Consider the following 113820-nt stretch of genomic DNA (forward strand, 5'->3'; position numbering starts at 1 on the left):
GCAGGTGCTCGACATGCGGAAATCGAGCGTCACCACCAGATCCAGCTTGCCTTCGCCGCCCTGCTCGCGCCATTCCACTTCCTGCGGCTTCACGCCGCCCTGCTGGCCGAGATCTTTCCCCTGGATGCCGTTCTCGGTGCCCAACAGGTATTTGAGCATGTATTCATGGCCCTTGCCGGAAGAGCCCAGCAGGTTGGAGCGCCAGACGAACAGGTTGCGCGGGAAGTTCTGCGGATTGTCCGGCTGCTCGGCGGCAAAGCCCAGCGCGCCGCTCTTCAGGCTGTCGACGGTGAACTCAACCGGCGACTGGCCGGCGGCACGGGCCTGCTCCGCCAGGCGCAGCGGGTTAGCGCCCAGCTGCGGCGCCGACGGCAGCCAGCCCATGCGCTCCGCGCGCACGTTGAAGTCGATCAGGCTGCCGCCGAAGCGCGATTTGTCCGCCAGCGGCGACAGCAGCTCATCGGCGCCGACGGTTTCATAGCGCCATTGGCTGGAATGGTTGTAGAAGAACGAGGTGCTGTTCATATGGCGCGGCGGGCGCTGCCAGTCAAGGCCGAACGCCAGCGGCAGCCAGCCGGTTTGCGGCCGCAGTTTTTCCTGGCCGACGTAGTGCGCCCAGCCGCCGCCGCTCTGGCCGACGCAACCGCAGAAGATCAGCATATTGATCAGGCCGCGGTAGGTCATGTCCATGTGATACCAGTGGTTGACGCCGGCGCCGACAATGATCATCGAACGGCCGTGGGTCTTCTCGGCGTTTTCCGCGAACTCGCGGGCAATGCGGATGATGTTGTGACGCGACACGCCGGTGATCTGCTCGGCCCAGGCCGGGCTGTAAGCCTTGACCTCGTCATAGTCGGCGGCGCAGTTGGCGTCGCCCAGCCCGCGCTCCAGGCCGTAGTTGGCCAGCGTCAGGTCATACACGCTGGTCACCAGCGCTTCGCTGCCGTCCGCCAGCCGCAGGCGTTTCACCGGCAGCTTGTGCAGCAGGATTTCGTCCAGCGCCACGCTGTTGAAATGCTCGCTGTCGGCGCCGCCGAAGTACGGGAAGCCCACCTCGGCAACGTCGTCATGCATGCCCAGCAGACTGAGCTGCAGCTCGACTTCCTGTTGCGACTTGCCTTCGCGCTGCTCCAGGTTCCACTTGCCCTTCTCGCCCCAGCGGAAACCGATGGAGCCCTGCGGCGCCACCAGCTCGCCGCTGCGGCTGTCGATAGCGACGGTTTTCCACTCGGGATTGTTTTCCTGGCCCAGTCCGTCCACCAGATCGGCGGCGCGCAGCAGGCGGCCGGCGGCGTAGTGGCCGCCTTCACGCGGCTCCAGCAGCACCAGCATCGGCATGTCGGTATAGCGGCGCACGTAGTCGCGGAAGTAGCCGACTTCGCGATCGAGATGGAACTCTTTCAGCATCACATGGCCCATCGCCAGCGCCATCGCGCTGTCGGTGCCCTGCTTCGGATTCAGCCAGTGGTCGCACAGCTTGGCGACTTCGGCGTAGTCCGGCGTCACCGCCACGGTTTTGGTGCCCTTGTAGCGCACTTCGGTAAAGAAGTGGGCGTCCGGGGTGCGCGTCTGCGGCACGTTGGAGCCCCAGGCGATGATGTAGGAGGAGTTGTACCAGTCGGCGGACTCCGGCACGTCGGTCTGCTCGCCCCAGGTCATCGGCGAAGCCGGCGGCAAATCGCAATACCAGTCGTAGAAGCTCAGGCAGGCGCCGCCGATCAGCGACAGGTACCGAGCGCCGGCGGCGTAGGACACCATCGACATCGCCGGGATCGGCGAGAAGCCGATAATGCGGTCAGGGCCGAAGGTTTTGGCGGTATAGACGTTGGCGGCGGCGATCAGTTCATTGACCTCTTGCCAGCTGGAGCGGACGAAACCGCCGCGGCCGCGCGCCACCTTGTAGCTTTTGGCTTTTTCCGCATCGCCGACGATCGATCCCCAGGCCTCGACCGGATCGCTGTGCTGCGCTTTCGCCTCGCGCCACAGTTTGAGCAGCCGCTTGCGCATCAGCGGGTATTTCAGCCGGTTGGCGCTGTACAGGTACCAGGAGTAGCTGGCGCCGCGCGGGCAGCCGCGCGGTTCATGGTTGGGCAGATCGGGGCGGGTGCGCGGATAGTCGGTTTGCTGGGTTTCCCAGGTCACCAGACCATTCTTCACGTAGATCTTCCAACTGCAGGAACCGGTGCAGTTCACGCCGTGGGTGGAACGCACCACTTTGTCATGCTGCCAACGGCTGCGGTAGCCGTCTTCCCAGTCGCGGTTGGTGTTCAAGGTCTGGCCGTGATCGCCAGAAAAAGGCTCCGCCAACTGCTTGAAATAGCGGAAACGGTCTAAAAATTTGCTCATCCGGAATGCTCCTGAAGGCTCTTGTCGTTATAAGAAGACATGCTCAATCTGCCGCCAGCCTACTGACGGCCAACCGGCGGCAAATTGATTGCGATCAAGAGAAAGCGGCGGGCGACGCGTGCGCCGGGCGGGAAATACCACCAAAGTATAGGGGTGAGAAATAGGATTAATTGATTGAATTAAAACGAATAAATCAGAATCTCAAGATGAAGGCGAACGGGCGGGAGGCAAGACGGGGTATTTGGGGGTAGGACGCGGGGGAAAACCCCGCGTCGGGTTTCAAAAAGGGACGCCGCGGAAGAAGACGTTGCGCAGAATGTTCTTCATGTAAACGCCGGCCATCACTCCGCTGTTGACGTAGATGATGCCCTTCATACCGTGCAGCACGCCGCCGAGACGGCTTCGGCTGTCGGTGATGATGCGCGACGTGATGCAGGTGTGGCGCAGCCGCATCACCTTGCGCGCCCGCGGCGAAATCTGCGGCATCAACCGGCGCTCGAACTGCATTTTGTTGTGATAGCCGATGATGCCTTTCGGGCTGGAGGTAATACGCTCACCGTCGTGATCGTTATGCACCGCCAGGCGCTCGTGCAACGTGCCGATGCGCATGCCCGCCGCCAGCAGGCGATAAATGAAGATATGATCCTGATAACGCGGGGTATTGAAGAACCCGCGCACCGCGATCGCCGCCTCGCGGCGCAGCATGATCATCGGCGTGTAAGCGACGCCGGCCAGCATGAAGTCCTCCAGGCCGTCGCAGCGGGCGCGGTAATAGCGCTCGGCGCTGATTTGGCCGTCCTGCAGAATATCCATATCGCACAGGCTGACGGGGTAATCGCCGCGCTGCATAAAGGCCAGCTGACGGGCGATCTTCTCCGGGTGGTAATAATCGTCGTCGTCCAGAAAAGTGAGGTATTCCCCGGTGGCGCGCAGGATGCCGCTGTTGCGCGCCCGCGCCCCGCCGCCGTTGCGCGCGCGCGGGCAATAGACGATCTGCCCGGCGGCAATATAGCCGGCCAGCCGTTCGCGGGTGGCCTGGCGCTGCGGATGATCCGGCGGATTATCGTCTACCACCACGATCTCCACCGGCTGATGGGTTTGCGCCAGGACGCTGTCGATGGCGCGCGCCAGCAGTTCGCTGCGGCCATAGGTCGGAATAATGACGCTGACTTTGATACTCATAATGGGCTTCCACACGGGTTTATCGTCGTTCGGGCACGGTCAGATTCACCCGAAACGGTTGTAGAGACTGGCCATCAGGTAGTAGACCAGCGGACTGCGGTAGAACAGGCGGTTCTTGCGGCTGAGCATTTGCCGCTCCTCCGCCCGCAGCCGGGCATAACGCCGTTTCAGCTCGGCGGTTTCCCGCAGCGCGTCACGCAGGCCGAAGAAGTCCAGCCCGACCAGCAGACGCGCCTTCAGCGTGGTGACGAACAGCACCGAGTGGAATCCCTTCCCCCCCTCGCGGCGACGCCCGCTGTCAGCGCGCTCGATGGCGTAATCGAGATCGTCCAAATCCCGCCGCTTCGGCGCGCGCGTGATGCCGTTGGGGTTAGCGCGGTATCCTACCAACGGCGTGTCGCACACCACGATGCGGTTCGCTTTCAGATACAGCTGCGGGATCAGCTGGATATCCTCGAAGTTGCGCCCCGCCGGAAACGCGGCGTCGTTGAACAGCGAACGGTGATAAATCCGCGCCCAGGCGTACCACAGGCTGCGGTTAAAACTGTCCGCCAGCAGCGCCATATGCGGCTCGCGCTCCTGTGGCGCGGCGTTGCCGGGCACGATCGCCATCAGGCCATCCGGTTCTATCTGGCCGTTTTTCAGCCGCGAGAAGCGCTGGGCGTTGAACGCCACGATCTCCACCTGCGGGTTATCCGCCAGCAGGCGCCCCAAAATGCTGAAATAGCCCGGCAGCAGCACGTCGTCGGAGTCCAGAAAACCGAGATATTCGCCTTCGGCATGGGCGATCCCGGCGTTGCGCGCGGCGCTCAACCCCTGGTTATCCTGGCGCAGGATGCTGACCTGCGTTTTCAACGCCGGATAACGGCACAGCACCTCTTGCGCGACGGCGATGGAGCCGTCCGGGCTGCCGTCATCGACGAGGATCACTTCCGCCCAGTCGGGCAATTGACTCAGCACCGAGTCCAGGCACGCTTCGATGTAGGCTTCCACCTTATACACCGGGACGATCAGGCTTAGCGTGATAGTCATGAACGGGTATCCTTATTGATTGCTAGTGTCTCGTTGCACCCACAGCGCGCTGCTGCCCACTGCGGGCAATTTGGCGTCGATCTGCGGCTGTCCCTGCCAGCGCCAGCCGGGCGGCAGGTCAAAACGGGCGGCCATCGGCCGATAGTACGGGTTGGCGATCAGCACCAGGCCGCGCTCGCCGTCGATAAACAGCCGCGCCGGTACGGCAGTGTTGTTGCCGGACAGCGTCGCACTTTCGCCCGAGAGCAGGTACGGCGTGAAGCTGTCGATCTGTTGCGCCACGCGGGCAACCCCTTGCCAAATACCGTCGAATTCCTGTTGGTTGAAATCACCGCTGCGGCGCTTATAGAACAGGTCGGTATAGGAGTAGAACAGCAGCCCTTTGACGCCGCCGATCAGCCCCAGCCAGGCCTGGTTGCGGATCTCCGCTTCGCTCGGCTGGCGCGGCTTGCGGTGCGGCTCATAGGCGGCGTGATCCATGATCTGCATCACCAGCCAGGCGCCCTTCGCCTGACGCGCCACCTGCACCGTCAGGCGCGAGTATTCCAGCGTGCGCGTCATGTCGGCATCGCGTCCGACCGGATAGGGATCGCTGGCCAACACATCGGAACTGTTGAAATAGGCGTTGAGCGCGCCGGTCTGATTCAGCGCCTGAAAGGTCAGATGGTCAGGGTCTTGTTGCTTCACCTGCAGATGCATCTGCTCTATCTGCGGCGCGTACTTCGGCGCCAGCTCATCGTTGATGTACCAGGCGAGCAGGTTCGGTTGAGTTTTAAACTTCTCCACATAAGACGCCGTCAACTGCGGGTAGCTCAGGCGCGTTTTCGGCGCAGAGTCGAGGCCGGGGTAGAAATCCTTCAGCGAGAAAATCACCTGCAGCCCGTACTGCTGCGTTTTGCGGAAATAGGCGTACGGGTCGCGCCCTGCGCCGTAGTTGTAATTCAGCACGGTGTTGAAACCGGCATCGCGGATGCGCGCCAGATGCTCATCGGTCGCCATGTTGCCGTACATGTAGATGCCCAGCGGAAAGAAGCGCTTGCCCTGCCGCAGCGTATAGCCCTGCTCGTCCAACGCCACTTTCGGCGGCGCCTCGCCGATGCTGACCGGCATTTCGCTGCTCCGGCTGTGCTTCGACGCCACGTCCGTCACCTGCTGCTGCAGGCGGTACTCGCCGGCGGCCAGGTTGGCCGGCAGCGAGAACTCTACGCGCTGACGCTCGGCGACATGGTAGCGGCGGCTCTCCTGCCGCACGGCGGTGCGTTGGCTATCGAGCAGCGTACTTTCCACCTGCACTTCCTGAGGCTGCTGCACTTCGATCAGGCTGGAGGCCGATTGCCCGCCGGCGCGCATCTGATACAACGCCGGCGCCGTCGGCTGGCTGCAAACGTAGGCATCGTCGAACCAGGCGTTGCCGGTCGTGCCCTTGCGCATATACAGCCCCAGTACGGTGGTGGTGGCCTCTGCCGGTACGGTGAAGCTGCCCTCCACCGGCTGCCAACCGCTGCTGCCCAGCAGGCCTTGCGGGTAGCTGCCGGCCAGGTGGCGCCCCTTGGCGTCATAGCTTTCGACGTACACCCCGGCGCCCGGCTGATCGCCTTTGCCGCGCAGGTTATCGCCGCGCACCCACACACCGAACGCGATCGTCTGGCCTGCTTTCACCTGCAGCGTTTGCAGCATCTGGTGATACTCCGCCGGGTCAGGATTGCTGTAGTACAGGCTGGCGCGGCCGCTGCGGCCGCCGGAGATCACCTTGGCCGGCGGCAGCGACCAGCCCGTCTGTCCCTGCTCAAAGCCGGGGTTGGTCAGCAGATTGGTCTCGCAGCCCGCCGCCCCGGCCTGAGCCGCCAGCCCGCATCCGATCAGCACGCAGGCTGCGTTCAAGATTTTGCTGGTCATTGTCGTTTCATCACCGCGCTGTACAGGTAGGAGAAGAACAGATAGCAGGATTTTTGATAAGAGAGCCCCAGATGACGACGGTAGATCTGCCACTGCCAGTCCGCCGCGCGGATCTTGTTGCCGGACAGCGAATTGGCGGACAGCCGGTAAAACGCCAGCGGCTCCGGAATGCAGTACGCCAGGCGATTGCGCGCGCGCTCCAGAATAGACAGCCACATCACGTAGTCTTCATGCCCGACCTTGCGCTGGTAGACCTTGCCGACCCGGCGCTGGTTGTACATGCCGGTCAGGTTGCCGATCCAGTTGCTTTTCAACATGTCGCGGTAGGCGATGATCTCCCCGGCGCCGCGGTAATTTTTCACCTGCGCCAGGTCATTCTCGAAGGTGTAATAGTGCGAGCAGACCACGTCGTAACGCTGGGTTTTAAGGATGCCGACCTGGCGGGCCAGCTTATTCGGGTGCCAAACATCGTCGCTGTCGCAAAACGCGATGTAGTCGCCGCGCGCCGCCTCGATGGCGATGTTGCGCGTTTCGGCCACCCCCTGATTGGCGTTGTTGCGGATGTAGGTCAGCCGATCGTGAATGAACGGCTTGACCACCTCAGCGGTGTTGTCGGTGGAGGCGTCGTCAATCACATACAGGTGATAGTCCTGATAAGTTTGATTCAATACGCCAAGGATCGACTCGCGGATAAAACCGGCGGCGTTATAAGCCGGCATAATGACGGACACTTTTTCCATGATGATTACCTCAGACGATAAGCTCTTGCCACTGGGGGTAAATACGTTCAGGCACAAACCGCTGCGCCTTTTCCAACGCACGGTGGGAGAAGCGGCGACGCAGTTCGCCGTCGCCGATCAGCGCCAGGACGCGCTGACTGAAGGTGTCGACGTCACCGTCCGCCACCAGATAACCGTTCTCGCGATCGTCGATCAGCTCCGCCGGGCCGGTCAGACAGTCGAAAGCCACCAGCGGCAGGCCAAAGCTCATGGCTTCGATCAGCACCATCGGCAGGCCTTCGTAGCGAGAGGTCATCAGCAACAGGCTCGCCTGCCGGTAATGCCCGGCGATATCGGCGGTGGCCGGCAGCAGCTGCACCCGATCGTCGAGCCCGTAATCGGCGATCTGCCGTTGCAACGCCGCCCGATCCGGGCCATCGCCGACGATGTGCAGCCGCCACTCCGGCGCCTGCTGCGCCACCTGCCGCCAGGCGGCGATCAGCCGGTCGAAGCCTTTCTGGTGGCACAGTCGGCCGACCGCCAGCGCCACCGGCTGTTGCTGTTCCGGGTGCGGCGCCCGCAGCGGAAACGGCGACACGTTCTCAATCACCCGACATTTGCGGGCGGGCACCCAGCGGCCGATATTCGCCAGATCTTTTTGCGTCAGCAGCACGGTGCGATCGCCCAGCCGGTAGATCAGCACCTTCAGCCACTTCATCGGCCACGGATACTGGTGGAAACTGACATGTTCACTCAGCACCAACCGGCTGCCGGGACACAACAGCCGCAGGTAAGGCACCATGATCACCGAGAGTTTCCCCATCGAGACGGTGATGATGGCGTCATAGCGGCCGCGGCGTAAGAACAGCGCCAGGCGCCACGGCCAGAGCAGCGTCTTGCCGCGCATGAAGCGCAGCGTCACCGCCGGCTCCAGCGGATAGAACGCCCGATCCCCGCAGATGGATATCAGTTCGACCTGGTGGCCGAAGCGGGTGGTCAGCGCATTGGCCAGGCTGCTGGCCACCCGTTCGGTGCCGCCTTTGCCGCCGATGTCTTCGATTACAATTGCGATTTTCCGCGGTTGCATGTCACCTCCGTAATCCCTCGCGGGCCGTGCGCAGCAGCCTCCCCCCCAATGGAAACAGTCCCAGCCTGGCCAGACAGTCGCCATACAGCTTGATCGCCTTGAATTTGCCGCTCAGGGTGTGGCGCTCCATGCGCGATGAGTAGTAGTTGAAAGCCTGCAGATCTTCGCTGTACAGCGAAGCCAGCAGGTGTTTACAGGCAAAGCCGCTGATGTAACGGCCGCTGGCCTGCAGATAGGTATCGATAAAGCGTTCGCTGGCGTCGATGTTCAATCGGCAGCGGTTCAGATCCTCGTCGCCGCAGCGGATGAACACCCCACCGCCCTGATCGTGAACCACCCGGGCGCCCAGGTTGGTGGCGTTGACCAAAAACCCCCAGTCCTGGTAACGGGCCAAAAACTCCGGAAATAAAAACCGCCGGTCTTGTTTCTTGCGCACGCTGATGGTCGAGGTGCGAATATCCCCCATCTCGATAAATAAGAAATCTTCCCCGGCCACACCCTCTTGATAATTAAACACGTAGCTGCGCACATTCTTGTCGTTGACCGTGGTGTAATTGCCGAACACGATATCGATCCGCGTGTCCTCATGCCGTCTCAAGCGCCGGATGATATAATTGGTGCCAAACATATCTTCCGGTTCCAGAAAAAAAACCACCTCAGAACGCGCCAGGCGAAAACCGATATTGCAGGCGACGGCGATATTGCCGCGCACCCGGCTTTCATGCAGTCTGGCGCGATGATTCGCCGCCAACAGTCCGTGTATCTTTTCCGACTCACCGGCTTCCGATGAATAATCGACCACGATAATTTCATAATCAAAACCGGCGCAATAATGGGTCATGCGCGCCAGCGTGGCGGCGAGATGGTTTGAATTATTAAAAGCGGGAATAACAATTGATAAGTCCATTTAATACCTCAAAAGCTATTATCAACTGGCGAGTGCAGCCTGATGCCAGAGAAAAAGTTTGTTATCGCAGCATATCCCTGCCCGGTTATCCCCCCGCCTCGGGTCGAGTACGCGCAGCCAACGGCCTGTTTCAGCTACGTATGAAAATACCCTCCCCATTCTTGTTCAATCGTTTCTGGCATCAGCCGTTGTAATCCGGCCCCCGGGGTGAAAGTCAGCTCGCCAAAATAAATGCGATCCTGCACCTGATAAAAATCGACGCGTACGTACGAGAATTGTTCCGCCACCTGGCGCGCCAGCCGCAGCATCTCCTTTAGCCCGCTGGGGCGCGACATCGGCACGTCGCTGTTCGGCACGCCCATGCGGATCTCGGTGCGGTTCCAGTCCGCATCAAAGAAATCGCGGCGATGATCGATAAAGCGCTGATAATCGATCTGAATAAAGAAGCGCACCTCACCGTCAAGATTAAAACAGTGGATCTTGATGTCGTTCGGTATTTGCCCTTCGTCGATCAGCATTCTTTCCACCATGATGCAAGGTGGAATATCTTTATAATGCCGCTCGCGATAAACCTGATAAAAACTTTGCCGCAGCCAACTGTTGGTCAACACCCGCAGTTCGTTATAACCGGTTTGGCTTTTATCAAATACCAGCTTGTTATATCCGCTGCCATGGTTGGCTTTAATCACAAACGACTCGGGCAGCTGCTGATACATCTCTTCCGTAAATTCGTTGCCGTGCGCGTAAAGATCGATCAAATACTCTTTACCCCATAGCTGTTCGATATACTCTCTCACCCGATATTTATCGGATAGCTGCGTATATATCGCCAGTGGATAAACTTTCCTACGCATCAGTTTTTCGCTGTACCCCACCGGATGGGCCAGATGCGGCACCTTGCGGAAAAACATTGCGTATTTTAACTGATGATATATTGCATCGGGCATACGTCGGTATAACCCTTTCACCAGATTATTTAACATATATTTCTCGTACCTTCCCTATTAATTGCGGAAAACACCGATAGCAAGTCACCTGCAAACGCGTAATTTTTCCTCCTCTGAAAAAGCTGTTGAGCACAAAGAATGAAATAAACTCCGTGATCAACGTCGATATCGCCGCGCCCATGATCCCGTAGCGCGGGATCAGGATGAAATTCATCACCACGTTGGCCAACGCCGCCAGCGGCATTTTGATGGCGATGAATCGATAGCCGCTGAACAGCACGATGGCGCGGTAAGACACCGTTCCCATCACCGAGAACAGCGACGTCACCGAGCACAGCGCCAAAATGGTCGCCGTTTGCCGGTAACTTTCGCCGAACATCAGCGCGACTATCTGCTGCGGAAACAGCGACAGCACCGCTATCACCGGCATCGAAAGCACCAGCACCATCAGATACAGCTGGCGAATGCGCGCCTCTTGTTCCTGCTCCGAACCGGCGTTCGCCACGCCTGGCATCATCGACATGATCAGCGCGATAGGCACGAATACCCACCCCTGGCTCAGCGTGATGGCGGCGCTGTAAAGCCCGACGCTGTGTTCTCCCAAATAGTTGCCCAGCATGATCTGATCGATGCGCGTATAAATGACGATCGACAGGCTGGAGATCGCCAGCGGCAAGCCGACGCTGAACAGGTAGCGGCCGTAGCGCCGTTTGTGTCTGCCGCTGATCGCCGGCATCTGCGCCTGCTCGCGACGGAACAGCACCCAGCGCACCGCATAAGGCAGCAGGCTGCTCAGCACATAGGGCAGCGCAAACCACACCAGCGGCAATTGCGCGTACACCAGGCCGAGCCGCATCACGATCGACAGCAACAGCGCGACGTTGTTGATCAACGTGTTCAACTTCGACTTCAGCAGCGCGTCGTAATAGATTTTGTAGACGTCCTGCACGGAGAAATACGCGCTGATCAACATCAGCAGCATCATGATTTGGTTGGTACGATCCTGCGTCAACAGCGTCCAGACCATCAGCGGCAGCGCAATCAGCGCAAACAGCTGGCGGCGGATGCGCATCGAAGCCAGCATCAGCCGCATGCCGCTCCGGCGCCGTTTGGCGACGCGGTTGAACAGCACTGCGTCCGCCCCCAGCTGCACCAGCGGCACGGCGATGGCGATCACCGACAGCAAGTAGTTAATCAAACCGTATTGCGCCGGCCCGAGATAGCGCGCGACGTACACCGAAACGAAAATCCCCGACAGACTCAGCGATACCCGCTCCAGCATTAACCACAAAGAGTTCATCAGCATCGCTTTCATGCGCTTACGGCACCTTTTCTTCCTGATGGCTCGGATAGGCGAAGGCGTAGTAACCCGCATCGGCGGCGGATTTTTTCACCATGCCGTTGAGGATCACGCCTTTGATCGCCACGCCATTCTGTTCGAAACGGCGCATGCTGGTTTCGATCTGCTTGACGGTGTTCACTTCAAAACGCACCACCAGCAGCGAGGTGCCGGCGTGATGACCGACGATCGCCGCATCCGTCACCGCCAGAATCGGTGGCGTATCGATCAGCACCAGATCGTAGTGTTGCCCGGCCCAGCGCAGGAAGTCGGCGAAGCGGCGATGCATCAGCAGTTCGGATGGATTCGGCGGCACCTGGCCGCGCGGCACGAAGTCCAGGTTGGCGATGGCGGTTTTCCGCACCGCCTGTTCCGCCATCACGTCGCCCACCAGCATGTCGGACAAACCGCGATGTCCATCCTCGGCCAGCCAGCGATGCAGGAAGCCTTTGCGCATATCCGCGTCGATCAGCAACACCCGCTGCCCGGCCTGCGCCACTACCACCGCCAGGTTGGTGCTGGTGAAGCTCTTGCCGCTTTCCGGGCTGGCGCCGGAGACCATCAGAATATTGTTTTTGGCTTCCAGCATGGCGAAATGCAGGCTGGTACGCAGGCTGCGGATTGCCTCCACCGACAGATCCGTCGGCTCAGCCACCGCCAGGATCGGCAGGCGCCGGCCGCCGGATTTGGGCAACAGATGACGCTGCTCGCGGTTGCGCTTCACCTGCCACGGCGACAGCGGCACGGTGGCGTAGACGTTGATGCCCCGCTTCTCCAGCGTATCGATATCATTGATGCCGCGGTGGAAGGCCGCGCGCAACAGCACCACCGCGGCGGCGCCCCCGGCGCCCAGCAGCAGCGCCAACAGCACGATCAGCATCTTTTGCGGCTGGATCGGCCGAATGGCGGTTTCCGCTTCATCGATGATGCGCACGTTGCCTACCGTGCCGGCCTTGCTGATGCTCAGCTCCTGCTGCTTGTTCATCAGCTGCATGTAAACCTGCTGATCCACCTGCACGTCTCGGGTGAGACGCAGGATCTCCTGCTGCATTTTCGGCAGCGTCTGCACCTGTTTGCCCAGCCGCGCCTTTTCCGCTTCCAGCGTGGCGCGCTTTTCCAGCAGCGCCCGGTAAGCCGGGTGCGCGCGGGTATAGAGCTTGGAGATCTCCGCTTCCTTGAAGGTCAGTTCATTGAGCTGCGCTTCGAGCTGCACCTGCGTGTCCAACACCGATTTGGCTTCCAGCGACAGATCCACCGAGTCGTTTTGCTGACGGAACTGATTGAGCTGGGTTTCGGCGTTGTTGAGCGAGGTTTGCGTTTGCGGCAGTTGCTCTTGCAGGAACGCCAGCATTCGCTGCGCCTCTTCCGTTTTGCGATCCACGTTCTGCTGCAGGTAGTTGTCGGTGATGTTCTTCAGCACCGCCTCGGCGCGCTGCGGATCTTCACTCGGCAGCGTAAAGGTCATGATGCCGCTGTCTTTACCGCCCGGCACTACGTCAAGATTTTTGCGCAGATCGTCCACCGCTTTCTGGCGCGCGACTTTGACCACCGTGAAGCTGGCGCCCGGCGCCGCGTCCAGCGCCGAGACGGCCATGTTCCATCCGCCCTGCGCCACCGGCTGCCCGACCGCGCCGCTGAACAGTTTGGCGCCGTCATGGCTCAGCTCGTAATGCTGCCCATCGCGCACCGTCAGCGTCAGCGCTTCGCCCTCCATTTCCGGCGGCGTCGTCAACGTGGTGATGTCCAGCACCGGCGCCTTTTCGCCGCTCAGTCGGGCAAAACCTTTACCGAATACCGGGAAATAGTCCGGCTCGACGCGCACCGTCAGGCCAAGGGCATCCACCGTTTTGCCGAGCACGTAGCGCGACTTGGCCAGCGTCACTTCATCCTGCGTCGCCGAATTCTGCCCCATCGAGCTGTCCAGCGTTTCGCGCAGCAGCGAGTCGCCGGACAACTGTTTCTCCACCTGCACCACCGCCGTGGCCTGATACACCGGGGTCGCCAACAGGGCATAGGCGACGCCCAGCACGCCGGCCACGCCGGTTACGACGGCGATCCGCCAGCGGTTATCCCAAAGCGGCCCTACCAGACGCTCCCACTCCAGCTTTTCATCTTGTTCGGCCACCATCACGGACAGCGCATTGTTCTTCATTTTCTGTTCCTTATTCATCCTGCGGATTTACCAGTTGCGCACGCGCAAGGTAGCCTCGCTGAGATCGTTAAAGCTGCTGATGGTCGGCACCAGCTGGCTGATCAAACGGTTCCAGCGCGCGACCGGCGCCGCAGTGACGTACACGACGTCGTAAGGTTGCAGCTGAAATTCAGCGCCCATCGCCAGCGCGCTGGCGTCGGAAAGATCGAACTGATACAGCGTCGCCAGCCGCTGCGGCGTTTTGCCGCCGCTCGGCCGGATCACGAATACCCCGGTCGCATCCGCGACCGTCTGGCTGATCCCTTCGGAAGAGCCGAGGGCCTCGGTCAACGTCATGCCGCTGCGATCCATCTTCAGCGTCGCTTGCTTGCCCACTTCGCCCATCACGAACACTTTCAGTTCGTCATTGCGCGGGACGTAAAGGATGTCACCCGGCTGCAGCAACGCGTTCTGACTGATGTCGCCGCGCTGCATCAGCGCCTGCAGCGAGATGGCCCGATCCTTGCCCTGATGGGTCAGCACCACGTTGCGCCAGTCGGCGTTCTCCGTCAGGCCGCCGGCGGCGTTGATCGCATCCAGGATGGTCAGCGGCACGTTGGTGATCGCCTGCTGGCCGGAGGTTTTCACCTCACCGGTCACATAAGCCTTCTGCGAACGGAAAGCGGCGATGCTGACATCCACCTGCGGGCTTTCCACATACTGCGCCAGACGGCCGGCGATCAGGCTGCGCACTTCGGTGACGGTTTTGCCCACCACCGCCACTCGCCCGATATAGGGATAAAAAATCGTGCCATCGGCATGGACCCAGTTACCGGTGTCGCTGGCGCTGCGGTACTGCCCGGCCGGCGTAGTCAGCTCAGGGTGATCCCAGACGGTGACGTTCAACACGTCGCCGACGCCGATACGGTATTGATAGTTCTGCAGCCGCTGATCCAGCGCCGGGTTCGGCCGGGCGACCGGTTCTACGCGCCGCATTTTCTGCAGCAACATCGGCGACATGCGGTAGACCTGCACCTGGTTATTCAAATCAAAACCGTCGTCTTGCTGCACGACGACGGCTTTTCCGCTGGTAGGTAAATGTGAGCCAGGAATCACCGTACACCCGCTCAACAGCGCGGAGGTAAAGGCCAACGGCATCAAAAGAGGCAAATGAAAATTCATGGAAGTACCGTGATAAACGGGCTGCCGCCGCAGCCCGTGAGGGGATTAACGGCCGACGGTCGGATTATCGCTGAACACCGTCGCCTGACGCGGCTCGCGCAACAGGGCGAAATAGCCGCAAAAACAGAGCAGAAACGCCACCAGCATCAAACTCTCTTGCAGTTTCAGCACTTCGCTGCAGATGCCGATGCAGGCCAGCGTCACCGCCAGCATGGTGCTCATCGCCAGCGCCTGGCGCGCATTCAGTCCGCGACGCATCAGAATATGGTGCAAATGATCGCGCCCCGCTTTGAATGGGCTTTGGCGGCGCAGCAGGCGGCGCACCATCACCGTCACCATGTCCATCAGAGGAATGGCGATCAGCCACAGCGCGGTCACCGGGCGCATCACCGCCTGCGGTCCCTGGGTCGCCAGCAACACCAGCCACAGCACGCTGAAGCCGATCACCATGCTGCCGGCATCCCCCATAAAGATCTTGCTGCGCGCACCGAACAGACTCAGGTTGAACAGCAGATAAGCCGCCAGAGCGGCGATCAGGCCCAGACACCACAGCGCCAGGTCTTCCCGGCCGCCCAGCCCGAACACGATGGCCAGCGCGACGAAGGTGACGCAGGACAATGCGCCCAACTGCCCATCGATGCCATCCACCATGTTGTAGGCATTGATCGCTCCCCATACCGCCAGCGGCGTGAGCAGCAACGCGCCATAGCCGAGCATCACTTCCTGATGCCCCCAGACATAACCCAGCGAGGAGAGTTGCATCCCTGCCGCCAGCATCATCGCCAGCGCGATCCCTCCCTGCACCATGACGCGCGGCGCCACGGGCAGATCAAAGCGGTCATCCAGCACGCCCAACACCACCAGCGCCGTTATGCACAGCAGGTAGATCGTGCTTTCGGGCAGCCAGGCGGGTTGCCACAGCGTCATCAGCATCAGCGTCAGGTACACGGCGATGCCGCCGACCAGCGGAATGTGCCCCAGATGTTGCTTGCGCGCATTGGGCTTATCCACTAACCCCACCACCAAGGCGGCGCGGCGGGCAATAAGCACCCACGCCACCGCCAGCACAAATATCACGCTCAGTTGATATAACATCGTTCCTCCAGCGAATAAGCACGCTACCGCCCTTGAGTTACAGCTCCCAATGCGCTATTAACAAAAACAAAATTGATCCGGCCAGGATATAAGTCAGCATGCGCTAATCCTGAAAATGCAGATTTATCCGCTTGTCAGCGAAAATATCGAAATAACGTCAGCGTGCGATTAAGTTATCTATCAGAAAACTCATGTTTAATGGTTCTTTCGATTGCCGAATCAAGTTCGACCGGCGCCACGAAATTATTCTGCACATTGCTTTTAAATTGCGTTCTGGCACAGAATTTCTGCACTCTGACGCGACTAATTGGAAATTTCTTGCGACTTATTTTACTCACGACATCCAATGCGGTTGCGCCGCATATTCCCAAGGCGTAAGGAATGCGAATCGTCTTATTTTCTCTGCCCAATGAAGAGGAAATAACGTCGACCAGCTGATTCATCGTAAAGTCCGGTTTATCGACATAGTTGCTGACCTGATAACTGGACTGCTGATCCAACGCATGCTCCAGCCGTGCAGCAATATTCTCGACGTAAGCCATCGACTTCATATTATTGCCGCTGCCAATCATCACGAAACGGCCGCTGGCGATCTGGCGGAACAGGTTATACACGTTGCCGCGGTTGCCTTCGCCGAACACCACCGTCGGACGGATGATGGTCAATTTATTTGCGGCGTCTGCCTTGCGCCAGGCCTCATAAACATATTCCGCCTCGAGCTTGGACTTGCCGTAATGGTTGAAAGGTTCGAAACGCCCTTCTTCGCCGGTTTCCTGCTTGACGAACCCGTAAACGGCGACCGAGGAGGTGAAAATGATTTGGCGGATATTCAATGCAGAGGCGGTCATGCAGACATGACGTGCGCCTTCGACATTGACCTGATAATAGAGCGAAATGGGATCGACATTGTCCTGATGCTCCGCCGCCAGATTAATGATGGCGTCACAGCCCGCCAGCGGTTCTTGCAAAGTCTGAGGTTGAGTCACATCGCCATACTGATAAAGGGATGGAAAATGTGCACTGGGTTGCTTATCGACGATGACCAATGTCAGATCATCGCGCTTACTGAGACGTTTCGCCAGGCGTGTTCCGATAAAACCGGAACCCCCGATAATAGCTACTTTACGCTTATCCATAATTTGTCACTCAGCAGGTTCTCATTATTCCCGTCACCCGATTGGGACAGGCGCTAATACGCGTTAGGTAATGAGTTCCAGACTGGACAAATCGAACCTGGCTTTCAAATAACAAATAATGAAATAAAAGATTTCATCAAATGTAAAATTATCGCTATAGATAAAACCTCATTCAGCGCTAATTTTTAACATCGTAAGCAACTTGATATTGCAAGGTTTTATTCGGCAATATGAGATTAATCCGACCTTTACCGGTGGAGGAAGAGGTCTCATATTTTACCGGCAATTTCAGCTGGCCTTGTTTAGGATCGACACATTCGATGGTGGCCTGATCCATGTTCTCTCCCTGGTACAGACAGAACAGCGTTTGCGGGCTGTTGGTATGGGGATTATTCAGCGTCAGCGTCAACACCACGCGCGTGTTGTTCTGAATATCATTGATCACCGGCGGACGGGTTTGGTTGCCCAGGACATATGAAAAATGTGAAATAACCAGTAACGAGGCGAACACCGTCAGGTATTTCACCACGCGACTGGCAGGCACGCTGAAAAAGCGGCGCACGGATAGCGACTTCTTTTCATGCGCCGGATCTTGAGAGGAATCCATCGCCGCAACAGGCGCAGAAACGAGGGTCGATTTACGCGGCTTAACTATTTTCTCGTCGTTGGCTACAGGCGATTCATTTTCACTTTCAGAAAGTTCCGCTTGAATATCAACGTCAATATCATCGTTACCGTTTAATATATCATCATCGGCGTAGTCTTCATCTTCAGATATAAAGTGAAAAGCCGCTTGATTTTCCACCTTGTAACCCAAGCGTGGAATGGTTCTGATAAGCGTGTGTTCCGAATCGCTAATTTTCTGACGAATGGATTTAATTGTTTGATTTATCGTTGAATCTGAACAATAGGTTCCTTTCCAGATATTTTCTATAATTTCCGTTCGGGTAACCAGCTCGGGGGATCTGGCGACAAGCAGCGAAAGAATTTGATACTCCTTCCAACGCAGACGGAATTTCTCCCCGGCAGGAGTCAGAACATCGAGATTCCTAATCTTTATTCTTTTATCAAGATTCACTTTTAATTTCCTTAGCGTGCCTGTCCTGCACACTTTGTATAGAAATATCAAAAAATGTTCAAGAAATTAAATGTAAACTCAACAGGTTGCATTCATCGGATATTGGCTTTTATAAAAATTTTCTGATTTCATTTTTTACATTAAGCCTGATTCAGGATGTTCCGTTTATCCAAACGACTCTATTTCCCTGTTGGCAACATGGATTTCTTTCCTGGCTACCGTAAAATTCAAACTAGCACCTCTTTGATTTAGAAAGAAAAAACTAACGGCGTTGCTTGATTGTTAATCGAATGAAATTGTGAAATTTCATTCTTCGCCCTGAATTCATTCTGTTTTTCCACCTAATCTGAACGTCAGATAGACTACAAAAAGACGGAAAAAACAGAATGAGAGTTATCTGATTTAACTCCGGCGTTCATTCCATCCAACGGGCGCAGCATCTAAGACAAAACCCTATTGCTGATTTTATAATACGCACATCAATTAGGTATTCTCCTAAGCAATTTCATTTAAACGCAGGAAAAAGCATTAATTGTTTAATAGTAAGAACACGCTCAACAAAACGAAAAAACCGCGTGAATAATATAAACCTTTTGTGAGAAAGGATTCATACATTGAGAGATATAACTATAAAAAAAGAAAAAAACGGCAAGCGGGGGTGAGAATTTTACCTAAAGGCAGAAAATTTCACTGAGGAGGAGAAGAGAGAAGTTTCGGTATGAACGAAATATCCCTCCCTTGTCGGGAGGGATAGAGAAAGTCGTTTGACACTCAGGCTTTTTTCTTGCGGCCATACACCGCCCAGGTGATCACGACGCACAAAATGTAAAATACCAGGAACACTTTCATCGCGCCCGCAGGTGAACCGGTCAGCGCCAGTGAGGTGCCAAAGGCCTGCGGAATGAAGAAGCCGCCGGCGGCGCCAATCGCCGAGATAAAGCCCAACGCGGCGGCGGAATCGGTTACCGCCTCACGCTGCGCGCTTTCATCGCTGCCGCCGGCCGCTTTAACGCGATCGACGGTGATTTTGCGGAAAATAACGGCGATCATTTGGAAAGTCGATCCGCTGCCCAGCCCCGCAGTGAGGAACAGCACCATAAAGATGCCGTAGAAGGCGATGAACGACCCGCCCTCGCCCGCACTCGGCAAGGTCAGGAACAACAGCGCGGCAAAAACGGCCATGACCACAAAGTTGATCAACGTCACCCGCACACCGCCGAAACGGTCAGACAACGCGCCGCCGACCGGCCGCGCCAGCGCCCCCAGGAACGGCCCGAAAAACGCGTAATGCAAGATCACCACGTCGGGGAACTGCGTCTTCGACAGCATGGCGAAGCCGGCGGAGAAACCGATGAAAGAGCCAAAGGTCGCGAGATACAGCAGACTCAGCATCCACAGATGCCCACGCTTGAGCACCGGCAGTTGCTGACGCAGCGATGCCTTGGCCGCCGCCAGATCGTTCATGCCGAACCAGGCCGCCAACGTGCCGACCAGCAGGAACGGCACCCAGATCCAGGCGGCGTTTTCCAGCCACAGCTGGCCCCCCTCCACCTGGTTTTGCGCCGTGCCGCCAAACAGGCCGAACAGGCTGAAGGAAATCGCCAGCGGCGCGACCAGCTGCATGACGCTGACGCCCAGATTGCCCAACCCGCCGTTGAGCCCCAACGCCCCGCCCTGACGCGCTTTCGGGAAGAAGAAGCTGATGTTGGCCATGCTGGAAGCAAAGTTGGCGCCGGCGAAACCGCACAGCAGGGAAATAATGACGAACACGCTGTACGGCGTACTGCTGTCCTGCACCGCAAACCCGAGCCACAGGCAGGGCACCAGCAGGAAGCAGGTGCTGATGGCGGTCCAGCGACGGCCGCCAAACAGCGGGATCACGAAGGAATACGGTACGCGCAAAATGGCGCCCGAGACCGACGGCAGCGCCGTCAGGAGAAACAGCTGGTCGGTGGTAAAATTGAAGCCGACCTTGTTCAGGTTGACCGCGACGGCGCTGAACAGCATCCAGACGCAGAAGGCCAGCAGCAGACAGGGAATGGAAATCCACAGGTTGCGGGTGGCGATGCGCTGGCCACGCTGCTGCCAAAAAGCGCTGTCTTCAGGGCGCCAGTCCTGAATCAGCGCACCGGTTTTCTTTGATGAAGGCGTTGCAAGTTGCGACATAAAAACCTCAGACACGGGGGATCATTCCGCACACCCTAGGGGGCGGCCCCTGCGGCAAAGTTGATGTATATCAACCCGCATGCAAGTAGTTGGCGGCGGAAATGGCGCCTTCATCCCCTTAGGGGTACGCCCTAACCAAAAATTAAATTCATTTAAATCAATAAACTAATCACTATCACTTTCGTTTTCTTGCCGTCTCGACGCGCCCCTGGAAACTAATGGGTACTTCATTCGAGGTATGGGGTTATGCGCAGGGATAATCAAAAATACGGCTGAATCGTGACTTGTTTAGCCCCATCGCCGCCTTCGCCCCTGAGCTTCAGCGGCGCCAAACGCCAGGAATCCGCACTTATGAAACGCCTGTTGGCCCCGCTTTCGATCGTGAATCAGGTCGCCCTGCTGATGTTGCTGTCGGGCATGCTGGGCGTGGCCGGCATGGGGATTTCCGCCTGGATGTCGCAAAGCATTCAGGGCAACGCGCACGCCATCAACAAGGCCGGCTCGCTGCGCATGCAAAGCTACCGGCTGCTGGCGCAGGTGCCGCTGGATGAACGGCACGAAGCGCTGATCCGGGAACTGGAGCGCGACGAAAACAGCCCCGACCTGCAGCGTTCGGTGGAGCAGGAAGGGTTGACGCAGCCTTTCAACGCCCTGCGCGACTATTGGCAACAGACGCTGCAACCTCGCCTGCGCAGCGCGCAGCAGCCGGCCGACGCCGCGCCCCAGGTCGCGCACTTCGTGCGGTTGTTGGATAAGCTGGTGTCGGATATCGACAGGCAAACCGAACGCCGCCTGCTGATGGTGACGCTGGTGCAGGCCGGCTTTATTGCGCTGACGCTACTGCTGTTGATCGGTACCACCTGCTACCTGCGGCGCCGGTTGCTGCATCCCTGGCGGCAACTGGTGGAGATGGCCCTGGCGGTAGGCCGCGGTGATTTTAGCCGCCGCTTTGCGCAGCGCGGCCATCAGGATGAAATGGCGTCGCTCGGCGGCGCGTTGAACACCATGTCCGACGAGCTGTCGGCCACCTACAGCGGGCTGGAGCAGCGCGTGGCCGAGAAGACCGCCGACCTGCAGCAGAAAAATCAGGTTCTTAGCTTCCTCTATCGCGCCAGCCGCCAGCTGCACGCCAGCGAGCCGCTGTGCAGTCGCCTGACGCCGCTGCTCAACCAATTGCAAACCCTGACGCCGCTGCGCGCCATTCAGGTGCGGCTGTATGAAAACGACAGCCGGGAACCGCTGCTGCAGCTGAGCGGCAACCAACCGCTAAGGCCGGAGCATTGCCATAACCCGGTGTGCAGCGCCTGCCTGAACGACAGCGACCGCCAGTATCCCAACAATCCGTCGCTGAGCTGGAGCCTGAGCGACAAGCTCGGCGACTACGGCGTGATCGTGGCGCAACATGCGCCGCAGCAACCGCTGAACGATGAACATCGCCAACTGATCAATACCCTGGTGGAACAGCTGACCAGCGTGCTGGCCATCGAACGTCAGGTCGACCACCAGCAGCAGTTGATGCTGATGGAGGAGCGGGCGGCGATCGCCCGCGAGCTGCACGACTCCATCGCCCAATCGCTCTCCTGCCTGAAAATGCAGATCGCCTGTCTGCAGATGCAGGGGGAAACGCTCTCTGCCGCCAGCCAGGCGCTGGTGCAACAGATGCGTGAAGAGCTGAACGGCGCCTATCGCCAACTGCGCGAACTGCTGACCACCTTCCGTCTGCAGTTGACCGAACCGGGTCTGCTGGCGGCGCTGCAATCGACGGTCGCGGAGTTCAACCCCAAACTGGGCCTGACCATCAGCCTCGATTATCAGCTGGGGCCGCGCACGGTGCCGGCCTATCAGGCCATACACCTGCTGCAGATCGCCCGCGAGGCGCTCAGCAACATCCTTAAGCATGCCGCCGCCAGCGAGGTAAGCATTCAGGTCATCAATAAACGCGGCGAAGTGACCCTGAGCGTATGCGACAACGGACGCGGCCTCCCGGCCGAGACCTCTCGCCCCGACCATTACGGCTTGATCATCATGCGCGATCGCGCCAAGAGCCTGCACGGCCGCTGCGACATTTTACCGCGCAGCGGCGGCGGCACCGAGGTGCGGGTCAGCTTCACGCCGGATAACCACGCCATCGACTAACGGAGACACCATGACGACAGAAACCGCCGCCACCATCTTACTGATCGACGACCACCCCATGCTGCGCAACGGCGTAAAACAGCTGATCGGCATGGACGCTCGCCTGCAGGTCATCGCCGAGGCCAGCAACGGTGAACAAGGGGTCGCGCTGGCGGAGCAGCACGATCCGGATCTGATCCTGCTCGACCTGAACATGCCCGGCATCAACGGGCTGGAAACGCTGGATCGCCTGCGCCAGACCGATCTGTCGGGGCGCATCGTGGTGTTCAGCGTATCCAACCATGAAGACGACGTCGTCAGCGCGCTCAAGCGCGGCGCCGATGGCTATCTGCTGAAAGACATGGAGCCGGAGGATCTGCTTAAGGCGCTGCATCAGGCGGCGGCCGGGCAGATGGTGCTCAGCGAAACGCTGACGCCGATCCTCGCCGCCAGCCTGCGGGAAAACCGCCCAAGCGCCGAGCGCGATATTCAGCAACTGACGCCGCGCGAACGGGATATCCTGAAGCTGATCGCCCAGGGGCTGCCGAACAAGCTGATCGCCCGCCGCCTGACCATCACGGAAAGCACCGTCAAGGTACACGTCAAACACCTGCTGAAAAAGATGAAGCTGAAATCCCGCGTCGAGGCCGCCGTGTGGGTGTTGCAGGGTAAAAACGGTTAATCGTCGCCGTACAGCGGCCCGGTTTGCGCCGGGATCGGCGGCGGCGTCAGGGTTTGGATCGGCGGCTGATCCGCTTCATCACCGGCGGTCGCCGTCAGCGGCGGCGCCACTTTCAGTTCTATCCAGTTGGACGTCACGCGCTGCTGTTTGTCGTCCTCCAGCGTGACCGACAGCCGATAGCTGTTGGCGGCGCCCGGGGCGTCATCCCACGGCGGCACGATCGCCGTCCAGCCCTGCGGGTCGTTGGCATTGTGCGGCGGTGTCAGGCTCAGCGCCTGCGTATCCCCCTGCCAGCTGACGTGAGAAATCCCGTGCAACGCCTTGATTTCCAACACCAGCGGCACGGTTTCCCCCGCCTGCAGGCTCCACGGCGGCGTGGCCAGGAACACCTGCAGCGTCTTGCGCTGGCGGAACTCCAGCACCGGCACGTTTTTACGTTCGACAGGATCGTAGCGGCTGCCGCGCAGCGACTTGGCCTGCGCCACATACTCCGGCGAAATCTGCTTGACCAGCGGCACCCCGAGCCGGTAGCTCAGCGCCAATTCCACCTGATCCTGGCTCTGCCCGCCCGCACCAATCTTATGCAACGCCTTCATCGTCACCAGCGGCACCGGGGTATAGTTGAGCCCCAGCTGCATCGCGCGCGGATCGTTTTGTTTCTTGCCGCTGCCGAACAGATCGACATTCTCGCCCAGGTACTGTTCATAGCTGAGCGAACCGCCGATTTGGCGATAGAACGGCAAATAGCCCTGCGTCGTGATGTCGTAACCGCGCGCCGGACGGCTGAAAAATACCCCATCGCCGGGCTGTTGCGACAGCGCCGACAGCGGATAGTAATAGTTGGTGGAGAAACGCAGGTAGTCCCCCCAGGCTTCCGCCCCCACGCTGCCGCGATTGCGCTGCCGAGCGAAATCGCTGTCGAGCGCCGTGTTGTAACCCAGCAGCCAGTCACCGGCGATCCAGCGTTGCCCCAGCGCGACATTGCCGAGCGCCCCGGTGCTTTGCTGCAGCCAGCCGATTTGGCTGTAGGTCAACAACCCATCGACGTCGTACAACGGGCTGAAGAGCTGGCCGTTGCTGCCGGTAAAATCGCCCTCGCCGTTCATCTTCAGCGACAGCCGGGCGGTTCCCAACGGAGACAGCAGTTCTTGCGCCTGTTGCTGCAGCGCACCGGTCGCCTGCCCCAGCAAATAATCTTCAGCGCGGCTGCGCATCTGCTGACGTGAAACGTTGTTCAGATCTTTTTCGCCGAGCTGTTTGGCCATCTCGGCCCACTGCTTCTCGCGTGCGGCGTCGTCGGGCGCGCCGCCCAGTTCGGGCAAGTTCGCCGCCGGATCTGCGCCGGCCTGTTCGGAAGAGATAACGCTGTCCGGCGCCGGTGGGGATTCGGCGCACGCGGGCGCCGCGCCGGCCAGCCACACCAGCGGTCCGGCCAGCCACGCCGTCTGGCGTCGGCGCCAGAATCGTTTTTTAGTCTTGATGAGTACTGCCTGAATAACGTCTTTCATGACACCGTTGGCTTCCCTCCTTCCTGGAGCACGCCAACCCACTGCTTTGCCGCCGCCATTCCCGGACAGCGCTGAAAAACCTCACGTCCCCGGCCCGGCGGGAGCGCCTATATCCTCATAGCCTAACGGCTTGGCGAGCAGAAACAATAGGATAAACCCCAATCGCTCCCAAGTGACGTCGTCACTTGTACCCTTTACCGATCCATTTCGGCCGCCAGGTGAATTCACCGCATTTTAGCGCCGATTTTGCCGATAAAAAGCACAGTACCCCGCGGCTGCGCGCCACCGCGCAGGGCATTGTACACCCCTGCAATACGCAGCGTGGCGATGCGAACGCCTGCGCATTCCTCACAACCGACCGCGTTTTCCCCTGATGAAATACGCATTTTGCCGTTATTTTAGCCGTCTGTTTACGACTGGCGGAGTCCGGATGTTGCTTTCTTTACTGTGGCACGCGCTGTTTTTCACCGCGCTGCTGTCGGCGGGCCTGATCGCCTTCGCGCTCATTACGTGGCTGGAACGCGTGGAGGGCGTCAACGGTCGCCCACAGAGGTTGCGCCTTCAGGGGCCGCTGCTGACGGCACTGGGGCTGGCGTTGGCGACGCTGCCCCTGAGCCTGGCTGCAGCGCCTCGATGGGGGTTAGTGCCGGCCGCGGCGCTCCTGATCGCCCTGGCCTGGCTGGACTGGCGCCATCGGTGGCTGCCGGATCGACTGACTCAGCCGCTGCTGTGGGGCGGGCTACTGTGCAACCTTGACGCTCGCTGGGCGCCGCTGGAAGACGCCGTGCTGGGTGCCGTCGCCGGTTACGGCGCGTTATGGCTGCTCAATGCGCTCTACCGGCTGACGCAGCGGCGTGACGGCATCGGCCAAGGCGATTTCAAACTGCTGGCGGCGCTGGGCGCCTGGCTTGGCTGGACGATGTTGCCGCTGCTGGTCTTTCTGGCGGCGGCGTTCGGATTGGGCGTCGCGTTGGCGCGTGGCCTGCACAACCGCCGAGCCTGGCGAACGCCGCAACCTTTCGGTATCGGGTTAGCGGCGGCCGGCTGGCTATGCCTGCTGACCGGTCCCGGCTCACCTGGCCCGCAGTGGAATTTCATTTATTTCACAGCATCAACCCCACATGAAATCGAGGCAGAACGCGGTTCTGCGCATTTCGCACCGTTTTTACCCAGCCTCGCCGACGGCCATTTTTCCGCTGCCGGCAAGGGATGATAACCCGGTGAAATTTTGCCTATTTCACCAAAACTCACTGTGTCCCTTTAGGCCCCGGTGTTATGTTCCCCAGCTGGATCACGCCATGGAGCATCCCATGCAAAACCCGGTCAGGCCACTCGCCGCCCTTCCCGACAGCGAACAGGCGCATTCTTCCGTGCAATGGCTGCTGCTGGGCGCCGTCGCCATCACAGGCGTTTGGTTCGCCCCCTATTTATCGTTAGTGATTTGCAGCGGCTTGATCGCCGCCTTTATGCTGCTGCGCCAGCAACCCGATCGCGTGCTGAATCTCACCGCCTTCCTGCTGCTGACCGTGATATCCGCGGTGCCGCTGGCGACGAAGAACCTCGAGCCGGTGATGAACGACAAGGTGAACTACTACCTTGAGATGCAGCAGTACAGCGGCTACGGCCTGATGGACTGGTTGGCGCAGTTTTCCGGCACCGACTTTGTCTCGCACCTGTTGTTTAAACTGACTGCCACCTGGTTTGGCGTCGGTAATGGCGCATTCGCCGCCTTCTTCCTTATCAGCTTTTCGCTGCTGGCGCTGGGCGTTTACCGCCTGTCGCGCACTTACTTTGCCGTGATCCTGTTTTTGTTCTGCTGCCAGTACAATTTCCAGGGGCTGTACGGCAACCTGTTGCGGCAGGGGCTGGCGCTCTCTTTCCTGGTGCTGGCCGTGTCGGAACAGCACCGCGGCCGCATGCTGCTCTGGATCGTGATGGCGTCCTTCAGCCATTTTTCCGCTTTCCTGTTTCTGCCCTATCTGCTGCTGCCCGCGCGCTGGCGCACCGTGGGCACCCTGCCGGTGTTGGCGCTGTTCGCCGCCTGTTACCTCGGCGGCGCGGTGCTGATGCCTAAACTGATCGCCGTCGTCGGCAACGACTTTCTGGCCTCGCGCGCCGAAGCCTACGTCAGCGGCGACTTCGGTAATAACCCGGTGCGCAAAATCCAAATCACGCTGCTGTACGTCGGCGTGGTGGAGGCGCTGTATCAATTCGCCCGCTACAAGTTCCGCACGCCATCGCCTCAGTTTGTACAAGCCGCCTATGCCGTGCGCCTGATGTTCCTTTATAACTGCGCGGTGTTCTTCGCCACCATCAGCTTTGAAGAGGTGGCCAACCGCTATTCATTCAACATGATGATCTTCGTGCTGATCTTTATGGTGATGGTATGCGGCAATCTGAAAGACGCGGTAAGCCGGGTGCTGCTAACGTTGCTGTGCTTCTCGCTCGGCATCGCGTCCTATCTGTATATCAACCAGGTCGGCGTGCAGCAGTTTTGGTACGGCGATCTGCAGGCGCTGGTGACCGACAGCCTGCCGACAATCCTCAATAAGCTGAATCTCGCCGGCACGCCGTGGTGAGCTCGCCGCGTTAACACCGGCCAGGCCCCCTATCCTCTCGGCGGCGAGGGGGCATTTTTCGTTCACGGCTGCGTTTTATTCACCCGATCCAGATACAGCATGCTGTTGGCGATATCCACCCGGGCATCTTCAACATTGTCCCGTAATGCCACCAACGTTTGCCCCTGCAGCGCCAGCACATAAGGCGAACTGGCTTGAAGTTCCCGTTGCAGCGCGGCGTAACGTGCGCTGCGCGCTGCGCTGTCGCCTTCCGCAGCCGCCGCACGCGTTTCCGCGCTGATGGCGGGAATGCTCCACTGGGTGCGCCAGGCCAGGGTCTTCGGCCCGCCCGGCACATTGTAGGCAAAGGCGCTGGCGTTGGTGTTCGGATCCAGATAGTCGGCGCCCCAATAGGTGAAGATCGCCTGGAAATCGCGGCCGCGCATCTTGCCCCACAGATCGCTCTCCACCACCGGATGAATGTCCAGCCGCAGCCCAGCCTGCGCAAAGCTGGCCTGCAGCGCCTGCGCGATGTCGGTATACGGCGGCTGGTTGATGACGATCAGGCTGATGCTTGTGCCCTCGTTGATGCCGGCATCGCGCAGGATCTGTTTGGCCTTGTCCACATCGAGCTTAAACGGCCGCTCGTCGAGCGCACCGTCCAAGCCCTGCGGCAAGAAGGCCTGATGCACGCGATATTGCCCTTTCAGCAACCGTTCGGCGATGCTCTGATAATCCACCAGCCAGCGCGCCGCCTGCCACAGCGCCGGATTGCCCAGCGCCGGGTTGTCTTTGCTGCCGGTATTGAAACCGAGGTAATACACCTTGGGCGCATCGGCTTGCTCAATACGCACGCCCGGCGCTTTGCGCAGCGAGTCGAACTGGTCAGCGCCCAGATCGTAGGCCACGTCGGCATCCCCCTTCAGCAACAGTAAACGGCGGGTGCCGGCATCGCTGACGTTCTTGAATAACACCGTTTTCAACCGGGCCGGCGACGGCGCGTAATCGTTGCGGCCAAACAGCAATGCCTCATGCGGCACATAGTTATTCACCCGATACGGGCCGCCGCCGGCCGAATGGTTGCGCAGCCAGGCGTTCCCGAAGTCCCCCTGCTGCGCGTGTTCGCTCAACAGCTTCTCATCCACGATCGAAGCCACGTTCGCCGTCAGCAGCCGCAGCGCCAGCTCGCTGCCGATGTTGGCCGACCAACTGAGCTGCACCTGGTTATCCCCGATCTTCTTCAGCTGCTGCTCGACGTTATCCGGCGTCCAGCCAAACTCAGCGAGAATAAAGGACGGCGCCTTGTTCAGCTTCACCGCACGCACCAGTGAGTAAATCACGTCCTCGGGACGCAGCGGATTGCCGGAAGCGAAACGTTGCTGCGGCTTCAGGGTAAAGATCAGGCTACGCCCATCGGCGCCCGCTTGCCAACGGGCGGCGGCGTCCGGCGCCAACTTTTGCGGCGCACCGCGATCCGGCGCCACCAGGCGCTGATAGAGATTGACCAGATTGGCCGAGCTGACGGTTTCAAAGCTCTCCGCCGGATCGAGGCTGATGATGCCCTCCAGCGAACTGACCACCACCAAGGTATCCGGCGGGGTGGCGGCCTGCGCGCCGAAAGCGGTCGCCAGCGCGCCATACAATAAGGTTGGGATTAACCGTTTCATCGATACACTCTCCACAATCACGCGGTTGCGTTGTTTTTCGAGTGTAGGGGGTAAGAATTAACAGAAGAACGACGATAAATTGCTTTATTTATTACCAAGATGGATATGCCCGCCGCATTGACGGGCATTGGCTCAGGCAAGGAGACGGCCGTGCGCCATCGCCACCGCGCGATCGCACATATGGTCGATCACATCCGCATCGTGACTGACCAGCACCAGCGTCAGATCGCCCGCCTGTTTCAGCTCGTTGAGCAAGTTGAGGATCTCCGCCTGCACCGACATGTCCAATGCCGAGGTCGGCTCATCCAGCAGCAGCAGCTTCGGCCGCAACAGCAAGGCGCGCACGATCGCCACGCGCTGCCGTTGGCCGCCCGACAGCTGATGCGGATAGCGATCCAGCAGGCGCGGATCCAATCCTACCTGGCGAAAGCCCGCGCTGATTTTGCGTTCGATGTCGCTTTCCTGCACCAGTTTGAGCGGTTCCGACAACGTGCGCAACAGCCGGTGCTTGGGGTGAAGCGAAGCATAAGGATCCTGAAACACCATCTGCACTTCACGCCGCAGTTCGCCGGTGAACGCCTGCCCCGGCTGCAGCCGCCGCCCGAGCAGTTCAAAACCGCCGCGCCAGCTGTCGTTCAGCCCGGCCAATACCCACAGCAGCGAGGACTTGCCGCAGCCGGAAGGCCCCACCAGGCCGAAGCACTCGCCCGGTTCGATACGCAGGTTAACGTCGTGCACCACGGTGCGCTGTTCATAGCCCTGACGATGGCTGACGCTGAGGTTCTCCAGTGCAATCACGCTCATTTCAATGCCTCCAGCAGCGCACGATCCAGCACCGGCAGCGGCTTGCCGCGCGTCTCGCGGCTCGGCCGACACGCCCACAGCGTGCGAGTATAAGGGTGCGTGGCCTGCGCCAGCTCTGCTGCCGGCAGCTGATCCAACAGCTCGCCTTTGTACATCACCAGTACCCGCTCGCAGTGGTGCGCCACCTGCTGCAGATCGTGGCTGATCAGGATCAGCCCCATATTACGTTGCGCCACCAGATTTTCTATCAGCTGCAGCACCTGATCGCGCATCTGGTGATCCAGCGCCGAGGTGGGTTCGTCGGCAATCAGCAGCTGCGGATCGTTGATCAGGGCGATGGCCAGCATCACCCGCTGCCCCATCCCGCCGGAGAGCTGATGCGGATAGCGGCGACACAGCGCCGCCGGATCGGGCAAGCCCACCGCCGCCAGCATCTCCAGCACTTTTTCACGCCGCTCGGCGCGGCTCAGCTTGGCATGCAACACCAGCGGCTCCTCCACCTGACGGCCGATCGGCTGATTGGGATTCAACGCATGCTTGGGATCTTGCATCACCATCGCCACCCGGTCGCCGCGCAGGCGGCTCCACTGGCGCTCGCTCAGGCGCGTCAAGTCTTCGTCGCCCAGCGTCAGGCGCTGCGCCCGCAGCTGCAACGGCGGCGGCAATAGCCCCATCAGCGCACGCGCGGTCAACGATTTGCCGGAGCCGGACTCACCGACCAGCGCCAGCCGCTCCCGCCCCATGCTGAACGAAATATTCTTCACCAGCGCCGCCGGCTGCGGCCCCGGCACGCCGATCGCCAAACGTTCAACGGTCAATAAGGTGTTATCAGTGCCCATGACGAGGATCCATTTTATCGCGCAGGCCATCGCCCAGCAGGTTAAAGGCCAGGCTGGCGAACAGGATCGCCCCGCCCGGTGCGGCGGCGACCCACCATTGATCGAAAATCACTTTACTGCCTTCGGCCACCATCGAGCCCCATTCGGCGGTCGGCGGCGCGACGCCCATGCCGAGGAACCCCAGACCGGCGGCGGACAGGATGATGCCGCCCAGGCTCAGCGCCGCGCGCACCACCGCGCTGGGCAGGCATAAAGGTAAAATGTGGCCGACCATCAGCCGCAGCCCGTTGATGCCCTGCATGCGCGCCGCCGCCAGATAATCGCTGCGGCGCAGCGCCAGCGTTTCGGCCCGCGCCTGGCGGGCAAAGGCCGGCCAGCTGGTCAGTGCCAGCGCCAGCGCGCCGTTCATCAGCCCCGGCCCCATCACCGCCACGAACGCCAGCGCGATCACCAGGCTCGGCAACGACAGGAAAATATCGGTCAGACGCATCAAGATGCGTTCTGCCCAGCCGCCGAGATAACCGGCGCAGATGCCCACCAGCAGACCGATAGGAATGGTCAGCACCAGAATCAGCGACACCAGAATCAGCGTCGGCCGCGCGCCGTAAATCACGCGGGAGAGCAAGTCGCGGCCGAAACCGTCGGTGCCCAACCAATGCGTGGAGGAAGGCGGCAGCAGCCGCAGCTCGATATGCTGCAAATTGGGATCGAAAGGCGCCAACCACGGGGCCAGCAGTGCGGTGACGATCAGGATCGCCACCAGCGCTGCGCCGAGCGTCAGCGTGGTCAGCCGCTGACCGGTGCGATAGCCGACGGCCGGCTCGCTTTGAGGTTCGTGTTCAGAGAGATATTGGCTCATCGGGTTCGCGGATCCACTAGATAGGTCAAGGCATCGGCCAGGGTATTCAACAGCACGAAACAGGTGCCGATCAGCAGCGTGGCGCCGAGGATCGCCGGGGTGTCGGCGGCAAACAGCGCCGAGGTCAGATAGCGCCCGACGCCGGGCCAGGCGAACACCGTTTCGGTCAATACCGCGCCCTCCAGCAGGCTGGCATAGGAGAGAGACAGTACGGTGATCAACGTCCCCAGCACGTTGGGAAACACGTGGCGCAGCAGAATGCGCAGGCGGCCGGCGCCTTTGGAGCGCGCCAGCGTCACGTATTCCTTGTTGCACTCTTCCAGCATCGCCGCGCGCAGCAGCCGGGTGATGCCCGCCATCGACAGCAGCGCCAGCGCCACGACCGGCAGCCACAGGTGGCTGATGGCGTTGTAGAACATCTCGCGATCGCCGGACAGCCAGCTGTCAATCAACACGAAACCCGTACGCGGCTCCATGCTGTACAAGTAAATGTCATCCAGGCGCCCCGGCCCCGCCGACCAGTGCAGCGTGGCGTAGAACAGCAGCAGCCCCAGCAGGCTCAACCAGAAAATCGGCACCGAATAACCCACCAGCGACAGCAACCGCGCCGCATTATCCAGCCAGCTCCCCGGTTTGAGCACCGCCAGAAACGCCAGCGTAATGCCGCCGAGAGCACCGAGAATAATGGCGCAGGTGGCCAGTTCCACCGTTGCCGGGAAGGTACGCAACAGATCGCTCAGCACCGGCTGGGCGGTAATGCGCGAAATGCCCAGATCGCCGTGCGCCAGGTGCACCAGATAGCGCCAAAATTGCACCGGCAGCGGCTGATCCAGCCCCAGGTCATGACGCACCTGCGCATAGGTGGCTTCGCTGGCGTGATCGCCCGCCACCTGCAGCGCCGGATCGATCGGCGCCAGGTGCGACAGCATAAAGGTGAACAGCAGCAGGCCGAGCAGCGTTAACGCCAGCGACAGCGCCCCGCCGAACAGCCGCCCGCCCCAGCGCCAATACCGCCGGGCTAGCCCGGCGGAGGCGGAGAGTTCAGCGGCCATTACTTGCTGACCTTGCTGTAGAACACCATGTCAGGGTTGATGCCCTGCACATAGCCCTTGAGGTTGTCACGCACCGCAATCAGGCTGCGCGCCTGCAGGCCGATGACAAACGGCGAGCTTTGCTGCACCTGTTTTTGCAGTTGCTGATAGTCGGCCACCCGTTTGGCGGTGTCGTTTTCCGCGGTGGCGGCCAGCGTCAACTTGCTCAGCGCCGGGATCTGCCAGTTGGCTCGCCAGGCCAGCGTCTTGCTACCGTCCTCCGGGTTGTAGGCAAAGGCGGCCGCGTTGGTGTTGGGGTCGAAGTAATCCGGCCCCCAGGAGGTCAGCGTCGCATCGTAGTTAAGCGCTTTCACCTTGGTGGAGACCTGCGAACTGATGCCCGGCACCAGTTCGACCTTCACGCCGCCCTGAGCAAAACTGGCCTGCAGCGCCTGAGCGATATCCAGGTACGGCGGCTGGTTGTTGACGTCCAGACGGAAACTGACGTTGCTCAGCCCCGCTTTGGCCAGTATTTCTTTGGCTTTCTGCGGATTGAAGCTGTATGGCTGCTCCTTGAGCGCCCCCAGATAACCGTCCGGCAGGAATGCCTGATGGCTCTGGAACTGCCCTTTCAGCAGATCGTCGGCGATGCCTTGGTAATCGAACAGCCAGCGCGCCGCCTCCCAAAACGCCGGGTTGCCGAGCGCCGGCGACGCCTTGGCGTTGAACTGCAGGAAATAAAGCGAGGCGTAAGGAATGGCCAACGGTTTGACGCCCGGCTTGCCCTTCAGGGCCGCCATCTGGTCCGCCCCCAGGTTGCGCGCGATGTCGGCATCGCCCTGCTCAATCAGCAAACGGCGCGCGGCCGGATCGGGCACGTTTTTGATCAGGATGGTTTTCAACGTCGGCGCCCCTTCCGGCGAGCCGGGGTTCGCGTCCAACACCACCACTTCGTGCGGCACATAGGTGCGGATTTTGTAAGGGCCGCTGCCGGCGGAGTGGCTGTTCAACCATTGGTGCCCCAGATCGTCGCCCTGCTGGTGCGCCAGCGCCTCTTTGGCGTCGACGATCGAGGATACCGGCGCCGACAGCAGACTGAGCACGAAGGCCGGGCTGACGTTTTCATCCCAGCTGATTTTTACCGTATGGTCATCCACCTTGGTCAGGTGTTGATCCACGTTCTTCGCGTTCCAGCCCAGCTGCGTCAGGATAAACGACGGTTCGAGATTGAGTTTCACCACCCGTGAAAGCGAAAAGATCACGTCCTCCGGCCGCAGCGGGTTGCCGCTGGCGAATTTGGCGTCCGGGCGCAGGCTGAAGGTCAGGCTGCGGTTATCGGCGCCGGCCTGCCAACGGCTGGCCAGGGTCGGTTTGAGATCGACGGGATTGTGCGGATCGGACTGGATCAGACGTTGATACAGGCTGTTGAACGACTGCACCGTGGTTAACTCAAATCCCTGAGCCGGGTCAAAGCTGACCACGTCATCGATAGACTGCGCGATCACCAACGTGTTGGCCGGCGTCGCCGCCTGTACGTCAACGCTGGCCGCCACGGCCAAAAACAGCAAAGAAGGAACGAGCGCTTTCATCTGAAACTCTCCAAGCGGATGGTATTTATAATAATTTCGCGAGTGTATGCGAGCGCGATCGGCAGCTGAAGGTACTTAAATCACTATAGATATTCTTTTTATGTATATAGATGGGGTTTTGATTATTAGAGCGAGGATTGCGCGGCCGATCGCACTCTCGCGGCACCTCGCAGCAATTGCCCATTGTCTTTGCGGCGCGATTCGCAGCGATGAAAGTCGAGGTTTGAGTCTGTTTCATCGGGTGATTAACGTGAGCTCGGTCACCCAAAGGACGGGCAAATGGAAAACCATCCATCAGAAAATGGCTTCTCACTCCGGCATGAGAGAGCGATAGAGCAAAAATTGGCAGATATGAACAGCGTGCTGCTTGAGTCGGATCTCTTTATGACTCGTCTGACGGTACAAGACCGGCGCTGGCAAAAAGGCAGAAAAAACGGCCATACGTTAAATTGGCGCTCTCTCTTTAAATATCATGCCCAAATGCCCATAAGTTTCGCTTTTGTCTACCGGCGAATAACCAGCCCGCTGAGCCGTGCAGGCTTTTGTCTGTGCCGTTATCTCCAGGCCGAGAACGTTATCGAACTTGTCGCGCTAGAGAATTTCTCCTTGCGCGAAACGCAACATCCACTGAAAGGCAATATGCTGCGCAACTGCTTGCAGGCTCTGTATCTGTATGGCCTGAACCTGCAAGAGCAGGGGCTGACGCCGGCGTCTCCGCCGGACATGCTGATCAGCCACGCCATTAATCACCGCGTGTTGGCGCTGTATACCCGTCAGGCCGCCTTTGAAGTGATACCCGATACCATGACATGTAAAACCAGCTTCAACGCACTGAAAAAGTACATACAATCGCTGGAAAAATACGGTGCCAAATGTGATAAGGTGCGTACAAATAACGCGCAAAAAGGAAGCAAAAATGAAAAATAAGGATCTGACCGACCCGACGCTCTCCATTCAAGAGCAAAAACGCATCGCCATAGAGATTCTACGTCAGTACCATCGCTGGGAGATGGCCAACCCTCGCCCCCCCGAAGAACTCCCGGAATGGGAAGCCATCGGCCCGTTCAGAAAAAGTAAACGTCATCTGATCGAACGTACCGACGACTGATCCCGCATTAGCCCGCAAGCAATCCGGTCCGGCAGGGCAATGACGCGCTGTTAAATCTGGTAATCAATCACCGCGTCCAGCTGCGACGAGAAGACCTTGTCTTTTATTTCGGTCAGCGACAGCGTCGGGTTGCACAGTTGGATAAAGCGCCAGGCATAGTTGCGCTGCAGCTGGCTGCGTTTCAGGCCCAGCCATACCGTATTAGGCTCAAACAAATGCTCGGCGTTGAGACTGACCAACCCGCGATCGCGCTCTTTTTCATACGACATGTCCGCCAGCACGCCCACGCCTAACCCCAGCTCGACGTAGGTTTTAATCACGTCGGAGTCCTGCGCGCTGAGCGCGATGTCCGGGGTCAGGCCCGCCGCTTTGAACGCCGCATCCAGCTTCGCGCGCCCGGTAATGCCCTGGCGGTAAGTGATCAGCGGCAAGGTGCTGAGCATCTCCAGCGTCACCTGCGGCTGACGCGTCAACTCATGCCCTTCCGGCACCAGGATGGTGTGATGCCAGCGGTAGTAAGGGAACGCCGCCAGCGATTCGTCACTCATCAGCCGTTCGCTGGCGATGCCAATATCGGCTTCTCCGGCGGCCAACATCGAGACGATCTCCTCAGGGCTGCCCTGATTGAGCACCACCCGCACCCGCGGATAAAGCGCGCGAAACTCTTTGATCACCCCCGGCAGACTGTAACGCGCCTGAGTGTGCGTCGTTGCGATATGCAGCTGCCCCGAGTCGTTGCTGCTGAAAACGTCCGCCAGGCGACGGATGTTGTTGGCGTCGTTGAGAATGCGCTCCGCCACCACCAACAGCTCTTTGCCGGGTTCGGTCATGCCCAGCAGCCGTTTGCCGCGGCGAATGAATATTTCAATGCCCAGCTCTTCTTCCAGCTCGCGAATATGCCGACTGACGCCGGACTGCGAGGTAAATAACGTATTGGCGACCTCAGTCAGGTTGTAGTTGCAGCGCGCCGATTCACGAATAATTTTTAATTGTTGAAAGTTCATCCCCGTCTCCCTGTTTCTTCCAGTAGCGTTAGCCATATTGATACGGAGTCCGACGAGTCTGAACAAATAAGAAATAACCTTTACTTATGCAATTTAATACTAAGTCGATCATTCTGCTTCGCAGGTGGGGTGGGAAACTGACAAAAAACAGCTAATGACTTTAAAAATAACGGGATAGATAACCACAATAAAAGCATGCCTTAAATCACTGTGGAAATTAAGTTATTAAATATAGGCATTAGATATAAAAAAGGGCTCAGCATGCTGAGCCCCTCACCGTTCGTATTCCCGCAGCAGCCTCAGGCGGTGGCCTCGCTGCCGATGCCGCCGGTGCGGTTCTGCTGCAGCCACTGCTGTACACAGCGCACCAGATCGCCGATGCAATCATCCTGCATGCCGTGGTGCTTCAACTCGTTATCCAGCGCAAACAGATATTGCGCGTTGGTGCCCAGCGGGCCGCTGGCGCTGGCGATCAATGGCGCGATCACCTGGTAGCTGGTGTCTTCTTCAAACAGCGGATGCTGCGGGTTCATCACGAACACCAACGCAGTAACCTTCTCGCCGCCATCCAACTGCAGCTCGCACCAGGTGGGCACGTAGCAATCGGTCACCATTTCACGCTTCCAAAGCAGCTCCAACTCTTCACGCAACTTGCTTTCCGGCAAACGAAACGCCAGGCCCGTGGTGTGGCCGCCGGCTTTTAACGCCAGCATGCGCCCCGGCTGATGCAGCGTGCCGCGCCCGGCGGTCAAGCGCATGCAGAACGCCCGGTGCCAGCCCTGTAGCGTGGCCGGCCGCACTTCTTCCGATTCGAAAACTGGATTCCACATCAGCGAACCGTAACCGAATATCCATACGGGGCTGTGATCCGGCCGGCGCGATAAGGTGCAATCCAACGAGGCTGCACGCTGTTCAGGCGTCAGCAACAACGACTCCTCAATAGCGCCGAATGCAGTTTTGCAATCCGCTTTTTGCAGAAAATCTCGCGTTAACACTGATATTACCTCCCGGGAATACGATTTCTCGCCTTCCCTCGCCACTGCTGAACCTTTGATGTTTTATTTTCGGCTGCGGATTTTTATTAATTCAATCACCGCGCCTTATAAGAATGACCTTATTCTTTTCCTGACGTGCAATCAAGTTACAAAGCGGCGTTAAAGTGAAAAAGTATTTGTACTGAGCAGCAATAATATTAATTGCCGGGCTCCACATAATGTCTGCGCGATTTTACTGCGTGATAATTCGTTACTTTTTATGCCAGCGTTCGTCGTCGCCCTTGCGATAGCTTTGCTTGACCGCCGCCCAGGCCACCTTATGCGCCGTCTCTTCCCGGCTGTCGTCACCGCGCCGCTCATCGGGATCCCGGTATTGTTGCCAGGCGCTGTTGAACGCTTCTTTATAGATCGCCTGCGCATGTTCCGGCAGCACATGCTTAACGTTGTCCGGCAAGTCGTTCGTGCTGTGGTAGGGCATATGGCCTCCCCTTTCAGGATGAGTGAACCTTAAGGCTAGCCCACATGCGGTTTCGTCTCAATTAGCAAACAATTCTCATTATCAAACGACATGTTATACTCACCGCCAAACGAACTATAAGGAGAACCCCGTGACTACCGAAGCCCCTCGCTCACGCGCCCCCTACCTGATCGCCGTCAGCCGCGTACAGGACATTACGCCGCACCTGCGCCGCATTACCTTTACCGCTCCCGATCTGCGTTACTACCCGGCCAATGCCGCCGCTGCACACATCAAAGTCTTTTTGCCGCTCGCCGGCCAGACGCAGCCGGACCTGCCGACGCTGACCGAAAACGGCCCGCGTTGGGCTGCGGACGCCGTGCGCCCGATCGTGCGCACCTATTCCATCCGCGCCGTGCGCCCGGAACTGGCGGAAGTGGACATTGAGTTCGCCATTCATGATCATCAGGGCCCGGCGGTGGACTTTGCACGCCAGGCGAAAGCCGGCGATAAAATCGGCATCAGCAACCCGGGCGGCCCCAAGCCGATGCTGCCGGCCGCCGACTTCTACTGCCTGGCGGGCGATCCTTCCTCACTGCCTGCGCTGGCCGCACTGCTGGAAAACCTGCCGCCACACAGTGCCGGACGCGCTTTCGTCCGCGTCGACACCAACGCTGACGTCATTGACCTGAAGAAACCCGCCGACGTTGAGGTCAATTGGGTCGTCGGCGGCACGGAGAAGACCGACGAGTTGGTCGCTCGGTTCCGCGCGCAGTCCCTGCCGCAGGGTGAAAGCCACTTCTGGCTCGCCGGTGAAGATCGCCTGGTGGTAGAGCTGCGCCGCTACCTGCGTCGCGAACGTCAATGCGATCGTAATCGTCTTTATGCCGTGCCTTACTGGCGTGAGGGGCTAAATGAAGAGGGTTACCACAATAAACGGCATGAAATCATGGACAACATTGACGACTGACAGTCTCATTTTCCTTGATTAACCACGAGCTAAACAAGTAAACACGACTTTTCTCAAATCTAACGCTAAAAATTGGCGTTATTGCGTAAAAGTAAGTAAATAAAACCGCACCCCGTGCGGTTTTTTTGCTACCCTGATCACATAAGCAAGCAATTGCTTTCTCAGATAAAACAACATCACACCGGCGCCGCGGGTGTATCCTAATATAAAATACCTACTGGAAACGCAACGTTGCCGTATTACGGCGACCGGCGCTGACGGGCTACGCTGTTTGAGAAGGAGTGCCACCCTCATGAAGTCGCAACACGATCCTGGCCGATCCACCAAATCTCGCCACACCGAATACTCGCTGATCTTCCCTATCGCCGCGCTGGTGGTGTTAAATCTATGGGGCAGCACCGATAACTTTCCGCTGATCGTCGGCATCAATATTCTCGCGCTGGTGGGGATCCTCAGCAGCGCCTTCAGCGTGGTGCGCCACGCCGACGTGCTGGCTCACCGATTGGGCGAACCCTACGGCTCGCTGATCCTCAGTTTGTCCGTCGTGATCCTCGAAGTCAGCCTGATTTCCGCGCTGATGGCCACCGGAGACGCCGCGCCGGCGCTGATGCGCGACACGCTGTACTCCATCATCATGATCGTTTCCGCCGGCCTGGTCGGCTTTGCGCTGCTGCTCGGCGGGCGCAAGTTCGCCACCCAGTACGTCAACCTGGGCGGCATCAAACAGTACCTGATGGCGATTTTCCCGTTGGCGGTGATCGTGCTGGTGTTCCCGAGCGCGCTGCCGGGCGGCAACTTCAGCACCGGGCAAGCGCTGTTGGTGGCGTTGATCTCCGCCGCCATGTATGGCGTGTTCCTGGTGATCCAGACCAAAACCCACCAGAGCCTGTTCGTGTACGAGCATGAAGACGACGATGGCGACCCGCATCACGGCAAGCCCTCTTCCCATAGCAGTGCCTGGCATGCCGCCTGGCTCGTCGTGCACCTGATCGCGGTTATCGCCGTCACCAAGTTCAATGCCAATCCGCTGGAAGGCCTGCTGACCAAGATGAATGCGCCGGCGCAGTTCACCGGCTTCCTGGTGGCGCTGTTGATCCTGTCGCCTGAAGGGCTGGGCGCGTTGCGCGCCGTGTTGAACAATCAGGTGCAACGTGCCATGAACCTGTTCTTCGGTTCGGTGCTGGCGACCATCTCCCTGACGGTACCGGCGGTCACCATCATCGCCACCCTGACCGGGCAGACGCTGATCTTCGGCCTGCAAACGCCGCATATCGTGGTGATGCTGACGGTGTTGCTGCTGTGCCAGCTGTCGTTCTCGACCGGCCGCACTAACGTGCTGAACGGCACCGCCCACCTGGCGCTGTTCGCCGCCTACATGATGACTATCTTCGCCTGATCAAAAAGGGGCGCACACCGTGCGCCCCTGTCTTCGTTATACCGAGAAGAATATCGCCGCGGCGATCCCCCCGAACAAAATCCACTTGATGATGTAATAACCGGTGCGGTTCCAGGCCTTCAGGCGTTTCCCCACCCGGCGTATCGCATAGATGTATTTGAACATCTTGTTGACGCCGCCGGTGCGATCGCCCTCTTCGTTCGGCGCGGTGGCGGCGCTCATCAGATTGCGCCCCAGCCAGTGGTTCACCGCCTGCGCCCAACGGTAGCGCATCGGCCGTTCGATGTCGCAGAACAGGATCAGACGATTTTGCCCGCTCTGATTTTCCGCGTAGTGCAGGTAGGTTTCATCGAACATCACGCCTTCACCGTCGCGCCAGCTGTAGCGCTCGCCGTCCACCTCAATAAAGCAGCGGTCATCGTTGGGGGTAATCAGCCCCAGGTGATAACGCAGCGAACCGGCATAAGGGTCGCGGTGGCGCGGCAAGCGGCTGCCGTCCGGCAGTTCAGCAAACATCGCCGCCTTGACTGAAGGCAGGCTGCGCAGCAGTTCCGTGGTCTGCGGGCACAGGGTCATGGCGGAAGGATGGCTGTCCTCATACCATTTCAGATAAAAGCGTTTCCAGCCAGTCTTGAAGAACGAGTTGAACCCGGCGTCGTTGAATTGATCGGACGCTTTGATCTGCTGGATCTCCATCAGCTTCTGTCCTTCGTCGCGGATGGTTTCCCAATTCTCCCGCAGTACCGCCAGCTCAGGGAACTGCTCCGGCTTCAGGTACGGCGTAGTCGGCACACGAGAAAACAGATACATGAAGACGTTCAGCGGTGCGGTAAAGGTGGAATGGTCAGACAGCTGCCGCCAAACGTTGTAGCGCACCCGTCCGCGGTAATGCACATAGACGACGCATAAAATAAGCAAAATCAGAATGATGTATTTCATGTTTGAATCGCAGCAAGGAACCCACACTCAATGCGCCGCGCGGCGCACACCCCAGAAAATGTCCTTTTGGCGGCGCAGGCAAACTGCGCGCCAATCTGGAACCCATTAATCATTAACGCTAACTCAACGAAAATCTATACAGAAAACCACAATAATTTACACAAAGGTTAAACGAGAGGGGAAATTGCGGAGATAAAAAAGGCCGCCGAAGCGGCCTTTCCATTAGCGGATAGGTTAACTGTAAGCGTTGAGCGTGCGCTGGCACAAAGCGGAGCGCACGCAGTCCTGTTTTTCAAAGCGGATAACGCCGATCATCTCGTCCTCTTCGAAGCGCTCCAGGGCATCGCTGAGACCGGATTTCACGCCGCGCGGCAGGTCGCACTGGGTCACGTCGCCGTTAACGATAACCGTCACGTTTTCCCCCAGGCGGGTCAGGAACATTTTCATCTGGCTGGCGGTCACGTTCTGGGCTTCATCCAGGATAACGACCGCATTTTCAAAGGTGCGTCCGCGCATATAAGCGAACGGCGCAATCTCCACCTTGCCGATTTCCGGGCGCAGGCAATACTGCATAAAGGAAGATCCTAAACGACGTACCAGAATGTCATACACCGGGCGGAAATAAGGGGCGAACTTCTCGGAGATATCCCCCGGCAAGAAACCGAGGTCTTCATCCGCCTGCAAAACAGGACGGGTAACGATAATCCGATCCACCTCTTTATGGATCAGCGCCTCCGCCGCCTTGGCGGCGCTGATGAATGTTTTGCCACAGCCGGCTTCGCCGGTGGCGAAGATCAGCTGCTTATTCTCTATGGCTGATAAGTAATGACCCTGAGCTTCGGTTCTAGCCTCGATGGGTGAGCTATCGCGCTTGTCTCGCGCCATGCCGATAGACTCGACTCCCCCCATTTGCACCAGCGAGGTCACAGACTCTTCTTCCAGCTGGCGATGACTACGAGCGTCACGACGAATAACGCGTTTCGCTTCACGACGTGCTTTGATCACTGCTTTCTGTCTACCCATAGTGGCACCTTACAGTTTGTTTCACCTACCGCAACGGCCAGGCCGTGCGATTATGTTTCACACACGTATTAGGTTTTGGCCTCCTCCGAGCCAATAAGAGCCAAGGGACAATGTGAATTGACGGCAACGCTTAAGCGCCGTTGCTTCACGGGACAACGCGGACTGCATCAATAAACGTGGAGTAAAAAGTGGTGAGATTCGGTAGCGATAAGAGTGCGGAGTTGCCGGTAAAAGAGAGTCGGAGAGAGAACCCTCGTTACAACGAGAAATCAGGGGAGATGTGTTATTTTTTCTTTCCAGCCCAACCAAGGACTTTACCATTAGCGATCCCCGCAGTGATATTTACAGCTTCAAGCTGTGCACCGTGTGAAAACTACCGCCAGATGATTACAGTATAATGACATTCAATCCTGTCGCGTTACTAAAATGTAAAAAAATTTTATATGTTTGTTTTTTAGTTATCGCTAAAACACTATATCACGCGCGACACGTCATTCCATAAAAATTTTTAACATATAAATTTCAACGAATTACAATTAAAAACCGCGAATGACACTTTGGTTTCTTGATTAAATTTTGCACAGCCCAAAAACGCGGGCGGTGTGTGCTTTTTAATCCATAGGCAAAGTGTCGAATTGACTTTCGACGCTCAATCTTCCGTACGGCAGGAAAAACAAAGTAAAACGAGGCGGAAGATCCCGCCTCGTCATTGCGCGCTCAGGCCTTGAGCAGGCCGCTGGCCAAATAATCGCCGCGTTCTTTCACGCCCGGCAGCACGAAGAAATACCCGCCGCCAATCGGCTTGATGTATTCCTCCAGCGCTTCGCCGTTCAGCCTTTTTTGCACCGTCAGGAAACCTTTCTCCAGGTCGGCCTGATAGCAGACGAACAGCAGCCCCATTTCCAGCTGGCCGGCATTGGATACCCCCAGTGAATAGCTGTAGCCGCGTCGCAGCATCAGATTGCTTTGGCTTTCCGGCGTGCGTGGGTTAGCCAAGCGAATGTGCGCGTCCATCGGGATCACCTTGCCGTCGGGATCGTTCGCGTAATTCGGCTCGTCATGTTCATGCTTCATGCCCAGCGGCGCGCCGCTGTGCTTCTCGCGGCCGAAAATGGTTTCCTGCTCCTGCAGCGGCGTGCGATCCCAAAACTCGACGCGGAAACGAATAATACGCGCCGCCTGATAGCTGCCGCCCGCCGTCCACGCCGGTTCACCGACGCTGTCGCCGACCCACACCACTTTATCCATCAGCGGCTTGTCGTCGGTTTTCGGGTTAGCGGTGCCGTCTTTGAACCCCAACAGGTTGATCGGCGTCTCTTTGCCTTTGCTGCGCGCCGCGTGCGCGGAGATGAACCCTTCCCGCTTCCAGCGCACGCTGAGCAGATCCGGCGAATGCTTAATGATGTCGCGCAGCGCGTGGAGAGCGGTTTCGTTGGTGTTGGCGCAGATCTGCAGCAGCAGGTCGCCGTGGCAAAGCGCGGCGTCCAGTGCATCGTTGGGGAAGCGCGTCATCTTCTGCAACCGCAGCGGTTTGTGCGCCTGCAGACCAAAACGTTCATCGAACAGCGATGCGCCGACCGAGACGGTGATGGTCAGGTTGTCCGGGTAAATCTCCGGGCCCATGATGCCGGAATCGAGCGGCGGCAGCTTGGCGTCCACCTCCGGCGCCTTGCCGCCGTGGGTCAGGAAGGCGATGCGATCGGTCAGCAGCCGGAACAGACGCTCCAGATCCGCTTTGCTGGTCGCCAGCACATCGAACGCCACCAACATCATGGCCGCCTGTTGCGGCGTCAGCACGCCGGCCTGATGGCGGCCATAAAACGGCTGTTTCTGCCAGCGCTCATCCTGCGGCGTCGCCAACGGCTCCGCCGCGTTACCCGCCGCCTGCGCCAGGCGGCTGCCGCCCAACGCCAGCGCGCCCAGCCCCAACCCTTGCAGCAAACGGCGCCGCGAAGGCGACGCCGCTCCCTGAGAGTGCGGATGCGGCCCGTTATTCGGGCCTGCCTTGTTGCTCATAACCGTATGCCTCAGTCCAGACCCAATACGCCGCGCAGTTGGGAAAGATCTTCCGCCAACGTGGTGATCGGCCCTTTCAACGCATTGCGATCGGCATCGGTCAGCTTCTCATAGGACTCATAGCCGTCTTTGGTTTGGTACTTCGCCAAGATGGTGTCCACGGTTTTGAAGTTGGCGTCGATCTTGTCCAGCAGCGGCTTATTGGCCTTGACCAGCAAAGGACGCAGCAGGTTGACTATCTTCTGCGCGCCGTCGACGTTGGCCTGGAAATCCCACAAATCGGTGCGGCTGTAGCGGTCTTCTTCACCGCTGATCTTGCTGGCCGCCACCTCTTCGATCAGCCCGGCTGCGCCTCCCACCACTTTGCTCGGCGGGAAGGTCAGTTCACTCACGCGCTTTTGCAGCTCTACGGTGTCGTGATACAGACGATCGGCATATTTACCCATGTCTTTGGTTGAGTTGTCGGCAAACAGCGCCTTCTCGAGGCGGTGGAAACCGGTGAAGTTCGGATCCGCCGATTTCTTCTCGTAGTCGTCCTCACGGGCGTCGATGCTGCCATCCAGATCGGAGAACAGCTCGGCGATCGGCTCGATGCGCTCATAGTGCTGGCGGGTCGGCGCGTACAGCTTGCGCGCTTGTTCCACGTTACCGGCCTTCACCGCGTCGGTGAACAGCTTGGTCTGTTTCACCAACCCATCAACTTCTTTGGTGACGTAAACCTTGTATTCGGCAATCGGGCCGACCAGGTCCAGCGCGTTCGGCTTGCCGTCGGTGGTGCCGTTGGCCGCTGCGGTGACAGTCAGTTTGCCTTTCGGGTTGCTGAGCAGCCCGCAGGTCATGTCATATTCGCCCGCTTCCAGCGTGGCGGTCATTTTCTGGGTAAAGCCCGGCGCGATGTTCTCACGCTCTTCCACCACCATCACCCCTTTCAGGATTTCCCATTCGACGTTTTTCTGGCTGGTGTTGTGCACCACAAACTGCGTTTTGCCGGCCGGCACCGTCAGCTGCATCGGTTCGCACTGCTTGTCGTTGACCGTGACCTTGACCTGCGGCACCTCCGCCGCCAAGGCGTCGATGCTCAGCGCAAACGCCGGGATAGCCAGTAATGCTGCGTGCAACGCCTTGCGGCGAAATAACGGAGTAGACATACGAGATTCCCTATTAAACATTAATGATTGATTTTACGTTGCGCCGGGGCCGCTGCCGGCTCCGTGCGCTGCGGCAGAAAGAAGAAAATCAGCGCCGGGATCAAATACAGGAAGTAGACCGCCACTTCGCTGACCGTCGGCGCTTCCTGATAACCGAGGATGCCTTCCAGCAGGGTGCCGAACAGCGAATGGGTCGACAGGGTGCTGCTGAAATCGAAGGCGATGTCCTGAAAGTGGTTCCACAGACCGGCTTCGTGGAAGGCGCGGATCGCACCGGCGGCCAGCCCGGCGGCGACGAACAGAATGAACAGGCTGGTCCATTTGAAGAATTTGGCCAGATGCAGCTTCACCCCGCCCCAGTAAATCATCATGCCCAGCACAATGGCGGCGACCAGGCCGAGCACCGCACCGATCGGCGCGGCGGCGCCCACGTCTTGCTGAAACGCCGCCAGCAGGAAGAACACCGACTCCAACCCTTCGCGCGCCACGGCGAAGAACACCATCGCCACCAGCGCCCACCCCTGCCCTTTACCGGCGCTGAGCGCCTGATCGATCGCCCCTTCCAGATGTACCTTGACCGACCTGGAGACTTTGCGCATCCAGAACACCATATAGGTGAGGATCAGCACCGCCACCACCGCCACGATGCCTTCGAACAGCTCCTGCTGTTTCTGCGGGAACTCGCCGGTGGTCTCATTGATGAAGATGCCGAGCGCCAGACACAGCGCCGCCGCGACAATCACGCCGATCCACACCGCGCCCAACCATTGGCTGCGCTGCGTGCGCTTCAGGTAGCTGGCGATCAGGCTGACGATCAGCGCGGCCTCCAGCCCCTCACGGAACATGATAAGAAAGGGAACGAACATAACTAATCACCCCTGAAAAGACCGCGGCGGCAGAGAAAACCGGCTCGCAATGAGCCGCGGCGAGTATGTAAAGAAACGTAAAATACAACGAGAGTGATTATCATTCTGCCAAAAAGAAATACAAGAGGCGCAAGCGTGATTTTTTCTAATCAAATGTCGCCAGGTGTTACAGCTTAATGACAGTGGCGAACAGGCAAAAAGAAGGGGCGCTCTGAGCGCCCCTTGCTGACTGACAGTGAACGGCGTTATACCGTTTTGTACTCGGCTTCCGCCTGATCGAAACGTTCGGTCATGGTGGAAGACGGCTGGCGGCCCATCAGGCTCACCACCACGATGGCCAGACAGCCCAGGATGAAGCCCGGGATGATTTCGTACAGGCCCAGCCATTCGTACTGTTTCCAGACGATCACCGTCACCGCGCCGACCAACATGCCGGCCAGCGCGCCGTTGCGGGTCATGCGCGACCACATCACCGAGATCAGCACTACCGGGCCGAAGGCGGCGCCGAAACCGGCCCAGGCGTAGCTCACCAGGCCCAGCACGCGGTTCTCCGGGTTGGCCGCCAGCGCGATGGCGACCAACGCCACCACCAGCACCATGACGCGGCCGACCCACACCAGTTCACGCTGGCTGGCGCCTTTGCGCAGGAATGCTTTGTACAGGTCTTCGGTGATTGCGCTGGAACAGACCAGCAGTTGGCAACTCAGGGTACTCATAACCGCCGCCAAAATCGCCGACAGCAGCACGCCCGCCACCCATGGGTTGAACAGCAGCATCGCCAGTTCGATGAACACGCGCTCGCCGTTTTGCGATACGTTGCCGGCCTGATCCGGGTTGTTGGCAAAGTAAGCGATACCGAAGAAACCGACGGCGATAGTGCCGGCCAGGCACAGGATCATCCAGGTCATGCTGATGCGGCGCGCGCTGCGGATGGTGCGGTGAGAATCCGCCGCCATGAAACGCGCCAGGATGTGCGGCTGGCCGAAGTAGCCCAGGCCCCAACCCAGCAGCGACAGGATGGCGACGAAGTTCAGCCCCTTCAGCATGTCGAGGTTGGCCGGGTTCTGCGCCTGGATCACCAGCATCGAGGTATCGATGCCGCCGACGGCGAAGATCACGATCACCGGGGTCAGGATCAGCGCGAAAATCATCAGGCTGGCCTGCACGGTGTCGGTCCAGCTGACCGCCAGGAAACCGCCGATGAAGGTATACAGGATGGTCGCCGCGGCGCCGGCCCACAGGGCGGTTTCGTAGCTCATGCCGAAAGTGCTTTCGAACAGACGCGCGCCGGCCACGATGCCGGAGGCGCAGTAAATGGTGAAGAACACCAGGATGACGATGGCCGAGATCACCCGCAGCAGCTTGCTGTTGTCTTCAAAACGGCTGGTGAAATAATCCGGCAACGTCAGGGCATTGTTGTTGGCTTCGGTATGCACGCGCAGCCTTCCTGCCACCAGCTTCCAGTTCAGGTAAGCGCCGATGGTCAGGCCGATGGCGATCCAGCTTTCGGAGATGCCGGAGAGGAAGATGGCGCCCGGCAGGCCCATCAGCAGCCAGCCGCTCATGTCGGAAGCGCCGGCAGACAGCGCGGTCACCACGCTGCCCAGACTGCGGCCGCCGAGAATATAGTCATCAAAGTTATTGGTTGCCCGGTAGGCAAGCAGGCCGATCAGCACCATCCCGAAAATGTATACCAGGAAGGTCACCAGCATAGGTGTGCTCATTGTCATTTAATTCTCCACTTTCATTATTATTCGCGTTTCGCTCCGGCCAAGCCGGCGCCGGTAAACCCACGCGCAATGCATTTCACTGGCCGCCGCGCCGGAACGTGGCGCAGCCTGCGAGCAAGTGCAGGTAAAATAGTTTCTGCCCGTAATTGTTGACCGTCGGTTATCCTAGATGAGCCTTTCATCAACCAACAAGATATTTAACAACAAAGTTACACAAAGTTTACCCTGCGTCACATTTACCGGGCTCAAAGGTTGCACTCACGACAAGCAAAATGAGTTGCACCCTGCTATTACCCTTATATACCGCAAGGTAAAGCGCCTGCGGCATCATTAACCCCGCCGCGTTCGCTCAATAACGCAACATTCGTGCCAACTGCCCGTGTTAAAAAATCGATGAAACTCACACTTCGCTCATCCGCCTGATTTAACAAGGTTGCACAAAGTTGCAACATGCAGGATATTGTCTGCATTCTTGACACCACACATCTCACGAACCTATCCCAACAGGCTTTCCGGCCTGCTGTTTGTCTAGCCTGATGGGATAGGTTCTAAACACAGGAGTTGGACAGGCATGGGCACTACCACAATGGGCGTGAAACTCGATGAGGCAACACGCGACCGGATCAAGAGCGCCGCGCAGCGCATCGATCGCACGCCGCACTGGCTCATCAAGCAGGCCATCTTTAATTACCTCGAGCGTCTCGAGAGCGGTACCGATATTCCTGAAATTCCAGCGCTGGCCGCAGCGGGCCAGCCTGAAGCGGACGACATTATGCCGCAAGCGCAGGAAGAGTCACACCAGCCATTCCTCGATTTCGCCGAACAAATTCTGCCGCAGTCGGTGACCCGCGCCGCCATCACCGCCGCGTATCGCCGCCCGGAGACCGAAGCGGTGCCGATGTTGCTCGAACAGGCGCGATTACCCGCCGATCTTGCACAGGCCACTCATAAAATGGCCTACGGCATCGCCGAGAAGTTGCGTAACCAAAAAAGTGCAAACGGCCGCGCCGGCATGGTGCAAGGCCTGCTGCAAGAGTTCTCCCTCTCCTCGCAGGAAGGCGTGGCGCTGATGTGCCTGGCGGAAGCGCTGCTGCGCATTCCGGACAAACCGACCCGCGATGCCCTGATCCGCGACAAGATCAGCAACGGCAACTGGCACTCGCACCTGGGGCGCAGCCCGTCGCTGTTCGTCAACGCCGCCACCTGGGGCCTGCTGTTCACCGGCAAGCTGGTGTCGACCCATAACGAAGCCAATCTGTCCCGCTCGCTGAACCGCATTATCAGCAAGAGCGGCGAGCCGCTGATCCGCAAAGGCGTGGACATGGCGATGCGCCTGATGGGCGAACAGTTCGTGACCGGCGAAACCATCGCCGAAGCGCTGGCCAACGCGCGCAAGCTGGAAGAAAAAGGCTTCCGCTACTCCTACGACATGCTGGGGGAAGCCGCCCTGACCGAAGCCGACGCCCAGGCCTACCTGGTTTCCTATCAGCAGGCTATCCACGCCATCGGCAAAGCCTCCAACGGCCGCGGCATCTATGAAGGCCCCGGCATCTCCATCAAGCTGTCCGCCCTGCACCCGCGCTACAGCCGCGCGCAGTACGAACGCGTGATGGAAGAGCTTTACCCGCGCCTGCTGTCGCTGACCCTGCAGGCACGCCAGTACGATATCGGCATCAATATCGACGCCGAAGAGGCCGACCGTCTGGAGATCTCGCTCGATCTGCTCGAGAAGCTGTGCTTCGAACCGCAGTTGGCCGGCTGGAACGGTATCGGCTTCGTGATTCAGGCCTACCAGAAACGTTGTCCGTTCGCCATCGACGCAGTGATCGACATGGCGCAACGCAGCCGCCGTCGCCTGATGATACGTCTGGTGAAAGGCGCCTACTGGGACAGCGAAATCAAACGCGCCCAGATGGACGGCCTGGAAGGCTACCCGGTATACACCCGCAAGGTGTACACCGACGTTTCCTATCTGGCCTGCGCCCGCAAGCTGCTGTCGGTGCCGAACCTGATCTATCCGCAGTTCGCGACCCACAACGCCCATACGCTGAGCGCCATTTATCACCTGGCCGGCAACAACTACTACCCTGGTCAGTATGAGTTCCAGTGCCTGCACGGCATGGGTGAACCGCTGTACGAACAGGTGGTGGGCAAAGTGGCCGACGGCAAACTGAACCGCCCTTGCCGCATCTACGCGCCGGTCGGCACCCATGAAACGCTGCTGGCTTACCTGGTGCGCCGCCTGTTGGAAAACGGCGCCAATACCTCGTTCGTCAACCGCATCGCCGACGCCACCCTGCCACTCGACGAGCTGGTGGCCGATCCGGTCAGCGCCGTGGAAGCGCTGGCGGCCAGCGAAGGTCAAATTGGCCTGCCGCATCCGCGCATCCCGCTGCCGCGCGAGCTGTACGGCGAGAAGCGCACCAACTCCAGCGGTCTGGATCTGTCCAACGAACAGCGTCTGGCTTCGCTGTCCAGCGCCCTGCTCACCAGCGCCAGCCATCCATGGCGCGCGGAACCGATCATCGACGCCGAGTTGGATCAGGGCGTCGAACAGCCGGTGATTAACCCGGCCGAGCCGGGCGATGTGGTCGGCTACGTGCGTGAAGCCACCGAAGGCGAAGTCAGCCGCGCGCTCGACGCCGCCGCGGCCGCCGGCCCAATCTGGTTCGCGACACCGCCGACGGAGCGCGCCGCGATCCTCGAACGCGCCGCCGAGCTGATGGAAAGCCAGCTGCAAAGCCTGCTGGGCATTCTGGTGCGCGAAGCGGGTAAAACCTTCAACAACGCCATCGCCGAAGTGCGTGAAGCGGTCGATTTTCTGCACTACTACGCCGGCCAGGTACGCGACGATTTCGCCAACGACAGCCACCGCCCGCTGGGCCCGGTGGTCTGCATCAGCCCGTGGAACTTCCCGCTGGCGATCTTCACCGGCCAAATCGCCGCCGCGCTGGCGGCGGGCAACAGCGTGCTGGCCAAACCGGCCGAGCAAACGCCGCTGGTGGCCGCGCAGGCGGTGCGTATCCTGCTGGAAGCCGGCATTCCGCAAGGCGTGCTGCAGCTGCTGCCGGGCCAGGGTGAAACCGTCGGCTCAACGCTGGTTAACGACGCCCGCGTCCGCGGCGTGATGTTTACCGGCTCCACCGACGTCGCCGGCATTCTGCAGCGCAGCATCGCCGGTCGTCTGGATCCGCAAGGCCGTCCGACGCCGCTGATCGCCGAAACCGGCGGCCTGAACGCCATGATCGTCGACTCCTCCGCCCTGACCGAACAGGTGGTGACCGACGTGGTGGCTTCCGCCTTCGACAGCGCCGGGCAGCGTTGCTCCGCGCTGCGTATCCTGTGCATTCAGGAAGACGTGGCCGAGCACACGCTGCAAATGCTGCGCGGCGCGATGGCCGAATGCCGCATGGGCAACCCGGAACGCCTGTCCACCGACGTGGGCCCGGTGATCGACGCCGAAGCCAAAACCGGCATCGAACGCCACATCCAGGCGATGCGCGCCAAAGGCCGCAAGGTATACCAGGCCGCCAAAGGCAGCGCGCAGGATGAGAAAGAGTGGGCGCGCGGCACCTTCATCAAGCCGACGCTGATCGAGCTCGACAGCTTCGACGAGCTGCAGAAAGAGATCTTCGGCCCGGTGCTGCACGTGGTGCGCTTCCAGCGCAACAATCTGGACGCGCTGGTCGATCAGATCAACGCCGCCGGTTATGGCCTGACGCTGGGCATTCACACCCGTATCGATGAAACCATCGCCCGGGTGACCGAACGCGCCAAGGTCGGCAACCTGTACGTTAACCGCAACATGGTCGGCGCAGTGGTCGGCGTACAGCCGTTCGGCGGCGAAGGCCTGTCGGGCACCGGCCCGAAAGCCGGCGGCCCGCTGTACCTGTACCGTCTGCTGGCCAACCGTCCGGACGACGCGCTGCAACGTACGCTGCACCGCCAGGACGAAGAGCGCCCGATGGAAGCTACCGCGCGGCCGCAGCTGCTGGGCGCGCTGCAATCGCTGGAGAAGTGGGCGGTCACCAGCCAACAAGGCGAACTGGCGGCATTGGCGCAACGTTATGCGGAACTGGGCCAGGGCGGCACCGTACGTCCGCTGCCGGGCCCGACCGGCGAGCGCAACACCTATGCCCTGCTGCCGCGTGAACGCGTGCTGTGCCTGGCGGATAACGAAACCGACGCGCTGATCCAGCTGGCCGCCGTGCTGGCGGTTGGCAGCTGCGCGCTGTGGCCGGAAGCGGAACTGCAACGCAATCTGTTCCGCCGCTTGCCGAACGATGTGCAGGCGCGCATCGCCTTCAGCAAAGACTGGCAGCAGGACAAGGTCGAGTTCGACGCCGCCATCTACCACGGCGATGCCGACCAGCTGCGCACCCTGTGCGAGCAGATCGCCCAGCGCGGCGGCGCCATCGTCTCGGTGCAGGGCTTCGCCCACGGTGAAACCAACATCCTGTTGGAACGCCTGCTGATCGAACGTTCCCTGAGCGTCAACACCGCCGCCGCCGGCGGTAACGCCAGCCTGATGACCATCGGTTAACGCATCCTCAAGGCTGCACGCGTTGCAGCCTGATGGGCTTACCGCTAGGCAAACCCTGCACTCGTGCAGGGTTTTTTATTGTCCGCAGGCCGATCGGCCGTTAGCGTCTTGTTATCCTTACAGGGTGGGGCGTCGCTCATGGACGATGGATTACTCTGCTTGAAAGCCGCGTCAGAGCGCTACGAAACGCATTGGCTTTCGGGTTCGGTAATATCTGGGATACAGCAGCCGCAGCGGATTTCTCGCCGCCGCCGCGCGAAACGAATGGTTGAAAGCGGAGTGAATGCGGTCGGGGGAAACGCCCCCGACGCCTTATTGATTCCGGAACTTGTCGAGGAATTGCTGGGTGCGCTGATGCTGCGGATTGGCGAACAGCGCTTTGGCCGGGCCCTGTTCGACGATGCGGCCGTGATCCATAAAGATAACCCGATCGGCCACGTCGCGAGCGAAGCTCATCTCATGGGTGACGATCACCATGGTGCGTTTCTCTTCCGCCAGTGAGCGCATGGTATTGAGCACTTCCCCCACCAGCTCGGGATCGAGCGCCGACGTCGGCTCGTCGAACAAAATCACCTCCGGCTGCATCGCCAGCGCGCGCGCGATAGCCACCCGCTGCTGCTGCCCGCCGGACAGCCGACGCGGATAAGCCGCCTCTTTGCCGCTCAGGCCCACTTTGGCCAGCAACGCGCGAGCACGCTGTTCGGCACTGGCTTTCGCCTCGCCTTTAACGATAACCGGCCCTTCAATGATGTTTTCCAGCACCGAACGGTGCGGAAACAGGTTGAAGTTCTGGAACACGAAACCGACCTGCTGACGCAGCGCGCGCACCTGATTTTTCTGTTTGCTCAGCGGCTTGCTGCCGTCGATCCGGATATCGCCGACGCGGATGGTGCCGGAATCCGGCTCCTCCAGCAGGTTGATGCAGCGCAACAAGGTGGTTTTCCCGGAACCGCTCGGCCCGATGATCGCCACCACTTCGCCGGCGTCCACCGCCAGATCGATCCCATGCAGCACCGTCTGACCTTTGAACTGCTTGGTCAATTGCTTAACTTCAATGGCACTCATGCGCTACTCCTGATCCTGGCGATTAACGTGGGCTTCCAGACGGTTTTGCAGTGCGGAAAGCAGGGTCGCCATCACCCAGTAAATCAGCGATGCCGCCAGGTACATGGTGAACACTTCCAGCGTGCGCGAGGTGATCAGCTGCGCCTGGCGGAACAGTTCCGGCACCTGAATGGTGGCGGCCAGCGAAGTGTCTTTCACCAGGCCGATAAAACTGTTGCCCAGCGGCGGCAAGGCGGTGCGCGCCGCCTGCGGCAAGATCACCCGGCGCAGGGTTTGCCAACGGGTCATGCCGATGCTGGCGGCGGCTTCCCACTGCCCTTTATCGATCGACGAAATCGCCGCGCGCAGCGTTTCTGAGGTGTAAGCGGCGGTATTGAGCGACAGGCCAATCAGCGCCGCCGGGAAAGGATCGAATTCAACGCCGAACTGCGGCAGACCGTAATAGATCATAAACAGCTGGGCGATCAGCGGCGTGCCGCGGAACAGCGATACGTAAATGCGCGACAGCCACGACAGCGGCCAAAGCGGCGAAAGGCGCATCAGCGCCAGCAGAAAACCAAGCAACAGGCCGAACGCCATGCCGCCCAGGCTAAGCTGGAGCGTCAGTATGGCGCCCTTCAATAAAAATGGCGCTGAATCCAGCGCCAGTTGAATACTTTCGTGCATTATTTAGTTACGTCCGCGCCAAACCATTTCTCGGAGATCTTCGCCAGCGTGCCGTCTTTTTGCATCTCGGCGATCGCCTGGTCAATCGCGGCCAGCAGCTCTGGGTTATTCTTGCGCAGCGCCACGCCGGACTCCTGGCGGGAGAATGCCGGGCCGGCCACCGCCAGCGTATCGCCGGTTTTCTTCACCAGATCCAGCGCCGCCAGACGGTCCACCAGAATGGCGTTGATACGGCCGACGCGCAGATCCTGATACTTGGTCGGATCATCGTCGTAAGTGCGCACGTCTACACCTTGCACGTTCGCACGCAGCCATTGCTCATAGTTGGTGCCCAGGCCAACGCCGACCTTCTTGCCCTTCAGGTCTTCCGGCTTGGTGATCGTGCCTTCGTTGCCCTTTTTCACCAGCGCCTGAATGCCGGAAACGGTGTAAGGGGTGGAGAAGTCATATTTCTTCTTGCGCTCATCGGAGATTGTCACCTGGTTGATCACCACGTCGATGCGTTTTGACTCCAGCGACGCCAGCATGCCGTCCCACTTGGTCGGGTTCAGCTTGGCTTTCACGCCCAGATGTTGCGCCAGCGCGTTGGCGAAATCCACTTCGAAACCGGTCAATTTGCCGTCTTCACCCTGGAAGCTGAACGGCGGATAGGTGCCTTCCAGCCCAACGATCAGCGTGCCGCGCTGTTTCACCTGCTGCAGCAGGTTATCGGCGGCGTAGGTTTGCGTCGTCACACCGGCGGCCAACGCAATACCCACCACGCCCAACAACCATTGACGACGAACTTTCGCAAACATCATAAACACCCCTGTGTGTTATTTATCTTTTTTGATATCAGCACTTTAACAGTGCGACCGCCCGCATAAAGGAATATAACTTTATAAATATAGTTCAAAATGGAATAACAAGCGGCATTTACACCTGCGGATGGTAGGCGAACAGCGCCGGCGCACCGCCGGTGTGAACGAACAGGATGGGCCCTTCGTCGCGGAAACGCCGCTGGACGATGCCGTCGATCAAACCGGCCATCGCTTTGCCGGTATACACCGGATCCAGCAATACCCCCTCTTGCTGCGCCAGCAGCTGCACCGCCGCCATACCTTCTTCATTCGGCATGCCGTACTGCGGCGCGAAGTAATCGTCCCACAGCGCGATCGGCGCCAGTTCGTCGATATTCAGCGAACAGGCCAGGGCTTTCTGGATTTGTTCCACCTTCGGCAACTGATCGATCACGGTGCGCGAGACCGTCACGCCGATCAACTCGGTTTCGGGCAGCAGCTGTTGCAGCCCCACCGCCAGCCCGGCGTGGGTGCCTGCGCTGCCGGACGCCACCACCACCGAACTGAACGCCACGTTGCTGCGTTGGCTCTGTTCGGCGATTTCCAATGCGCACTGCACGTATCCCAGCGCGCCCAGCGCATTGGAGCCGCCCACCGGCACCACGTAAGGCCGGAAGCCCTGCGCCTCGAGGCGCGTCGCCAGCTCCGCCAGCTGCTGCTGCGGATCGTGCAGCGCTTCGCACATCACCACTTCGGCGTTGAACAAGCCGAGCAACAGGCGGTTGCCGTTGGTCAGGTAGTTTTCCGCGCGGGTATCGATAGGGTTTTCCAGCAGCGCGACGCAGTGCAGGCCCAGTTTCGCCGCCACCGCCGCAGTCTGGCGCACGTGGTTGGATTGAATGGCGCCGGCGGTAACCAGCGTATCGGCGCCTTGCCTCAGCGCATCGGCAGCCAGAAACTCAAGCTTTCTCAGCTTGTTGCCGCCCATGGCCATAGGGGTGACATCGTCACGTTTAAGGTAGATTTCACGGCCGAGATAATCGGAGAGACGGGACAGCTTTTCCAGCGGCGTGGCGACGCCAACCAGATCCAGACGCGGAAATTGCGCCAGTTGTTGTTGCAGGTTCACTACTTCCCCCCAGGGAATCGAGTATCAACATCTGATAACCGATAGATTTAGCAGATGTGAACTGAATAATCATCCTTTATCACGGGGGGATCCGCAGACCCCGGCCCAGCGGCCGGGGAAAATCTCAGTAGCTGCGCTGCCAGGCGAGATACTGATCGTATTTGCGCAGCGCAATGCGATAGTTGTTGTGCGCCGCGGTAGGCAGATCGTCGATAATGCGCTGATGGCTGGCGCAGTTGGCGAACTTGTCCGCCGGGTAATTACGCGCCACCAGCATTTCGTCCAGCCGGCGCAGCCGCACCACGTACTCGCGAATGGTGCTGTGGCTCATCTCGGTCTGTTCGAACAGATATTGCTTGAACGCCATGATGTCGAAATAGCTCGGGTGGCTGTTGCAGGAAATCTCGCTGCAAAAGCGGCACAGCGCGGTCAGCTCATGCTGCACGTTTTGCCAGACCGCATCGTCGATCGGCTGGTCCATGCGCGCGATGGCTTCTTTATTGATTATCTTGCCGCGAAACACCAGCGCCATGCGGTCCAACAATTTACCGCACTGGGAGCAATGGGTCTGGCTGTGCTTGTAATCTTTCAGGTAACGGCTAAGCGGCCGTTTCTTCAACAGTATTCCTGGCATAAGGGGCAGTCCGATTGTCGCATGAGTCATCGAGTTGAGGGGGCGGCAGCCCGCCGTCAGGTATCGTTCGCCAGCCGCGCACGCAGCCGTTTGATCGCCTGACTGTGCAGTTGACTGACGCGGGATTCCCCGACGTCCAGCACGGCGCCGATCTCTTTGAGATTCAACTCTTCCTGGTAATACAGCGTCAGCACCATTTTTTCGCGCTCCGGCAACGCCTCGATGGCGTCGATCACTCGCTGGCGCAGGCTGCCTTCCAACAGGTGATGCAGCGGGTTGGCCTCTTCATGCCCTTCCAGCATCGGTTCCGCGTTTTCGCCATGCTCCTCGCGCCATTCGTCGTAAGAGAAAAGCTGGCTGTTATTGGTGTCCAACAGAATTTGACGGTACTCATCCAGCGAGATATTCAGCGTCTGCGCCACTTCCGTCTCGCTCGCCGGCCGGCCATAACGCTGTTCCAGTTGCCGCATCACCTGCGCGACCTCGCGCGCGTGGCGCCGCACGCTGCGCGGCACCCAGTCGCGGCTGCGTAGCTCGTCGAGCATCGCGCCGCGAATGCGCTGCACCGCATAGGTGGTAAAGGCGGTTCCCTGTAGGGCGTCATAACGCTCAACGGCGTTCAATAACCCGATTCCCCCGGCCTGCAGCAAGTCGTCAAGCTCCACGCTGGCGGGCAACCTGACCTGCAGGCGCAGCGCCTCGTGGCGCACTAACGGGACGTAGCGCAGCCAGAGAGAATTTTTGTCCATCACGCCTTCGGCGGTATACAGATCGCTCACTATGTCTTAAACCTGCGGATAAGAGAGTCAGCGCTATTATGCGTAGGGGGCGAAATGCCAATCGGCTGAACAGTCGCACAAAACGGGCTTTATTTGCGCCATGTAATAACCGCGCGGTGCGCGAGCATAAAAAAACCCCGCCGAAGCGGGGTTTCTTTGCGACAGTTAATCGGGAGAGACGATTAACGCAGCAGGGACAGAACGTTCTGAGTAGACTGGTTAGCCTGTGCCAGAACAGAGGTGCCAGCCTGTTGCAGGATGTTGGCACGGCTCATGTTGGACACTTCGGTCGCGTAGTCAGCATCCTGAATACGGGACTGAGAAGCGGACAGGTTGTTCACGGTGCTGTTCAGGTTGTTGATAACAGAATCGAAACGGTTCTGTACCGCACCCAGAGAAGAACGCAGGGAGTCAACCTGAGACAGCGCTTTGTCCAGGGTAGCCAGCGGGTCGGCAGTTTTTGGCTCGGTGGACTGCTCAGCGCCTTTGGTCACTTTACCGGCTGCGTCTACGGTCGCCTTGAAGTATTTGGCATCGGCACCGGTGCCTTCCTGGATAACATAAGATTTGCCATTGTCGTAAGAACGCAGGTTGGCTGCGTCAGGGCCGGTAGGTGCCACTTCTTTCTCAATGCTGGTTACCGCAGTGCCGCCGGTTGGTTTGGTGGTTTCTTTGGTGCCAACGGATTTCAGGTCGCCGGTTGCTTTATCGAAAGTTGCTTTGTAGTAGTCACCATCGGCGTTGATAGCAAATACATCGTCACCCACTTTTTCGTAGCCGGTGATATCTTTAGCATCAGCCTTAACGGTGCCTGTGTTGATAGCCACGCTGGTGCCGGTTTTCACGGTAGCAGGTGCAGCTGCAGCTACTTTGGTTTTATCAATGCCATCGGCCACGCTGAATTTTTCCAGGCCCAGAGTTTTAGCGTTGATGTCTTTCAGTTCGATATCGATGGTTTCGCCGTCGTTTGCACCAACCTGGATGGTCAGTTTCTGATCTGCGCTCAATACTTTCACGCCGTTGAAATCAGTCTGCTCGGAGATGCGGTTGATTTCAGACAGACGCTGAGAGATCTCGTCCTGGATAGACTGCAGGTCGCTGGCAGAGTTGGAACCGTTCTGAGACTGTACGGTCAGACGACGGATGTTCTGCAGGTTGTCGTTAACTTCGTTCAGCGCGCCTTCAGTGGTCTGTGCCAGAGAGATACCGTCGTTGGCGTTGCGAGAAGCCTGAGTCAGGCCTTTGATGTTCGCAGTGAAACGGTTGGAGATAGCCTGACCCGCAGCATCGTCTTTTGCGCTGTTGATACGCAGACCGGAAGACAGACGCTCAATCGCAGTGCCCAGAGAAGACTGAGATTTGTTCAGGTTGTTCTGCGCCATCAGCGACAGGCTGTTAGTGTTGATTACTTGTGCCATTGTTTGCTTTCCTTACGAGTCAGTTGCGTTCTTCGCAACACAGTTAAAAGGTTCGGGCTTGTTTGCCCACGGCGTCAACCACCGTCCCCTCAGGTATCGGCCCTCCCCTAACAACCTTTAGCAATTTTTTAAAAATTTTTGCGTTTACGGCAATGGCGAAAATAACGCGGTTTTTCCCTCTTCTATTGCGCCATCGGTTTTTTATTTTTTTCGGTAAACTTTTTCGCCACTGGGCCGATAACGCGTAAAGCGAATAAAGTCATTACCAAGGAGAAGCACGAATGGCATCGATCAGTTCATTAGGCATCGGCTCAGGACTCGACCTCAACGGTTTGCTGGACAAGCTGACCAAAGCGGAACAACAGCGCCTGACGCCATATACCACCCAGCAAACCAGCTACAACGCCCAACTAACCGCTTACGGCACGCTGAAAAGCTCGCTGGAGAAGTTTGACAATCTGAGCAAAGACTTGGCTAAGCCGGAATTCTTCAACAACACCACCGCGACCAAGCACGATCAGTTTACCGTGACCACCACCGACAAATCGGTGCCGGGCAACTATTCAATCGAAGTGCTGAAACTGGCACAGCCGCAAACGCTGACCACTCAGGCGCCAATCGCCGACCAGCAGGCCAAGTTGGGTAATCCGGGCAGCAGCGATCGTTCGATTAGCATCACCGCCGGCAACCCGCCAAAAGAAACAAAAATCCCGCTCAGCGACGATCAGACCTCGCTGGTCGAGATGCGCGACGCCATCAATAAATCGAAATCCGGCGTCACCGCCAGCATCATGCGCGTCGGCGACAACGACTACCAATTGGCACTGAGCTCCACCACACCCGGCGAAAAGAACACTATTGCGGTACAGGTCAACAACGACGACAAGTTGGGCGCCATCCTCAACTACGATCCAAAGACGCCACCTAAAGATGGCAGCACAGCCATGAAGCAAACCGTGCCCGGTCAGGATGCGGAAATTGTCGTCAACGGGACGAAAATCAAGCGCAGCACCAACTCGATCGCCGATGCCCTGCAGGGTGTCACCCTCGACCTGAAAACCACCACCAAAGCCGGCGAACCGCAAAACCTGGTGATCGGTATCGATAAAAGCGGCAGCGCCGACAAGATTAAAGAATGGGTGGATAACTACAACTCACTGCTGGACACCTTCAATTCGCTGACCAAATACACTCCGGTCAAACCTGGCGAAGCGCAGAACGCCAAGAACGGTGCGCTGCTGGGCGACAATACCCTGCGCGGTATTCAGTCTTCGATCAAAAGTGCCCTGAGCGCCGCACAGGACAACCCGGAGTTGAAAGGCCTGGGCAACCTCGGCATCACCACCAACACCAAAACCGGCAAACTGGAAATCGACAGCACCAAGCTGAATAAAGCCATCGACGAAAAACCGGAGCAGGTCGCCAACTTCTTCGCCGGCAACGGCAAAGACACCGGCATGGCCACCGAGATCCACAACGAGATCCAAAATTACATCAAAGCCGGCGGCATCATCGAGAACTCGACCAAAAGCATCAACACTAACCTCGATCGCCTGAACAGCCAGATCACCACGGTCACCGCCAGCATTCAAAACACTATCGATCGCTATAAGCAGCAGTTCGTTCAGTTGGATACCATGATGTCCAAATTGAGCAGCACGGGTAACTACTTACAGCAACAATTCTCGGCAAAGTAACCCTTTAACAAGGTAAAGAAAACAGCATGTATAACCGTAGCGGCACTCAGGCCTATGCACAGGTCAGTCTGGAAAGCGGCGCCATGAGCGCCAGCCCGCACCAGTTAATCGTGATGTTGTTCGACGGGGCGCTCAGCGCCCTGCTTCGCGCACGCATCCTGATGAACCAGGGCGATATCGCCGGCAAAGGCATGGCGCTCTCCAAAGCCATCAACATCATCGACAACGGCCTGAAAAGCGGCCTCGATCCTCAGCAGGGCGGCGAGATCGCCGAAAACCTGGCGGCGTTATACGACTATATGAAGCGTCGCCTGATGCAGGCCAATCTGCACAACGACGAAGCGGCGATTGCCGAGGTGGTCAAACTGCTGGAAAACATCGCCGATGCCTGGCGCCAGATCGGCCCCAACTACCAACCTTCGCAGGACGCCGTGTAATGGAACGTCAACAGCAGCTGTTAGCCGCTTATCAACAAATTTACACCCTGAGCAGCCAGATGATTGCGCTGGCGCAAACCGGGCGCTGGGAAGAGCTCGTCGAGCTTGAATTCGCCTACGTGACGGCGGTGGAAAAAACCGCCGCCTTTACCGGGCAAGCCGGCCCGTCCATGGCGTTGCAGGAGATGTTGCGCAATAAGCTGCAACAGATCCTCGACAACGAAACCGAGCTCAAACGTCTGTTGCAGCAACGGATGGATGAGCTGAAAACGCTTATTGAACAGTCGACGCGCCAAAACGTGGTCAACAACACCTACGGCCAGTTTCATGACCGCGCGCTGCTGCTGGGAGAGCCACAGGTCCGATAAGATCGACAATACTGACGAAAATGGATTAAATAGCACTATGCGCTATTACCCTCGGGTTACGTTAGGATATTAATCTATGGCATTTGAATTATTCAGTTTATGGGTAATTGGTAAAATGCGCGCTTCGAGCCTGGCTCTCACTTTAATGGATAAACATCATCCCGACACGGACGTTTTCTGTTCATCAGGAAATTGATTTTTGATAGATAAAACTCGCCGCTGTGTTTCACGGCCCATGGAAAAATGTTGCTCCAGCGCGGATCAAAGCGTAAAGATATTCCCAGATAATGGCTGCGAAATGAATATCGATGGAACGTACAATTAATCTCTGTCCTGGAATTGGCGCCTCAGCGCACATCATTCAGTATACTGAATTATTATTCCCTTCAGTCTATTTTGAGCAACCACATCTGTATCTGATACAACAAGGCCATAAGCGCGTACGCTGGCAACAACACGAAGTGGTCGCTCATCCCGGCGAGCTGTTGATTATCGACGGCGGGCAAACGGTGGACATTATTAACGGCCCGTCCGAAGACGGCGTATTCAGTTGCCAACTGCTGACCTGCGATCCCCTGCTGCTCACCGTCCAACCTCCGGCCGAGGAAACGCCGGCGGCGATGCCGTTCGATGCCGTCCTGGCGCTGCGCAATCTGCCCTGCGCACTAAAGCACAGTTTTGAAACCACCGGCCTGGCGCTGACGCTGCGGCAACGCTTTCCCACCATCATCGTGCGGCACAAAATGCTGGAAATTCTGCTGTGGCTGGCCCAATTCGGCATTCGCTTTATTCACAACGAAGCCAAGGATCTGACGCAGCGCGTGCGTCGCTGCCTGGCGACCGATCCGCACAGCATTTGGACGGCGGCCAAAGTCGCGGAGAGCCTGTCGATGAGTGAAGTGATGTTGCGCCGCAAACTGTCGATGGAAAACACCGCGTTGCGCAACCTGATGATCGACGTCCGGATGAGCAGCGCGCTGGCCCTGCTGCAATCGACCGACTGGCCGATCTCCGCCATCGCGCAGCATGTGGGTTATGAAAGCGCGTCGCGTTTCGCCGAACGTTTTCGCAAACGCTTCGGTTTCGCGCCTACCGCCATTCGCGGCCACCAAAGGATTATGGAACCCGGCTCTCAGGGCATTGAGGCGATGGTCGCCGGAGAAACATAAATAGACGCGCAACAAAATGGCTTTATTTAACACAAGTCCCTAACGGTTGTAACAACGCTGAGATACGCTAAGCCACGTCCATCCGCCGAAAGCGAATTAAACGATGCGCAATGAAAAGCGATTATTTTCTCTGGCAATAATGTTGTTGGGGGTGTGGCTGTTAGCCTTACTGTATGAAGAAGACATGATGCGTTTACTGGCCGCACAATAAAACGGCCAGGTTTTTTATCGCCTGGTCAGACTTCAATCCAGTTTGACCAACACGCCAATTAACGCGACTAACACCGCCAGCATTAAAATACTGATCAGGCGCCATCTGGATTCGCTTTTACTGCTCATTGACCTGCCTCGAATAATAACCCTACTAATAAGGCCATAATAAACGCTCACCGGCACATTCAATAAGCCTGACAGCACAATGTTCGCCCCTCTATTCGGGACATTGCCCCCATTTCCTGTCGGTTGCGACGCGGTGATTACCGCTGCGATAACGGCGGCGGCACAAGCGCCAATTTTGCGGGCAGCTCAGCCACCAGTTTGTCCACCGCCAGCCGCACCTTGAGCGGCTGGTAAGGCATATAGGGCCACACCACGTTGACCGGGAAACTGAGGTTGGACTCACCGCGCATGATCTCCACCAACGTCCCCGCCATCAGCCGCTCGCGCACCAGCCACTCCGGCAGCCAGGCAATGCCGGCACCGGCGGATATCGCATCGACGATCCCCTGCATATCATCCATCATCATCTTGGCCGGGGGGCTGAATGATTGCAGCTCACCGTTTTCGCCACGCAGCTGCCACGGCAGCACGGCGCCGGCGTGCAGATACCCCACCGCCTGATGCCGGCTTAACGCTTCCACCGTGCTCGGCTCGCCGCAGCGCCGCACGTAGTCGGGCGACGCGCACAGGAGCATGCCATGTTCGCCCAGACGTCGGGCAACCAAACTGCCGCTGTCCGCCAGTTCGCCGATGCGCACTGCCAGATCGAATCCCTCGTCGACGAGATCGATCCTGCGGTCGCTGAATGAGATTTCCAGCGTCAGTAACGGATGCTCGTTCGCCAGCACCGTCAACAAGGGCGCAATGCACAGGTGGCCGAACAGCACCGGCACCGAGACTCTGAGCCGGCCGCTGACCTGCATCTTGCCGCTGTCGAGCTGATTTTCCGCCGCCTGAACGTTCGCCAATGCCTGTCGACAGTGTTCATAGTACAGCGCGCCTTCGTCCGTCAGGCTCAGGCTGCGCGTCGTGCGCATAAACAGCATCACGCCCAGCCGCGCCTCCAGACGCGACACGATTTTGCTGACCGCAGAACGCGTCAGATGCAGTTTCTCTGCGGCGGCGGCGAAACTGCCGCCTTCCGCTACGGCAACAAAGGCCGGCAGCGCACTCAGATCGCTTTTCATCTTAATGTTGCCAATATGGAATCAATTAGGTGAAAACCTATCACCACTGGTGAACATTAAGCAATGATAACCTGCAGTCATTCCGGAGTCCCCGGTGAAAACCACAGATTACCGTCAGAGGACAGCAGCATGAAAAAAATACTGGCTCTCAAATCCAGCATTATGGGAAATGACTCGCAGACCAATAACCTGATTGACCGCTATCTGGCGGCGCGCAAAGCGAAAGGATACAACGATCGGATCGTCGAACACGATCTGACGGCGCTGGATCTACCGGTGTTGGACGGCGAGCTGTTCAGCGCGCTGCGTGGTGCGGAAAATGTCAGCCCGCGCGCCAAAGCCACGGTGGCGCTCTCCGATCAACTGATTGCCGAACTGAAAGAGAGCGACCTGTTGCTGATCGGGGCGCCGATGTACAACCTCAACGTGCCGACTCAGCTGAAAAACTGGTTCGATCTGGTGGCCCGCGCCCGGATGACCTTCAACTATACCGCCACCTACCCGGTGGGGCTGGTGGAAGGCGTCAATGCGGTGGTCTTCAGTTCACGCGGCGGCATGCACGCCGGGCATCCGACCGACGCCGTAACGCCCTACCTGCGCTCGGTGCTGGGGCTGATGGGGATCGGCGACGTGCAATTCATCTATGCCGAAGGGCTGGACATGAAACCGCACGGCCGCGACCAGGGGCTGGCAAGCGCCCACCAGCGCATCGTGGCGTTAGCGGGCTGAGGCAAACGCACGGCAGCATTGATTTGTTATAACATAACAAATATGATGTTCGCGTTGACGCACCTCGAACGTGCGTCGGCGCTCCTACATCACATAAATGTTTTATCGCACCTTCAGCCAGCTATTTCGATAGCTGGCTTTTTTTGTCCATCGACTGGCGTCACGGCTTCAGTATTGCCGGGCGGCGCGTTTCAATTCACGCTCGCCGGGCGACTGTGTCTTCACCGACAGCGGCGCGACAAACGCCTTCCACTCTTTGCCAGCATCCTGATGAGGCGCCATTTTTTGCGCCGATGAATAATCATCATTCTGGCCGGCGCATCCAGACAACGCCATCATGGCCAGAGCAAGGCACAGCAATTTACACATTATCCTATCCCTCCTATAACCATCGCCATAGGCTAACAGCGCCGAGCCAAATTTCACTGAAAAATGGACGGTACGTTCATCACACCGGCATATTCATGATGTCCTGGTAGGCCGCAACCAGCTTGTTGCGCACCTGGACGCCCAGTTGCAAAGACACCGACGATTTCTGCAGATCGACCATCACATCATTCAGGCTGATGCCCGGCACGCCCAGCTCAAAGTCCTGCGCCTGTTTGCGCGCCGTCTGCTGGGTGTCGCTGATCTTGCCGAGCGCCGCGGTCAGTTCGCTGGCGAAGCTGACGCCCTGCGGCGCCGCATTTTGCCCCATCTTGCCGGCCTGAACCGCCATGGTCTGCATCTGCTGCAGTACCCCTTCAATGCCCTGAATCGCCATCTGGTCCTCAATCCTCTCGTCTCGCCGGGTGACGTTTTCACCCTGTACTTCTCCAATGATGCACACCCTAGCACAGCGTTTTCGGACCTAAAGCGGTTAATTAACTGCAAAAAACCCGGCTTATCGGGCAATCGGAATTGTCTGATAAGGCGAATAATGGCCTGCCCAGAAATGGGAGCGCCGCTATTTAGAAGATATGTGTATCAGGGAGTCTGTTTTGTCACACAACGCTAACCATACCGTTCATCAGCCTGGCAGGGAGCTGCTCAGCGGCCCGTACGGGATCGTGAGCGCCATTGAAGGACGAGACCTAAAATGAGTGCTTCGATAACCGCCGGCGAAAGCCGCGACAACGGCCTACAGGCCATCTGGAACCGTCTGCGCGCCAACCCGAAAATTCCCTTGCTGGTCGCCGCTTCCGCCGCGATCGCGATCGTCGTCGCACTGCTGTTGTGGGTGAAAAGCCCCGACTACCGCGTGCTGTACAGCAATCTGAACGACCGCGACGGTGGCGCCATCGTCACCCAGCTGACGCAGATGAATATCCCTTATCGCTTCGCCGAGAATGGCGCAGCGCTGCTGATCCCGGCGGAAAAGGTGCATGAAACCCGTTTGCGCCTCGCGCAGCAGGGGCTGCCGAAAGGCGGCGCCGTCGGCTTCGAACTGCTGGATCAGGAAAAATTCGGCATCAGCCAGTTCAGCGAGCAGATTAACTATCAGCGCGCCCTCGAGGGCGAGCTGTCGCGCACTATCGAGTCGCTGGGGCCGGTGCAAAACGCCCGTGTTCACCTGGCGCTGCCTAAACCTTCGCTGTTCGTGCGCGAACAAAAATCCCCTTCCGCCTCGGTAACGCTGACCCTGCAACCCGGCCGTGCGCTGGACGACGGCCAGATCAACGCCATCGTTTATATGGTGTCGAGCAGCGTCGCCGGTCTGCCGCCGGGCAACGTGACCGTGGTCGATCAGGCCGGCCGCCTGCTGACCCAGTCCGACGGCACCGGGCGCGATCTCAATGCTTCGCAGCTGAAATACGCCAACGAAGTCGAAAACGGCTTCCAGCGCCGCATCGAAGCGATCCTCGCCCCGGTGGTCGGCAGCGCCAACGTGCGTGCGCAGGTCACGGCGCAGATCGACTTCGCCACGCGCGAACAAACCGATGAACAGTACCAACCTAACCAGCAGCCGGATAAAGCCGCCATCCGCTCACAGCAAACCAGCCTGAGCGAGCAGATCGGCGGGCCGCAGGTCGGCGGCGTGCCGGGCGCGCTGTCCAACCAACCGAGCGCTCCGCCTACGGCGCCGATTGAAACCGCCAAGCCGGCGGCGGGCAATAACGCCAACGCCGCCGCGCAAAACGCCGCGACCACCCGCAGCGCGGCGGCCAGCGGCGTGCCGCAAAATACCCGTCGCGACGCGACCACCAACTACGAGCTCGATCGCACTATCCGCCATACCCAGCAAAAAGCCGGCACCGTGCAGCGTCTGTCGGTCGCCGTGGTGGTCAACTACCTCGGCGCGGATAAAGACGGCAAACCGCAGCCGATGAGCAAAGAACAGCTGGCGCAGATCGAAGCGCTGGTGCGTGAAGCGATGGGCTACTCCAGTAGCCGTGGCGATACCCTGAACGTGGTCAACACGCCGTTTACCGACGCTCAGGTGACCGGTGGCGAACTGCCGTTCTGGCAAAGCCAGTCGTTTATCGATCGCCTGATCGACGCGGGCCGCTATCTGCTGGTGCTGCTGGTTGCCTGGCTGCTGTGGCGCAAACTGGTGCGGCCGCAGCTGCAACAGCGCCAGGCGGCGCAACAGGCCGCCATCGCCGCCGCCAACGCGCCTGCCGCCAAAGCGGTCGACAGCAGCAAACCGAGCAACGAGGAGCTGGCGCAGCGTCGTAAATCGCAGCAGCGCGTCAGCGCAGAAGTCCAGAGCCAGCGGATCCGCGATCTGGCTGACAAAGACCCGCGCGTGGTCGCTCTGGTAATCCGCCAATGGATGAGTAACGAGATATGAGCCTGACCGGAACCGACAAAAGCGCCATCTTGCTGATGACGCTGGGTGAAGATCGCGCGGCGGAGGTGTTCAAGCACCTCTCCTCGCGCGAAGTACAGCTGCTGAGCGGCACCATGGCCGGCATGAGCCAGGTGTCGCACAAACAGCTCGGCGAAATACTGACCGAGTTTGAAGACGACGCCGAGCAATACGCGGCGCTGAGCGTCAACGCCAGCGACTATCTGCGTTCGGTGCTGGTCAAGGCGCTGGGCGAAGAGCGCGCCGCCAGCCTGTTGGAAGACATTCTCGAATCGCGCGAGACCACCACCGGCATGGAAACGCTCAACTTTATGGAGCCGCAGAGCGCCGCCGACCTGATCCGCGACGAACACCCGCAGATCATCGCCACCATTCTGGTGCACCTCAAACGCGGCCAGGCGGCGGATATTCTGGCCCTGTTCGACGAACGCCTGCGCAACGACGTGATGCTGCGTATCGCCACCTTCGGCGGCGTGCAGCCGGCGGCGTTGGCGGAGCTGACCGAGGTGCTGAACAACCTGCTCGACGGTCAGAACCTCAAACGCAGCAAAATGGGCGGGGTGCGCACCGCCGCCGAGATCATCAACCTGATGAAAACCCAGCAGGAAGAAGCGGTCATCGACGCGATGCGCGAATACGACGGCGAGCTGGCGCAGAAGATCATCGACGAGATGTTCCTGTTCGAAAACCTGGTGGAAGTCGACGATCGCAGCATCCAGCGCCTGCTGCAAGAAGTGGAAGGCGAGTCGCTGCTGATCGCGCTGAAAGGCGCCGAACAGCCGCTGCGCGAGAAGTTCCTCAAGAACATGTCGCAACGCGCCGCCGACATCCTGCGCGACGATCTGGCCAACCGTGGCCCGGTGCGCATGTCGCAGGTGGAGAACGAGCAGAAAGCCATCCTGTTGGTGGTGAGACGCCTGGCGGAAACCGGCGAAATGATCATCGGCGGCGGCGAGGACACCTATGTCTGATCGCATTAACACCCTGCCCTGGCAGCCCTGGTCGCTCAACGATTTGGGCGAACAGAAACCGGCGTTCGAACTGCCGCCGCTGCCGGATCTCGAACACAGCGATCCGTCGCCGGACGCGCAGGCCGAATTGCAACAGCAGTTGGCGACGCTGCGGCTGCAGGCCGAGCAACAGGGCCAGCAGTTGGGCTATGCCGACGGCCAGCAAAAAGGCTATGAGGCCGGTTTTCAGTCCGGTCTGGAAGAAGGCCGTCAGCAAGGGCTGCTGGAAGCGCAGCAGCAGCAACAGCCGCTGACCGCCCACTGGCAGCAGTTGGTCACCGAATTCCAGCACACGCTGGACGCGCTCGACAGCGTGATCGCTTCCCGGCTGATGCAGCTGGCGTTGACCGCCGCCAAACAGGTGCTGGGCCAACCGCCGGTGTGCGACGGCACCGCCCTGCTCGCGCAAATCCAACAGCTGATCCAGCAGGAGCCGATGTTCAACGGCAAACCGCAGCTGCGGGTCCACCCGGACGACTACCCCCGCGTCGAGCAGCAGCTGGGGGTTACCCTCAGCCTGCACGGCTGGCGCCTGCTGGCGGACGGCGAACTGCACCCGGGCGGCTGCAAGGTCAGCGCCGAAGAAGGCGATCTCGACGCCAGTCTGGCGACGCGCTGGCATGAACTGTGTCGCCTGGCGGCACCGGGAGAAGTCTGATGACCGCGCGTCTCGGCCGCTGGCTGAGCTCTCTGGATACGTTGGAAAAACGCATCGCCCGCGCGCCGACGGTGCGCCGCTACGGCCGCCTGACCCGCGCCACCGGGCTGGTGCTGGAAGCCACCGGGCTGCAGCTGCCGCTCGGGGCGACCTGCCTCATCGAACGGCACGACGCCGGTGAAGTGCAGGAAGTGGAAAGCGAAGTGGTCGGCTTCAACGGCCAGCGGCTGTTCCTGATGCCGCTGGAAGAAGTGGAAGGCATCGTGCCGGGCGCGCGGGTTTACGCCCGCATCGCGCCGGAAGGCCAAAGCGCCGGCAAACAGCTGCCGCTCGGCCCGGCGCTGCTGGGGCGCGTGCTGGACGGCAGCGCCAAACCGCTAGACGGCCTGCCGTCGCCGGAAACCGGTTACCGCGCGCCGCTGATCACCGCGCCGTTCAACCCGTTGCAGCGCACGCCGATCGAGCAGGTGCTGGACGTGGGAGTGCGCACCATCAACGGTCTGCTGACCGTCGGTCGCGGCCAGCGCATGGGCCTGTTCGCCGGTTCCGGCGTCGGCAAGAGCGTGCTGCTCGGCATGATGGCCCGTTATACCCAGGCGGATGTGATCGTCGTTGGCCTGATCGGCGAGCGTGGCCGCGAGGTCAAAGACTTTATCGAGAACATTCTCGGCGCCGAAGGCCGGGCGCGCTCGGTGGTGATCGCCGCGCCGGCGGACGTGTCGCCGCTGCTGCGCATGCAGGGGGCGGCCTACGCCACCCGCATCGCCGAGGATTTCCGCGATCGCGGGCAACACGTGTTGCTGATCATGGATTCCCTCACCCGCTACGCCATGGCGCAGCGTGAGATAGCCCTGGCCATCGGCGAACCGCCGGCGACCAAAGGTTATCCGCCTTCGGTCTTCGCCAAGCTGCCTGCGCTGGTGGAACGCGCAGGCAACGGCATCAGCGGCGGCGGTTCCATCACCGCCTTCTACACCGTGTTGACCGAGGGGGACGATCAGCAAGACCCGATCGCCGACTCGGCGCGCGCCATCCTTGATGGCCACGTGGTGCTGTCCCGACGCCTGGCGGAGGCCGGCCACTACCCGGCTATCGACATCGAAGCGTCAATCAGCCGCGCCATGACATCGCTGATCGACGAGGAGCATTATCGCCGGGTTCGCACCTTCAAACAGATGCTGGCCAGCTATCAGCGCAACCGCGATCTGATCAGCGTCGGCGCCTACGCGGCCGGCAGCGATCCGTTGCTGGACAAAGCGATGACGCTGTACCCGCAGATGGAGGCGTACCTGCAACAGGGCATCTTTGAACGCAGCGGCTATGATGAAGCCTGTCAACAGCTGCAGCAGTTGATTGTTTAACGTCACAGAGGCGCAGAGCGATGAAATCACAGTCACCCCTGATTACCCTGCGCGATCTGGCGCAGGACGCGGTGGAACAAGCCGCGCAACAGCTGGGCCAGGTTCGGCAGGCGCAGCAGGCGGCGGAGCAACAGCTGTCGATGCTGCTCAACTATCAGGACGAATACCGCCAGAAGCTGAATCATACGCTCTGCGACGGCATGGACAGCTCACGCTGGCAAAACTACCAGCAGTTTATCGGCACGCTGGAACAGGCCATCGACCAGCACCGCCAGCAGCTGCTGCAGTGGGGGCAGAAAGTGGATCATGCGGTGAAGCAATGGCAAGACAAACAACAGCGGTTGAACGCTTTCGAGACCCTGCATACCCGCGCCTTAAATGCGGAGCAGCAGCAGGAGAATAAACGGGATCAAAAACTGATGGATGAGTTCGCTCAACGCAGTGCACAAAGGAATATCAACCCATGAATCTGAACGCCCTGCCCGGCCTGGCCTTACCCGGCGATGCCGGCGGCCTGGCCGAACTGACGTCGGCGCTGGATGAGAGTCAACTGTCGACGGCATTCGCCCAGCTGCTCGGCGCGCGTTTCGCGCCCGCCGCCGATGGCAAACAGCCGCCGGTCGCGCTGAGCGCGGACGATGAACGCGCCCCGGCCCTGAGCCGCAACCAGCTCAATCAACTGCTGGCCGCCTTCGGCGAGCGCGGCGGCCTGCTGCAGAACCCGGCAATCTCAGCCGATGCGCTTTCATCTGAACGCCCCGAGGCCGATGCGCCCGTCGCCGGCGATAAACCGGCGCAGCCGCCGATCGCCGCGGCCAAAGAGCTGGATGCCGCGACGCTGCAGGCGCTGTACGCCATGCTGCCGGCCGCGATCGTCGCCCAGACTCAACCGGCCGACGGCCAGCGGCCGCTGCCTGTGGAAAACGCTGACGATGCGACTGCGCTGCAGCCCGGCAACGGCCTGCTGAACATCGCGGCGGCCGGTGATAACACCGTCGCGCGCTCGTCGGCGTCAGCCGCCACGACGGTGACAAACGCTAAAACCCCGGCCCCGGACGGCGATAGCGCCACGGCGGCGCTCCCGCAACCGACCAGCGGCGAGCGCGCCAGTGCCGCTCAACCGCTGCCGGCGAGCGATACGCAGCAGCCGACGACGCTCAATCACGCCGTCGCCCTGGCCGCCGCCAGCCCAACGCAAACGGCCGCCCCGGCCGGCGCGCTGGTGACGGCGCCGCCCGCGCCGCAGTTAAACGCGCAGCTGGGCAGCCCGGAATGGCAGCAGGCGTTGAACCAACAGGTGCTGATGTTCCACCGCAACGGCCAGCAAAGCGCCGAGCTGCGCCTGCACCCGCAGGAGCTGGGCGCCTTGCAGATCACGTTGAAACTGGACGATCAGCAGGCGCAATTGCACATTGCCTCCGCCCACGGTCAGGTGCGCGCGGCGGTGGAAGCGGCGATGCCGCAGCTGCGTCACGCGCTGGCCGAGAGCGGCATCAACCTGGGGCAGAGCAGCGTGGGCGGCGAGTCCACCCCGCAATGGCAACAGGCGCAGCAGCAGGCTTCCAATGGCCAGGGGCGTTCCAGCTATGCTGAACACGCTGGCGGCGAGGCTGCGGCCGCGGACGGCGTCAGCGCGCCGGTGGCGTTGCAGCGCATGGCCAACGCGGTCAACGGCGTCGATATTTTCGCCTGAGCCGCCGCAAACGCCCAAGCTGGCACCCATTTGCGCGTCTATTCAGGCTATTGCACGCCGCGATAGACGCGATAATACCTTTACATGTCATGCGTGCGGCTTTGCCGCGCGCTATGCCCGCCGCCACGCAGGCCGCGGGTGGAACAACAGGAATTAGATTTGGCTATGTCTCAGAACTCCCTTCCGGCAGCACCGAAACGCCCCCTTCTGGTCATCCTGCTGGTATTGATCAGCGTCGTCGCCTGTGGCGCCGCGGGCTACAGCTGGTGGCTGCTGCAACAGCATAAAAACGGCGCCGAACCGGCCGCCGTCAAACAGCAACCGCCGGCCGCGCCGGTGTTCATGCCGCTCGACACCTTTACCGTCAACCTGGTGACGCCGGACAACAACCCGGATCGCGTGCTGTATATCGGCCTCACGCTGCGCCTGCCGGACGAAAGTACCCGCCGTCAGCTGAACGATTTTCTGCCGGAGGTGCGCAGCCGCTTGCTGATGCTGCTTTCCCGTCAGGAAGCGAGTCAGTTGGCCAATGAACAAGGGAAGCAACAGCTGGTGGCGCAGATTAAGGACGTGCTCAGCCCGCCGCTGGTTAAGGGACAACCGAAGCAGGTGGTCAGCGACGTGCTGTTCACCGCCTTCATACTGCGGTAATCACTATGGGCGATAGCATTCTTTCACAGGCAGAGATCGACGCCTTGCTCAACGGCGACAGCGCGGGTGATGAACCCGAAGCGGTGGTCGGCAAAGAGAGCGAGGTCAAGCCTTACGATCCGAACACCCAGCGCCGCGTGGTACGCGAGCGACTGCACGCGCTGGAAATCATCAACGAACGTTTTGCCCGGCAGTTCCGCATGGGGTTGTTCAACCTGCTGCGCCGCAGCCCGGACATTACCGTCGGCCCGATCAAAATCCAGCCGTATCACGAGTTTGCCCGCAACCTGCCGGTGCCGACCAACCTGAACCTGGTGCACCTGAATCCGCTGCGCGGCACTGCCCTGTTCGTGTTCGCGCCGAGCCTGGTGTTCATCGCCGTCGATAACCTGTTCGGCGGCGACGGCCGCTTCCCGACCAAGGTCGAAGGCCGCGAGTTCACCCCGACCGAACAGCGGGTGATCAAGCGCATGCTGCGCCTGGCGCTGGACGCCTACGGCGACGCCTGGAGCGCCATCTACAAGATCGACGTGGAGTACGTGCGCGCCGAAATGCAGGTGAAGTTCACCAACATCACCACCTCGCCGAACGACATCGTGGTCACCACGCCGTTCCAGGTGGAGATCGGCGCGCTGACCGGCGAGTTCAACATCTGCATTCCATTCGCGATGATCGAACCGCTGCGCGAACTGTTGACCAACCCGCCGCTGGAAAATTCGCGGCAGGAAGACAGCCACTGGCGCGAAACGCTGGTGAAGCAGGTGCAGCACTCCGAACTGGAGCTGATCGCCAACTTCGTCGATATCCCGATGCGGCTGTCGAAAGTCCTGAAGCTGCAACCGGGCGATGTATTACCGATAGACAAGCCGGAACGCCTGATCGCCCATGTGGACGGCGTACCGGTTCTGACCAGCCAATACGGCACGTTAAACGGGCAATACGCCCTGCGTGTTGAACATTTGATTAACCCTATTTTGAATGCTCTGAGTGAGGAACAGCCCAATGAGTGATCCTAAGCAACCGTCTGGCGAAGGAAAGGAATCCGTAGACGATCTGTGGGCTGATGCGTTTAACGAGCAGCAGTCTTCAGAGAAATCCGGCGCGAGCACCGAAGGGGTGTTCAAGTCGCTGGAAGCTCAGGATGCGCTCGGCAGCCTGCAGGATATCGACCTGATCCTGGATATTCCGGTCAAGCTGACCGTGGAACTGGGGCGCACCAAGATGACCATCAAAGAGCTGCTGCGCCTGTCGCAAGGCTCGGTGGTGGCGCTGGACGGCCTGGCCGGCGAACCGCTGGATATCCTGATCAACGGTTACCTGATCGCGCAAGGTGAAGTGGTGGTGGTGGCCGACAAGTTCGGCGTGCGCATCACCGACATCATCACCCCATCCGAACGCATGCGTCGACTGAGCCGCTGATGACCGCCGCGGCGCCCGTTACCGTCCAAAGCACCCAACCGCCCGCCGCGCCGGCCCTGCCGGCCGGTTCGGTGTTGATGCAGGTCAGCAGCGTGCTCGGCGGCATTCTGCTGCTGATCCTGCTGGCCGGTTGGCTGTTCCGTCGGCTGGGTTTCGCCCCGCAGGCGCGCAACAACAAACTGCTTAACCTGCGCGCCAGTTGCCAGGTCGGGCAGCGCGAGCGCGTGGTGGTGGTGGAAGTCGATGACACCTTGTTGGTATTGGGCGTCACCGCCCAGCAGATCACCCCGCTGCACACCCTGCCCGCTCCGCCGAAAGACGCAAGCGAGGCCGACGCGGCGACACCGGCGGACTTCCGCCAACTGATGCAAAAAGTTCTGAAACGCCCGGAAAAATCGGCATGACCTCGACTCTTCATACCCTCGTCCGCCGCCCGGCGGTTTGGCTCCCTGCCGCCCTGCTGTTCATCAGCCCGGCGGCTTTCGCGCAACTGCCGGGGCTGATCAGCCAGCCGCTGGCCAACGGCGGCCAGAGCTGGTCGCTGCCGGTGCAGACGCTGGTGCTGTTGACCTCGCTGACCTTCCTGCCGGCCATGCTGCTGATGATGACCAGCTTCACCCGCATCATCATCGTGCTCGGCCTGCTGCGCAACGCGCTGGGCACGCCGTCGGCGCCGCCGAACCAGGTGATGCTGGGGCTGGCGCTGTTCCTGACCTTCTTCATCATGTCGCCGGTGTTCGACAAGGTTTATCAGGATGCCTATCTGCCGTTCAGCCAGGACAAAATCGGGCTGGAAGTCGCGCTGGATAAAGGCGCGCAGCCGCTGCGCGAATTCATGCTGCGGCAAACGCGCGAAACCGATCTCGCGCTGTACGCCAGGCTGGCCAATCAGCCGCCGCTGGCCGGCCCGGAAGCGGTGCCGATGCGCATCCTGCTGCCCGCCTACGTCACCAGCGAACTGAAAACCGCCTTCCAGATCGGCTTTACGGTGTTCATTCCGTTCCTGATCATCGACCTGGTGGTCGCCAGCGTGCTGATGGCGCTGGGGATGATGATGGTGCCGCCCGCCACCATCTCGCTGCCGTTCAAGCTGATGCTGTTCGTGCTGGTCGATGGCTGGCAGCTGCTGCTCGGCTCGCTGGCGCAGAGCTTCTATTCGTAACCCCTGACCGGAGAAAGCGAGATGACACCTGAATCGGTTATGGCGCTCGGCACCGAGGCGATGAAAGTCGCGCTGGCGCTGGCCGCCCCGCTGCTGCTGGCGGCGCTGATCAGCGGCCTGGTCGTCAGCCTGCTGCAGGCCGCCACCCAGATCAACGAAATGACGCTATCGTTCATCCCTAAAATTCTGGCGGTGGTGGCCACCATCATCATCGCCGGTCCCTGGATGTTGAATCTGTTGCTGGACTACATGCGCACCCTGTTCAGCAACCTGCCTACCCTGATCGGCTGACCGTGCTCACCTTCGACAGCGCCCAGCTCACCGTCTGGCTCAGCCACTACTTTTGGCCGCTGCTGCGCATTCTGGCGCTGATAAGCACCGCGCCGATATTCAGCGAAAAGCAAATCAGCAAAAAGGTCAAAATCGGCCTTGGCGGGCTGATCGTCATCCTGATTGCGCCGACGCTGCCCGCCAGCAATATTCCCATCTTCTCCGCCGCCGGCCTGTGGCTGGCGATTCAGCAGATTCTGATCGGCGTGGCGCTGGGGTTGACCATGCAGTTCGCCTTCGCGGCGGTGCGCCTGGCGGGGGAAGTGATCGGCATGCAGATGGGACTGTCGTTCGCCACTTTCTTCGATCCCAGCGGCGGCCCGAACATGCCGGTGCTGGCGCGCCTGCTCAACCTGCTGGCGATGTTGTTGTTCCTCAGCTTTGACGGCCATCTGTGGCTGATTTCGCTGCTGGCGGACAGCTTCCATACCCTGCCGATCCAAACGCAGCCGCTGAACGGCAACGGCTTCCTGGTGTTGACTCAGGTCGGCTCGCTGATCTTCATCAACGGCATGATGCTGGCATTGCCGCTGATCTGCCTGCTGTTGACGCTCAACATGGCGCTCGGCCTGCTCAACCGCATGACGCCGCAGCTGTCGGTCTTCGTGATCGGTTTCCCGGTCACCATGACCTTCGGCATCATGACGCTGGGCATGATGATGCCGATGTTGGCGCCGTTCTGTGAGCACCTGTTCGGTGAAATCTTCGATCGACTGGCGGCGGTGATCGGCGGCATGACCTTCTGAGCCCCTGCGGCCCCTTCCTTTCCCCCTCTTCCGCCTGAGACAAAATGGCAATAAAAACGCTTTCTTGGGACAAAAGCCTGAGAAACGTCTTTTATCCGGATTAAGGTTCAAATGTCTCCGGCGGCTTGAATAAATAAAACCCCGACCTAAAATAGACCCGGTAGAAAAATATCGCCCGCACCCCGTCAGTCACCTGCGGCGATAATATAAACTTATTGGTTAGAGAAAAATAAAATAACGCAGCCGCGCAGAGTTAAATGCGCGGCAGATAACTTACACCCTGAATAAATGCGTCCGGCAGCCTGCCGGCTGCAGGGCGCAGCATCGACCTTTGCTAACTACAGGAGCGAGATCATGATTAAAGCGAAAAGCAACCGCAAAGCACGCCGGTTATTCGGTATGGCCCACTGGAAAAGCAACAGATTTAAAGTTGCCATCAGCGAAACGGCCGCCGGTGAAAAATGGAAAGTGGTGAAGAAAAAGAAATAGCACCGATATTTATCGTCAGGGAAATAATATCCATCGTGATTTCTCCACCGCTGATTTCAATAATGCCATTGCGCATTAAACAGGGGTGACAATCGTATTATTTCTTCCCTGATGAAAAAAAGGCGCGTCACTCAGTCAGTAGTGGGAGAACGAGCGACGCGCCAAACGAGTGCGCCCGGTTTCAAGAAGCCTCCCTCCCCGCGGGGCGGAGAAGGCGTTTTCTAAGCGCACTAAAGGGAAACCCGTCGCGGTCAGGCAACGGGGTATTGCTCTTAACGATTCATCTGGAACAACGACATGCCCTGCATATCGCTGAAGGTTTTGTACGACGCCTGCAGCGCCGCCTGCTGCATGAAGTAGGACGAGATAGACTCGGCCAGGTCGGCATCCGTCAGCGCGCTCATCTGGATCTGATTGGTCATGTCACGCTCTTTACCGATGCTGTCCAACTGATCCATCTCCTGCAGCTGGCTGCCCAGCTCGGCACGCACGCTCAGCACGTTGTTGTAGGAGTTGTCCAGACCGCGGTTGGCTTTCGCCAGCGCATCGTTCACCTGCTGCTTGGTGGCCTCGTCGGCGCCCTGCAGCGGGGTTTTCAGCGCGTTCAGCGCAATATCAATGCTCTCGAATACGTTGCTGACCGGCGCGCTGCCGTCCGGCTCGGGCTTCGGGTTGCTGGTCAACGACATGAACACCGCGTTGCCGGTATGGCCGATGGTCATGGTGCGGTTGGCGTCCACTTTCTGCTCAACCGTCTTGTCGCCGCCCTGGTAACTGACGGTGCCGCCGTTGTCGACGAACGGCGCCTTGTCGTTCACATACCCGCCGAACATATAGCGGCCGTTGCCGTCGGTGCTGTTGGCCTGGTTCAGCAGCTGATCTTTCAACCCCTGCAGCTGGGTGGCGAGCGACTGGCGATCGTTATCGCTTTCGGTGCCGCCGGCGTTGACGATCAACGCCTTCATGTCCGCGATGGTGGAGGTCGCGCCGGCCAATACCGTTTCTTCCATCGACACGTTCTGACGGGCGAAGGTGCGCGCCAGCGTGTATTGACTGTTTTCCGCCTGCGACTGCGACAGCATCACCGCGCGCGACGCCGCCAACGGATCGTCGGACGGGTTGATCACTCGCTTGCCGGAGGAAAGCTGCTCGGCGGCCTTCATGAATAGCGACTGGTTGCCCGTGATGCCGTTCATGTTTTGTTGGTACATCATGCCGGTACTCATGCGCATGCTGTGGGTTCCTTACTCTGAGCGACCGGCGCCGTTATCGGCGCCGATTAACAATGAAATCAACGAATGTTCAGCAGCGCGTCGAACAGCGAGCTGGCGGTCTGAATCACCTGCGCGTTGGCCATGTAGTACTGCTGGAAACGCAGCAGTTCACCGTACTCTTCGTCAAGGTTGACGCCGGACATCGACTGCTGTTGCGCGCCCAGCTGGGTGACGATTTTGGCCTGCGACGTGGCGATGGCCTTGGCGGCGGCGGTCTGATTGCCGACGCCGCTGACGATGCCGGCGTAAGCGCCGCTCAGGGTCGCTTTGCCGTCCACCAGGTTTTTGGTTTGCAGATCCAGCAGTTTCTTGGCGTTCTCGTTATCGCCGCGGCCGCTGTCGTCTTTACCGGCGGCGGCAATCTTGGACGAATCGGTGATGGCCACTTTCAGGTTGCCCGCCACGTCGCTGACCGGTTTCACGGTGAAGCTGTCTTTGGCCTGCGCATTGCCGTCGATGCTCACTTCCAACCCGTCGAAGTTCAGCGTCGGTTTACCGTCGGCGCTGGTGCCCGGCGTCGCGTTGACTTTCACGTTGTCCGGCAGGCGGCTGACCTGCCAGTTGCTGCCGTCGAACTCGACGCGATAATCGTTGGCCTTCACCTTGCCGGTATCGGTGTAAGAGACCGACAGCGACGCGTCGCCGGTGTTGCGGGTGTTATCCACCACCCGGCCGCCGCTGAAGCTGAAGAAGTCGCCGCCCGCGTCACCGTTCAGATCGAAGCCGGCGCGATGCTGTTGGTTAAAGCTGTCCGCCATCGCCAGCGCCAACTGGCCCAGCTGATTGCGCACGCCGTCCAGCGTTTCGCTGCGGAATTTCAGCACGCCGCTCAGCGTGCCGCTGGTGATCTGGCCTTCCGGCACTTCGCTGGCGCCGTTGCCGCGGTTATAGCCGATGGTCAGACGGGAGGGATCGCTGCTGGAAGGCACGGCTTCCACTTGATACGTATTGCTGCCCTGCACCAGGGTCAAACCGTTGGCGAAGGAAACGGTATAGGCGTCGCCGTCCTGTTGCGTGACCTGTACGCCCACCAGCTGGTTCAATTCGGTGACCAGCTGATCGCGCTGATCCAGCAACGCATTCGGTTCGCCGCCGGCGCTGCCGCGCAAACGGGTGATCTCGTCGTTCAGCTTGGCGATCTGTTGGCCGTAGCTGTTGATCTGCTGCGCCGTATCGCTGATCTGCTGATTGACGCCGTTGTCCATGTCGCGCAGGAATTTGTCGGTGTTGTTGAACTGGTTCACCAGGCCGTTGGCCTTGCCCAGCACCGTCTGGCGCGCGGCGTCGTCACCGGCGTTGCTCACCAGGTTCTGCAGGTTGGTAAAGAAATCCTGCATGTTGGTCGACAGCGGGTTGGTCTTGCTCGCCAACAGGTTGTCGATCTGCGAAATCTTCTCGTAATAGGCGTTTTGCGCCCCGAACGCGCTTTGCGCGCCGCGCAGCTGGTTGGTGATGAACTGGTTGTACTCGCGGTTAACGCTGGTGACGGTCACGCCGTTGCCGATAAAGCCGCTCATGGTGGCCATGCCGCCGTTCTGCGCCAGGATCGCGGTCTGACGGTTGTAGCCCGCCACGTTGTAGTTGGAGATGTTGTTGCTGACGGTACTGAGCGCCACCTGAGCCGCATTCAGCCCGCTCATCGCGGTATTGATTAAGCTATTGGACATCGGAATTCCTTATGCTGCGGCGCCGGTGGCCCACAGGGTTCTTAATTGAGCTGCTGAGCCTGTTCGCTCAGCCTGTTTCGGTTATCGGCAAAAATGAGAAGAACTTGAGGAAAAAAAGCGGCAATGCGGTCAGCATCCAGCGAGCCTCCATTGCCGCCTACCCCCTAAATAATTGGCGCCGCAGCGGCGTCAAGAATGACGGGGATTTAGAACAAATCTTTCAGATCGTGGGTGTAAGCTTTCACCGCCTGTTCCCCCGCGCTCTTCATCTGCTGAATCACGCTGACCAACTTGCTGGCGTACTGGGGATCGGTGGCGTACCCGGCGCGCTGCAGCGCATGCGCCGCCTGCTCCGGGCTGCGCGCGGCGGCCACGTCGGCGTAGCGCGGGTTGTTGGTCAGCAGTTTGACGTAATCGGCGATCGCTTCGACGTACGACCCGTAAACGCGGAACTTCGCCTTCACCTTCTTCGCCGCGCCCTGTTCGAACTCGGTGGTGGTGATCTCCGTCACCGGCCCGCTCCAGCTGCCGCCGGCCTTGATGCCGAACAGGTTGTAGCTCGGCGTGCCGTCTGAGGTTGGGATCTCGCGCTGCCCCCAGCCGGATTCCAGCGCCGCCTGCGCGACGATCAGCTGATGCGGAATGCCGCTCTGCTGGCTGGCGACCTTCGCCGGTATCGACAGACGAGCGACGAAGTTGCCGTTGTTGAGCGACAGCGGCGCGGCGGCCGGCGGGGCTTTCGGCATCGCCCGGCGCACCATCTGCTCCAGCGCCTGGTTCGGCAGCGTTTGCAGCACCTCGTTGTCCAGCGCCATCGGCGACATGCCCGCAGTTTCGCTCGGCACCGCGTTGGCGTTGCTCATCTGCTTGACCATCATGTCGGCCAGCCCCAGCCCTTTTTGCGACATCTGCTGGGCGATTTGCTGATCGTACATCGAGGTATAGAGCCGCGTTTGATCGCTGCTCAACACCCCGTCCTGCGGCAAAGCGGAACGCATGCTTTTCAGCATCATCTGCACGAACATGCCTTCCACCTGCTGGGCCACCTGCTTGAGGTTGCCCTGCGGGTCGGCCGCCGCGTCGCGCTTCAGGCCGTTCAGCGCCTGGGCGTCATAGGCCGCGCCCGACATCGCCATCAGATCGCCCGCCATCAGATGATTTCCAGCTTGGCGCGCAGGCAGCCGGCGCTCTGCATCGCCTGCAGGATCGACATCAGATCGATCGGCGTGGCGCCCAGCGCGTTCAGCGCGCGAATGACGTTGTTCAGGTTGGCGCTGGCGTTCACCTTCTGCAGCGACCCGCCCTGCTGTTGCACCGAAATCTGGGTGTTTGGCGTCACCACCGTTTGGCCGCCGCCGAACGGCGTCGTCGGTTGGCTGACGGTGTTCTGCCGATCGACCACCACCGACAGGTTGCCCTGGGCGACGGCGCAGGAATCGAGGATCACATCGCGGTTCATCACCACCGACCCGGTGCGCGAGTTGATGATCACTTTGGCGTCCATCGCGCCGACGTTGACGGTGATGTTTTGAATCTCCGCCAGGAAGCGCACCTGAGAGCTGTTGCCCTGCGGCACCAGCACCTGGATCGTGCGGGCGTCGAGCGGCGTCGCGGTGCCGCCGCCGCGTTGGCGGTTGATGGCGTCGCTGATCTGCTGCGCCAGCGTGAAGTCTTCGTCGTTCAGCTGCAGGTTGAGTACGCCGCCGCTGCCGAAGGTGGTCGGCAGCTCGCGCTCGATGGTGGCGCCGTTGCTGATGCGCCCGCCCGCCAGCTGGTTGACCTGCACGCTGCTGCCGCCGGCCGCCGCGCCCGCGCCGCCGACCAGCACGTTGCCCTGCGCCAGCGCATAGACCTGGTTATCCACGCCTTTCAGCGGCGTCATCAGCAGGGTGCCGCCGCGCAGGCTCTTGGCGTTGCCCATTGATGAGACCACCACGTCGATGTTCTGCCCGGCGCGCGAGAACGGTGGCAGTTTGGCGGTCACCATCACCGCCGCCACGTTTTTCAGCTGCATGTTGGTGCCCGGCGGCACGGTGATGCCCAGCTGCGACAGCATATTGCTCAGGCTTTGGGTGGTGAACGGCGTCTGCATGGTCTGGTCGCCGGAGCCGTCCAGCCCCACCACCAGGCCGTAGCCGATCAGGGCGTTGTCTCGCACGCCCTGCACCGTCACCAGATCGCGGATGCGCTCCGCCGCCGCCGGCAAGCACACCAGCCCGACGCACAGCGCGATAAACCATTTTTTCAGCATCAGTCAATCCTTAGAACGGTGAAACATTTAAGAAGAAGCGCTGCAGCCAGCCCATGGTCTGCGCTTCGTTGATATAGCCATTGCCGACGTATTCGATCCGCGCGTCCGCCACCTGCGTCGAGGTGACCGAGTTGTTGCCGCTGATGGTGCGCGGGTTGACGACGCCGGAGAAACGAATGAATTCGGTGCCCTGGTTGATGGCGATCTGCTTTTCCCCCACCACGTGCAGGTTGCCGTTGGCCAGCACCTGGTTGACCGTCACCGTAATGGTGCCGTTGAAGGTGTTGTTGGCGTTGGCGCCGCCCTTGCCGCCGAAGGTGCTGTCGCCGGAAATGTCCATATCGGCGCGCGCATTGCCCAACAGGCCGTCAAGGTAACGCGGCGAGGTGGCGACGCCGAACTTGCTGGCGCCGTTGCGGCTGGCATTGGCGGAGGAGCTCTTGCTGGCGCTGACGTTTTCCTGCAGCACGATGGTCAGGGTGTCGCCGACGTTGCGCGGCCGGCGGTCTTCGAACAGCGGCTGATAGCCGTAGTTCATCGGCTGCACCGTCTGGAAGATCGAGCCGTTCGGCATCGGCGCGCTGGCCGGCGCGGGCTGCGCCGTGGTCGCACCGTCCACCAGCGGTTTATGCGGAATATAAGCGCAGCCGCTCAGCGTCAGCATCACCATTCCCGCCAGCCAGCGTTGTCCCTGCCGCGGCAGGATTGCCATCGAATATGTGGTTACCACGGGTATCGCCTTTGTTTCACGAAAGAGAATGACGGGCGCGGCAAGCCGGGCCCGTCAATGACAGATTACAGTTGCGTCAGCTTTTGCAGCATCTGATCGGAAGTCGATACCGCTTTGCTGTTGATCTCGTAAGCGCGCTGAGTCTGGATCATGTTGACCAGCTCTTCCGCCACGTTAACGTTGGAGGTCTCCACGTAGCCCTGATACAGCAGACCGGCGCCGTTGAGCCCCGGCGTGCTCTCGTTCGGCGCGCCCGAGCTTTCGGTTTCCTGATACAGGTTCTCGCCCACGCTCTCCAGACCGCTGTCGTTGACAAAGGTCGTCAGCGTCAGTTGACCCACCTGCTGGGCGGCGGTTTGCCCCTGCTGGGTGACGCTGACGATGCCGTCGCGGCCGACGGTGATGGACAGCGCGTTCGCCGGAATGGTGATCGCCGGCTGCACCTGGAAACCGCTGGAGGTGACCAGCTGGCCGTTCTGATCGATCTGGAACGAGCCGTCGCGCGTGTAGGCCTGGGTGCCGTCCGGCAACATCACCTGGAAGAACCCCTGCCCCTTGATGGCGACGTCTTTGCTGTTATTGGTCTGCGACAGGTTGCCCTGGCTGTGCAGCCGCTCGGTCGCCACCGGACGCACGCCGGTGCCGATCTGCAGACCGGAAGGCAGCGTGGTCTGCTCGGAGGACTGCGCCCCCGGCTGACGCATGGTCTGGTACAGCAGATCTTCAAATACCGCACGCTGGCGTTTGAAGCCGTTGGTGCTGACGTTCGCCAGGTTGTTGGCGATCACGTCCATGTTGGTCTGCTGAGCGTCCAGACCGGTTTTGGCAATCCATAAGGATGGAATCATCGGTTATTTCCTTGCTGCTTAGCTCACTGAGAGCAGTGAGTTGGCACGCTGTTCGTTTTCATCCACGCTGTGGATGACCTTCATTTGCATTTCAAAACGGCGGGCGTTGGCGATCATGTCGACCATGGTCTCCATCGGCTTGACGTTGCTGCCTTCCAGCACCCCGGGCATCACCCGCACCTGCGGATCGTTTTGCAACTGATTGCCGCGCAGCTGTTGGGTTTCCGGCGTCAGGCGGAACAGCCCGTCGTCACCGCGCATCACTTCGCGCGCGTCGGCTTTCACCAGCTTCAGGCGGCCGATCTGCGCGATGGTGTTCGGCGGATCGCCGGCGTTCAGCGCCGAAATGGTGCCGTCGGCGGCGATGGTGATCTCCGCCGAGGGCGGCACCTCGATCGGCCCCCCGTCGCCCATCACCGGCAGCCCCTGCACCGTCAACTGCCCGGTGGAGGAGATCTGGATGTTGCCGTTGCGGGTATAGGCTTCACCGCCGCCCGGCAGGCTCACCGCCAGGAAACCGTCCTGCTGCAGCGCCACATCCAGCGGGCGCGCCGTATAGTTCAGCGCCCCCTGGCTCATGTCGGCGCCCGGCGTCGACGCGGCCACCAATGTGCGCGTCGCCAGGCTCGGCCCGTCAACCGGCACCGCGCGCAGCGCGGCGAGCTGGGCGCGAAAGCCCGGCGTCGACGCGTTGGCCAGGTTGTTGGCGGTAATGGACTGCTGCTCCAGCGTTTGGCGAGCCGCGCCCATCGCGGTATAAATCGCGTGATCCATAACTCGACCCTATTAGCGCAGGCTAACCAACGTCTGCAGAATGGAGTCCTGCGTCTTGATGGTCTGGGCGTTGGACTGATAGTTACGCTGTGCGACGATCATGTTCACCAGCTCCTGGCTCAGATCGACGTTGGAAGACTCCAGCGCGCCGCTGGTCAGCTTGCCTAAGCCGCCGCCGCCCGCAAGACCGACGCGCGGCTGACCGGACGCGCCGGTTTCCTGCCAAACGTTATCACCCTGCGACGCCAGCCCTTCCGGGTTGGAGAAGTTAGCCATGACGATCTGGCCCAACAGCTGGGTTTGCTGGTTGGAGTAGACGCCCACGATGGTGCCGTCGTTGTTGATCTGATAGCCCGTGTATTCACCGGCGGCATAACCGTCCTGCGATACCTTGCTCACCGAGTCGCTGCTCACGTTCTGCTGCATGCTGCCGGCGAAGCTCAGGGTGAAGTTTTGCGCCGGCGCGCCGTCTTTGGCGGTCATCGGGATCACCATGCTGAACTCGCCCGGCGCGCCGTTGGTGCTGGTGGTTTTCACCAGGGTACCGCTGGTGCTGAACTCCATGGTGCCGGCGTTCACTGGCGCTGCGCTGCCGTCCTGGGTGTAGACCTGCCATTTATTGTCTTCGGTCTTCACGAAGTAAGCGTTGATGTTGTGCGCGTTACCCAGCGAGTCGTAGGCGGTGATGGTATTGGTATAGTTGTAGCTGTCCTGTTTGGTCGGATCGAAGGTCTTGTTTTCCGGCACCTTATGGGTCGACATCAGGTTGGCGACCATCTGGCCGGAAGTGGACGCTTTCGCGTTCATCATGCCTTCAGGAATGCTCAGCGGCACCGGGTTGGCGCCCTGCTGAATGGTCGGCGGGGAGCCGGCCGCCGGATAGCCGGTCAGCTGCAGACCCTGCATGTTGGTCAGATTGCGGTTCTCGTCCAGCTTGAACTGGCCGTTGCGGGTATAGAAGATGCCGCCGTCTTTATCCTGCATGCGGAAAAAGCCGTTGCCGTTGATGGCCACATCCAATGAACGGCTGGTGCCGGTGGTGGTGCCGCCCTTGAAGTTCTGGGTGATGCCGGACACTTTGACGCCCAGACCGACCTGTGAACCGGCGAACATGTCGGCAAAGGAGACGCTGCCGGATTTGAAGCCCGCCGTCGCGGAGTTGGCGATGTTGTTACCGATCACGTCCAGGTTGGTTGCTGCCGCGTTCAAGCCGCTGACTGCCTGAGAAAAAGCCATGTTATTCTCCGAATAGTGGTCAGGCTATCGTCCGATTGAGCCTGATGCTTAGGGTTATAAGATCTGTCGCACGTCTTCCAGGGTGGCGTTGCCCGCCAGACCGAGATCCAGCTTGGCGCCGTTGCCGTCGCGGATCACGCCGTTCACCAGGCCGAAGTGCAGGCTGCGCGCCACCAACTGCTCGCCGTTGCCTTTGGCGTTAATCGCCACTTTGTAGGCGCCGTCGGGCGCGGTGGAGCCGTCATCCAGCGAACCGTCCCAGGTGAAGGCATGCACGCCGGCGGTCAGACCGCCGATTTCGATGGTGCGCACCACCTGCCCGCTGGCGTTGGTGATGGTGGCGGTTACCTGATCGGCGGCGCGCTCCAGTTCCACGCCGAACGGCGTGGTGCTGACTTTGCCGTCCTTGCTGCCGACCAGAATGTTGCTGCCCGGCACCATCACGCCGTGGCCGATCAGCGCGGTGGCCTGCAGCGACTGATTGCTGTTGATCTGACCGGAGATCGACCCCAGCGTGGTGTTGAGTTTTTCGATGCCCTGAACGGTGTTGATCTGCGCCAGCTGCGAGGTCAGTTCGTTGTTCTGCATCGGATTGGTCGGGTCCTGGTTTTTCAACTGCGCCACCAGCAGCGTCAGGAAGCTGTTGTGCAGATCCTGGCTGTTGGTATTTTTGCTGTTGTTACCGATGACGGTATTGTCCAACGACTCGTTCGTGGTTGCGGCGATAGCCATGGGAACCTCCGGTTACTGACCCAGCGTCAGGGTTTTCATCATCATCGACTTGGTGGTGTTGAGCACCTCGACGTTGGCCTGATAGCTGCGGGAAGCGGAGATGGTGTTGACCATTTCCCCCACTACGTCGACGTTCGGCATGCGCACATACCCCTTGGCGTCCGCCAGCGGGTTGCCCGGCTGATACACCAGACGCTCGGGCGCCGGATCGTCCACCACCTGGGCAACGCGCACGCCGCCGGTCGGCTGTCCCGGCGCCGCTGCGACCTGGAACACCACCTGCTTGGCGCGGTAAGGTTCGCCGTCCGGGCCGGTCACACTGTCGGCGTTGGCCATGTTGCTGGCGCTGACGTTCATGCGCTGGGATTGCGCCGATAACGCCGAGCCGGAGATATCAAAAATATTCAGTAAAGACATGCGCCTTATCCTTGTTGCAGTACGGACATCATCCCTTTGATCTGACCGTTGAGCAGCGTCAGGTCGGTCTGATATTTCAGGCTGTTATCGGCAAAGTTGGTGCGTTCGCGATCCATGTCCACCGTGTTGCCGTCCATCGACGGCTGATCCGGCACCCGGAACAGCAGATCGAGCTGCGGCGGCTGCAGGGTCTGCGCCGGGATATGGCGCGCCGCCGTCAGGTTGAGCGCCATGCCGTTGCCGCTGACGCGCCCCTGCTCCATCACTTTGTTCAATTGGCTGGCGAAATCGATATCCCGCGCCTGATAACCCGGTGTGTCTGCATTGGCGATGTTGGCGGCCAGAATTTCCTGCCGCTGGGCGCGCAAGTTCAGCGCCTCTTGGCCAAAGCGCAGAGCCGCGTCCAGTTTGTCGAGCATGCTCCCTCCGCGAGGTTAGAATTTGGAGTCGACAGCATAAACGCCCCCCGCGCTACCCTATCGCGGGAATAAACGCAAAATGGGGCGCTATTTATCTGCTTAGCCTGCGCGCGCTGCGGGTACACTTACGCGTATCCCGATGAAGCTTGAGAAGATGACGATGAAAGGTAAAATGCTGCTGCTTATCGGCCTGCTGTGCAGTCTGAACGCGCGTGCCGACGATCTGGCGACGCAAATCGAAAGCTTCATCCAAGGCAAGTTCAGCGGCGAACCGGTGCAGGTAAAAGTGCGGGTGCGCACGCCGCCGAACCAATGGCCCGCTTGCGAACTGCCGCAGCTGTCGCTGCCGCCCAACGCGCGGATCGGCGGCAACGTCAGCATTTCGGCGCGCTGTGGCCAAGAGCGGCGTTTTATCCAGACGCAGGTGCAGGTGTTCGGCCGCTATCTCGTTTCGGCGCGCGGCATCACCGCCGGCAGCCGGTTGACGGCGGCGGACCTGACGTTGAAAGAAGGTCGGCTCGATACCCTGCCGCCGCGCGCGCTGACCGAAGCGGGCAAAGCATTAGGCGCCGTCAGCCTGCGCAACATCAGCCCCGGCCAGCCGCTGACCCTCGCCATGCTGCGCCGGGCCTGGATTATCAAGGCCGGGCAACCGGTGCAGGTCAATGCACAGGGCGAAGGATTCAGCATTAGCGGCGCGGGCAAGGCGATGAACAACGCCGCGGCCGAAGACAGCGTGCGCGTGCGCATGGCGTCCGGGCAAATCGTCAGCGGCGTGGTCGGGGACGACGGCGCGATTCGCATTACGTTATAAAAAAGTAAAGGTTCCGCAAACCTTGCCGATAAGACAAATCAAGCAGCATTTTATTGGCCATCAGGGCCGCAACACTTTCATTGCAGCGTCGTCGCCCGAGTGCGGTCACGGCGTAAACGGAGATGGACCATGAGTATCGATCGCACCCAGCGGTTACAGCCGGTTTCCACTGTGCAACCGCGTGAAACCCCGGCCGACAACCCGCTCCAGCCGCGTAAGGCCGCCGTGGCCGAAACCGCCGTCAGCGGTACGCAGGTCAAACTGAGCGAGGCGCAGGCGCGCCTGATGCAGCCGGGCACCCAGGATATCGATATGGGCCGGGTCGAGGCCATCAAGCAGGCGATCCGCAACGGTGAACTGAAGATGGACGCCGGCAAAATCGCCGACGCACTGCTGCAAGACGCGCAGAGCGATGTTCAATGGATCGCCGGACGCGACTGACAACGCGGCGGCGGGTAGCGGTAAAGGATAAGTCATCACTATGGAAAAGCTGGCACAACTGCTGGACAAACTGTTGGAAACGCTGCAGGCGCTCAATGGCGTGCTGGAAGAAGAGCACGATCTGTTATGCTCCGGCCAGCTGCCGGGCGTGGCCTTGCAGCGCGTAACCGATGCCAAAAGCCAACTGCTGGCGACGGTCGCCTACCTCGAGCAACAGCGCCTGGGGCAGGAAAAAACCTGCGGGCAACGCGCGCCCTATGCCAGCCACGCCCCCCTGGCCGACCGTTGGCAGCGCGTTCAATTGCTCAGCCAAACGCTGCGCGAAAAGAACCAGCACAACGGCCTGCTGCTCAATCAGCAGATCGACCATAACGCTCAGGCGCTGGCCATCCTCAGCAAAAACAACAAATCGCTGTATGGCCCGGACGGCCAGTCGCACGCCGGCAGCCTGCTCGGCAGAAAAATCGGCGTCTGACCTGACTCATTTCGCCCGGTGAGCCTATCACCGGGCATGCGTTAACCGGCTTCTGTGCATCCCGTCGCATTTTCTCCCTATCACTCCTTGAATTCACTTAAGACTTTGCGCCAGGCTGCGCATGGCGTGAATTTGGCTGTTTCTTTCCCTTTGGCCGCTTGTCACCCTGTGGTTATTTTTAAACCACTTGAAATATACCCTTGACGGGTATAGATTCGCAGGGAGAGCGAATGGCCGACATTTATCTCACCAAAACCTTTTAGGGTTTTGCCGCACGCGAGCGCATCAGTGATGCCACGATAGTGAAAGCGGCGCGAGAGATGCAACATCAGCTGTACGACGCCAATCTTGGCGGTTGCGTATACAAAAAGCGCATCGCTCGGGCTGGTGCAGGCAAACGTGGCGGCTATCGGGTACTGATCGTTTTTCGCGATGAAGACCGCCTGTTTTTTATGCGCGGCTTTGCCAAAAGCGAGAGAGAAAACATCAGTACGGATGAGTTACAGGGATTGAAACATCTGGCTGCGCTGTATCTGGATTATTCGCCATTCAGACTCTACCAGCTGGTCAACAACAGGGAGTTACGGAGGCTAAGCGATGAGTAAAATTCTTGCCGAGATCCACCAGGAAGTTCAGGGCCTGCACCGCGCCGGTTTCGTCGACGACGTGACCATGCGCACTTTCGACATGCTGTGCCTGCGGCCGGTGAAGCAGTTCGGGCCGGCCGAGATCCGCGCGTTGCGCGAACGGGAAAACGTCAGTCAGCCGGTGTTTGCGCTGTATCTCAACGTCAGCAAAAAGGCGGTGCAGAAATGGGAGCGCGGCGAAGCACAGCCGAACTCCGCCGCGATGAAACTGCTGACGCTGGTGGAACGCAACGGCCTGCAAATTCTGGCCTGATCTTACTGATAATTGACGATCACCTGATTGCCAATCACTCGCAGCGGCGGATTCAGCCCGCCTTGCGACTGCACGTAATAGACAAAACGCAATTCCGCATTGGCCGGCTCGCCCTGCAGACCGATGCTGCTGCCGCTGCCGCCGCCGAGCGGAATGCAGCGGTTTACCGTGCAAAGCTGGGCCTGCAGCCCCACGGGCTCCGGCCCCAGCAAACGGTAGCGCCAGCTGACGCTGGTGATGCGCGCATTGGCATCCGGCAGCGCGTTCGGCGGCCGCAAACCGGCGGATTCATCGCGCATCCCGCCCTGTTCCAGCGTGACCCCCGCCCCTTCAGCCACCCAGGAGCCGGACACCGCGCCGGCGGCTAGCGGCGCCAGCAAACACAACAAGGACAGACAGCGTTTCATCAGGCGGCTCCAATGGTCGAGGTCATGCGAATCTGGCGATCGTCGTTGATCTCCAGGTTGGACAGCACCACGAGCTGCGGCAGGCTGCGACGCAGGAAGCGCGCCAGTAAAGGACGCAGCGCATGGTTAACCAACAGCACCGGCGGCGCGCTGAGCATCTCTTGCCGTTGCAGCGCCTGACGCGCCTGCTCCAGCAGACGGTCAGCCAGCCCCGGTTCCAGACCGCCTCCGCCCTGCAACGCCTGCAGCAACAGGCGCTCCAGCTGGGTATCCAAGCCGATAACCTGAATCTCGCCGTTGCCCGGGAACCACTGCTGCGTGATCGCCCGGCCCAGCGCCACCCGCACCACGGTGGTCAATTCGTAAGGATCGCTCTGCGCCGGGGCATGTTCCGCCAGCGTTTCGACGATGGTGCGCATATCGCGGATGGACACGCGCTCGGCGAGCAGATTTTGCAGCACCTTGTGCAGCGTCGTCAGTGACACTACGCCCGGCACGAAGTCTTCGGTCAGCTTCGGCATCTCCTGCGACACGCGATCCAACAGCTGTTGGGTCTCCTGGCGGCCGAACAGCTCGCTGGCGAACTGGCCAATCAGGTGATTGAGGTGCGTCGCCACCACGGTGCTGGCTTCCACCACGGTAAAGCCCTGGATTTGCGCCTGTTCGCGCAAGGCGCTGTCTATCCACACCGCTTCCAGTCCGAAGGCGGGATCGACGGTTTTGTCTCCCGCCAGCTCGCCCACGGCATTGCCGGGGTTGATCGCCAGCCAGCGGCCCGGCTGCGCTTCACCGCTGCCGATCTCGACGCCTTTCATCAGGATGCGATAGCTGGCTGGCGGCAGTTCCAGGTTGTCGCGAATGTGCACCACCGGCGGCAGATAACCCATGTCCTGGGCGAATTTCTTGCGGATCCCGCGGATACGCCCAAGCAGCTCGCCGTTCTGTTGAAAATCGACCATCGGAATCAACCGGTAGCCCACTTCCATCCCCAGCGGATCTTCCAACTGCACGTCGGCCCAGCTGGCCTCGGCGGCCTGCGGATTCTCCGGCATCACCGGATCTTCCACCGTTTTCGGCGCCTGTTGTTCACGGCCGCGCAGCCACCAGGCGAGGCCCAGCAGAGCCGCGGTAAACAGCAGGAACACCAGGTTCGGCATGCCCGGCACCAGGCCCAGCAGGCCCAGCACCCCGGCACTCAGCAGCATCACGCGCGGATTGTTGAACAGCTGGCCCACCATCTGCTCGCCGACATCCTGATCGGTCGCGACGCGAGTGACGATGACACCGGCGGCGGTGGAGATCACCAATGCCGGGATCTGCGCCACCAGGCCGTCACCGATGGTCAGCAGCGTATAGCTTTCCGCCGCCGCCCCCAGTTCCATGCCGTGTTGCACCACGCCGACCAGCAGGCCGCCGACCACGTTCAGCACCATGATCATCAGGCCGGCGATGGCGTCGCCGCGCACGAATTTACTGGCGCCGTCCATCGAGCCGTAAAAATCGGCCTCCTGGGTCACTTCGGCGCGGCGTTTCTTCGCTTCGTCTTCACCAATCAATCCGGCGTTCAAATCGGCGTCGATCGCCATTTGTTTGCCCGGCATGCCGTCCAGCACGAAGCGCGCGCCCACTTCGGCGATACGCCCTGCACCTTTGGTAATTACCATAAAGTTGATCAGCACCAGGATGATGAACACCACGATGCCGATGGCGAAGTTGCCGCCCACCAGGAAGTGGCCGAAGGCTTCCACCACTCGCCCGGCGGCGGCGGAACCTGTGTGGCCTTCCAGCAAGATGATGCGCGTCGAGGCGACGTTGAGCGACAAACGCAGCAATGTGGAGAACAGCAGGATGGTCGGGAAAGCGGCGAACTCGAGCGTACGCTGGGTGAACATCGCCACCAGCAGCACCATGATCGACAGCGCGATGTTGAAGGTAAACAGCAGGTCGAGGATAAACGCCGGCAGCGGCAACACCATCATCGACAAAATCAGCAGGATCAGCACCGGGCCGGCCAGCACCTGCCACTGCGTATCTTTAAAATTGCCCGGCAAACGAAGCAGGGAGGCCAAATTAGCCATCAGAGTCACTCTCTCTCGCAAAATCCAGTGCTTCCGGCACCGGTAAACGTTCAGGTTTTTTCGGGATCAGGCCGCCCTCGCGCCGCCAGCGGCGCAGTTGGTACACCCAGGCCAGCACTTCGGCGACCGCGGCATACAGGGTGGCCGGAATGTGTTGTCCAATCTCGCTGTGCCGATACAGCGCGCGCGCCAGCGGCGGCGCCTCCAGCATCGGAATGCGGTGCTCCGCGCCGAGCTCGCGAATGCGCAAGGCGATTTCGCCGGCCCCCTTGGCCAGCACCTTCGGCGCACTCATTTTCTTGTCGTTGTACTGCAACGCGACGGCGTAGTGCGTCGGGTTGGTGACGATCACGTCCGCCTTAGGCACATCGGCCATCATGCGGCGCCGGGCGATCGCCCGCTGCTGCTGGCGAATGCGCCCCTTGACGTGCGGGTCCCCTTCCTGGTCTTTGAATTCGTCGCGAATATCCTGCTTGGTCATCTTCAGCTTTTTGAAGTGGCTCCACAGCTGATAGAACACGTCGAACGCCACCATCGGCGTCAGCCCCAGCACCACCAGAAAACCGCAGAACAGGATCATCTGCAGCGCATTGCCCAGCGCATCGAGCGGCTGCTGGGTCATCAGATGCAGCATCGCCGCCCAGTTGTGCCACAGATAAAGACCGGTGACCCAGCCGACCAACGTCGCTTTCAGGATCCCTTTCAGCAGCTCGGCCAACACCTGGCTGGAAAAGATGCGTTTCAACCCGGACAGGGGGTTTAGCCGCTTCATATCGAACTTGATCGACTTGCCGCTGAACAAGATGCCCCCCAACAGCATTGGCGCGGCGAGCGCTACCAGCACCAGCCCCGCCATGATCGGCAGCAGCGCCAGCACCGCCTGACGCAGCAACATGCCCAGTTGGCGAAGCATCTGCTTGTCGTTACTGACCATGCCGTGGTCAAAGTTCAGCCCTTGCGTGAGCATCGCCGCCAGCTGTTGCGCCATGTTGCTGCCGGACATCAGGATGATCGCCAGGCCCGAGAGCAGCATCAGTACCGAGGTCAGCTCGCGGGAGCGCGGGATCTGGCCGTCTTCACGCGCCTTCTCCAGCCTGTGGGGCGTGGGGGCCTCGCTTTTTTCCAGATCGCTGTCTTCAGCCACGAAACGCCGTTCCTGTGTCGGGAGGGTAAAGAATGGCGGTCAGCATGCCAAAAAATTGGCGATGTCATTGGCGGAACAACGGGGAAAAAGGCGGGTTATTTAGGGGATGAGACGAAAACTGCGTGGCTTGTTGTCGGGGCGCGCCGTCGCGCGCCCCGAAAGGCTTCAGAAACCGAGGCTGTCGAGCAGATCGTCGACCTGCGCCTGGTTGGCGATCACGCCGACGCCGTTCTGGTCGAGCTGCGGGCCGTTCAGCAGGCTGTCGTTCGGCCGTTTTTCCTTCACCGGCTGTTCCGGCATGTTTTCCATCAGCACCATCAGCAGCTGCTTTTCGATCTCCTGCACCACGTCCATCATGCGCTTGATCACCTGACCGGTCAGATCCTGGAAGTCCTGCGCCATCATGATTTCCAGCAGCTGAGCGTTGGTGAAGGCCGTATGGCCCGGCACCTGATCCAGATACTGACGCGTGTCGTTGACCAGAGAACGCGCGTCGTCCAGTTCGATGGGATTGGCGAACCACTCGTCCCAGCGCCCTTTCAACGCGTTGGCGCCGGACTCCAGCTCCGCCTGGCGCGGTTGCGCCGCCTCCACGCAGTTCAACGCCCGTTCCGCCGCCTGCGCCGTCATGGTTACGACATAGTCAAGACGGTCGCGCGCATCCGGGATCGCCTCTGCCGCTTGGGCAATCGCCTGATCGAGCCCCAGTTCGCGCATGCTGTCGCGCAGCATTCGGGTCAGTTGGCCGATGCGGGAGATGATCTCTCCCGCGGTCGCTGCATCGCTGGCAGGCATTGGAATGTCTCTCATCGCCCTCTCCTTACATGCCCAATTTTTCAAAAATCTTGTTGAGCTTTTCTTCCAGCGTCGCCGCCGTAAAAGGTTTCACTACATAACCGCTGGCGCCGGCCTGCGCCGCCGCGATGATATTTTCTTTCTTGGCTTCCGCCGTCACCATCAGCACCGGCATCGCGGCCAGCGCGCTATCGGCGCGGATGGTCTGTAACAGTTCGAGCCCGTCCATGTTCGGCATGTTCCAGTCGGACACCACGAAGTCGAAACCGCCGGCGCGCAGCTTGTTCAGCGCATCCGCGCCATCTTCAGCTTCTTCGACGTTGTTGAAGCCCAGCTCTTTCAGCAAATTTCTGACGATGCGGCGCATGGTGGAGAAGTCGTCCACAACCAGAAATCTGAGGTTCTTGTCTGCCATTGTTACTCCTGAAATAGTTAACCGTTTAATGATGCAAAACCGCAGGCCGCCGCGCGGCGACCGTAGGTCATATCGCCGCCGGGCAAACCCTGCGGACTGAAATCAAATGCGCAATGCCTGGCCGCCGGAAATCTGCGCCAGCATGCGCTGGCTCATCCTGTCCAACTCGACCACTTCGCTCACGCCGCCGCCGGCGATCGCCTCGCGCGGCATGCCGAACACCACACAGCTCGCCTCGTTCTGCGCCAGGGTATAGGCCCCGGCGCGGTGCATCTCCAGCATTCCCGCCGCCCCGTCGTTCCCCATGCCGGTGAGGATCACCCCCACCGCATTGCGGCCGGCATATTGCGCTACCGAGCGGAACAGCACGTCGACCGACGGACGATGGCGGTTGACCGCCGGGCCGTCATGCAGCTTCACCTGATAGTTGGCGCCGCTGCGCGCCAGCTCCAGGTGGCGATCCCCCGGGGCGATGTAAGCATGGCCCGGCAGCACGCGCTCGCCGTCCTCCGCTTCTTTCACCGTGATCTGACACAGCTTGTTCAGACGTTCGGCGAACGAACGGGTGAACCCCGGCGGCATGTGCTGGGTGATCAGCAGCGCCGGACTGGTGGCCGGCAGCGGCTGCAACACCTGGCGGATCGCTTCGGTGCCGCCGGTGGAAGCGCCGATGGCGATCAATTTTTCACTGCTCAGCAGCGGCGCATGGCTGAGGATCGCCGGCGCCGGGCTGCTGGATCGCTGCGGCAGGCGCGCTCTGGCGGCGGTGCGGATCTTCTCGGCGATCAGTTCGCTGTAGGCCAACATGCCCTCGCGAATGCCGAGCTGCGGTTTGGTGACGAAATCCACCGCGCCCAGCTCCAGCGCTCGCAGCGTGATCTCCGAGCCTTTACCGGTCAGCGAAGAAACCATCACTACCGGCATCGGCCGCAGGCGCATCAGCTTCTCGAGGAAATCCAGCCCGTCCATGCGTGGCATCTCGACGTCCAGCGTCAGCACCTGAGGATTAAATTTTTTGATCAGATCGCGCGCCACCAGCGGATCCGGCGCGGTCGCCACCATTTCCATGTCGGGATGGCCGTTCACGATTTCCGTCATCAGCTGACGCATCAGTGCCGAATCGTCTACGCATAACACTCTGATTTTACTCATTACCTCTCCTTGGTCAGCCCATACACGGTCTGCCCACGCAAGTAGAAATCCCGGCTGATCTGGCTGAAGTTCTCGGAGTGGCCGGCGAACATCAGCCCCCCCGGCTTAAGTAAGGGAACGAAGCGGCGCAGGATGCGCTCCTGCGTCGCCTTATCGAAATAGATCATGACGTTGCGGCAAAAAATGGCGTCAAATTGCCCCGGCAGCGCCCATTCCGGCGCCAGCAGGTTCAACGGCTGGAAGTTCACCCGCGCCGCCAGTTCCGGCCGCACGCGCACCAGCCCCTGATGCGGCCCGGTGCCGCGCAAAAAATAGCGCTGCATTTGGGTCGGCGTCAGGGTGCGCAGATCTTCCTGGCGGTAAACGCCCGCTTCCGCTTTTTCCAACACCTGCGTGTCGATGTCGCTGGCCCAGACCTGGCAACTGCCGGCCCGCTGCCCCAGGGCATCGCTCAGCGTGATGGCGATCGAATACGGCTCTTCGCCGGTCGAGGCCGCAGTGCTCCAGACGCTGTAGCCGTTCGGCCGCGAGCGCGCATGCTCCGCCAGGATCGGGAAGTGATGCGCCTCGCGGAAAAATGCCGTCAGGTTGGTGGTCAATGCGTTGATGAACGCCTGCCACTCCGCGCTGTTCGGATCGCTTTCCAACAGCGCCAAATAGTCGCCGAAATCGTGCAATCCCAGCAGCCGCAACCGGCGCACCAGGCGGTTGTAAACCATCTCGCGCTTATGCTCCGCCAGCACGATGCCGGCGCGTTGATAAATCAACTGGCTGATACGGCGAAAATGCACGTCCGACAGTGGCAGGCGCTGCACCATTTGCGTCAACATCGACGCAGTATCCCGGTTAGAAGTAGACGGCGCCTGTTTCATGCCGCCTCACCGGAGAAAAACGTGCTGTTTATGCGGTTTAACAATCTTGGGCTTCCTTTACCACGGGTGAAACTGCGTTGTTGCTGTTACCTGGCGCGACGACGTTATCGTCCGCCAGACGGAATACCGCGACCGCGTCGGCCAGGGTAATGGCCTGCTCTTCCAGCGCGGTGGCGGCAGAAGCGGATTCTTCCACCAGCGCGGCGTTCTGCTGGGTAACCTGGTCCATCTGGGTCACCGCCTGCGTCACCTGTTCGATGCCGCGGCTTTGTTCATCCGAAGCCGACGCGATCTCGCCCATGATGTCGGTCACGCGAGTTACCGAACGCACAATGTCCTGCATGGTGGCGCCGGAGTTTTCCACCAGCACCGAGCCGTGTTTGACGCGGCTGACCGATTCGTCGATCAGCACCTTGATCTCTTTCGCCGCCTGCGCGCTGCGGCTCGCCAGGTTGCGCACTTCACCGGCGACCACCGCGAAACCCCGCCCCTGTTCGCCGGCGCGCGCCGCTTCCACCGCCGCATTGAGCGCCAGAATGTTGGTCTGGAAGGCGATGCCGTCGATCACGCTGGTGATGGCGCCGATTTTCTGCGAACTGTTGGCGATATCGTGCATGGTGGTGACCACGTCACCGGCCAGTTCGCCGCCCTTGGCCGCGGTGGCCGAGGCATCACGCGCCAGCTGAGACGCCTGCCGCGCATTGTCAGCGTTCTGTTTCACCGTCGCGGTCAGCTGTTCCATGCTGGCGGCGGTTTCTTCCAGCGACGCGGCCTGCTGCTCGGTGCGGGAAGAGAGATCGTTGTTGCCTTCGGCGATCTCCTGTAGGCCGATCAGAATCGACTCCGTCCCGTCGCGCACCGCGCCGACGGTGCCGATCAGCGACTGCTGCGTGCGTTGCAGGCTGGCGAACAGCATGCTGATTTCATTGCGGCCGTACACCTGAATCGGCGTCGCCAGATCGCCGGCGGCGATGCGTTCAAAGTGGCTGCGGATTTGGTTCAGCGGCTGTATCAGCATGGTGCGCAACCACCACATGGCGCTGCCGGTCACCACGATCAGCATCAATACCGCCCCCGCCAGCATCAGGCCCGCCAGCGTGAAGGAGAACTGATTAGCGTCTCTGGCCTCGCTGATGTCACCGTTCACCAACTGCAGGTACTGCACGAAGTCGGCCTCGAACAGGTCCTGGGTTTTCTGCGTCGGCTGATCCATAAACGCCTGCAGCTCGCCCTTTTCCAAGAAGCCGATCAGCTCGCGCAGCGCGCCGCGCAGCCGCTCGTAGCTGGCCTTGGTGGTGGCCGTCTGCTGGTTCTGCTGTTCACTGCTGCGTTCAACCGCCATAAACTGATTGAAATAGAGATCGGCCTTCTGCAGCGAACTGCGGGCGTTGCTCATCAGCTCGTTCACCTGCTCCTGCGGCAGTTTCAGCGCCGCGCGGGTGCCGGCGCGGTTCAGCGTATTGCGCGCCTGCAACAGCGACACCCAGCTCAGGCTAAGCGAATCGCGCTGCTGGCTGCCGAGGGTGATGATGTCGAGGTTGTGGTTATCGGAGCGAAACGCGGAATACGACAGGCCGCTGCTGGCCAACTGCAGAATGCAGAAGGTCATCAACAACAGGAATAAGCTGGTAGAGATACGGATTCGGTTAAACACTTGAACCTCCTTGCAGCCGGCCGGCGACCGGCCTACGTAGGGAAAAGGGCCTCTGCGAGAGAGGCCCGATACCGGTCAGAACGTTTCCCAGTTATCCTGCAGATCGCTGGCGTTCATTTTCTTATGATTGATTACCGGTGTTACCGTCGCCTTGCTGGTGACAGGCGCTTTAAATTCTTCCTGGCCTTCCTGCCTCAGACGGAATACCGCTACCGACTGGGTCAGCATGCTGGCCTGTTCTTCCAGCGCCGCCGCCGCCGAGGCGGATTCTTCCACCAACGAGGCGTTCTGCTGGGTGACGCGGTCCATTTCCGCCACCGCCTGGCCAACCTGATCGATGCCGCGGCTCTGCTCGTCCGACGCCGAGGCGATTTCGCCCATGATGTCGGTCACGCGGGTGACGGCGTTGACGATGTCGCCCATGGTTTCCCCGGCGCTCTCGACCAGCACGGAACCCATATCGACGCGGCTGACCGAATCTTCGATCAGGCCTTTGATCTCTTTCGCCGCCTGTGCGCTGCGCTGCGCCAGGTTACGCACTTCACCGGCCACCACCGCGAAGCCACGGCCCTGTTCGCCGGCGCGCGCCGCTTCCACCGCGGCGTTCAGCGCCAGGATGTTGGTCTGGAAGGCAATGCCGTCGATCACGCCGGTGATATCGGCGATCTTCTGCGAGCTGCCGGCGATGTCATGCATGGTCTGCACTACGTTAGCCACGACCTTGCCGCCTTTCTGCGCGGTTTCAGAGGCGCTCAGCGCCAGTTGCGAAGCCTGACGCGCGTTTTCGGCGTTCTGTTTCACCGTCGCGGTCAGTTGTTCCATGCTGGCGGCGGTCTCTTCCAGCGACGCGGCCTGCTGCTCGGTGCGGGAAGAGAGATCGTTGTTGCCCGCGGCGATTTCGGACGCGCCGCTGTAGATGGCGTCTGCGCCCTGGCGCACGCCGCTGACGGTTTCAATCAGTTCGCCTTGCATGTGTTTCAGGCTGGCCGCCAGCACGCCCATTTCGTTGCGGCTGTTGACGACGATCTGCTGAGTCAGGTCGCCGGCGGCGATCTGTTTGATGTGCTCGATCATGCGGTTCAGCGGACGCACCAGGATGTGATGGATACCGGTCCAGACCAGTACGATCACCGCCAGCACCACCACCAGGATCACGATCAGCGTCCAGATGGCCGAGTTGTAGGAGCTGTTGCTGCCGTCGACCGCGATTTGGTACAGCTTGCCGTTTTGCTCCAGGTAAACGTTGTAGCTCTGCTCAAAGTTGTCCTGGTAACTCTGCGTAGGTTGATCGAAGAACGCGTTGATTTTGCCTTCGCCCAGCAGTTGGATCAGCTCGGAGAGCGCGCCGTACAGCACATCGTACTGATGCTTGAGGCGTTCCGCCGCCTGAGGATCCTGACGCGGGTCCTGAGGGATTTTCTCGTACGCGGCGTAGTGTCTTTCCGCTTCGCCCAGCTCTTCCTTCGCCTTGGCCAGCAGTTCATCAATGGTGGCGCCGCTGCCGATCTTGTTGGTATCCATCATGTAGCGAATACCGGCACGGTTCAGGGAGTTGCGCGCCTGCAGCAGGTCAACGCGGCTTTCGCTCAGCTGCAGCTGCTGCTGACGAATAGTTTGCAGGACGGTAAAGTTTTCCTTATCGCTTTTCAGCGAGGAGAAAAAAAGTCCGCCCGAAATCAACTGCAAGGCGCCAAACAGCACCAACACCAGCAACAGGCTGGTGACCACCTTCATACGATTTAACATGATTTCCCTTGTTGAAGCCCGCGCAGACAGGCTCTGATGACGTTGAATGTGAGAGTTATCGGCGCAGCGCGGCAAAACTTTATGCGGGAAAGTAACTATTTTTAGTGGGGGTTCCGGGCGCGGCGGGCGGCATCGCGACAGGTCAGGGAACGTGAAGGTTGAAGGGGGCAGCGCCCTGCCCCCTTGAGTCTTGGATCAGACGCTTTTCGCCACGCTGTCGACCAGCGACATCTCTTCGCTGCTCAGCAGCTTTTCGATATCCACCAGGATCAACATGCGCTCGCCCAGCGAACCGAGGCCGGTGAGGTATTCGGTCGCCAGGGTCACCGCGAACTCCGGCGCCGGACGGATCTGCTCGGCGGTCAATGACAGCACGTCGGAGACGCCGTCAACCACGATGCCCACCACGCGCTGGCCAAAGTTCAACACGATCACCACGGTGTTCTCATCATAGGAAACGCTCTGCTGGGAGAATTTCACCCGCAGATCGATGATGGGAACAATCACGCCGCGCAGGTTGGTGACGCCCTTGATGAACGCCGGGGTGTTGGCGATGCGGGTCACCTGATCGTAGCCGCGAATTTCCTGCACCTTGAGGATGTCAATGCCGTACTCCTCGTTGCCCAGGGTAAAAATCAGAAACTCTTGCCCTACCGTTTCGCCAGCCAATTTGCTGACGGCTGCCAATCCTGCCATATCATTCACCTTTTAAATCAATAAACTCATTATTATGCGGCGGCGTCCGTCAGACGCTTTTCACGGTTCAAGGTTTGCAACGCCGAGACATCGACGATCAAGGCCACGCTGCCGTCGCCCAAAATGGTCGCGGCGGAAATGCCCGGCACTTTGCGGTAGTTGCTTTCCAGATTCTTCACCACCACCTGATGCTGGCCAATCAGCTGATCCACCAGCAACGCATAGCGGCGGCCGGCGCTTTGCAGGATGACGACGATGCCCTGGGTGGCGTCGGTTTTGGCGCCTTCCACTTCGAATACCCGATACAGTTCCACCAGCGGCAGGTATTCGCCGCGCACCTGCAGCACGCGCTCGCCGCCGGCCAACGGATGCAAATCCTCCGCCTGCGGCTGCAGCGATTCCATCACCGCGTTCAGCGGCAGAATAAAGACTTCGTCGTTCACTTTGACCGACATGCCGTCGAGGATCGCCAGCGTCAACGGCAGCAGAATGCGGATGGTGGTGCCTTTACCGGCCTGCGAACGGATCTCGACGTGGCCGCCCATCTCCTGAATATTTCTTTTCACCACGTCCATGCCGACGCCGCGGCCGGAAACGTCGGTCACCTGCTCGGCGGTGGAGAAGCCCGGCGCGAAGATCAGCATGCCGACCTCTTCGTCGCTCATGCTGTCGCTCACCGCCAGCCCTTGCGAAGCGGCCTTGGCGAGAATTTTTTCGCGGTTCAGACCGGCGCCGTCGTCGATGACCTCAATACAGATGTTGCCCCCCTGGTGTTCGGCCGACAGCACCAGATTGCCCACCGCCGATTTACCGGCGGCGATGCGGGTGGCCGGCTCTTCGATACCGTGATCGAGGCTGTTGCGCACCAGGTGCGTCAGCGGGTCGATAATCCGTTCGATCAGGCTCTTATCCAGTTCGGTCGAGCTGCCCTGCAGCGTCAGCTCCACCTGTTTGTTCAGCTTGCCGGCCAGATCGCGCACCAGACGCGGGTAGCGGCTGAAGACGTATTCCATCGGCATCATGCGGATCGACATCACCGACTCCTGGAGATCGCGTGCGTTACGCTCCAGCTGGCTCATGCTGTTCAGCAGATCGCCGTGGTTCACCGGATCCAGCGTGCCGGAACGTTGCGCCAGCATCGACTGGGTGATCACCAGCTCGCCCACCAGGTTGATCAGTTGATCCACCTTTTCCACCGCTACGCGAATGCTGGTGGATTCGCTCGCCTTGGCGCGCGCTTTCGGCGCTTCCGCCGCTGCGGCCGCCGGTTTGGCGGCAGGCGGCGCAGCGCTGGCGATCGGCGCTGGCGCCGGTTCCGGCGCAGCGACCGTCTCCGGCAAGTTCGCCTCCGCGACGGCCGGCGCGCTTTGCGTCGGCGTCGAGAAGCTGATTTGTTCCGGTTCCAGCACGAAGCACAGCACGGCGCTGATGTCGTCTTCGCTGGCGGAGGTGAGCAACGTCACGTCGAGGCTGTGTTCCGTCTGATGCGGGTCTTTAACTTCGCCGAGGTTGCCCAGCTCTTCCAACATCAAGGGGATTTCACTGGCTTTCAGCCCGTTCAGGCTGATGCGCATGCCGCCTTCGATCGCCGCCGGCGCGGCCGATGGCTGAGCGACCGGCTGCTGAACGGCGGGTTGAGCCGCAGGCGCCTCCTGCTGCTGTTGCGCTTCCAACGCCAGCTGACGCAGCGCCTGGCAAATGTATTCAAAGCTTTCAGCGTCAGGCTGTTGCGAGGTTTTATAGGCGTCCAGTTGCTCCTGCATAATGTCTTTGGTTTCCAGAAACAGGTTGATAATCTCGGTGCTCAGGCTCATTTCCTGGCGTCTTGCACCGTCCAGCAGGTTCTCCAGCAGGTGGGTGGTTTCCTGCAGCACCGAAAAACCAAAGGTCGCCGCGCCGCCCTTGATCGAATGCGCCGCGCGGAAGATGGCGTTCAACGGCTCGATATCGGGGGCCAGCGGATCCAGCTCCAGCAGGTGTTGCTCCATGTCGGCCAGCAACTCGTCCGCCTCATCAAAGAAGGTCTGATAAAAATCGCTAATGTCCATGCTCACGGGGTCACCTCTGGCTGTGAGTCGCGGTTAGTCGGTGCGGGTGCGGCCGCCGGTGGTTCCGGCGCCTGGTCGGCCGGGGCTATCGCCGGGGACGCCTGCGGGGGAGCGCTCGGCGTTGGCGCCGCGGGTTCCGGGGCTGTCGTCGAGGATTCCGGCGTTTGGCTGGCTGGCGCGGTCGCCGACGGCGCCAGCTGCTTCAGGCTGTCCGGCTGGGCAATATCCAGCGCGTTGCTTTCGGCATTTTCGTGCTCGATGCCCTCTTGCGTTTGCTTGTTCAACACCAGCACGGTGATGCGGCGGTTAATCGCATCATCGGCGCCATGCTGTTTCAGGCTCATGGTGGCCGCCATGCCTACCACCCGCAGCACTTTGCCTTCCGCCAGGCCGCCGGCGATCAGCTCGCGACGCGACGCGTTGGCGCGATCGGCCGACAGTTCCCAGTTGCTGTAGCCGCGTTCGCCGGTGGCGTAAGGGATGTCATCGGTGTGGCCGGACAGGCTGATTTTGTTCGGCAAGTCGTTAAGGATCGGCGCTATCGCGCGCAGAATATCGCGCATGTAGCTCTCGACCTGCGCGCTGCCGGTTTTGAACATCGGCCGGTTCTGGCTATCGATAATCTGGATGCGCAGCCCTTCGTCCATCATGTTGATCAACAGATGTGGACGCAGCGCCTTCAGGCGCGGATCGGACTCAATCAACTCATCCAGCTTTTCGCGCAGCTTGTTCAGGCGCAGCTCTTCGGCGCGCGAGTCCGGCGAATCGACCTGTTTTTTCACCAGGCCATGCTGTTGCGTTGGATCGTCGCCGCCGCCAGGAATGGGGCTGCTTTCGGAACTGCTCTTGTCGCCGCTGGTCAGGGCAACCTTGAGCGGCGTGCGGAAGTATTCGGCGATTTGCGTCAGCTCCTGCGGGCTGGCGATCGCCAGCAGCCACATCACCAGGAAGAACGCCATCATCGCCGTCATAAAGTCGGCATAAGCGATCTTCCAGGAGCCGCCGTGATGGGCGGCATGATGCGACTTGCGCTTTCTGACCAAAACGACCGGATGATTCTGTTTCATGCTTCTTCTTCTTCCGTCACCTGCTGCGCCGGCGCTTTCACGCGGCGCACGTGTTCTTCCAGCTCAACGAAAGAAGGACGTTCGGTGGTATACAGCGTTTTACGGCCGAACTCGACCGCGATCTGCGGCGCGTAACCGTTCAGGCTCGACAACAGCGTGACTTTGATGCACTGCATCATCTTGACGTTTTCGGCGCTCTTCTGACGCAGCAACGTCGCCAGCGGCGAGATGAACCCGTAGGCCAACAAAATGCCGAGGAAAGTACCGACCATGGCGTTAGCGATCAGCGCGCCCAGTTCAGCGGCCGGACGGTCAGCCGAAGCCAGGGCGTGCACCACCCCCATCACCGCCGCGACGATGCCGAACGCCGGCAAGGAGTCGCCCACCATCGCCAGACTGCCGGCGGGCACTTCGCTTTCCTGCTCGTAGGTTTCGATCTCTTCGTCCATCAGCGCTTCGATCTCGAACGCATTCATATTGCCGCTCACCATCAGCCGTAAATAGTCGGTAATGAACTCCACCAGGGTGTTATCGGCAAGGATGCGCGGATAATTAGAGAAAATTTCACTTTCTTGCGGATTATCGATATCGAACTCGAGCGACAGCATGCCCTGCTGACGCGATTTGGCCAGCAGACGGAACAGCAACGCCATCAGATCCATATACAGATCTTTGTTGTATTTGGAACGGCGCATCAGGCGCGGCAGGGCGCGCAGCGTCGCTTTGATCGCCTTGCCGTTGTTGCCGACGATGAAAGCGCCGACCCCCGCCCCGCCGATAATCAGAAACTCCGCCGGCTGATAGAGCGCACCGAGATGACCGCCCACGATCAGGTAGCCGCCAAACACCGCACCCAATACCACGAGATAACCCAAAATAACTAGCACACGCATTCCTTAAATTAACAATGTGGATGGAAGGTGGGGCAAACGCGCCCTGGCGCGACAGACCAGGCTGCATGTCTGGGGGCGGCATGCCGCCCCTGCGTATCACACGTCGGTATTCATTGCCGAGAGCCGGCAACGTGGCGGCTCAAATGGCGCGTTTGACCTGCTCGTCCAGCAGTTGAGGAATAATATCGGCCAGTTGCGGCGAAAGTTTACGTCTTTTTACGGCGCGGGATGGGGGTTGGCATAAACTGCAGATGAAACCGTTCAGCGGCTGGTGCGCGTGGGTGATAAATGCGCCGCCGCAGCAGCTGCAGGCGGAGAGCTGCAACATGCCGCTGTCGACGAAGCGCACCAGCGTCCAGGCGCGGGTCAACGCCAGCAACGGCGCCTCACCGGCCTGCTGTGGGCACTGCTCCAGGTAGAGGCGATAGGCTTTGATCACCGCTTCCACCCCGCTGCACTGTCCGCTTTTCATCAGAAACAGGTAGGCGTTATAAAACATCGAGGAATGAATATTCTGTTCCCAGGTCATAAACCAGTCGGTTGAGAACGGCAACATTCCTTTTGGCGGCGGGCTGCCGCGCAACTCCTTGTAAAGTTTAATCAAGCGCCCGCGGCTGAGCTGGGTTTCACTCTCCAGCATCTGCAAACGGGCCCCCAGCGAAATCAGCTCCATGGCGAGCTGAATGTCCTTGGCTTCTTGAACAATGCTTTTCTCAACCATCATCAGGCTCTTTTCTTCGTCGGGCTAGCGTCTTTACTCGATAGCTCTTGCAGTAAATGGCTTGATAGCAAAATGCCGGTATGGATTTGTTGCAGATCGTCGACGCGCGACTCTTTAGTCAGGCGTTCGATGGTCTGGTGATCGTTAAAGCGGAAGTGGCAAACCAGCTGGTTGGTCTCGGCCAGTTTGACCATTTGCGGCAAAGTCAGCTGCGCCAACGCATCGGCCATGGTCTCATCAATACCAAGGCGGAACATCGCGGACGCTTTTTCATCGTTGATCAAACGCTGTGCTAAAAGTAAATATGACAAATTGATGTCATAAATATGCTTAAGTAATTCAGACGTACCCATATTCCCCATCCCGACAGACTATGTTTAAAAACATACGCTGGGTGATAAATTTTATCGCCCGTGACCTGGGTTGTTTCCCAAAGTTGGCAAATTAATCTCTCAAAAACGACTGCTATAATTTTCGCCAATCGCTAAATTCGACCACTGTTCAGTATTTGCTACGAGCGTAAACCAACGTGTATGGATGTACAGCATTCTGCTTCGATAGTGTTTAGTCACCATGAAACTATTTTTACAAATTTAATAAGATTATTCCTAAAGCAGCGCAACTCTACCCCCGAACCATTAGCACACACAATGTAAGTGAGAGGCAATTTTAAATACAATGTGACATAGATCACAAAAATAAAAAATAATTAAGCCAAATACCCCTAAATTCGCACATTTTATGACCCGCATTTTGCTCACAAAATCGCCTTAGGTAAAAAAACGTCTTAAAAACAATGTTTATCAGCCAAAAAATTATCTTTTTTAGATCAATTCGAACAAAACCATCACCAAACCAAAATAACAGAACAAAAATCTGCATATAGGCAACAATCTTAGTATAAATAACCATTTGAGCCGCTAAAAAATATCCGAGGTGAAAAATAACCAATGTAAACTATAAGGTTATTAGCTATCGGATTTGACTTAAACCCTCCGCAGAGGGTTGTTCTAATTTTCAACATCAGGTGATTATGGCTTATCAATGATTCGCTGGCGTAGTGAACAAGCCAATAGACGTAACGATATGTTTCCGTATTAGCGCGGCGCAAGAATGGTTTTTTAACGTTAAATTGCCCCAAAACGACATATCGGCAGCACATCCTAAAGCTTTAGCGTTTTTTTATTTCTTTTTTGCCGGCGCATTAATTACCACGCCGTTCCAGACGTTATTAAAATTCCCGCGCCCCATCGTTTCATTGCAATAAAATAAAACGCAGTTTTGTTTTACTTGCCATAATCGCGCAGGCCAAACAGGCGTAGTTTCAATGCCGACAGCGGCAACATACATCGCCTCGTGCTGCGACCGCCCTCCGGACAGGTGAAAAAAACGCCGCCAAAGGAGAGCGAGCACGGCTTCGCGCGCTTGCACGCAGCGGAAACGTCGACGCTTAAGCTTCTCGTTCGTGACGCATCGCCCTGAGACTTTCCCTATTTCTTCATTTATCAGCAGGATGAGATTGCTGATGCCGCACTTGCATATTATGATTTATCCCAGCGCCGCCACGGGCGGCGTCACATTATTACCCAGTGCAATTTATTCACTTGAAATGATTTTTGTCAGGTCGTACATCGCTGCCACGACGGCGTCGCCGTGAGCCGCTATGTGTTATTCACCCGGCTTTAACTATTAACAGGCTATATTTTAATCATGACCGATACGCTCGAATATCTGCTGACATTCCGTAAATGCTCCTCTTTGGACAGCCTGGAGAAGGTGTACGACAAACTGAACTATTCCATTGAAAACGATACAGAAATGAGCAATATGTACCGCGCTGCCGACCACCGTCGCGCCGAGCTGGTTGCCGGTAAATTGTTCGATCTGGGCAAGGTGCCGAAAACGCTGTGGGCGCAGGTGCTTTAATTCAGTGAAATTACGTGCGGCAACGGTTTTATCTTTTATTGCTATATAACCGGAGCAAACTCAGCTTTTATTGCCGCGCGTGATGCGAAACACATTTATTCCCCCCGCCAGGTTCTACCCTTTATCCGAGCGCAGCATTTCATCCAAGGCCCCGACGCGGCAGCCTGAAACACGACGGATGCAACAAGGAGTGGAATATGGGGTATCAAAACGTTCTGGTTACCGTCGCCGTCGCGCCTGACAGCCATCGTCTGGTGGAAAAGGCCGTCTCTATCGTCCGCCCCTACGGCGGCAACATCACCCTGTTAAGCACCCTCGCCAATCCGGAAATGTACAATAATTTCGCCGGGCCGATGCTGGCCGATTTGCGCACGCTGATGGAAGAGGAAACCCGGCTGTTTATGGAGGAACTGCGCCAACGCGCCGGCTACCCGATCGCCGATACCCTTATCGTGCATGGCGAGCTTGGCGACAGCCTGGAATTCGCCAGCCGCCGTCAGCCGTTCGACCTGCTGCTCTGCGGCAATCACCGCGACAGCATGATGAACAAAGTCTCCTGTTCCGCCGCCCGCTTCATCAACATCAGCCATATCGACGTGCTGATCGTTCCGCTCTGAGGCTAAGCACATTCGGTAACGTTGCCTTGGCGCCCCTGGACTAGGCTTAACGAACCTTGTTTGTCGCAACACAAAGGAGCTTTCGATGTCCCCTTCTCAACAGAACCGCCGCTTTCTGCTGGCCTCGCGTCCGCACGGCGAACCGACGGCGGCGAATTTCCGCCTCGATACGGTCGCCGTGCCACAACCCGAGGCCGGCCAGCTGCTGCTGCGTACCGTATATCTGTCGTTGGATCCTTATATGCGCGGACGCATGAGCGATGCTCCCTCCTACGCGCCGCCGGTGGAGATCGGTCAGATCATGGTGGGCGGAACGGTCTCTCGCGTGGCGGCCTCACAGCATCCCGATTTCAACGTCGGCGATTGGGTGTTGGGCTATGACGGTTGGCAGGATTACGCGCTGTCCGACGGCAGCGGCCTGCGCAATCTCGGCCCACACTTGCCGCACCCTTCCCGCCTGCTCGGCGTGCTGGGCATGCCCGGTTTTACCGCTTACATGGGGTTGCTCGATATCGGCCAACCGCAGGCGGGTGAAACGCTGGTGGTCGCCGCCGCCAGCGGCGCGGTCGGTTCAGTGGTCGGCCAAATCGGCAAACTGAAAGGCTGCCGCGTCGTCGGCGTTGCCGGCGGTGCGGACAAATGCCGCTATGTGGTGGAAGAGTTGGGTTTCGACGCCTGTATCGATCACCGCGCCCCCGACTTTGCCGAACAGCTGGCCGCCGCCTGTCCGCAGGGCATCGACATCTATTATGAGAACGTCGGCGGCGCCGTATTCGACGCCGTGTTGCCGCTGTTGAACGCCAAAGCGCGCATTCCGGTCTGCGGCATCATCGCCCATTACAATGCCACCGGGTTACCCGCCGGGCCGGACCGCTTACCGTTGCTGGAAGGGCTGATCTTGCGTAAACGCATCCGCATGCAGGGCTTTATCATCTTCGACGATTACGGTTCACGCTTTGATGAATTCCTGCAACAGATGAGCAGCTGGGTCGAGCAAGGAAAGATCAAGTTCCGCGAGGACATCGTCGATGGGCTGGAGCAGGCGCCGCAGGCCTTTATCGGCCTGCTGCAGGGCAAAAACTTCGGCAAACTGGTGATCCGCGTCGCTGACGAATAACGCGCATCAGGGCGTGGCGCGCCACGCCCTGATGGTCAATGCACGGCACCGTCGCCAAATCGCACATCTTCCTCTACCGTGAGCGTCACCTGCACGAGAGTGCGCACCGCTTCCACCATCGTTGCCAGCGCCATACTCGGCTTGCCCGGATGCGCCGCCGCCAGTTCATGGCTGTACGGAATGTGCACGAATCCGCCCCTGGCCCGCGAATGCTGCGTCTCCAGATAGTGACGCAGACCATAAAAAATATGGTTGCAGTTATAGGTGCCCGCCGTGTAAGAAACGCCCGCCGGGATCCCCTGCCGGCGCAGTTGCTGCACCGCGGCCTTGACGGGCAGCGTACTGAAATAGCCCACCGGCCCGCCGGCAACCACCGGCACGTCAATCGGCTGTTTACCGGCATTGTCGGGAATGCGGGCATCGATCAAATTGATGGCTACCCGTTCCAGGGATATTTCGGCCCGGCCGCCGGCCAGCCCCAGACAGATCACCGCCAGCGGCTGCAATGCCTCAATCGCCGCGATCAGCTGCTGGTTGGCCACGCCCAATACGCACGGCAACTCGAGCACCGCGATCTCCGCGCCGGCGATACGCTCTCCGGCCAATGCCTGCGCGACCTGCCAGGAAGGGTTCACCGCGTCACCGTCGAACGGCTCAATGCCGGTGATTAACACTTTGTTCATCATTTCCCCTGATTGAAGGCTAAATTCGTGTGCTACCAGCCTAGGGAACGCTGTAAGATTCTGGAAATGGATTATCTGTATATAGAGTATTCATAAAATGAATTTAGCCAACGTCGATCTCAATTTGCTGGTAGTGTTTGAAGCGCTGTATCAGACTCGTAACGTCACCGCCGCAGGCCGGCGTCTTAACCGCGCGCAACCTTCCGTCAGCAATGCATTGGCGCGACTGCGCATTCTGCTCAACGATCCGCTGTTTGTCCGCAGCGGCGGCGGCATGGCGCCCACGCCGCGCGCCCACCAGCTTATGCCGCAGATACAGCGGGTGCTTGAGCAAATCCATCTCGCGCTGGCGCCCCCTGCCCGTTTCGATCCGGCCACCGCCGGGCAACGGCGTTTTACGCTGGCCGCCGGCGACTATGCCGATATCTTGCTGCTGCCCGCCATCATCAGCCGTTTGCGTCAGGCGGCCCCCGGCATCGATATTCGCGTTTCGCGTCTGGATCGCCGCAATATTTACCGTCAGTTGGATAGCGGGGAGGTGGATGTCGCGCTGGGAGGGCATCTTTCCGGGGCGGAAAGTCACTATGTGCGCACGCTGTTTGAAGAGCATCTGGTCTGTATCGCCAGCCGTTCACACCCGCAATTGGCGGATGGCCGCTGGGATCTGGCCCGCTACCTCAGCCTGCCGCACGGGCTGTACGCGCCGGCTGACGACGGCTCCGCCAGAGGCTTGGTCGACCGCCGTCTGGCGGAAATCGGCGGCCAGCGGCGCGTCGCCGTGACCTTTTCACACATTGTCGCCCTGCCGGCGGTGGTCGCCGACAGCGATCTGATCGCCACCCTGGCCGCCAGCGTGGCCCGGCGTTTTTCCGATCCGCAACGCGTACGCATTCTCCCGCTGCCTGAGGAGTTGGCCATCGCGCCTTTCCCCATTGAGCTGATCGCCGGCCGACAGGCGCAACGCGACCCGGCCTTAATCTGGCTCTGTGACCTGTTAAGCCGGATTTCCCTCGATCCCCTTCCGCGCTAACCGCATCAATTGCTGCTTTATCAACCATTCAGACTCACCGTCGGAGGCCCGCACCGCGGGCTTTTCACGCCAGCCAAATAGGAATCATCCGAATTAACATTCGGTAAATTTATATATTTGATCATCTTTAACTAACGAATGGTAAGGATAAAAAATACTCAGTGACTTTTTTCACGGAAAAAAAGAGTTGTTTTATAAACACGTTGACTTAAGTGTTACAGATTTATTATTTGGTATTACCATTTTCCCAATAATTTGGGATAAAAAAAGATCTGCTCGTATCCATATGTTTTAGATAATAAAAAACCATATCGTGAGCGAGTTAACGAATTGAGTATTGATCCACAAGGCTATTTTGCAAATGCAGAGCTCTATTGTAGACTGCACAAATCGTGCCTTTGTGTAAACTTTGTTAAATCTTTCGTCAGCCCCTGTCTCAATTCGTGACAGATACGCCATCGGGATCGCGCGTCAAATCTCGTGCGGTAGCTATGCCTAAACCGGGGATATAGTATGGATCGCCTTATCATTGCGCACACGCCTTTGCCCGCCCATCAGCTGTTGTTCAGAAGCCTTTCCGGTGAGGAAAGACTGGCCGGGCTGTTCGAGTTCGACGTCGAGCTGCTCAGCCCTGACAATCGCCTCGATCTGAAATCGCTGCTGGGACAAAAAATCACGCTGGAGCTGCGGGGCAACCCGATGGCCCCGCGTTATCTCAACGGCAATATCACGCGTATGACCCTCTCCGGACGAGAAGCCGGCGGCAACCGCTACTATATCTACCGCGCCGTGCTGCGCCCCACGCTGTGGTACCTGACGCAAAACCGCGATTTTCGCATCTATCAGGAAAAGACCGTTCCCGACATCCTGACCCAGGTGCTGGGGCAGTATCAGGTGAAGATCGATAACCGTCTCAGTTACGACTACCGCATCTGGGGGTACTGCGTGCAGTACCAGGAGAGCGATTTCGATTTCATCAGTCGTCTGATGGAACATGAAGGCATCTATTACTATTTCACGCACCAGCAGGACGGCCATACGCTGGTGCTGGCCGACGCGCCGGCGGCGCATCAGGAACTCGCCGGCTATGCCAGCATCCCCTATCAGCTCGCGGAAGGCGGTCTGGTGGAAAACAAGGACAGCATCAACAGCTGGAGCGTCTCGGACGCCATCACGCCCAGCCTGTATAGCCTGGATGACTACGATTTTCGTAAACCGCGCGCACGGTTGCTGGAGGCCCGGCAGAATCCCGCCTCGTTCGCACAGGACAAAGCCGAGGTGTTTGACTGGCCCGGGCGTTATACCGATCACGCCCACGGCCAGTTTTACGTCAAGGTGCGCCAACAGGAGTTCGAAGCGCAGCATGAGCAGATGAGCGGGGAAGGCAGTTCGCAGGGCATTGCGCCCGGCTACCGTTTTCAGCTGATCCAGGCGCCGCGCATGGAAGACAACCGCGCCTATCTGGTGGTCAGCGCGCGTTACTTCATGCAGGAAAACAGCTACGCCAGCAACGATAACGACGTTGGCGAGCAACATACCGAATTTCAGGTGGTGCCGGCGGACATCAACTGGCGCCCGGCGCGCACCACACCCTGGCCGAAAACCCATGGCCCGCAGACCGCCGAAGTGGTTGGCCCGGAAGGCGAAAGCATCTGGACCGATAAATATGGCCGGGTGAAACTCAAGTTCCGTTGGGATCGCCACGGCAGCGGCAATGAAACCAGCTCCTGCTGGGTGCGCGTCTCCAGCGCCTGGGCCGGCTGGAAATACGGCGGGATCCAAATCCCGCGCGTGGGTGAGGAAGTGGTGGTCGACTTTATCAACGGCGATCCGGATCGCCCCATCATCACCGGCCGCGTTTACAACGAAGACAGCATGCCGCCTTGGGATCTGCCCGGCGACGCCACCAAAATGGGCTTTATGAGCCGCAGCAAAGGCGGCGGCGTCGACAACGCCAGCTTCCTGTTCCTGGAAGACTCGCCCGGCAACGAATCTTTCGACATGCACGCCGAACGCAACATGAACATGACGGTGGAAAACGACAAGAACGTCAATATTGACGGCAGTCGTTTCACCCGCATCGGCAAGACCCAAGACCATCAGGTTATCGGCAATGCAACTTTCCTTTTTGGATCAATGCGTAACACCACCGTGACAGGACCTGAAACCGCCACTTTTAACAGTGGGCAACAGGTGGGGATCAAAGCCGGGCGTAAATTCACCATTCACGACGGCGGCGATAACGTCAACATCACCGGCGATCAAACCATTCTGCTGAAGGGCAATCGCCACCATACGATTGAAAACAAGCAGACCCAACTGATTAAGCAAGGCCAAGACACCACCATCGAGCAATATGGCCAGTCCACGAAAATCGAAACCGGCGATAAGAAGCTGGAGATTACCAGCGGAAACCAGAGCACCAAATTGGCGGGCGGCAACAAGAGCCTCGATATCACCGGCAACCTGACCTCCACCGTCAGCGGCGAAGAAACGCGCTCTCAGAATAAATTAACCGTCACCACCGCCACAGACTACGTGCAGAAAGCATCGAAGATTAAGATCGCCACTGTCGATGGCGAAGGCCCCAGTGGATCGGATATTTACATCCACGGCAACAAGGTGACGGTAAAAAGCGACAGCGAGCACATTATCATCCGCCCCAAGAACATGACCTGGACCAAGTGGTTGGATGTCGGCATCAAGACTGGCGCGGCATTCTCCATTACCGGCGGGCTGACCGTCGATGTTAAAACCGCAGCAGTAGTGAAGTTCGAACCTCAGTTCATCTTGTATAAGAAAGGTCCGGAAGCCGATTTCAACGATCTGAAAATGACTTATTGTTCCATTAGGCTCGCGATTGCGATCCTGACATCTATTTCATAAGGAAAGCGTCACGATGGGTTCGTTTATTGACTTTGCGACACAGGACAGTCTCTGGGGTAAAATCGTCTTTACCCTGTTCGGCATTTTGGTGGGTGGCGTGCTGATCGCCGCGATTTGCAAAAATATTTTGCCGGCAAATAAACCTCTGTCTTTCCCTGCACGTCTGCTCATCTTTGTCGTGCTGATGCTAGCGCTCCTTAAATACAACCAGTACGTGAT

General features: G+C 59.5%; 107 protein-coding genes (2 of these 107 cut by a window edge). 39 read left to right on the forward strand and 68 right to left on the reverse strand.

The features are described from left to right. From ACSBQS_RS10475 to ACSBQS_RS10545, 15 genes are all read right to left on the reverse strand, one after another. Positions 1 to 2346, reverse strand: the 5' portion of a protein-coding gene (locus ACSBQS_RS10475) for a nitrate reductase subunit alpha (protein ID WP_123061763.1). It extends 1416 nt beyond the left edge of the window; 2346 of the gene's 3762 nt are visible here — the first part of the coding sequence; its start codon is at positions 2344 to 2346; its stop codon lies off the left edge, out of view. A gap of 279 nt (positions 2347 to 2625) precedes the next feature. Continuing rightward, positions 2626 to 3528, reverse strand: coding sequence for a glycosyltransferase family 2 protein (locus tag ACSBQS_RS10480; protein ID WP_046687282.1), 903 nt, complete (start codon positions 3526 to 3528; stop codon positions 2626 to 2628). A 45-nt stretch (positions 3529 to 3573) separates the two neighbouring features. After that, positions 3574 to 4560, reverse strand: a complete 987-nt coding sequence (locus ACSBQS_RS10485; RefSeq protein ID WP_108680955.1) for a glycosyltransferase family 2 protein — start codon at positions 4558 to 4560, stop codon at positions 3574 to 3576. Positions 4561 to 4572: 12 nt separating this feature from the next. Then, a complete protein-coding gene (locus tag ACSBQS_RS10490; protein WP_060660600.1) occupies positions 4573 to 6456 on the reverse strand; it encodes a carbohydrate-binding protein CenC in 1884 nt (627 codons plus the stop codon). Continuing rightward, the gene (locus ACSBQS_RS10495) at positions 6453 to 7196 is read right to left on the reverse strand and encodes a glycosyltransferase family 2 protein (protein ID WP_033643433.1); all 744 of its coding nucleotides are present in this window, start codon (positions 7194 to 7196) and stop codon (positions 6453 to 6455) included. Before ACSBQS_RS10495 ends, ACSBQS_RS10490 begins: the two co-directional genes overlap by 4 nt. 10 nt (positions 7197 to 7206) lie before the next feature. After that, positions 7207 to 8262, reverse strand: a complete 1056-nt coding sequence (locus ACSBQS_RS10500; RefSeq protein WP_072627462.1) for a glycosyltransferase family 4 protein — start codon at positions 8260 to 8262, stop codon at positions 7207 to 7209. 1 nt (position 8263) lies between these two features. Further along, positions 8264 to 9169, reverse strand: a complete 906-nt coding sequence (locus ACSBQS_RS10505; protein ID WP_033643435.1) for a glycosyltransferase family 2 protein — start codon at positions 9167 to 9169, stop codon at positions 8264 to 8266. A 134-nt stretch (positions 9170 to 9303) separates the two neighbouring features. Next, positions 9304 to 10152, reverse strand: coding sequence for an ATP-grasp fold amidoligase family protein (locus ACSBQS_RS10510; RefSeq protein ID WP_033643436.1), 849 nt, complete (start codon positions 10150 to 10152; stop codon positions 9304 to 9306). Continuing rightward, positions 10142 to 11431, reverse strand: coding sequence for a flippase (locus ACSBQS_RS10515; protein WP_047574802.1), 1290 nt, complete (start codon positions 11429 to 11431; stop codon positions 10142 to 10144). The genes ACSBQS_RS10510 and ACSBQS_RS10515 overlap by 11 nt, the downstream gene beginning before the upstream one ends. A 4-nt stretch (positions 11432 to 11435) precedes the next feature. Beyond that, positions 11436 to 13607: a polysaccharide biosynthesis tyrosine autokinase gene (locus ACSBQS_RS10520; RefSeq protein WP_197666110.1), complete on the reverse strand. Its 2172-nt coding sequence runs from the start codon at positions 13605 to 13607 to the stop codon at positions 11436 to 11438. A 27-nt stretch (positions 13608 to 13634) separates the two neighbouring features. Beyond that, a complete protein-coding gene (locus ACSBQS_RS10525) occupies positions 13635 to 14768 on the reverse strand; it encodes a polysaccharide export protein (RefSeq protein ID WP_033650895.1) in 1134 nt (377 codons plus the stop codon). A 45-nt stretch (positions 14769 to 14813) separates the two neighbouring features. Next, the gene (gene wecA, locus ACSBQS_RS10530) at positions 14814 to 15863 is read right to left on the reverse strand and encodes a UDP-N-acetylglucosamine--undecaprenyl-phosphate N-acetylglucosaminephosphotransferase (protein WP_033643441.1); all 1050 of its coding nucleotides are present in this window, start codon (positions 15861 to 15863) and stop codon (positions 14814 to 14816) included. Between the two features lie 173 nt (positions 15864 to 16036). Further along, entirely contained in the window at positions 16037 to 16999 is a 963-nt protein-coding gene (locus ACSBQS_RS10535) for an NAD-dependent epimerase/dehydratase family protein (protein WP_033643442.1), read from the reverse strand. 178 nt (positions 17000 to 17177) lie between these two features. After that, complete coding sequence (locus tag ACSBQS_RS10540; RefSeq protein WP_033650894.1) at positions 17178 to 18077, reverse strand: transcriptional regulator; 900 nt, start codon at positions 18075 to 18077, stop codon at positions 17178 to 17180. A gap of 771 nt (positions 18078 to 18848) precedes the next feature. Further along, positions 18849 to 20243, reverse strand: a complete 1395-nt coding sequence (locus tag ACSBQS_RS10545; RefSeq protein WP_033650893.1) for a NarK family nitrate/nitrite MFS transporter — start codon at positions 20241 to 20243, stop codon at positions 18849 to 18851. 351 nt (positions 20244 to 20594) lie between these two features. On the opposite strand from ACSBQS_RS10545, the gene narX reads away from it, so the two are divergent. Beyond that, positions 20595 to 22379: a nitrate/nitrite two-component system sensor histidine kinase NarX gene (gene narX, locus ACSBQS_RS10550; protein WP_033643445.1), complete on the forward strand. Its 1785-nt coding sequence runs from the start codon at positions 20595 to 20597 to the stop codon at positions 22377 to 22379. A gap of 10 nt (positions 22380 to 22389) precedes the next feature. Further along, entirely contained in the window at positions 22390 to 23040 is a 651-nt protein-coding gene (gene narL / locus ACSBQS_RS10555) for a two-component system response regulator NarL (RefSeq protein ID WP_033643446.1), read from the forward strand. Here the strand turns inward: narL and ACSBQS_RS10560 are convergent. Continuing rightward, positions 23037 to 24548, reverse strand: coding sequence for a YchO/YchP family invasin (locus ACSBQS_RS10560; protein WP_101452894.1), 1512 nt, complete (start codon positions 24546 to 24548; stop codon positions 23037 to 23039). The genes narL and ACSBQS_RS10560 overlap by 4 nt on opposite strands. Before the next feature lie 430 nt (positions 24549 to 24978). Here ACSBQS_RS10560 and ACSBQS_RS10565 point away from each other — a divergent pair, with 430 nt between their 5' ends. Together ACSBQS_RS10565 and ACSBQS_RS10570 are read left to right on the forward strand one after the other, a co-directional pair. Beyond that, positions 24979 to 25761, forward strand: coding sequence for a prepilin peptidase (locus ACSBQS_RS10565; protein WP_101452893.1), 783 nt, complete (start codon positions 24979 to 24981; stop codon positions 25759 to 25761). Between the two features lie 97 nt (positions 25762 to 25858). Then, positions 25859 to 27127, forward strand: a complete 1269-nt coding sequence (locus ACSBQS_RS10570; RefSeq protein WP_033650891.1) for an EpsG family protein — start codon at positions 25859 to 25861, stop codon at positions 27125 to 27127. A gap of 62 nt (positions 27128 to 27189) precedes the next feature. On the opposite strand, the gene ACSBQS_RS10575 is transcribed toward ACSBQS_RS10570, so the two are convergent. The 6 genes from ACSBQS_RS10575 to ACSBQS_RS10600 form a co-directional block, all read right to left on the reverse strand. Further along, positions 27190 to 28773, reverse strand: coding sequence for an ABC transporter substrate-binding protein (locus ACSBQS_RS10575; RefSeq protein WP_187048142.1), 1584 nt, complete (start codon positions 28771 to 28773; stop codon positions 27190 to 27192). Between the two features lie 132 nt (positions 28774 to 28905). Then, positions 28906 to 29577 carry an ABC transporter ATP-binding protein gene (locus ACSBQS_RS10580; protein ID WP_434990450.1) on the reverse strand — a complete coding sequence of 224 codons (672 nt, stop codon included), beginning with the start codon at positions 29575 to 29577 and terminating at the stop codon, positions 28906 to 28908. Continuing rightward, on the reverse strand, positions 29574 to 30416 hold the full coding sequence (locus tag ACSBQS_RS10585; RefSeq protein WP_042784795.1) for an ABC transporter ATP-binding protein: 843 nt from the start codon (positions 30414 to 30416) through the stop codon (positions 29574 to 29576). The genes ACSBQS_RS10580 and ACSBQS_RS10585 overlap by 4 nt, the downstream gene beginning before the upstream one ends. Then, on the reverse strand, positions 30406 to 31275 hold the full coding sequence (locus ACSBQS_RS10590; RefSeq protein ID WP_147880018.1) for an ABC transporter permease: 870 nt from the start codon (positions 31273 to 31275) through the stop codon (positions 30406 to 30408). The genes ACSBQS_RS10585 and ACSBQS_RS10590 overlap by 11 nt, the downstream gene beginning before the upstream one ends. Then, positions 31272 to 32327, reverse strand: coding sequence for an ABC transporter permease (locus ACSBQS_RS10595; RefSeq protein WP_342163360.1), 1056 nt, complete (start codon positions 32325 to 32327; stop codon positions 31272 to 31274). Before ACSBQS_RS10595 ends, ACSBQS_RS10590 begins: the two co-directional genes overlap by 4 nt. Then, positions 32327 to 33895, reverse strand: a complete 1569-nt coding sequence (locus ACSBQS_RS10600) for an ABC transporter substrate-binding protein (RefSeq protein WP_033643454.1) — start codon at positions 33893 to 33895, stop codon at positions 32327 to 32329. The genes ACSBQS_RS10595 and ACSBQS_RS10600 overlap by 1 nt, the downstream gene beginning before the upstream one ends. Before the next feature lie 279 nt (positions 33896 to 34174). Here ACSBQS_RS10600 and ACSBQS_RS10605 point away from each other — a divergent pair, with 279 nt between their 5' ends. Together ACSBQS_RS10605 and ACSBQS_RS10610 are read left to right on the forward strand one after the other, a co-directional pair. Beyond that, entirely contained in the window at positions 34175 to 34822 is a 648-nt protein-coding gene (locus ACSBQS_RS10605; protein WP_434990451.1) for a hypothetical protein, read from the forward strand. Beyond that, positions 34812 to 35003, forward strand: a complete 192-nt coding sequence (locus ACSBQS_RS10610) for a hypothetical protein (RefSeq protein WP_033643456.1) — start codon at positions 34812 to 34814, stop codon at positions 35001 to 35003. The genes ACSBQS_RS10605 and ACSBQS_RS10610 overlap by 11 nt, the downstream gene beginning before the upstream one ends. Before the next feature lie 50 nt (positions 35004 to 35053). Here the strand turns inward: ACSBQS_RS10610 and cbl are convergent, their stop codons facing one another. The 3 genes from cbl to chaB form a co-directional block, all read right to left on the reverse strand. Further along, positions 35054 to 36007 (reverse strand): HTH-type transcriptional regulator Cbl, encoded by a 954-nt coding sequence (gene cbl, locus ACSBQS_RS10615; protein WP_033634950.1) that lies wholly within the window; start codon positions 36005 to 36007, stop codon positions 35054 to 35056. A gap of 299 nt (positions 36008 to 36306) precedes the next feature. Then, positions 36307 to 37002 (reverse strand): gamma-glutamylcyclotransferase, encoded by a 696-nt coding sequence (locus ACSBQS_RS10620; RefSeq protein WP_033643457.1) that lies wholly within the window; start codon positions 37000 to 37002, stop codon positions 36307 to 36309. Between the two features lie 250 nt (positions 37003 to 37252). Next, the gene (gene chaB, locus ACSBQS_RS10625) at positions 37253 to 37480 is read right to left on the reverse strand and encodes a putative cation transport regulator ChaB (RefSeq protein ID WP_033643458.1); all 228 of its coding nucleotides are present in this window, start codon (positions 37478 to 37480) and stop codon (positions 37253 to 37255) included. 130 nt (positions 37481 to 37610) lie between these two features. On the opposite strand from chaB, the gene ACSBQS_RS10630 reads away from it, so the two are divergent. Next, positions 37611 to 38429: a siderophore-interacting protein gene (locus ACSBQS_RS10630; RefSeq protein ID WP_089191929.1), complete on the forward strand. Its 819-nt coding sequence runs from the start codon at positions 37611 to 37613 to the stop codon at positions 38427 to 38429. A gap of 292 nt (positions 38430 to 38721) precedes the next feature. Then, positions 38722 to 39825, forward strand: a complete 1104-nt coding sequence (chaA, locus tag ACSBQS_RS10635; RefSeq protein ID WP_197666106.1) for a sodium-potassium/proton antiporter ChaA — start codon at positions 38722 to 38724, stop codon at positions 39823 to 39825. A 36-nt stretch (positions 39826 to 39861) separates the two neighbouring features. Here the strand turns inward: chaA and lpxO are convergent, their stop codons facing one another. From lpxO to putP, 6 genes are all read right to left on the reverse strand, one after another. Then, positions 39862 to 40764 carry a lipid A hydroxylase LpxO gene (gene lpxO, locus ACSBQS_RS10640; protein WP_025303230.1) on the reverse strand — a complete coding sequence of 301 codons (903 nt, stop codon included), beginning with the start codon at positions 40762 to 40764 and terminating at the stop codon, positions 39862 to 39864. A 234-nt stretch (positions 40765 to 40998) separates the two neighbouring features. Then, positions 40999 to 41787, reverse strand: coding sequence for a phosphate starvation-inducible protein PhoH (gene phoH, locus ACSBQS_RS10645; protein WP_015378226.1), 789 nt, complete (start codon positions 41785 to 41787; stop codon positions 40999 to 41001). A 717-nt stretch (positions 41788 to 42504) separates the two neighbouring features. Next, positions 42505 to 43803 (reverse strand): iron uptake transporter deferrochelatase/peroxidase subunit, encoded by a 1299-nt coding sequence (gene efeB / locus ACSBQS_RS10650; RefSeq protein ID WP_042784800.1) that lies wholly within the window; start codon positions 43801 to 43803, stop codon positions 42505 to 42507. An 11-nt stretch (positions 43804 to 43814) separates the two neighbouring features. Continuing rightward, a complete protein-coding gene (efeO, locus tag ACSBQS_RS10655; protein WP_172756071.1) occupies positions 43815 to 44951 on the reverse strand; it encodes an iron uptake system protein EfeO in 1137 nt (378 codons plus the stop codon). Positions 44952 to 44971: 20 nt separating this feature from the next. Beyond that, positions 44972 to 45817, reverse strand: a complete 846-nt coding sequence (gene efeU, locus ACSBQS_RS10660; protein ID WP_240289870.1) for an iron uptake transporter permease EfeU — start codon at positions 45815 to 45817, stop codon at positions 44972 to 44974. A 245-nt stretch (positions 45818 to 46062) separates the two neighbouring features. Further along, complete coding sequence (gene putP / locus ACSBQS_RS10665) at positions 46063 to 47547, reverse strand: sodium/proline symporter PutP (RefSeq protein ID WP_033643494.1); 1485 nt, start codon at positions 47545 to 47547, stop codon at positions 46063 to 46065. A 571-nt stretch (positions 47548 to 48118) separates the two neighbouring features. Here putP and putA point away from each other — a divergent pair. Continuing rightward, positions 48119 to 52090, forward strand: a complete 3972-nt coding sequence (gene putA / locus ACSBQS_RS10670) for a trifunctional transcriptional regulator/proline dehydrogenase/L-glutamate gamma-semialdehyde dehydrogenase (protein WP_046896608.1) — start codon at positions 48119 to 48121, stop codon at positions 52088 to 52090. 312 nt (positions 52091 to 52402) lie between these two features. On the opposite strand, the gene tcyN is transcribed toward putA, so the two are convergent. The 7 genes from tcyN to ACSBQS_RS10705 form a co-directional block, all read right to left on the reverse strand. Further along, a complete protein-coding gene (tcyN, locus tag ACSBQS_RS10675) occupies positions 52403 to 53155 on the reverse strand; it encodes an L-cystine ABC transporter ATP-binding protein TcyN (protein WP_033643496.1) in 753 nt (250 codons plus the stop codon). Between the two features lie 3 nt (positions 53156 to 53158). Further along, positions 53159 to 53821: a cystine ABC transporter permease gene (tcyL, locus tag ACSBQS_RS10680; RefSeq protein WP_033643498.1), complete on the reverse strand. Its 663-nt coding sequence runs from the start codon at positions 53819 to 53821 to the stop codon at positions 53159 to 53161. Continuing rightward, a complete protein-coding gene (gene tcyJ / locus ACSBQS_RS10685) occupies positions 53821 to 54621 on the reverse strand; it encodes a cystine ABC transporter substrate-binding protein (protein WP_033650878.1) in 801 nt (266 codons plus the stop codon). The genes tcyL and tcyJ overlap by 1 nt, the downstream gene beginning before the upstream one ends. Before the next feature lie 115 nt (positions 54622 to 54736). Then, positions 54737 to 55729 carry a D-cysteine desulfhydrase gene (locus ACSBQS_RS10690; protein WP_434990457.1) on the reverse strand — a complete coding sequence of 331 codons (993 nt, stop codon included), beginning with the start codon at positions 55727 to 55729 and terminating at the stop codon, positions 54737 to 54739. Between the two features lie 124 nt (positions 55730 to 55853). Then, on the reverse strand, positions 55854 to 56363 hold the full coding sequence (gene fliZ / locus ACSBQS_RS10695; protein WP_033643501.1) for a flagella biosynthesis regulatory protein FliZ: 510 nt from the start codon (positions 56361 to 56363) through the stop codon (positions 55854 to 55856). 56 nt (positions 56364 to 56419) lie between these two features. After that, complete coding sequence (locus ACSBQS_RS10700; RefSeq protein ID WP_004934752.1) at positions 56420 to 57142, reverse strand: RNA polymerase sigma factor FliA; 723 nt, start codon at positions 57140 to 57142, stop codon at positions 56420 to 56422. A gap of 182 nt (positions 57143 to 57324) precedes the next feature. Continuing rightward, on the reverse strand, positions 57325 to 58560 hold the full coding sequence (locus ACSBQS_RS10705) for a FliC/FljB family flagellin (RefSeq protein ID WP_197666103.1): 1236 nt from the start codon (positions 58558 to 58560) through the stop codon (positions 57325 to 57327). 281 nt (positions 58561 to 58841) lie between these two features. Here ACSBQS_RS10705 and fliD point away from each other — a divergent pair, with 281 nt between their 5' ends. The 4 genes from fliD (at position 58842) to ACSBQS_RS10725 (ending at position 62231) form a co-directional block, all read left to right on the forward strand. After that, positions 58842 to 60257: a flagellar filament capping protein FliD gene (fliD, locus tag ACSBQS_RS10710; RefSeq protein WP_197666102.1), complete on the forward strand. Its 1416-nt coding sequence runs from the start codon at positions 58842 to 58844 to the stop codon at positions 60255 to 60257. Positions 60258 to 60283: 26 nt separating this feature from the next. Further along, positions 60284 to 60694, forward strand: a complete 411-nt coding sequence (fliS, locus tag ACSBQS_RS10715) for a flagellar export chaperone FliS (protein ID WP_004934758.1) — start codon at positions 60284 to 60286, stop codon at positions 60692 to 60694. Then, a complete protein-coding gene (fliT, locus tag ACSBQS_RS10720; RefSeq protein WP_033643504.1) occupies positions 60694 to 61062 on the forward strand; it encodes a flagella biosynthesis regulatory protein FliT in 369 nt (122 codons plus the stop codon). The genes fliS and fliT overlap by 1 nt, the downstream gene beginning before the upstream one ends. 308 nt (positions 61063 to 61370) lie before the next feature. Continuing rightward, positions 61371 to 62231, forward strand: a complete 861-nt coding sequence (locus tag ACSBQS_RS10725) for a helix-turn-helix transcriptional regulator (RefSeq protein ID WP_089197173.1) — start codon at positions 61371 to 61373, stop codon at positions 62229 to 62231. A gap of 476 nt (positions 62232 to 62707) precedes the next feature. Here the strand turns inward: ACSBQS_RS10725 and ACSBQS_RS10730 are convergent, their stop codons facing one another. Beyond that, positions 62708 to 63637, reverse strand: coding sequence for a LysR family transcriptional regulator (locus tag ACSBQS_RS10730; RefSeq protein ID WP_147838063.1), 930 nt, complete (start codon positions 63635 to 63637; stop codon positions 62708 to 62710). A gap of 129 nt (positions 63638 to 63766) precedes the next feature. Between ACSBQS_RS10730 and ACSBQS_RS10735 the strand changes: the two genes are divergently transcribed. After that, the gene (locus ACSBQS_RS10735; RefSeq protein ID WP_042784811.1) at positions 63767 to 64366 is read left to right on the forward strand and encodes an FMN-dependent NADH-azoreductase; all 600 of its coding nucleotides are present in this window, start codon (positions 63767 to 63769) and stop codon (positions 64364 to 64366) included. A 168-nt stretch (positions 64367 to 64534) separates the two neighbouring features. Here the strand turns inward: ACSBQS_RS10735 and ACSBQS_RS10740 are convergent, their stop codons facing one another. Together ACSBQS_RS10740 and fliE are read right to left on the reverse strand one after the other, a co-directional pair. After that, a complete protein-coding gene (locus ACSBQS_RS10740) occupies positions 64535 to 64735 on the reverse strand; it encodes a hypothetical protein (RefSeq protein WP_042784812.1) in 201 nt (66 codons plus the stop codon). Between the two features lie 79 nt (positions 64736 to 64814). Next, positions 64815 to 65129: a flagellar hook-basal body complex protein FliE gene (gene fliE / locus ACSBQS_RS10745; RefSeq protein ID WP_033643509.1), complete on the reverse strand. Its 315-nt coding sequence runs from the start codon at positions 65127 to 65129 to the stop codon at positions 64815 to 64817. A gap of 315 nt (positions 65130 to 65444) precedes the next feature. On the opposite strand from fliE, the gene fliF reads away from it, so the two are divergent. The 14 genes from fliF (at position 65445) to sra (ending at position 76676) form a co-directional block, all read left to right on the forward strand. Beyond that, positions 65445 to 67139 carry a flagellar basal-body MS-ring/collar protein FliF gene (gene fliF / locus ACSBQS_RS10750; protein WP_197749512.1) on the forward strand — a complete coding sequence of 565 codons (1695 nt, stop codon included), beginning with the start codon at positions 65445 to 65447 and terminating at the stop codon, positions 67137 to 67139. Next, positions 67136 to 68128: a flagellar motor switch protein FliG gene (gene fliG / locus ACSBQS_RS10755; RefSeq protein ID WP_004934775.1), complete on the forward strand. Its 993-nt coding sequence runs from the start codon at positions 67136 to 67138 to the stop codon at positions 68126 to 68128. The genes fliF and fliG overlap by 4 nt, the downstream gene beginning before the upstream one ends. Next, positions 68121 to 68825 (forward strand): flagellar assembly protein FliH, encoded by a 705-nt coding sequence (fliH, locus tag ACSBQS_RS10760; RefSeq protein WP_033643511.1) that lies wholly within the window; start codon positions 68121 to 68123, stop codon positions 68823 to 68825. The genes fliG and fliH overlap by 8 nt, the downstream gene beginning before the upstream one ends. Continuing rightward, a complete protein-coding gene (gene fliI, locus ACSBQS_RS10765) occupies positions 68825 to 70186 on the forward strand; it encodes a flagellar protein export ATPase FliI (RefSeq protein ID WP_004934781.1) in 1362 nt (453 codons plus the stop codon). The genes fliH and fliI overlap by 1 nt, the downstream gene beginning before the upstream one ends. 20 nt (positions 70187 to 70206) lie before the next feature. Continuing rightward, positions 70207 to 70653, forward strand: a complete 447-nt coding sequence (gene fliJ / locus ACSBQS_RS10770; protein WP_033643513.1) for a flagellar export protein FliJ — start codon at positions 70207 to 70209, stop codon at positions 70651 to 70653. Continuing rightward, positions 70650 to 71879, forward strand: coding sequence for a flagellar hook-length control protein FliK (locus ACSBQS_RS10775; RefSeq protein WP_197749511.1), 1230 nt, complete (start codon positions 70650 to 70652; stop codon positions 71877 to 71879). Before fliJ ends, ACSBQS_RS10775 begins: the two co-directional genes overlap by 4 nt. Before the next feature lie 165 nt (positions 71880 to 72044). Then, complete coding sequence (fliL, locus tag ACSBQS_RS10780; RefSeq protein ID WP_033643515.1) at positions 72045 to 72530, forward strand: flagellar basal body-associated protein FliL; 486 nt, start codon at positions 72045 to 72047, stop codon at positions 72528 to 72530. Positions 72531 to 72535: 5 nt separating this feature from the next. After that, entirely contained in the window at positions 72536 to 73540 is a 1005-nt protein-coding gene (fliM, locus tag ACSBQS_RS10785) for a flagellar motor switch protein FliM (RefSeq protein ID WP_004934798.1), read from the forward strand. Then, on the forward strand, positions 73533 to 73949 hold the full coding sequence (gene fliN / locus ACSBQS_RS10790) for a flagellar motor switch protein FliN (RefSeq protein WP_004934799.1): 417 nt from the start codon (positions 73533 to 73535) through the stop codon (positions 73947 to 73949). Before fliM ends, fliN begins: the two co-directional genes overlap by 8 nt. Then, on the forward strand, positions 73949 to 74353 hold the full coding sequence (fliO, locus tag ACSBQS_RS10795) for a flagellar biosynthetic protein FliO (protein ID WP_197749510.1): 405 nt from the start codon (positions 73949 to 73951) through the stop codon (positions 74351 to 74353). The genes fliN and fliO overlap by 1 nt, the downstream gene beginning before the upstream one ends. After that, positions 74350 to 75111, forward strand: coding sequence for a flagellar type III secretion system pore protein FliP (fliP, locus tag ACSBQS_RS10800; RefSeq protein WP_033632755.1), 762 nt, complete (start codon positions 74350 to 74352; stop codon positions 75109 to 75111). Before fliO ends, fliP begins: the two co-directional genes overlap by 4 nt. A gap of 21 nt (positions 75112 to 75132) precedes the next feature. Next, positions 75133 to 75402, forward strand: coding sequence for a flagellar biosynthesis protein FliQ (gene fliQ, locus ACSBQS_RS10805; protein WP_004934803.1), 270 nt, complete (start codon positions 75133 to 75135; stop codon positions 75400 to 75402). A gap of 2 nt (positions 75403 to 75404) precedes the next feature. Then, a complete protein-coding gene (gene fliR, locus ACSBQS_RS10810) occupies positions 75405 to 76187 on the forward strand; it encodes a flagellar biosynthetic protein FliR (RefSeq protein WP_033632754.1) in 783 nt (260 codons plus the stop codon). A 354-nt stretch (positions 76188 to 76541) separates the two neighbouring features. Continuing rightward, on the forward strand, positions 76542 to 76676 hold the full coding sequence (gene sra / locus ACSBQS_RS10815) for a stationary-phase-induced ribosome-associated protein (protein ID WP_197666059.1): 135 nt from the start codon (positions 76542 to 76544) through the stop codon (positions 76674 to 76676). A gap of 272 nt (positions 76677 to 76948) precedes the next feature. On the opposite strand, the gene flgL is transcribed toward sra, so the two are convergent. From flgL to flgB, 11 genes are all read right to left on the reverse strand, one after another. Continuing rightward, positions 76949 to 77908, reverse strand: a complete 960-nt coding sequence (gene flgL, locus ACSBQS_RS10820; RefSeq protein ID WP_033643518.1) for a flagellar hook-associated protein FlgL — start codon at positions 77906 to 77908, stop codon at positions 76949 to 76951. A gap of 59 nt (positions 77909 to 77967) precedes the next feature. Next, positions 77968 to 79617 (reverse strand): flagellar hook-associated protein FlgK, encoded by a 1650-nt coding sequence (flgK, locus tag ACSBQS_RS10825; protein WP_033643519.1) that lies wholly within the window; start codon positions 79615 to 79617, stop codon positions 77968 to 77970. Positions 79618 to 79823: 206 nt separating this feature from the next. Further along, positions 79824 to 80768 carry a flagellar assembly peptidoglycan hydrolase FlgJ gene (gene flgJ, locus ACSBQS_RS10830; protein ID WP_033643520.1) on the reverse strand — a complete coding sequence of 315 codons (945 nt, stop codon included), beginning with the start codon at positions 80766 to 80768 and terminating at the stop codon, positions 79824 to 79826. Next, a complete protein-coding gene (locus tag ACSBQS_RS10835) occupies positions 80768 to 81868 on the reverse strand; it encodes a flagellar basal body P-ring protein FlgI (protein ID WP_004934816.1) in 1101 nt (366 codons plus the stop codon). The genes flgJ and ACSBQS_RS10835 overlap by 1 nt, the downstream gene beginning before the upstream one ends. Positions 81869 to 81878: 10 nt before the next feature. Further along, positions 81879 to 82580, reverse strand: coding sequence for a flagellar basal body L-ring protein FlgH (flgH, locus tag ACSBQS_RS10840; protein WP_004934817.1), 702 nt, complete (start codon positions 82578 to 82580; stop codon positions 81879 to 81881). Between the two features lie 83 nt (positions 82581 to 82663). Next, a complete protein-coding gene (gene flgG, locus ACSBQS_RS10845) occupies positions 82664 to 83446 on the reverse strand; it encodes a flagellar basal-body rod protein FlgG (RefSeq protein WP_004934819.1) in 783 nt (260 codons plus the stop codon). Between the two features lie 18 nt (positions 83447 to 83464). Next, the gene (locus ACSBQS_RS10850; protein WP_033643521.1) at positions 83465 to 84220 is read right to left on the reverse strand and encodes a flagellar basal body rod protein FlgF; all 756 of its coding nucleotides are present in this window, start codon (positions 84218 to 84220) and stop codon (positions 83465 to 83467) included. A 12-nt stretch (positions 84221 to 84232) separates the two neighbouring features. Further along, positions 84233 to 85456 (reverse strand): flagellar hook protein FlgE, encoded by a 1224-nt coding sequence (gene flgE, locus ACSBQS_RS10855; protein WP_033643522.1) that lies wholly within the window; start codon positions 85454 to 85456, stop codon positions 84233 to 84235. A 54-nt stretch (positions 85457 to 85510) separates the two neighbouring features. Beyond that, positions 85511 to 86188, reverse strand: coding sequence for a flagellar hook assembly protein FlgD (flgD, locus tag ACSBQS_RS10860; RefSeq protein ID WP_046896594.1), 678 nt, complete (start codon positions 86186 to 86188; stop codon positions 85511 to 85513). A gap of 12 nt (positions 86189 to 86200) precedes the next feature. Then, positions 86201 to 86605, reverse strand: a complete 405-nt coding sequence (gene flgC, locus ACSBQS_RS10865) for a flagellar basal body rod protein FlgC (RefSeq protein WP_004934826.1) — start codon at positions 86603 to 86605, stop codon at positions 86201 to 86203. Between the two features lie 5 nt (positions 86606 to 86610). Beyond that, positions 86611 to 87024, reverse strand: coding sequence for a flagellar basal body rod protein FlgB (gene flgB / locus ACSBQS_RS10870; RefSeq protein WP_033643526.1), 414 nt, complete (start codon positions 87022 to 87024; stop codon positions 86611 to 86613). Positions 87025 to 87184: 160 nt separating this feature from the next. Between flgB and flgA the strand changes: the two genes are divergently transcribed. From flgA to ACSBQS_RS10895, 5 genes are all read left to right on the forward strand, one after another. Further along, positions 87185 to 87838, forward strand: coding sequence for a flagellar basal body P-ring formation chaperone FlgA (gene flgA, locus ACSBQS_RS10875; protein WP_033650864.1), 654 nt, complete (start codon positions 87185 to 87187; stop codon positions 87836 to 87838). Between the two features lie 129 nt (positions 87839 to 87967). After that, positions 87968 to 88279, forward strand: a complete 312-nt coding sequence (gene flgM / locus ACSBQS_RS10880; protein WP_004934832.1) for a flagellar biosynthesis anti-sigma factor FlgM — start codon at positions 87968 to 87970, stop codon at positions 88277 to 88279. Between the two features lie 40 nt (positions 88280 to 88319). Then, positions 88320 to 88754 (forward strand): flagella synthesis protein FlgN, encoded by a 435-nt coding sequence (locus tag ACSBQS_RS10885; protein WP_033650863.1) that lies wholly within the window; start codon positions 88320 to 88322, stop codon positions 88752 to 88754. Between the two features lie 320 nt (positions 88755 to 89074). Next, entirely contained in the window at positions 89075 to 89359 is a 285-nt protein-coding gene (locus tag ACSBQS_RS10890) for a type II toxin-antitoxin system RelE/ParE family toxin (protein ID WP_232092530.1), read from the forward strand. Then, entirely contained in the window at positions 89352 to 89654 is a 303-nt protein-coding gene (locus tag ACSBQS_RS10895; RefSeq protein ID WP_015378258.1) for a helix-turn-helix domain-containing protein, read from the forward strand. The genes ACSBQS_RS10890 and ACSBQS_RS10895 overlap by 8 nt, the downstream gene beginning before the upstream one ends. A gap of 2 nt (positions 89655 to 89656) precedes the next feature. Here ACSBQS_RS10895 and ACSBQS_RS10900 read toward each other — a convergent pair whose 3' ends face one another. From ACSBQS_RS10900 to flhD, 15 genes are all read right to left on the reverse strand, one after another. After that, positions 89657 to 90061, reverse strand: a complete 405-nt coding sequence (locus tag ACSBQS_RS10900; RefSeq protein WP_033643530.1) for a flagellar protein FlhE — start codon at positions 90059 to 90061, stop codon at positions 89657 to 89659. Continuing rightward, positions 90061 to 92139: a flagellar biosynthesis protein FlhA gene (gene flhA / locus ACSBQS_RS10905; RefSeq protein WP_033643531.1), complete on the reverse strand. Its 2079-nt coding sequence runs from the start codon at positions 92137 to 92139 to the stop codon at positions 90061 to 90063. The genes ACSBQS_RS10900 and flhA overlap by 1 nt, the downstream gene beginning before the upstream one ends. Then, on the reverse strand, positions 92132 to 93283 hold the full coding sequence (gene flhB, locus ACSBQS_RS10910) for a flagellar biosynthesis protein FlhB (RefSeq protein ID WP_033640021.1): 1152 nt from the start codon (positions 93281 to 93283) through the stop codon (positions 92132 to 92134). Before flhB ends, flhA begins: the two co-directional genes overlap by 8 nt. 165 nt (positions 93284 to 93448) lie before the next feature. Continuing rightward, positions 93449 to 94093 carry a protein phosphatase CheZ gene (cheZ, locus tag ACSBQS_RS10915; protein ID WP_004934858.1) on the reverse strand — a complete coding sequence of 215 codons (645 nt, stop codon included), beginning with the start codon at positions 94091 to 94093 and terminating at the stop codon, positions 93449 to 93451. 10 nt (positions 94094 to 94103) lie between these two features. Continuing rightward, positions 94104 to 94493, reverse strand: a complete 390-nt coding sequence (gene cheY / locus ACSBQS_RS10920; protein ID WP_004934862.1) for a chemotaxis response regulator CheY — start codon at positions 94491 to 94493, stop codon at positions 94104 to 94106. Between the two features lie 102 nt (positions 94494 to 94595). After that, positions 94596 to 95645, reverse strand: a complete 1050-nt coding sequence (locus ACSBQS_RS10925) for a protein-glutamate methylesterase/protein-glutamine glutaminase (RefSeq protein ID WP_033643532.1) — start codon at positions 95643 to 95645, stop codon at positions 94596 to 94598. Then, the gene (cheR, locus tag ACSBQS_RS10930) at positions 95645 to 96517 is read right to left on the reverse strand and encodes a protein-glutamate O-methyltransferase CheR (RefSeq protein ID WP_025159837.1); all 873 of its coding nucleotides are present in this window, start codon (positions 96515 to 96517) and stop codon (positions 95645 to 95647) included. Before cheR ends, ACSBQS_RS10925 begins: the two co-directional genes overlap by 1 nt. 37 nt (positions 96518 to 96554) lie before the next feature. Beyond that, positions 96555 to 98171, reverse strand: coding sequence for a methyl-accepting chemotaxis protein (locus tag ACSBQS_RS10935; RefSeq protein WP_047025447.1), 1617 nt, complete (start codon positions 98169 to 98171; stop codon positions 96555 to 96557). 75 nt (positions 98172 to 98246) lie between these two features. Continuing rightward, positions 98247 to 99917, reverse strand: a complete 1671-nt coding sequence (gene tsr, locus ACSBQS_RS10940) for a methyl-accepting chemotaxis protein (RefSeq protein ID WP_033643534.1) — start codon at positions 99915 to 99917, stop codon at positions 98247 to 98249. 195 nt (positions 99918 to 100112) lie between these two features. After that, positions 100113 to 100613: a chemotaxis protein CheW gene (cheW, locus tag ACSBQS_RS10945; RefSeq protein WP_025303271.1), complete on the reverse strand. Its 501-nt coding sequence runs from the start codon at positions 100611 to 100613 to the stop codon at positions 100113 to 100115. Between the two features lie 32 nt (positions 100614 to 100645). Then, the gene (gene cheA / locus ACSBQS_RS10950; RefSeq protein ID WP_046896583.1) at positions 100646 to 102667 is read right to left on the reverse strand and encodes a chemotaxis protein CheA; all 2022 of its coding nucleotides are present in this window, start codon (positions 102665 to 102667) and stop codon (positions 100646 to 100648) included. Beyond that, complete coding sequence (motB, locus tag ACSBQS_RS10955) at positions 102664 to 103728, reverse strand: flagellar motor protein MotB (RefSeq protein WP_033650859.1); 1065 nt, start codon at positions 103726 to 103728, stop codon at positions 102664 to 102666. Before motB ends, cheA begins: the two co-directional genes overlap by 4 nt. After that, complete coding sequence (gene motA / locus ACSBQS_RS10960) at positions 103725 to 104615, reverse strand: flagellar motor stator protein MotA (RefSeq protein WP_047025446.1); 891 nt, start codon at positions 104613 to 104615, stop codon at positions 103725 to 103727. Before motA ends, motB begins: the two co-directional genes overlap by 4 nt. A gap of 145 nt (positions 104616 to 104760) precedes the next feature. After that, positions 104761 to 105345: a flagellar transcriptional regulator FlhC gene (gene flhC, locus ACSBQS_RS10965; RefSeq protein ID WP_016927281.1), complete on the reverse strand. Its 585-nt coding sequence runs from the start codon at positions 105343 to 105345 to the stop codon at positions 104761 to 104763. Further along, positions 105345 to 105695: a flagellar transcriptional regulator FlhD gene (flhD, locus tag ACSBQS_RS10970; RefSeq protein ID WP_033643537.1), complete on the reverse strand. Its 351-nt coding sequence runs from the start codon at positions 105693 to 105695 to the stop codon at positions 105345 to 105347. Before flhD ends, flhC begins: the two co-directional genes overlap by 1 nt. 1357 nt (positions 105696 to 107052) lie before the next feature. Here flhD and ydgT point away from each other — a divergent pair. From ydgT to ACSBQS_RS10985, 3 genes are all read left to right on the forward strand, one after another. Next, complete coding sequence (gene ydgT, locus ACSBQS_RS10975) at positions 107053 to 107268, forward strand: transcription modulator YdgT (protein ID WP_004934895.1); 216 nt, start codon at positions 107053 to 107055, stop codon at positions 107266 to 107268. Between the two features lie 197 nt (positions 107269 to 107465). Next, on the forward strand, positions 107466 to 107885 hold the full coding sequence (uspC, locus tag ACSBQS_RS10980; RefSeq protein WP_033650858.1) for a universal stress protein UspC: 420 nt from the start codon (positions 107466 to 107468) through the stop codon (positions 107883 to 107885). Between the two features lie 85 nt (positions 107886 to 107970). Further along, positions 107971 to 109002, forward strand: coding sequence for an NADP-dependent oxidoreductase (locus tag ACSBQS_RS10985; protein WP_197666058.1), 1032 nt, complete (start codon positions 107971 to 107973; stop codon positions 109000 to 109002). Between the two features lie 35 nt (positions 109003 to 109037). On the opposite strand, the gene pcp is transcribed toward ACSBQS_RS10985, so the two are convergent. Next, positions 109038 to 109685 (reverse strand): pyroglutamyl-peptidase I, encoded by a 648-nt coding sequence (gene pcp, locus ACSBQS_RS10990; protein WP_197666057.1) that lies wholly within the window; start codon positions 109683 to 109685, stop codon positions 109038 to 109040. A gap of 97 nt (positions 109686 to 109782) precedes the next feature. Between pcp and ACSBQS_RS10995 the strand changes: the two genes are divergently transcribed. The 3 genes from ACSBQS_RS10995 to ACSBQS_RS11005 all read left to right on the forward strand — a co-directional run. Next, the gene (locus ACSBQS_RS10995; RefSeq protein WP_197666056.1) at positions 109783 to 110715 is read left to right on the forward strand and encodes a LysR family transcriptional regulator; all 933 of its coding nucleotides are present in this window, start codon (positions 109783 to 109785) and stop codon (positions 110713 to 110715) included. Between the two features lie 513 nt (positions 110716 to 111228). Beyond that, the gene (locus tag ACSBQS_RS11000; protein ID WP_223524880.1) at positions 111229 to 113601 is read left to right on the forward strand and encodes a type VI secretion system Vgr family protein; all 2373 of its coding nucleotides are present in this window, start codon (positions 111229 to 111231) and stop codon (positions 113599 to 113601) included. Positions 113602 to 113614: 13 nt separating this feature from the next. Next, a protein-coding gene (locus ACSBQS_RS11005) for a hypothetical protein (RefSeq protein ID WP_033650855.1) crosses the window boundary here: on the forward strand, positions 113615 to 113820 show its 5' end (the start). 280 nt of this gene lie beyond the right edge of the window; the window shows 206 of its 486 coding nt (coding positions 1–206); the start codon lies at positions 113615 to 113617; its stop codon lies beyond the right edge, outside the window.

Source organism: Serratia sp. H402Y (genome assembly GCF_051172415.1).
Lineage (GTDB): Bacteria > Pseudomonadota > Gammaproteobacteria > Enterobacterales > Enterobacteriaceae > Serratia > Serratia ureilytica.

Excerpts from the sequence above, each read along its gene's own strand:
- ACSBQS_RS10545 (WP_033650893.1), bottom strand. The coding sequence starts at position 20,243 with ATGTCGCAACTTGCAACGCCTTCATCAAAGAAAACCGGTGCGCTGATT.
- efeB (WP_042784800.1), bottom strand. The coding sequence starts at position 43,803 with ATGAGCAACAAGGCAGGCCCGAATAACGGGCCGCATCCGCACTCTCAG.
- ACSBQS_RS10885 (WP_033650863.1), top strand. The coding sequence starts at position 88,320 with ATGGAAAAGCTGGCACAACTGCTGGACAAACTGTTGGAAACGCTGCAG.
- fliI (WP_004934781.1), top strand. The coding sequence starts at position 68,825 with ATGACCGCGCGTCTCGGCCGCTGGCTGAGCTCTCTGGATACGTTGGAA.
- ACSBQS_RS10740 (WP_042784812.1), bottom strand. The coding sequence starts at position 64,735 with ATGTGTAAATTGCTGTGCCTTGCTCTGGCCATGATGGCGTTGTCTGGA.
- efeU (WP_240289870.1), bottom strand. The coding sequence starts at position 45,817 with ATGTTCGTTCCCTTTCTTATCATGTTCCGTGAGGGGCTGGAGGCCGCG.
- ACSBQS_RS10580 (WP_434990450.1), bottom strand. The coding sequence starts at position 29,577 with ATGAGCGTGATTGCACTGGAGAACCTCAGCGTCAGCCATCGTCAGGGC.
- ACSBQS_RS10850 (WP_033643521.1), bottom strand. The coding sequence starts at position 84,220 with ATGGATCACGCGATTTATACCGCGATGGGCGCGGCTCGCCAAACGCTG.
- ACSBQS_RS10895 (WP_015378258.1), top strand. The coding sequence starts at position 89,352 with ATGAGTAAAATTCTTGCCGAGATCCACCAGGAAGTTCAGGGCCTGCAC.
- cheR (WP_025159837.1), bottom strand. The coding sequence starts at position 96,517 with ATGAAACAGGCGCCGTCTACTTCTAACCGGGATACTGCGTCGATGTTG.
- fliP (WP_033632755.1), top strand. The coding sequence starts at position 74,350 with ATGACCTCGACTCTTCATACCCTCGTCCGCCGCCCGGCGGTTTGGCTC.
- flgH (WP_004934817.1), bottom strand. The coding sequence starts at position 82,580 with ATGGCAATCCTGCCGCGGCAGGGACAACGCTGGCTGGCGGGAATGGTG.
- ACSBQS_RS10510 (WP_033643436.1), bottom strand. The coding sequence starts at position 10,152 with ATGTTAAATAATCTGGTGAAAGGGTTATACCGACGTATGCCCGATGCA.
- flgG (WP_004934819.1), bottom strand. The coding sequence starts at position 83,446 with ATGATTCCATCCTTATGGATTGCCAAAACCGGTCTGGACGCTCAGCAG.
- ACSBQS_RS11000 (WP_223524880.1), top strand. The coding sequence starts at position 111,229 with ATGGATCGCCTTATCATTGCGCACACGCCTTTGCCCGCCCATCAGCTG.
- flgL (WP_033643518.1), bottom strand. The coding sequence starts at position 77,908 with ATGCGCATGAGTACCGGCATGATGTACCAACAAAACATGAACGGCATC.
- flgE (WP_033643522.1), bottom strand. The coding sequence starts at position 85,456 with ATGGCTTTTTCTCAGGCAGTCAGCGGCTTGAACGCGGCAGCAACCAAC.
- phoH (WP_015378226.1), bottom strand. The coding sequence starts at position 41,787 with ATGGGTAGACAGAAAGCAGTGATCAAAGCACGTCGTGAAGCGAAACGC.
- fliE (WP_033643509.1), bottom strand. The coding sequence starts at position 65,129 with ATGGCGATTCAGGGCATTGAAGGGGTACTGCAGCAGATGCAGACCATG.
- fliQ (WP_004934803.1), top strand. The coding sequence starts at position 75,133 with ATGACACCTGAATCGGTTATGGCGCTCGGCACCGAGGCGATGAAAGTC.
- fliO (WP_197749510.1), top strand. The coding sequence starts at position 73,949 with ATGACCGCCGCGGCGCCCGTTACCGTCCAAAGCACCCAACCGCCCGCC.
- ACSBQS_RS10495 (WP_033643433.1), bottom strand. The coding sequence starts at position 7,196 with ATGGAAAAAGTGTCCGTCATTATGCCGGCTTATAACGCCGCCGGTTTT.
- ACSBQS_RS10900 (WP_033643530.1), bottom strand. The coding sequence starts at position 90,061 with ATGAAACGCTGTCTGTCCTTGTTGTGTTTGCTGGCGCCGCTAGCCGCC.
- cheY (WP_004934862.1), bottom strand. The coding sequence starts at position 94,493 with ATGGCAGACAAGAACCTCAGATTTCTGGTTGTGGACGACTTCTCCACC.
- ACSBQS_RS10835 (WP_004934816.1), bottom strand. The coding sequence starts at position 81,868 with ATGCTGAAAAAATGGTTTATCGCGCTGTGCGTCGGGCTGGTGTGCTTG.
- ACSBQS_RS10730 (WP_147838063.1), bottom strand. The coding sequence starts at position 63,637 with ATGAAAAGCGATCTGAGTGCGCTGCCGGCCTTTGTTGCCGTAGCGGAA.
- ACSBQS_RS10705 (WP_197666103.1), bottom strand. The coding sequence starts at position 58,560 with ATGGCACAAGTAATCAACACTAACAGCCTGTCGCTGATGGCGCAGAAC.
- ACSBQS_RS10565 (WP_101452893.1), top strand. The coding sequence starts at position 24,979 with ATGTTGCTTTCTTTACTGTGGCACGCGCTGTTTTTCACCGCGCTGCTG.
- fliM (WP_004934798.1), top strand. The coding sequence starts at position 72,536 with ATGGGCGATAGCATTCTTTCACAGGCAGAGATCGACGCCTTGCTCAAC.
- ACSBQS_RS10725 (WP_089197173.1), top strand. The coding sequence starts at position 61,371 with ATGGAACGTACAATTAATCTCTGTCCTGGAATTGGCGCCTCAGCGCAC.
- ACSBQS_RS10490 (WP_060660600.1), bottom strand. The coding sequence starts at position 6,456 with ATGACCAGCAAAATCTTGAACGCAGCCTGCGTGCTGATCGGATGCGGG.
- ACSBQS_RS10515 (WP_047574802.1), bottom strand. The coding sequence starts at position 11,431 with ATGAAAGCGATGCTGATGAACTCTTTGTGGTTAATGCTGGAGCGGGTA.
- motB (WP_033650859.1), bottom strand. The coding sequence starts at position 103,728 with ATGAAACAGAATCATCCGGTCGTTTTGGTCAGAAAGCGCAAGTCGCAT.
- flgK (WP_033643519.1), bottom strand. The coding sequence starts at position 79,617 with ATGTCCAATAGCTTAATCAATACCGCGATGAGCGGGCTGAATGCGGCT.
- narX (WP_033643445.1), top strand. The coding sequence starts at position 20,595 with ATGAAACGCCTGTTGGCCCCGCTTTCGATCGTGAATCAGGTCGCCCTG.
- ACSBQS_RS10610 (WP_033643456.1), top strand. The coding sequence starts at position 34,812 with ATGAAAAATAAGGATCTGACCGACCCGACGCTCTCCATTCAAGAGCAA.
- ACSBQS_RS10890 (WP_232092530.1), top strand. The coding sequence starts at position 89,075 with ATGCAACATCAGCTGTACGACGCCAATCTTGGCGGTTGCGTATACAAA.
- pcp (WP_197666057.1), bottom strand. The coding sequence starts at position 109,685 with ATGAACAAAGTGTTAATCACCGGCATTGAGCCGTTCGACGGTGACGCG.
- cheZ (WP_004934858.1), bottom strand. The coding sequence starts at position 94,093 with ATGAGAGACATTCCAATGCCTGCCAGCGATGCAGCGACCGCGGGAGAG.
- flhC (WP_016927281.1), bottom strand. The coding sequence starts at position 105,345 with ATGATGGTTGAGAAAAGCATTGTTCAAGAAGCCAAGGACATTCAGCTC.
- flhD (WP_033643537.1), bottom strand. The coding sequence starts at position 105,695 with ATGGGTACGTCTGAATTACTTAAGCATATTTATGACATCAATTTGTCA.
- ACSBQS_RS10485 (WP_108680955.1), bottom strand. The coding sequence starts at position 4,560 with ATGACTATCACGCTAAGCCTGATCGTCCCGGTGTATAAGGTGGAAGCC.
- ACSBQS_RS10585 (WP_042784795.1), bottom strand. The coding sequence starts at position 30,416 with ATGGGCACTGATAACACCTTATTGACCGTTGAACGTTTGGCGATCGGC.
- ACSBQS_RS10600 (WP_033643454.1), bottom strand. The coding sequence starts at position 33,895 with ATGAAAGCGCTCGTTCCTTCTTTGCTGTTTTTGGCCGTGGCGGCCAGC.
- fliF (WP_197749512.1), top strand. The coding sequence starts at position 65,445 with ATGAGTGCTTCGATAACCGCCGGCGAAAGCCGCGACAACGGCCTACAG.
- ACSBQS_RS10560 (WP_101452894.1), bottom strand. The coding sequence starts at position 24,548 with ATGAAAGACGTTATTCAGGCAGTACTCATCAAGACTAAAAAACGATTC.
- ACSBQS_RS10605 (WP_434990451.1), top strand. The coding sequence starts at position 34,175 with ATGGAAAACCATCCATCAGAAAATGGCTTCTCACTCCGGCATGAGAGA.
- chaB (WP_033643458.1), bottom strand. The coding sequence starts at position 37,480 with ATGCCCTACCACAGCACGAACGACTTGCCGGACAACGTTAAGCATGTG.
- flhA (WP_033643531.1), bottom strand. The coding sequence starts at position 92,139 with ATGGCTAATTTGGCCTCCCTGCTTCGTTTGCCGGGCAATTTTAAAGAT.
- ACSBQS_RS10480 (WP_046687282.1), bottom strand. The coding sequence starts at position 3,528 with ATGAGTATCAAAGTCAGCGTCATTATTCCGACCTATGGCCGCAGCGAA.
- ACSBQS_RS10525 (WP_033650895.1), bottom strand. The coding sequence starts at position 14,768 with ATGAATTTTCATTTGCCTCTTTTGATGCCGTTGGCCTTTACCTCCGCG.
- lpxO (WP_025303230.1), bottom strand. The coding sequence starts at position 40,764 with ATGAAATACATCATTCTGATTTTGCTTATTTTATGCGTCGTCTATGTG.
- flgA (WP_033650864.1), top strand. The coding sequence starts at position 87,185 with ATGAAAGGTAAAATGCTGCTGCTTATCGGCCTGCTGTGCAGTCTGAAC.
- ACSBQS_RS10520 (WP_197666110.1), bottom strand. The coding sequence starts at position 13,607 with ATGAAGAACAATGCGCTGTCCGTGATGGTGGCCGAACAAGATGAAAAG.
- putP (WP_033643494.1), bottom strand. The coding sequence starts at position 47,547 with ATGACAATGAGCACACCTATGCTGGTGACCTTCCTGGTATACATTTTC.
- ydgT (WP_004934895.1), top strand. The coding sequence starts at position 107,053 with ATGACCGATACGCTCGAATATCTGCTGACATTCCGTAAATGCTCCTCT.
- ACSBQS_RS10775 (WP_197749511.1), top strand. The coding sequence starts at position 70,650 with ATGAATCTGAACGCCCTGCCCGGCCTGGCCTTACCCGGCGATGCCGGC.
- cheW (WP_025303271.1), bottom strand. The coding sequence starts at position 100,613 with ATGGCAGGATTGGCAGCCGTCAGCAAATTGGCTGGCGAAACGGTAGGG.
- fliZ (WP_033643501.1), bottom strand. The coding sequence starts at position 56,363 with ATGCCAGGAATACTGTTGAAGAAACGGCCGCTTAGCCGTTACCTGAAA.
- chaA (WP_197666106.1), top strand. The coding sequence starts at position 38,722 with ATGAAGTCGCAACACGATCCTGGCCGATCCACCAAATCTCGCCACACC.
- sra (WP_197666059.1), top strand. The coding sequence starts at position 76,542 with ATGATTAAAGCGAAAAGCAACCGCAAAGCACGCCGGTTATTCGGTATG.
- uspC (WP_033650858.1), top strand. The coding sequence starts at position 107,466 with ATGGGGTATCAAAACGTTCTGGTTACCGTCGCCGTCGCGCCTGACAGC.
- ACSBQS_RS10535 (WP_033643442.1), bottom strand. The coding sequence starts at position 16,999 with ATGGATAAGCGTAAAGTAGCTATTATCGGGGGTTCCGGTTTTATCGGA.
- ACSBQS_RS10985 (WP_197666058.1), top strand. The coding sequence starts at position 107,971 with ATGTCCCCTTCTCAACAGAACCGCCGCTTTCTGCTGGCCTCGCGTCCG.
- flgJ (WP_033643520.1), bottom strand. The coding sequence starts at position 80,768 with ATGGCGGGCGATCTGATGGCGATGTCGGGCGCGGCCTATGACGCCCAG.
- fliJ (WP_033643513.1), top strand. The coding sequence starts at position 70,207 with ATGAAATCACAGTCACCCCTGATTACCCTGCGCGATCTGGCGCAGGAC.
- ACSBQS_RS10570 (WP_033650891.1), top strand. The coding sequence starts at position 25,859 with ATGCAAAACCCGGTCAGGCCACTCGCCGCCCTTCCCGACAGCGAACAG.
- putA (WP_046896608.1), top strand. The coding sequence starts at position 48,119 with ATGGGCACTACCACAATGGGCGTGAAACTCGATGAGGCAACACGCGAC.
- tcyN (WP_033643496.1), bottom strand. The coding sequence starts at position 53,155 with ATGAGTGCCATTGAAGTTAAGCAATTGACCAAGCAGTTCAAAGGTCAG.
- narL (WP_033643446.1), top strand. The coding sequence starts at position 22,390 with ATGACGACAGAAACCGCCGCCACCATCTTACTGATCGACGACCACCCC.
- flgM (WP_004934832.1), top strand. The coding sequence starts at position 87,968 with ATGAGTATCGATCGCACCCAGCGGTTACAGCCGGTTTCCACTGTGCAA.
- flgB (WP_033643526.1), bottom strand. The coding sequence starts at position 87,024 with ATGCTCGACAAACTGGACGCGGCTCTGCGCTTTGGCCAAGAGGCGCTG.
- ACSBQS_RS10735 (WP_042784811.1), top strand. The coding sequence starts at position 63,767 with ATGAAAAAAATACTGGCTCTCAAATCCAGCATTATGGGAAATGACTCG.
- wecA (WP_033643441.1), bottom strand. The coding sequence starts at position 15,863 with ATGTTATATCAACTGAGCGTGATATTTGTGCTGGCGGTGGCGTGGGTG.
- ACSBQS_RS10500 (WP_072627462.1), bottom strand. The coding sequence starts at position 8,262 with ATGCAACCGCGGAAAATCGCAATTGTAATCGAAGACATCGGCGGCAAA.
- ACSBQS_RS10925 (WP_033643532.1), bottom strand. The coding sequence starts at position 95,645 with ATGAGTAAAATCAGAGTGTTATGCGTAGACGATTCGGCACTGATGCGT.
- fliL (WP_033643515.1), top strand. The coding sequence starts at position 72,045 with ATGTCTCAGAACTCCCTTCCGGCAGCACCGAAACGCCCCCTTCTGGTC.
- ACSBQS_RS10575 (WP_187048142.1), bottom strand. The coding sequence starts at position 28,773 with ATGAAACGGTTAATCCCAACCTTATTGTATGGCGCGCTGGCGACCGCT.
- fliH (WP_033643511.1), top strand. The coding sequence starts at position 68,121 with ATGTCTGATCGCATTAACACCCTGCCCTGGCAGCCCTGGTCGCTCAAC.
- flgD (WP_046896594.1), bottom strand. The coding sequence starts at position 86,188 with ATGGCTATCGCCGCAACCACGAACGAGTCGTTGGACAATACCGTCATC.
- flgC (WP_004934826.1), bottom strand. The coding sequence starts at position 86,605 with ATGTCTTTACTGAATATTTTTGATATCTCCGGCTCGGCGTTATCGGCG.
- efeO (WP_172756071.1), bottom strand. The coding sequence starts at position 44,951 with ATGTCTACTCCGTTATTTCGCCGCAAGGCGTTGCACGCAGCATTACTG.
- ACSBQS_RS10995 (WP_197666056.1), top strand. The coding sequence starts at position 109,783 with ATGAATTTAGCCAACGTCGATCTCAATTTGCTGGTAGTGTTTGAAGCG.
- tcyL (WP_033643498.1), bottom strand. The coding sequence starts at position 53,821 with ATGCACGAAAGTATTCAACTGGCGCTGGATTCAGCGCCATTTTTATTG.
- fliG (WP_004934775.1), top strand. The coding sequence starts at position 67,136 with ATGAGCCTGACCGGAACCGACAAAAGCGCCATCTTGCTGATGACGCTG.
- ACSBQS_RS10590 (WP_147880018.1), bottom strand. The coding sequence starts at position 31,275 with ATGAGCCAATATCTCTCTGAACACGAACCTCAAAGCGAGCCGGCCGTC.
- tsr (WP_033643534.1), bottom strand. The coding sequence starts at position 99,917 with ATGTTAAATCGTATGAAGGTGGTCACCAGCCTGTTGCTGGTGTTGGTG.
- ACSBQS_RS10505 (WP_033643435.1), bottom strand. The coding sequence starts at position 9,169 with ATGGACTTATCAATTGTTATTCCCGCTTTTAATAATTCAAACCATCTC.
- fliT (WP_033643504.1), top strand. The coding sequence starts at position 60,694 with ATGGAACGTCAACAGCAGCTGTTAGCCGCTTATCAACAAATTTACACC.
- cbl (WP_033634950.1), bottom strand. The coding sequence starts at position 36,007 with ATGAACTTTCAACAATTAAAAATTATTCGTGAATCGGCGCGCTGCAAC.
- fliS (WP_004934758.1), top strand. The coding sequence starts at position 60,284 with ATGTATAACCGTAGCGGCACTCAGGCCTATGCACAGGTCAGTCTGGAA.
- fliD (WP_197666102.1), top strand. The coding sequence starts at position 58,842 with ATGGCATCGATCAGTTCATTAGGCATCGGCTCAGGACTCGACCTCAAC.
- fliN (WP_004934799.1), top strand. The coding sequence starts at position 73,533 with ATGAGTGATCCTAAGCAACCGTCTGGCGAAGGAAAGGAATCCGTAGAC.
- tcyJ (WP_033650878.1), bottom strand. The coding sequence starts at position 54,621 with ATGATGTTTGCGAAAGTTCGTCGTCAATGGTTGTTGGGCGTGGTGGGT.
- ACSBQS_RS10595 (WP_342163360.1), bottom strand. The coding sequence starts at position 32,327 with ATGGCCGCTGAACTCTCCGCCTCCGCCGGGCTAGCCCGGCGGTATTGG.